The 115,343-nt window shown below is 64.6% G+C and carries 99 protein-coding genes, 1 pseudogene and 1 riboswitch (1 of these 101 running past the window's edge); of the genes and pseudogenes, 46 read left to right on the forward strand and 54 right to left on the reverse strand.

What is annotated here, in order from left to right:
• Positions 1–611 precede the first annotated feature (611 nt).
• The 6 genes from FHT09_RS17190 to FHT09_RS17215 all read right to left on the reverse strand — a co-directional run bounded on the left by FHT09_RS17190 (position 612) and on the right by FHT09_RS17215 (position 7,017).
• Complete coding sequence (locus FHT09_RS17190; RefSeq protein ID WP_104606634.1) at positions 612–1,499, reverse strand: amidohydrolase family protein; 888 nt, start codon at positions 1,497–1,499, stop codon at positions 612–614.
• Positions 1,499–2,521, reverse strand: a complete 1,023-nt coding sequence (locus FHT09_RS17195) for an amidohydrolase family protein (RefSeq protein WP_104606582.1) — start codon at positions 2,519–2,521, stop codon at positions 1,499–1,501. Before FHT09_RS17195 ends, FHT09_RS17190 begins: the two co-directional genes overlap by 1 nt.
• Positions 2,522–2,555: 34 nt before the next feature.
• A complete protein-coding gene (locus tag FHT09_RS17200; protein ID WP_104537359.1) occupies positions 2,556–3,869 on the reverse strand; it encodes a carbohydrate porin in 1,314 nt (437 codons plus the stop codon).
• Positions 3,870–3,944: 75 nt separating this feature from the next.
• Entirely contained in the window at positions 3,945–5,255 is a 1,311-nt protein-coding gene (dctA, locus tag FHT09_RS17205; RefSeq protein WP_104537360.1) for a C4-dicarboxylate transporter DctA, read from the reverse strand.
• A gap of 42 nt (positions 5,256–5,297) precedes the next feature.
• Positions 5,298–6,353, reverse strand: a complete 1,056-nt coding sequence (locus tag FHT09_RS17210) for a 4-oxalomesaconate tautomerase (RefSeq protein ID WP_104606583.1) — start codon at positions 6,351–6,353, stop codon at positions 5,298–5,300.
• A complete protein-coding gene (locus FHT09_RS17215; protein WP_104537891.1) occupies positions 6,346–7,017 on the reverse strand; it encodes a 4-carboxy-4-hydroxy-2-oxoadipate aldolase/oxaloacetate decarboxylase in 672 nt (223 codons plus the stop codon). The genes FHT09_RS17210 and FHT09_RS17215 overlap by 8 nt, the downstream gene beginning before the upstream one ends.
• A 103-nt stretch (positions 7,018–7,120) precedes the next feature.
• Between FHT09_RS17215 and FHT09_RS17220 the strand changes: the two genes are divergently transcribed.
• Positions 7,121–8,374: a LysR family transcriptional regulator gene (locus FHT09_RS17220; RefSeq protein ID WP_104537362.1), complete on the forward strand. Its 1,254-nt coding sequence runs from the start codon at positions 7,121–7,123 to the stop codon at positions 8,372–8,374.
• A gap of 243 nt (positions 8,375–8,617) precedes the next feature.
• On the opposite strand, the gene FHT09_RS17225 is transcribed toward FHT09_RS17220, so the two are convergent.
• The 10 genes from FHT09_RS17225 to FHT09_RS17270 all read right to left on the reverse strand — a co-directional run bounded on the left by FHT09_RS17225 (position 8,618) and on the right by FHT09_RS17270 (position 24,041).
• Entirely contained in the window at positions 8,618–8,899 is a 282-nt protein-coding gene (locus FHT09_RS17225; RefSeq protein WP_146096314.1) for a hypothetical protein, read from the reverse strand.
• 527 nt (positions 8,900–9,426) lie between these two features.
• Positions 9,427–10,155, reverse strand: coding sequence for a hypothetical protein (locus tag FHT09_RS17230; RefSeq protein WP_146096545.1), 729 nt, complete (start codon positions 10,153–10,155; stop codon positions 9,427–9,429).
• Between the two features lie 44 nt (positions 10,156–10,199).
• Positions 10,200–12,341 carry a TonB-dependent siderophore receptor gene (locus FHT09_RS17235; RefSeq protein WP_104606586.1) on the reverse strand — a complete coding sequence of 714 codons (2,142 nt, stop codon included), beginning with the start codon at positions 12,339–12,341 and terminating at the stop codon, positions 10,200–10,202.
• A 336-nt stretch (positions 12,342–12,677) separates the two neighbouring features.
• Entirely contained in the window at positions 12,678–14,426 is a 1,749-nt protein-coding gene (gene ggt, locus FHT09_RS17240) for a gamma-glutamyltransferase (protein ID WP_104606587.1), read from the reverse strand.
• 25 nt (positions 14,427–14,451) lie between these two features.
• Entirely contained in the window at positions 14,452–17,568 is a 3,117-nt protein-coding gene (locus FHT09_RS17245) for a TonB-dependent receptor (protein WP_219842989.1), read from the reverse strand.
• A 382-nt stretch (positions 17,569–17,950) separates the two neighbouring features.
• Positions 17,951–18,754 (reverse strand): SDR family oxidoreductase, encoded by an 804-nt coding sequence (locus FHT09_RS17250; protein WP_047128728.1) that lies wholly within the window; start codon positions 18,752–18,754, stop codon positions 17,951–17,953.
• A gap of 43 nt (positions 18,755–18,797) precedes the next feature.
• Positions 18,798–20,327, reverse strand: a complete 1,530-nt coding sequence (locus FHT09_RS17255) for a GMC family oxidoreductase (RefSeq protein WP_104606588.1) — start codon at positions 20,325–20,327, stop codon at positions 18,798–18,800.
• Positions 20,324–21,682 carry an alpha/beta fold hydrolase gene (locus tag FHT09_RS17260; RefSeq protein WP_104606589.1) on the reverse strand — a complete coding sequence of 453 codons (1,359 nt, stop codon included), beginning with the start codon at positions 21,680–21,682 and terminating at the stop codon, positions 20,324–20,326. The genes FHT09_RS17255 and FHT09_RS17260 overlap by 4 nt, the downstream gene beginning before the upstream one ends.
• A gap of 282 nt (positions 21,683–21,964) precedes the next feature.
• Positions 21,965–22,609, reverse strand: coding sequence for a response regulator transcription factor (locus FHT09_RS17265; RefSeq protein ID WP_053045036.1), 645 nt, complete (start codon positions 22,607–22,609; stop codon positions 21,965–21,967).
• Positions 22,602–24,041: a PAS domain-containing sensor histidine kinase gene (locus FHT09_RS17270; protein ID WP_104537371.1), complete on the reverse strand. Its 1,440-nt coding sequence runs from the start codon at positions 24,039–24,041 to the stop codon at positions 22,602–22,604. The genes FHT09_RS17265 and FHT09_RS17270 overlap by 8 nt, the downstream gene beginning before the upstream one ends.
• Positions 24,042–24,258: 217 nt before the next feature.
• On the opposite strand from FHT09_RS17270, the gene FHT09_RS17275 reads away from it, so the two are divergent.
• Positions 24,259–25,167, forward strand: a complete 909-nt coding sequence (locus FHT09_RS17275) for a bestrophin family ion channel (protein WP_104606590.1) — start codon at positions 24,259–24,261, stop codon at positions 25,165–25,167.
• A gap of 14 nt (positions 25,168–25,181) precedes the next feature.
• Positions 25,182–26,096: a universal stress protein gene (locus FHT09_RS17280; protein ID WP_104606591.1), complete on the forward strand. Its 915-nt coding sequence runs from the start codon at positions 25,182–25,184 to the stop codon at positions 26,094–26,096.
• Between the two features lie 303 nt (positions 26,097–26,399).
• On the opposite strand, the gene FHT09_RS17285 is transcribed toward FHT09_RS17280, so the two are convergent.
• Entirely contained in the window at positions 26,400–27,275 is an 876-nt protein-coding gene (locus FHT09_RS17285; RefSeq protein ID WP_104606636.1) for a LysR family transcriptional regulator, read from the reverse strand.
• 141 nt (positions 27,276–27,416) lie between these two features.
• On the opposite strand from FHT09_RS17285, the gene FHT09_RS17290 reads away from it, so the two are divergent.
• Positions 27,417–28,286, forward strand: a complete 870-nt coding sequence (locus tag FHT09_RS17290; RefSeq protein ID WP_104606592.1) for an NmrA family NAD(P)-binding protein — start codon at positions 27,417–27,419, stop codon at positions 28,284–28,286.
• Positions 28,287–28,373: 87 nt separating this feature from the next.
• The gene (locus FHT09_RS17295) at positions 28,374–28,865 is read left to right on the forward strand and encodes a GNAT family N-acetyltransferase (protein WP_181126278.1); all 492 of its coding nucleotides are present in this window, start codon (positions 28,374–28,376) and stop codon (positions 28,863–28,865) included.
• Positions 28,866–29,004: 139 nt separating this feature from the next.
• Here FHT09_RS17295 and FHT09_RS17300 read toward each other — a convergent pair whose 3' ends face one another.
• From FHT09_RS17300 to FHT09_RS17310, 3 genes are all read right to left on the reverse strand, one after another.
• On the reverse strand, positions 29,005–29,313 hold the full coding sequence (locus tag FHT09_RS17300) for a hypothetical protein (protein WP_104537893.1): 309 nt from the start codon (positions 29,311–29,313) through the stop codon (positions 29,005–29,007).
• Positions 29,314–29,539: 226 nt separating this feature from the next.
• Entirely contained in the window at positions 29,540–30,736 is a 1,197-nt protein-coding gene (locus FHT09_RS17305; protein WP_258077240.1) for an MFS transporter, read from the reverse strand.
• Positions 30,733–31,854 carry a serine hydrolase domain-containing protein gene (locus FHT09_RS17310; RefSeq protein ID WP_308686684.1) on the reverse strand — a complete coding sequence of 374 codons (1,122 nt, stop codon included), beginning with the start codon at positions 31,852–31,854 and terminating at the stop codon, positions 30,733–30,735. Before FHT09_RS17310 ends, FHT09_RS17305 begins: the two co-directional genes overlap by 4 nt.
• A 172-nt stretch (positions 31,855–32,026) precedes the next feature.
• Here FHT09_RS17310 and FHT09_RS17315 point away from each other — a divergent pair, with 172 nt between their 5' ends.
• Positions 32,027–32,959 (forward strand): LysR family transcriptional regulator, encoded by a 933-nt coding sequence (locus tag FHT09_RS17315; RefSeq protein WP_219842990.1) that lies wholly within the window; start codon positions 32,027–32,029, stop codon positions 32,957–32,959.
• 325 nt (positions 32,960–33,284) lie between these two features.
• Positions 33,285–35,543, forward strand: coding sequence for a methyl-accepting chemotaxis protein (locus FHT09_RS17320; RefSeq protein ID WP_104606595.1), 2,259 nt, complete (start codon positions 33,285–33,287; stop codon positions 35,541–35,543).
• Positions 35,544–35,734: 191 nt separating this feature from the next.
• On the opposite strand, the gene FHT09_RS17325 is transcribed toward FHT09_RS17320, so the two are convergent.
• Positions 35,735–36,763: a Gfo/Idh/MocA family oxidoreductase gene (locus FHT09_RS17325; protein WP_104606596.1), complete on the reverse strand. Its 1,029-nt coding sequence runs from the start codon at positions 36,761–36,763 to the stop codon at positions 35,735–35,737.
• Between the two features lie 325 nt (positions 36,764–37,088).
• On the opposite strand from FHT09_RS17325, the gene FHT09_RS17330 reads away from it, so the two are divergent.
• From FHT09_RS17330 to FHT09_RS17350, 5 genes are all read left to right on the forward strand, one after another.
• Positions 37,089–38,084: an acyl-CoA dehydrogenase gene (locus FHT09_RS17330; RefSeq protein WP_181141361.1), complete on the forward strand. Its 996-nt coding sequence runs from the start codon at positions 37,089–37,091 to the stop codon at positions 38,082–38,084.
• Positions 38,072–38,833 carry a PIG-L deacetylase family protein gene (locus tag FHT09_RS17335; RefSeq protein WP_104606597.1) on the forward strand — a complete coding sequence of 254 codons (762 nt, stop codon included), beginning with the start codon at positions 38,072–38,074 and terminating at the stop codon, positions 38,831–38,833. Before FHT09_RS17330 ends, FHT09_RS17335 begins: the two co-directional genes overlap by 13 nt.
• The gene (locus FHT09_RS17340; protein WP_104606598.1) at positions 38,830–39,426 is read left to right on the forward strand and encodes a class I SAM-dependent methyltransferase; all 597 of its coding nucleotides are present in this window, start codon (positions 38,830–38,832) and stop codon (positions 39,424–39,426) included. Before FHT09_RS17335 ends, FHT09_RS17340 begins: the two co-directional genes overlap by 4 nt.
• Complete coding sequence (locus tag FHT09_RS17345; protein ID WP_104606599.1) at positions 39,423–40,109, forward strand: glycosyltransferase family 2 protein; 687 nt, start codon at positions 39,423–39,425, stop codon at positions 40,107–40,109. Before FHT09_RS17340 ends, FHT09_RS17345 begins: the two co-directional genes overlap by 4 nt.
• A 905-nt stretch (positions 40,110–41,014) precedes the next feature.
• Positions 41,015–41,383 carry a response regulator gene (locus FHT09_RS17350; RefSeq protein WP_104606600.1) on the forward strand — a complete coding sequence of 123 codons (369 nt, stop codon included), beginning with the start codon at positions 41,015–41,017 and terminating at the stop codon, positions 41,381–41,383.
• A gap of 161 nt (positions 41,384–41,544) precedes the next feature.
• On the opposite strand, the gene FHT09_RS17355 is transcribed toward FHT09_RS17350, so the two are convergent.
• The 4 genes from FHT09_RS17355 to FHT09_RS17370 all read right to left on the reverse strand — a co-directional run bounded on the left by FHT09_RS17355 (position 41,545) and on the right by FHT09_RS17370 (position 45,544).
• Positions 41,545–42,231, reverse strand: a complete 687-nt coding sequence (locus tag FHT09_RS17355; protein WP_104606601.1) for a thermonuclease family protein — start codon at positions 42,229–42,231, stop codon at positions 41,545–41,547.
• A gap of 419 nt (positions 42,232–42,650) precedes the next feature.
• Positions 42,651–43,976 (reverse strand): sorbosone dehydrogenase family protein, encoded by a 1,326-nt coding sequence (locus tag FHT09_RS17360; RefSeq protein WP_104606602.1) that lies wholly within the window; start codon positions 43,974–43,976, stop codon positions 42,651–42,653.
• Entirely contained in the window at positions 43,973–44,389 is a 417-nt protein-coding gene (locus tag FHT09_RS17365; protein WP_104537898.1) for a hypothetical protein, read from the reverse strand. The genes FHT09_RS17360 and FHT09_RS17365 overlap by 4 nt, the downstream gene beginning before the upstream one ends.
• Positions 44,390–45,268: 879 nt before the next feature.
• Complete coding sequence (locus FHT09_RS17370; RefSeq protein ID WP_104606603.1) at positions 45,269–45,544, reverse strand: hypothetical protein; 276 nt, start codon at positions 45,542–45,544, stop codon at positions 45,269–45,271.
• A 688-nt stretch (positions 45,545–46,232) separates the two neighbouring features.
• Between FHT09_RS17370 and FHT09_RS17375 the strand changes: the two genes are divergently transcribed.
• Positions 46,233–48,044, forward strand: coding sequence for an EAL domain-containing protein (locus tag FHT09_RS17375; RefSeq protein WP_104606604.1), 1,812 nt, complete (start codon positions 46,233–46,235; stop codon positions 48,042–48,044).
• Between the two features lie 124 nt (positions 48,045–48,168).
• Here FHT09_RS17375 and FHT09_RS17380 read toward each other — a convergent pair whose 3' ends face one another.
• The 4 genes from FHT09_RS17380 to FHT09_RS17395 form a co-directional block, all read right to left on the reverse strand.
• Positions 48,169–48,867 (reverse strand): DUF1349 domain-containing protein, encoded by a 699-nt coding sequence (locus tag FHT09_RS17380; RefSeq protein ID WP_104606605.1) that lies wholly within the window; start codon positions 48,865–48,867, stop codon positions 48,169–48,171.
• A 135-nt stretch (positions 48,868–49,002) separates the two neighbouring features.
• Positions 49,003–49,923 carry a M14 family metallocarboxypeptidase gene (locus FHT09_RS17385; RefSeq protein ID WP_104606606.1) on the reverse strand — a complete coding sequence of 307 codons (921 nt, stop codon included), beginning with the start codon at positions 49,921–49,923 and terminating at the stop codon, positions 49,003–49,005.
• Positions 49,924–50,600: 677 nt separating this feature from the next.
• Positions 50,601–50,858: a KGG domain-containing protein gene (locus FHT09_RS17390; RefSeq protein ID WP_024940389.1), complete on the reverse strand. Its 258-nt coding sequence runs from the start codon at positions 50,856–50,858 to the stop codon at positions 50,601–50,603.
• Positions 50,859–51,184: 326 nt separating this feature from the next.
• Positions 51,185–52,315 (reverse strand): NAD(P)/FAD-dependent oxidoreductase, encoded by a 1,131-nt coding sequence (locus FHT09_RS17395; protein WP_104606607.1) that lies wholly within the window; start codon positions 52,313–52,315, stop codon positions 51,185–51,187.
• A gap of 253 nt (positions 52,316–52,568) precedes the next feature.
• Between FHT09_RS17395 and FHT09_RS17400 the strand changes: the two genes are divergently transcribed.
• The 7 genes from FHT09_RS17400 (at position 52,569) to FHT09_RS17430 (ending at position 59,900) form a co-directional block, all read left to right on the forward strand.
• Positions 52,569–53,753 (forward strand): glycosyltransferase, encoded by a 1,185-nt coding sequence (locus FHT09_RS17400; RefSeq protein WP_104606608.1) that lies wholly within the window; start codon positions 52,569–52,571, stop codon positions 53,751–53,753.
• Positions 53,754–53,805: 52 nt separating this feature from the next.
• Positions 53,806–54,579: a glucose-1-phosphate cytidylyltransferase gene (gene rfbF / locus FHT09_RS17405; protein ID WP_104537391.1), complete on the forward strand. Its 774-nt coding sequence runs from the start codon at positions 53,806–53,808 to the stop codon at positions 54,577–54,579.
• 4 nt (positions 54,580–54,583) lie between these two features.
• On the forward strand, positions 54,584–55,633 hold the full coding sequence (locus tag FHT09_RS17410; protein WP_104606609.1) for an SDR family oxidoreductase: 1,050 nt from the start codon (positions 54,584–54,586) through the stop codon (positions 55,631–55,633).
• Complete coding sequence (gene rfbC, locus FHT09_RS17415) at positions 55,630–56,211, forward strand: dTDP-4-dehydrorhamnose 3,5-epimerase (protein ID WP_104606610.1); 582 nt, start codon at positions 55,630–55,632, stop codon at positions 56,209–56,211. The genes FHT09_RS17410 and rfbC overlap by 4 nt, the downstream gene beginning before the upstream one ends.
• Entirely contained in the window at positions 56,208–57,509 is a 1,302-nt protein-coding gene (locus FHT09_RS17420; protein ID WP_104606611.1) for an NAD(P)-dependent oxidoreductase, read from the forward strand. Before rfbC ends, FHT09_RS17420 begins: the two co-directional genes overlap by 4 nt.
• Before the next feature lie 42 nt (positions 57,510–57,551).
• Positions 57,552–58,595 carry an acyltransferase gene (locus tag FHT09_RS17425; protein WP_104606612.1) on the forward strand — a complete coding sequence of 348 codons (1,044 nt, stop codon included), beginning with the start codon at positions 57,552–57,554 and terminating at the stop codon, positions 58,593–58,595.
• Positions 58,596–58,901: 306 nt separating this feature from the next.
• Positions 58,902–59,900 carry an NAD(P)-dependent oxidoreductase gene (locus FHT09_RS17430; protein WP_104606613.1) on the forward strand — a complete coding sequence of 333 codons (999 nt, stop codon included), beginning with the start codon at positions 58,902–58,904 and terminating at the stop codon, positions 59,898–59,900.
• A 28-nt stretch (positions 59,901–59,928) separates the two neighbouring features.
• On the opposite strand, the gene FHT09_RS17435 is transcribed toward FHT09_RS17430, so the two are convergent.
• Genes FHT09_RS17435 through FHT09_RS17445 form a run of 3 tightly spaced genes read right to left on the reverse strand, consistent with a single transcriptional unit; the run spans position 59,929 to position 62,144 of the window.
• Positions 59,929–60,291, reverse strand: a complete 363-nt coding sequence (locus FHT09_RS17435; RefSeq protein ID WP_104606614.1) for a hypothetical protein — start codon at positions 60,289–60,291, stop codon at positions 59,929–59,931.
• Positions 60,275–60,844 (reverse strand): molybdenum cofactor guanylyltransferase, encoded by a 570-nt coding sequence (locus FHT09_RS17440; RefSeq protein ID WP_104606615.1) that lies wholly within the window; start codon positions 60,842–60,844, stop codon positions 60,275–60,277. Before FHT09_RS17440 ends, FHT09_RS17435 begins: the two co-directional genes overlap by 17 nt.
• A 46-nt stretch (positions 60,845–60,890) precedes the next feature.
• Positions 60,891–62,144, reverse strand: coding sequence for a molybdopterin molybdotransferase MoeA (locus FHT09_RS17445; protein WP_104606616.1), 1,254 nt, complete (start codon positions 62,142–62,144; stop codon positions 60,891–60,893).
• Between the two features lie 210 nt (positions 62,145–62,354).
• Here FHT09_RS17445 and FHT09_RS17450 point away from each other — a divergent pair, with 210 nt between their 5' ends.
• Positions 62,355–62,642, forward strand: a complete 288-nt coding sequence (locus FHT09_RS17450) for a PQ-loop domain-containing transporter (RefSeq protein ID WP_104606617.1) — start codon at positions 62,355–62,357, stop codon at positions 62,640–62,642.
• Between the two features lie 10 nt (positions 62,643–62,652).
• On the opposite strand, the gene xth is transcribed toward FHT09_RS17450, so the two are convergent.
• The gene (gene xth / locus FHT09_RS17455; protein WP_104606618.1) at positions 62,653–63,645 is read right to left on the reverse strand and encodes an exodeoxyribonuclease III; all 993 of its coding nucleotides are present in this window, start codon (positions 63,643–63,645) and stop codon (positions 62,653–62,655) included.
• A gap of 197 nt (positions 63,646–63,842) precedes the next feature.
• Here xth and FHT09_RS17460 point away from each other — a divergent pair.
• Positions 63,843–63,926: pseudogene (locus FHT09_RS17460) on the forward strand (DUF1264 domain-containing protein); the annotation flags it as partial.
• A 112-nt stretch (positions 63,927–64,038) separates the two neighbouring features.
• On the opposite strand, the gene FHT09_RS17465 reads toward FHT09_RS17460, so the two are convergent.
• Positions 64,039–64,254, reverse strand: coding sequence for a hypothetical protein (locus FHT09_RS17465; protein ID WP_104533412.1), 216 nt, complete (start codon positions 64,252–64,254; stop codon positions 64,039–64,041).
• A gap of 104 nt (positions 64,255–64,358) precedes the next feature.
• On the opposite strand from FHT09_RS17465, the gene moeB reads away from it, so the two are divergent.
• On the forward strand, positions 64,359–65,501 hold the full coding sequence (gene moeB, locus FHT09_RS17470) for a molybdopterin-synthase adenylyltransferase MoeB (protein WP_104606640.1): 1,143 nt from the start codon (positions 64,359–64,361) through the stop codon (positions 65,499–65,501).
• 90 nt (positions 65,502–65,591) lie between these two features.
• Here the strand turns inward: moeB and glp are convergent, their stop codons facing one another.
• The 8 genes from glp to ndk form a co-directional block, all read right to left on the reverse strand.
• On the reverse strand, positions 65,592–66,812 hold the full coding sequence (gene glp / locus FHT09_RS17475) for a gephyrin-like molybdotransferase Glp (protein WP_104606619.1): 1,221 nt from the start codon (positions 66,810–66,812) through the stop codon (positions 65,592–65,594).
• A 176-nt stretch (positions 66,813–66,988) separates the two neighbouring features.
• On the reverse strand, positions 66,989–68,386 hold the full coding sequence (der, locus tag FHT09_RS17480; protein ID WP_016904421.1) for a ribosome biogenesis GTPase Der: 1,398 nt from the start codon (positions 68,384–68,386) through the stop codon (positions 66,989–66,991).
• 10 nt (positions 68,387–68,396) lie between these two features.
• The gene (bamB, locus tag FHT09_RS17485) at positions 68,397–69,614 is read right to left on the reverse strand and encodes an outer membrane protein assembly factor BamB (protein ID WP_166776353.1); all 1,218 of its coding nucleotides are present in this window, start codon (positions 69,612–69,614) and stop codon (positions 68,397–68,399) included.
• Positions 69,614–70,252 carry a tetratricopeptide repeat protein gene (locus FHT09_RS17490; protein WP_104606620.1) on the reverse strand — a complete coding sequence of 213 codons (639 nt, stop codon included), beginning with the start codon at positions 70,250–70,252 and terminating at the stop codon, positions 69,614–69,616. Before FHT09_RS17490 ends, bamB begins: the two co-directional genes overlap by 1 nt.
• A gap of 70 nt (positions 70,253–70,322) precedes the next feature.
• The gene (locus FHT09_RS17495) at positions 70,323–71,183 is read right to left on the reverse strand and encodes a helix-turn-helix domain-containing protein (protein ID WP_016904424.1); all 861 of its coding nucleotides are present in this window, start codon (positions 71,181–71,183) and stop codon (positions 70,323–70,325) included.
• Positions 71,180–71,968, reverse strand: coding sequence for a type IV pilus biogenesis/stability protein PilW (pilW, locus tag FHT09_RS17500; RefSeq protein WP_104606621.1), 789 nt, complete (start codon positions 71,966–71,968; stop codon positions 71,180–71,182). Before pilW ends, FHT09_RS17495 begins: the two co-directional genes overlap by 4 nt.
• 10 nt (positions 71,969–71,978) lie before the next feature.
• Complete coding sequence (rlmN, locus tag FHT09_RS17505; RefSeq protein ID WP_104537407.1) at positions 71,979–73,184, reverse strand: 23S rRNA (adenine(2503)-C(2))-methyltransferase RlmN; 1,206 nt, start codon at positions 73,182–73,184, stop codon at positions 71,979–71,981.
• Positions 73,185–73,202: 18 nt separating this feature from the next.
• Positions 73,203–73,628, reverse strand: coding sequence for a nucleoside-diphosphate kinase (gene ndk, locus FHT09_RS17510; protein WP_016904427.1), 426 nt, complete (start codon positions 73,626–73,628; stop codon positions 73,203–73,205).
• Positions 73,629–73,845: 217 nt separating this feature from the next.
• Between ndk and FHT09_RS17515 the strand changes: the two genes are divergently transcribed.
• The 3 genes from FHT09_RS17515 to FHT09_RS17525 all read left to right on the forward strand — a co-directional run bounded on the left by FHT09_RS17515 (position 73,846) and on the right by FHT09_RS17525 (position 78,239).
• Positions 73,846–74,478: a TetR/AcrR family transcriptional regulator gene (locus FHT09_RS17515; protein WP_016904428.1), complete on the forward strand. Its 633-nt coding sequence runs from the start codon at positions 73,846–73,848 to the stop codon at positions 74,476–74,478.
• A 25-nt stretch (positions 74,479–74,503) separates the two neighbouring features.
• Complete coding sequence (locus FHT09_RS17520) at positions 74,504–76,876, forward strand: 3-hydroxyacyl-CoA dehydrogenase/enoyl-CoA hydratase family protein (RefSeq protein WP_104606622.1); 2,373 nt, start codon at positions 74,504–74,506, stop codon at positions 76,874–76,876.
• A gap of 157 nt (positions 76,877–77,033) precedes the next feature.
• The gene (locus tag FHT09_RS17525; RefSeq protein ID WP_016901771.1) at positions 77,034–78,239 is read left to right on the forward strand and encodes an acetyl-CoA C-acyltransferase; all 1,206 of its coding nucleotides are present in this window, start codon (positions 77,034–77,036) and stop codon (positions 78,237–78,239) included.
• A 343-nt stretch (positions 78,240–78,582) separates the two neighbouring features.
• Here FHT09_RS17525 and crcB read toward each other — a convergent pair whose 3' ends face one another.
• The 5 genes from crcB to FHT09_RS17550 form a co-directional block, all read right to left on the reverse strand.
• A complete protein-coding gene (gene crcB, locus FHT09_RS17530) occupies positions 78,583–78,984 on the reverse strand; it encodes a fluoride efflux transporter CrcB (protein ID WP_016901770.1) in 402 nt (133 codons plus the stop codon).
• 114 nt (positions 78,985–79,098) lie between these two features.
• A riboswitch (Fluoride riboswitch) is annotated at positions 79,099–79,167 on the reverse strand.
• Between the two features lie 2 nt (positions 79,168–79,169).
• Positions 79,170–80,459, reverse strand: coding sequence for a replication-associated recombination protein A (locus FHT09_RS17535; protein WP_243849096.1), 1,290 nt, complete (start codon positions 80,457–80,459; stop codon positions 79,170–79,172).
• A 159-nt stretch (positions 80,460–80,618) separates the two neighbouring features.
• A complete protein-coding gene (gene lolA / locus FHT09_RS17540; RefSeq protein WP_104606623.1) occupies positions 80,619–81,248 on the reverse strand; it encodes an outer membrane lipoprotein chaperone LolA in 630 nt (209 codons plus the stop codon).
• A gap of 107 nt (positions 81,249–81,355) precedes the next feature.
• Positions 81,356–83,287 (reverse strand): DUF3857 and transglutaminase domain-containing protein, encoded by a 1,932-nt coding sequence (locus tag FHT09_RS17545; RefSeq protein ID WP_104606624.1) that lies wholly within the window; start codon positions 83,285–83,287, stop codon positions 81,356–81,358.
• Between the two features lie 183 nt (positions 83,288–83,470).
• Positions 83,471–85,828, reverse strand: coding sequence for a DNA translocase FtsK (locus tag FHT09_RS17550; RefSeq protein WP_104606625.1), 2,358 nt, complete (start codon positions 85,826–85,828; stop codon positions 83,471–83,473).
• A 283-nt stretch (positions 85,829–86,111) separates the two neighbouring features.
• On the opposite strand from FHT09_RS17550, the gene trxB reads away from it, so the two are divergent.
• From trxB to infA, 4 genes are all read left to right on the forward strand, one after another.
• On the forward strand, positions 86,112–87,080 hold the full coding sequence (gene trxB / locus FHT09_RS17555; RefSeq protein WP_104606626.1) for a thioredoxin-disulfide reductase: 969 nt from the start codon (positions 86,112–86,114) through the stop codon (positions 87,078–87,080).
• 60 nt (positions 87,081–87,140) lie between these two features.
• The gene (locus tag FHT09_RS17560; protein WP_104606627.1) at positions 87,141–88,259 is read left to right on the forward strand and encodes a GNAT family N-acetyltransferase; all 1,119 of its coding nucleotides are present in this window, start codon (positions 87,141–87,143) and stop codon (positions 88,257–88,259) included.
• 247 nt (positions 88,260–88,506) lie between these two features.
• Positions 88,507–89,256 carry a leucyl/phenylalanyl-tRNA--protein transferase gene (aat, locus tag FHT09_RS17565; RefSeq protein WP_104606641.1) on the forward strand — a complete coding sequence of 250 codons (750 nt, stop codon included), beginning with the start codon at positions 88,507–88,509 and terminating at the stop codon, positions 89,254–89,256.
• A gap of 80 nt (positions 89,257–89,336) precedes the next feature.
• A complete protein-coding gene (infA, locus tag FHT09_RS17570; RefSeq protein ID WP_002813418.1) occupies positions 89,337–89,555 on the forward strand; it encodes a translation initiation factor IF-1 in 219 nt (72 codons plus the stop codon).
• 291 nt (positions 89,556–89,846) lie between these two features.
• Here the strand turns inward: infA and clpA are convergent, their stop codons facing one another.
• Together clpA and clpS are read right to left on the reverse strand one after the other, a co-directional pair.
• Positions 89,847–92,129, reverse strand: a complete 2,283-nt coding sequence (gene clpA, locus FHT09_RS17575) for an ATP-dependent Clp protease ATP-binding subunit ClpA (protein ID WP_104606628.1) — start codon at positions 92,127–92,129, stop codon at positions 89,847–89,849.
• Between the two features lie 142 nt (positions 92,130–92,271).
• Complete coding sequence (gene clpS, locus FHT09_RS17580; RefSeq protein WP_104537416.1) at positions 92,272–92,592, reverse strand: ATP-dependent Clp protease adapter ClpS; 321 nt, start codon at positions 92,590–92,592, stop codon at positions 92,272–92,274.
• Positions 92,593–92,844: 252 nt separating this feature from the next.
• On the opposite strand from clpS, the gene FHT09_RS17585 reads away from it, so the two are divergent.
• The 5 genes from FHT09_RS17585 (at position 92,845) to FHT09_RS17605 (ending at position 96,772) form a co-directional block, all read left to right on the forward strand.
• Complete coding sequence (locus FHT09_RS17585; RefSeq protein ID WP_104537417.1) at positions 92,845–93,303, forward strand: NUDIX hydrolase; 459 nt, start codon at positions 92,845–92,847, stop codon at positions 93,301–93,303.
• A complete protein-coding gene (mnmA, locus tag FHT09_RS17590) occupies positions 93,300–94,436 on the forward strand; it encodes a tRNA 2-thiouridine(34) synthase MnmA (protein WP_104537418.1) in 1,137 nt (378 codons plus the stop codon). Before FHT09_RS17585 ends, mnmA begins: the two co-directional genes overlap by 4 nt.
• Positions 94,436–95,050, forward strand: coding sequence for a high frequency lysogenization protein HflD (gene hflD / locus FHT09_RS17595; RefSeq protein ID WP_104537419.1), 615 nt, complete (start codon positions 94,436–94,438; stop codon positions 95,048–95,050). The genes mnmA and hflD overlap by 1 nt, the downstream gene beginning before the upstream one ends.
• Positions 95,051–95,110: 60 nt before the next feature.
• On the forward strand, positions 95,111–96,388 hold the full coding sequence (locus FHT09_RS17600; RefSeq protein ID WP_181126282.1) for a methyl-accepting chemotaxis protein: 1,278 nt from the start codon (positions 95,111–95,113) through the stop codon (positions 96,386–96,388).
• A 99-nt stretch (positions 96,389–96,487) separates the two neighbouring features.
• The gene (locus tag FHT09_RS17605) at positions 96,488–96,772 is read left to right on the forward strand and encodes a hypothetical protein (RefSeq protein ID WP_104537420.1); all 285 of its coding nucleotides are present in this window, start codon (positions 96,488–96,490) and stop codon (positions 96,770–96,772) included.
• A 700-nt stretch (positions 96,773–97,472) separates the two neighbouring features.
• Here the strand turns inward: FHT09_RS17605 and FHT09_RS17610 are convergent.
• Positions 97,473–100,259 (reverse strand): EAL domain-containing protein, encoded by a 2,787-nt coding sequence (locus tag FHT09_RS17610; protein WP_181141362.1) that lies wholly within the window; start codon positions 100,257–100,259, stop codon positions 97,473–97,475.
• Between the two features lie 120 nt (positions 100,260–100,379).
• Between FHT09_RS17610 and FHT09_RS17615 the strand changes: the two genes are divergently transcribed.
• Together FHT09_RS17615 and FHT09_RS17620 are read left to right on the forward strand one after the other, a co-directional pair.
• On the forward strand, positions 100,380–102,512 hold the full coding sequence (locus FHT09_RS17615) for a PAS domain S-box protein (RefSeq protein WP_181141363.1): 2,133 nt from the start codon (positions 100,380–100,382) through the stop codon (positions 102,510–102,512).
• Positions 102,513–102,515: 3 nt separating this feature from the next.
• Positions 102,516–104,237 (forward strand): EAL domain-containing protein, encoded by a 1,722-nt coding sequence (locus FHT09_RS17620; protein WP_104537422.1) that lies wholly within the window; start codon positions 102,516–102,518, stop codon positions 104,235–104,237.
• A gap of 152 nt (positions 104,238–104,389) precedes the next feature.
• Here the strand turns inward: FHT09_RS17620 and FHT09_RS17625 are convergent, their stop codons facing one another.
• From FHT09_RS17625 to flgA, 4 genes are all read right to left on the reverse strand, one after another.
• Positions 104,390–105,616, reverse strand: coding sequence for an ATP-binding protein (locus FHT09_RS17625; protein WP_104537423.1), 1,227 nt, complete (start codon positions 105,614–105,616; stop codon positions 104,390–104,392).
• A gap of 154 nt (positions 105,617–105,770) precedes the next feature.
• Positions 105,771–106,103 carry a flagellar protein FlgN gene (locus FHT09_RS17630; protein WP_104537424.1) on the reverse strand — a complete coding sequence of 111 codons (333 nt, stop codon included), beginning with the start codon at positions 106,101–106,103 and terminating at the stop codon, positions 105,771–105,773.
• A gap of 15 nt (positions 106,104–106,118) precedes the next feature.
• On the reverse strand, positions 106,119–106,430 hold the full coding sequence (flgM, locus tag FHT09_RS17635; RefSeq protein ID WP_016901729.1) for a flagellar biosynthesis anti-sigma factor FlgM: 312 nt from the start codon (positions 106,428–106,430) through the stop codon (positions 106,119–106,121).
• Positions 106,431–106,496: 66 nt separating this feature from the next.
• Complete coding sequence (gene flgA / locus FHT09_RS17640; protein ID WP_104537425.1) at positions 106,497–107,141, reverse strand: flagellar basal body P-ring formation chaperone FlgA; 645 nt, start codon at positions 107,139–107,141, stop codon at positions 106,497–106,499.
• A gap of 297 nt (positions 107,142–107,438) precedes the next feature.
• Here flgA and FHT09_RS17645 point away from each other — a divergent pair, with 297 nt between their 5' ends.
• The 9 genes from FHT09_RS17645 to FHT09_RS17685 form a co-directional block, all read left to right on the forward strand.
• Positions 107,439–108,383 (forward strand): chemotaxis protein CheV, encoded by a 945-nt coding sequence (locus FHT09_RS17645; protein WP_016901727.1) that lies wholly within the window; start codon positions 107,439–107,441, stop codon positions 108,381–108,383.
• A 350-nt stretch (positions 108,384–108,733) separates the two neighbouring features.
• The gene (gene flgB, locus FHT09_RS17650; protein ID WP_104606630.1) at positions 108,734–109,135 is read left to right on the forward strand and encodes a flagellar basal body rod protein FlgB; all 402 of its coding nucleotides are present in this window, start codon (positions 108,734–108,736) and stop codon (positions 109,133–109,135) included.
• A gap of 3 nt (positions 109,136–109,138) precedes the next feature.
• Positions 109,139–109,546 (forward strand): flagellar basal body rod protein FlgC, encoded by a 408-nt coding sequence (gene flgC / locus FHT09_RS17655; protein WP_005914451.1) that lies wholly within the window; start codon positions 109,139–109,141, stop codon positions 109,544–109,546.
• Positions 109,547–109,583: 37 nt separating this feature from the next.
• Positions 109,584–110,255 carry a flagellar hook capping FlgD N-terminal domain-containing protein gene (locus FHT09_RS17660; RefSeq protein WP_104606631.1) on the forward strand — a complete coding sequence of 224 codons (672 nt, stop codon included), beginning with the start codon at positions 109,584–109,586 and terminating at the stop codon, positions 110,253–110,255.
• Between the two features lie 31 nt (positions 110,256–110,286).
• Positions 110,287–111,510 carry a flagellar hook protein FlgE gene (gene flgE, locus FHT09_RS17665; protein WP_104606632.1) on the forward strand — a complete coding sequence of 408 codons (1,224 nt, stop codon included), beginning with the start codon at positions 110,287–110,289 and terminating at the stop codon, positions 111,508–111,510.
• A 144-nt stretch (positions 111,511–111,654) separates the two neighbouring features.
• Entirely contained in the window at positions 111,655–112,410 is a 756-nt protein-coding gene (gene flgF, locus FHT09_RS17670; protein ID WP_104606633.1) for a flagellar basal-body rod protein FlgF, read from the forward strand.
• An 883-nt stretch (positions 112,411–113,293) separates the two neighbouring features.
• Positions 113,294–114,079: a flagellar basal-body rod protein FlgG gene (flgG, locus tag FHT09_RS17675; protein WP_016901723.1), complete on the forward strand. Its 786-nt coding sequence runs from the start codon at positions 113,294–113,296 to the stop codon at positions 114,077–114,079.
• Positions 114,080–114,117: 38 nt separating this feature from the next.
• Positions 114,118–114,810 (forward strand): flagellar basal body L-ring protein FlgH, encoded by a 693-nt coding sequence (gene flgH / locus FHT09_RS17680; protein WP_104537431.1) that lies wholly within the window; start codon positions 114,118–114,120, stop codon positions 114,808–114,810.
• 10 nt (positions 114,811–114,820) lie between these two features.
• On the forward strand, positions 114,821–115,343 hold the start of the coding sequence (locus FHT09_RS17685) for a flagellar basal body P-ring protein FlgI (protein ID WP_047124956.1). It continues 596 nt past the right edge of the window; only the first 523 of its 1,119 coding nucleotides appear in the window; it begins with the start codon at positions 114,821–114,823; its stop codon lies beyond the right edge, outside the window.

The raw sequence follows: 115,343 nt of genomic DNA on the forward strand, positions 1-115,343 counted from the left end.
ATGACCCCGGCTGCTTATGCCCAACATCTGGCCAACACCGATATCATTACCCCCGGACTCTAAACCAAGCCGCTACTCAGGGCGGGGGGATGTCGATTGCTGGCTCTTCGTTGAGCGCGGGGCACTTTGTTGGCTGGGATTGCCGCCCTAAACTCGCGGCGTTGGAAGGAATATTTCTTCACAATCAAGCATCTACAAATGGGGCGATTTGAGGTCGTCAGACACCGGCCTCATGCCGATGCAGTTTGCATCCATTCCGGCGCTGGAAGGCACATTCGTCGGCGATTCGGATCAGTTTGGAGTGCAGTTCGGCCAGTGCCGGTGTCCAGGTACCTGATCGAACTCCCACAGCTGATCCGCCACGCGGCGTCGATATTCGGCGTCCCCCGAGTCGGTCCAACTAGTGAGGAATGGTCTGGTTTCAAGAGTGTTTCTCCAGGCTAGCTAGTCCGACTCAGGTGTCGGACCTTCTGCGAATCTCAAGGTCCGCAAAAGGTCGGAAGCGGCCCTTCCCTACCCTCGATAAATCCTCCTGATCCCTACCCTGCAACTGTCCGCTTCCGGTCAGAAGCGACATTTTCCTACACCGGCCGAAGCATGCGCAGTCGTGATCAGTCGGCCCAATAGAGCCGCATCGGATTGTCGACCAGCAGCTTGCGCTGCAGTTCGGCGGTCAGAGCGATCTTGGGGATGAAATCCACCAACTTGCCGTCGTCTGGCGCGTGCGTGGTCATGTTGGGATGCGGCCAATCGGTGCCCCACAGCACGCGGTGGGGAAAGCGCTCGACCAGATGCTTGGCGTAAGGCACTACGTCGTCATAGCCATCAGGCCCGATCTTCGAGAGCCGCTCGGGGCAGCTGACCTTGCTCCAGACGTTATCATGCTCCATGAGGCGCACGAATCGCTGGAAATCCTCGCCTTCGACCGGCTTAGTGACATCCGGTCGGCCCATGTGATCGACTATCAAGGTGGTCGGCAGCGATGTGAAAAAGTCCCAGCGTTCGGCCAGGTCCGCGGCCTCGAAATAGATCACCACGTGCCAGCCCAGTGGCGCGATGCGCTCGATGATCGCCTGGTAGTAGGCATCCGGTTTGGGATCCACCAGGCGGCGAACGAAGTTGAAACGCACGCCACGCACGCCGGCATCGTGCAGTTCGCGCAGTTCGGCATCGCTCACCGTATCGCGCACCGTGGCGATGCCACGCGCGCAGCCCGCACTTGCCCGCAGCGCGTCGACCAGCGCACGATTGTCAGCGCCATGGCAGGTCGCCTGCACGATCACGTTGCGCTCGAAGCCGAGGAAATCGCGCAGCGCGAACAGCTTTTCCTTGCCGGCATCGCAGGGCGTGTACTTGCGCTCTGGCGCGTACGGAAACACATCGCCCGGACCGAATACGTGGCAATGCGCATCCACCGCGCCAGACGGCGGCACGAATAGTGGCTTGCTCGGATTCGGATGGAAGTCGATCCAGTCCGCATCTTTCTGGAAAATGCTCATCATAGGCCCCTTGCCTTCAGCTGAGCATCCAGGCGCGGATAGACGCGGCGCGCATTGCCGGAGAACACCTTCTGCTTGTCTGCATCGGAAATGGACAGCGCGTCGATGTAGCGCTTGGTGTCGTCAAAATACTGCCCGGTCTGCGGGTCGATCCCGCGCACCGCGCCGACCATCTCCGATCCGAACAAGATGTTGTCCACGTCGATCACCTCGAACAGCAGGTCGATGCCCGGCTGATGGTAGACGCATGTGTCGAAGAACACGTTCTTCATCACGTGCTCGGCCAGCGGCGGCTTGCCCAGCATGTCGGCCAACCCGCGGAATCTGCCCCAGTGATACGGCACCGCGCCGCCCCCGTGCGGGATGATGAATCGCAACTGCGGGAAATTCTTGAACAGATCGCCCTGCAGGAACTGCATGAACGCGGTGGTGTCGGCATTGAGGTAGTGCGCGCCGGTAGCGTGGAAGTTGTGATTGCAGCTGCCCGAGACATGCACCATCGCCGGCACGTCCAGTTCGACCATCTTCTCGAAGAACGGATACCAAGCCTTATCGGTCAGCGGCACGCCGGTCCAGTGGCCGCCGGATGGATCGGGGTTGAGGTTGCAGCCGACGAAGCCGAGTTCGTTGACGCTGCGCTCCAGCTCGGCGATCGAATGGTCGATCGGCACGCCCGGCGACTGCGGCAGCTGGCACACACCGATGAAGGTCTCCGGATACAGACCGACCACCCGCGCGACCAGGTCGTTGCAGTGGCGCGTCCATGCCTGGCTCACCGCTTCGTCGCCGACGTGATGCGCCATCGTGCTGGCGCGCGGCGAGAAGATCGTCATGTCCGCGCCGCGTTCGCGCAGCAGCCGCAACTGGTTCTGCTCGACGCTCTCACGCAGCTCGTCGTCGGAGATGTCCGGGTACTGCGCCGCAGGCAGCGAAGGATTCTTGAAGTGCGCCACCTGCGCCTTGCGGAAAGCGTCGTGGCCGGCGGGCGCGGTGGTGTAGTGGCCGTGGCAGTCAATGATCATGGGGGAACCTCGAGACAGAAACGAAAGAACGGTGCTACCAGCCCATCAGATGGGCGACCTGCACGTCCACGCGCAGCCCAACGATCAATGCGTCGGGAATGTCGGTGATGCGGGTGGGTGCATAGATGGGGTCGGGGTTGATCACATACTGGATGTTCGGCAGGACGCGAAGACCCGGGCGAACCTGCCAGCCATAGTTGATCTCGCCGACGATTTCGTCGGCCGACGGCGCCCCGGTGCCGCCGGCCTTGGCCCGGCGGTCGCGCAAATAGGCGATCTGCTCGTCGTCGAAATGCGTGTTGGAGATGAAAGCGGAAAACGTATCGCGATCGCGGCCTTCGAACGTGCCGGTCTTCACGAACCCCGTCGCTGCATGCCATTTGATCGATGCAACATTGCCAGTGTTGACGAAGTAGCGCCCGAACACCGTCAGGTTGCGCGTGCCCTGCCCGCGCTGCACTGTCTGGTCGCCCATCACGTACCAACCCATGCGCGCGCCGTCCAGCGCGACAGTAGGCTTGCCGGTCAGCGCCGCGGAGTTGCCATCGGCATCGAAGTAGGGGCTGCGGCCACCGTCGTCATTGCGGTAGAAGCCCAGCTTGTAGCGGCGCGCATAGCGGTCCTTGGCCAGGCTGGTTTCATAGCCCACCTCGCCCGACACCACGGTACCGGTTCCCTCGTTCCACGAGAAATCCAGGCCATGCTTGTCAGCCAAATTGAGTGTGTTGTTGTAATCGAAAGCGCCGGCCTGCATGTACCAGCGGTCATCCACGTCCCATCGCACCAGGCCGGCCCATGAGGAATTCGGGAACGCGGTGATGCCGATATCCGCGATGGGCCCGTAGGTGGTCAGGCACATTACGTTGCTCATGAACACGCAGTTGAGCGGCGAATTGTTGAAGTAGCTGTTCACCGGCGCGCGGCCGGCCGTCAGGGTCAGGCCGTTGTCGAATTTCTTGCTCAAGGTCAGCCGGGTCAGGCGCGCCCCACCCACCGGGCGCCAGGTCTGCTGTGGGCTGATCGAGTTGCCGATCTTTTCCCGCGCGAGGTTGTCGCCGTTGAAGTATGCGGCCTGGGTATCCAGCTCGGTACCCTTCCAGCCCCAGAGCTTGTCCAGATCGAAGCGTCCCTGCGTCATGACCCAGTAGGACGCTTCGGCGCCATGCGCGATGCCACCCACCGGGTTGCCTGCCACGTTGCCGACGAAGTCCAGTGACAGTTGCACGCCATCGGGCAGTGTGCGTTGTGTGGATGGCGTGGTACTGCCGGTCGGCGACTGCGCCAGTGCGGGTGCTGCGAGGGCCGCGCCGAGCGCGATGACGCAAAGATGGTGATGGAAAGTGGACATGATCCCTCCGAGCCGGCCGCGTCGCGGCCAGGTGATCGTGTGATGGACGTGTGGCGTGGCGCCGCGTGAGTTAGGTCAGGCGTCGTTCGCGGCCAGATGACGCTGGCGCGTGGCCCGATTGCCGATGGTCTGGGCAAGCATGGTCCGATCGAGCTTGCCTTCCCACTTGGCGATGACCACGGTGGCCAGTGCATTGCCGACCAGGTTCACGAAGGTCAGGCCTTCTGCAAGGATGCGGTGGATCCCGAGGATCAACGCGATGCTGGCCACGGGAATCGTGCCGGTCGTGGACAAGGTAGCCGCCAGCACCACGAAAGCGGCGCCTGCCACGCCCGCAGCGCCCTTGGAAGTCAACAGCAGCACGCCGATCAGGCCCAGCTCATGCCAGAAGGTCAGCGGCGTATTGGTAGCCTGGGCCAGAAACACCGCCACAGTGGTCAGGTACAAGCAGGTGCCATCGAGGTTGAACGAGTAGCCGGCGGGAATGACGAAGCCAACGACGCTTTCCTCGCAGCCAGCACCCTTCATCTTCTGGATCAAGCGCGGCAGCACAGTCTCAGTAGAGGTAGTGGCGGCGACCACAATGATCTCGTCGCGGATGTAATACAGCAGGCGCCACAAGCTCACCCCACACCACCAAGCCACGCTGCCCAGCACCACCACGGTGAACACCGCGCAGACCACGAAAAACTCCAGGATCAACTCACCCAGCGAAGCCAGTGAGCCAGCGCCGAACTTTCCGACCGTGAAGGCGATGGCGCCGAAGGCCCCAATCGGTGCGAAGTACATGATGTAGCCGACGATCTTGAAAAGCGCCAGCGAGGTGCCTTCGATCACCGTCATCACCGGCTTGCCACGCTCACCGATGGCCGCCAGCGCCACACCGAACAACACCGCCACAAACAACACCTGTAGCACGTGTGGCTCGGTCAGCGCGCTGACCAGCGTGGTCGGAATGATGTTCATCAGGTACGCCGTGACCGTTTGGTCGTGTGCGGTATGCACGTAGCCCTGGATCGAACCGGTGTCGATACTGGCCGGGTCGATGTTCATGCCCACGCCGGGCTGCCACAGGTCCACGCCGATCAGCCCGATCACCAGCGCCAGGATGGTGATCACCTCGAAGTAGATGATCGACTTCAATGCGACGCGGCCGACGCTCTTCATGTCGTTCATGCCGGCGATGCCGTGCACGACGGTGACGAAGATGATCGGCCCGATCATCATGCGGATCAGCTGGATGAAGGCATCGCCCAGCGGCTTCATCGCCGCGCCAGCCTCCGGCGCCAGCCAGCCCAGCACGATGCCGATCAGCGTGCCGGCCAGCACCTGGAACCAGAGTTGCCCCAGCACGCCGAAGCGGCCGGTGTTGCCTGTTGCGGTCATTGCAGACTTCCTCCCAGAAGTGATTATCCGGACGTGCACGGATCAGCCGTACAGCACGCCATCGAAAAGCTTGCGCGCCGTGCGCAGCAGGCCGGCACTGATTACGGTCCCGTCCTGGTCCAGTTCGATCACGCAGTCCATTGCCCCGCTGGGGTGTTCGACGGCAAGCGTCTTGTGCACACCAGCGGGCACCTGCGCCAGCGTTGCCGCGGCAGACCCCTCCAGCAGGCAGGCGGTGGCCACGCTCACTGCGGCGAGTACGCCGATGGAGGCGTGGCAGCGATGCGGAATGAAGGAGCGCGTGTTGATCGCACCGCCCTGCAGCGGCGCGGAGACCAGCGTCATCTTGGGTACCGACTTGTCGGTGACATCGCCAAGCCGCATCAATGGGCCGGCCTGCAGCCGGATGTGCTCAAGACGGGCCTTGAGGGCGGTGTCGGCATCCAGGGTGCCGCGGCCCTCATCGCCACGCAGGTTAAGGTCCTGTGCCCGCAGGATCACGCAGGGCATGCCGTTGTCGATCAGCGTCACCTGCAGGCCATCGATCTCATCGACCACGTTGCCCGTGGGCAATAGCGCACCGCAGCTTGACCCTGCGATATCGGCGAAGGCCAGGGGCACGGCCGCCGCCGTCCCCGGCACGCCATCGATGCGCGCCTGACCTGCATAGGTGACCTGGCCACCCGCCGTGGCGACCGTCGCGGTGGCCAGCTTGCCAGTGTTGACCATGAAGATCCGCACGACAGTTTCATCGCCGGTGGCCGGCAGCAGGCCACGCTCAATCGCGAAGGGGCCCACGCCGGCCAGCAGGTTGCCGCAGTTCTGCGCATCGCTGACCAGTGCCCTATCGACGATGACCTGCAGGAACAGGTAGTCCACGTCGGCATCGGCGCGCTGGGAGCGCGAGACGATGGCCACCTTGGAGGTCAGCGGATCGGCCCCGCCCATCCCGTCGATCTGGCGCGCGTCCGGCGAGCCATAGGCGCGCAGCAGGAAAGCATCGCGCGCGTCGCGGTCGGCGGGCAGATCATCTGCGAGAAAGTAACCGCCCTTGGACGTCCCTCCGCGCATCCACATCGCACGCACGCCCTCAGACATAGTCCAACCCCTTGGCCGCCAGGCGCTCGCGCATCCTGTAAATGTCCAGGCCCAATTCGCCAGCGGCCAGGCGCGCGCGCTTGTCGGCCTCGCGCGCTTCGCGTGCCTGCGACTCTGCCAGCACCCGTTCGGCCTCGACCCGCTGCACCACGCAGACCCCATCGTCGTCGGCGATCACGACATCGCCCGGGTGGACCAGCGTGCCCCCGCATACCACCGGCACGTTAACCGAGCCCAAGGTTTCTTTGATGGTGCCCTGCGCATGGATGGCGCGGCTCCACACGGGGAACTGCATCTGCGTCAAGTCGCGCACGTCGCGCACGCCGCCATCGATCACCAGCCCGCGGCAACCATGCGCCTGGGCCGATGTGGCCAACAAGTCGCCGAAATAGCCATCGGTGCATTCGCTGGTCGGCGCCACCACCAGAACGTCGCCCGGCTGCAGTTGCTCGATGGCCACGTGCATCATCCAGTTGTCGCCCGGCGGCACCGATACGGTCACCGCGGTGCCGGCGATGCGCGCCCCGCTGTAGATCGGCCGCAGCCGCGGATGCATCAGCCCGCTGCGCCCCTGGGCCTCGTGCGCGGTGGCCACGCCGGCCTGTGACAGGCCCTCCACGGCGGGCCCTGCGGCACGTTCGATCCGGGTCACGACTCTCGTCATTGCATCCATCCTCCGTTAGCGATGGGCGAGTTTGTTCCGGCAAGCCGTCCTATCCAATTTCGTTTTGCGACTTATCCATTCAATTTGGTTATAGTTTGTCTCGATGGAGGCCATTCCCGAGTTCAACCTGCGGCATCTAGCGGCCGTGCCGACGATTCATCGTCGCGGGAGCATTGCGGCCGCGCTGGACGAGGTGAACCTGTCGCAGCCGGCGCTGACCCAGGCTTTGGCGCGGCTGGAACGGTTGGTCGATCAGCCGTTGTTCGACCGCCACCCCGGCGGCATGGTCGCCACCCCGGCGGGCCAGCTGCTGGTGGCGCGCATCGAGCGCGCCCTGGCATACCTGGCGCAAGGCGTGCAACGCGCGCGACGCCTGGCGCGCCTGCCGGGCCTGCCCGCGGTCGAGCGCCGCGTCACGCTGCCGCAGCTGCGTGCGCTGATCGCAGTGGAAGCGGCAGGCAGTTATTCCCTGGCCGCCGTGCGCAGCGGCGTGTCGCAGCCTGCGGTCTATCGCGCCGTGCAGGAACTATCCACGCTGATCGGCGTCACCCTGTTCAACCGCCAGGGCAAGACCGTGCAGCCCACGCTGGCCGCCACACGCTTACTGCGCTTCGTGCGCCTGGCGCTGGCCGAACTGTCGGCGGCGATGGATGAGCTGCATGCGCTACGCGCGCAGGGCGCCGGCCGCATCGCCGTGGGCACCTTGCCGCTGGCGCGTGCGGTGCTGCTGCCCCAGGTATTGGCCCGGTTCGCGCGGGCGTTTCCGGCGGCTTCGGTCAATGTCGCGGAAGGATCCTACGCCGAACTGCTGGCTCACCTGCGCGAGGGCAGCCTGGATGTGCTGATCGGCGCGACCCGTCACCCGCCGCCGGTGACCGACATCGTGCAAGAGATGCTGTTCGACGACGAACCGGTGCTGGTGGCGCGATGCGGGCATCCACTGGTGCAGGCCGAATGTTCCATCGATGCGCTACTGACCTATCCATGGGTTATGCCCGCACGCGGCGCGCCGATGCGAGAGCGTTGGGAGCGCATGTTCAACCAGCATGGATACTCCCCGCCGCCGCTGCGCGTCGAGTCGGGCTCGGTCCTGGTCATGCGCGGGCTGCTGCTCGAGGACGACTGGCTGACGATGATGTCGCGCGACCAGTTCCTGTTCGAGCAACGCGCCGGCCTGCTGCGCGAGCTTCCCTTTCACGTCGCCGGTGGGCGTCGTCAGATCGGCCTGACGATGCGCTCGGACTGGCACCCGACCACGGTGCAGCGCGCCTTCGTGGAGAACTTCCGCCAGGCCTGCGCGCAGCGACGAGATGGAGTCCCGGCCTGGCCGTTCCGCCACTTAGGTATAGCTAACTGACAGACGCCGCGTCAGGACTCAAAGCAGCTTCATCCTTTCGCTATTGACCAAAAGCGAGCGTCTGCTTTGGATCGGAAGCTGCCATGCTCCTTACCCCCGATAGGCCTTCGTGATCTTCTGCGTTATTGACGAGTCAACCCCCTTTCTCGGTTACCTCCATGGAGTGCGCCCTTAGGTAAATTCCCCGATCGGATGTGGGTATCAGATCTGCTCGGTTAGCTGCACGCGCTACATGACAATCCACTACGCCAAGGCAAAAGGCAGGCCACCACTTTGACTCACTGCCTTGAGTGCCAGTTGCTTGCCCATGCTCAACTCATCATTGCTCATGGTCGCCATGAGATACAGCCCAAGGTGTTGAAACGCCTCTGCCACAAATGGCCGATCTTGGCCTTGCCGCGCCACCCCGCTCATTGCCTTGTCCAGCGACAGACGAGAAGTACTGGCGGTAGCCCGGAAGTAATCCTTCAAAGAATTTCTAGTTGCCACAGAGCCTTCTACAGCAAGAACGAGTCCGGGATTCATCTTGCTGGAGTTGTTCGCCGCCCTAATCGGTGGCTGGGTACGGCAAGAGCAGCGCGGCAGCGACGCGCCCCCCCACCCACGAAGAAAGATAGCGCCATCTACCGCAAGGAAGTTAGTTGGCACTTCCTGAACTTGTGGAGTGATTGCTGATTCTTCGTTGAGCGTGGGGCGAATTTTTGGCTGAGATTGCCGCCCTCAACTTGCCGCCTTGGGATAAATATTTCTTCACCATCAAGCACCTACAAACGGGCGATTTCAGGTCGTCGGGCATGTGTCAGTTTTCTCGATTCGTGTCCCATTGCTTTCGCTTGGGCTGCCGTAAGATCGTTCAACTTGACCAGTTGTGGCTCAAGTGCATCCGCGCTTGCCTGCTGAAATCGTGATCTTGGCAAAGCGCGGAAACATCGCCCTGTCTGCAGGCATTATTCGACGCCTCTTGCGCATCTCCGAAATCGAGGCGTTCGAGATCAGGCCACGTTTTGACCGGGTAAAGCTCGACGTTCGGCACGTACCATCGTCCGGCGAACTCAGGGCCTGCGCATCGACCAGTCGACGGCCGCATCGAACAGCGCGAGTCCGTCCGGACTCAGATTCGAAAAGGTGTCGTTGTCCAGAAACAGCGCCGCACGGCGCGCGGGCGCGACGAAGTCGTAATCCATCGTGGCGCCCTTCTCGTAGCCGAAGACCACCGCCTTGTCGGGTTCCCCCGGTAGCGTGGCGATCACGCTGGCGGCCCTGGCAGGCACGCCCCAACCCATCATCACGTCGCGCGGATAGACATAGGTCTTGCCATTCCGCAGGCCACCTGCAAGCGGATGCGGTGCATTGATGATGCGGATGTAGTGCTCCTTCTCCACCTCACCGTAGTCCACGCCCTTCCGTCGTCCGGTCAGGCGCAGCGAATCCATCAGATCGTTCTCCCAGGTCAGCAGCGGCACCGCGACGTTTCTGAAGCCGGTGTCGGCCATCTCGCGGGACTGCACCACCGAGGACAGCACCACCAGATCGAAGCCCTGCGCCTTGGAAGGGTCGACGGTCTGGTCGAAGAAACTTACCTCGCAGCCAAGCCGCTGCAGATGGGCGGCAACGATTCTGTCGGCGCTCAGACCGTGTTGCTGAACGTCGCGCTGGCGCTCGGTGGCGCCTGGTACCTCGTCCAGACGCGTCACATAGAACACGCGTTTGCCAGCCAGGTTCGGACTTGCCGCCTGGACCACTACTGACTGGCTGCAAAGACCCACCAGCACCATCGACACCGCGATGGATTTCATGCGCACGCGCATCGAGACAGCCTCTTGTATCAGAAGTCGAAGGTGGCGTTGAAATTGATCGTACGTGGCAAGCCCATCGCCAACTGCCCGCTGCCCGCCGCGCTCCAGTAACGTTTGTCGGTCAGGTTTTCCACATTGAACTTGAACGTGGTCGGCACGCCATGCAGCCGGGTCGCGTAGGCAGCACCGGCGACGTAGGTCGTATAGCCGGGGATGCTGGCGCGGTTCTGATCGTCGATCGGCCGCGATGCCAGTGCGAATCCGCCTGCGCTCACCGACAAGCCTTCCAGCATGGGCACGCGATAGTTGAAGAACAGGCTGGCGGTGCGCTCGGGCGTGTTGTTGGGCGTATTGCCTTCCAGGCTGGCAGTGGTCGCCTGCACGATCTGGGCATCCAGCAGCATGCCCGACACCGCCGCCGACAGGTTCTCGGTCAGGTTGCCTTGAACCGAAAATTCCAGCCCCCGATAACGCGAGCGTCCGTTGAGCGCATAGACGCCGTTGTCGTCGGTATCGGCCGAGGCCTGGTCCAGGCAGAACAGCGAAGCGGACAACAGCGTTCCATTGTCCATGCGATAGCGCGCGCCCACTTCCTTCTGGCGGCTCACCGCCGCCGGCAACGCCTGGCCTGCGTTGACGGCGGCCGACGGCGCCGTACCACCCGACTCCAACCCTTCCACATAGCTCGCATACACAGATGCCTTGGGCGATAGCCTGTAGGTCACGCTAACCGACGGTGTGGTGGCACTGACGTCGTAATCGGCAGTCTCCAACTGTCGCGTGCCGTAGCGCGCATAGCGCAACGCGCCGATCAGCTGCCAGCGGTCGCCGATGCCGATCCGATCCATTGCATACACGCCACTGTTGCGGATGGTCTGCTCCAGGAAGCCGCGATCGCGCAGCGTCGTCTTGGATCCGGTGGGCGCGCGGATCAGGTCGACACTCTCCATAGGGTCGTACAGGTTCTGCGCTGCCCGATACATGAAGGTGTTGAAACTGGGTTGATACAGCTTGTTGGCATCGACACCGATCTGCAGGTCGTGGGTCACGCTGCCCGTGCGGAAGCTGCCTTCCACGTTTGCCCGCGCATTGCTGTTGGTGTACTCCTGCCCTTTCTGGTCGGCTCCATAGACGCTGCCCTGGCCGGTTCGTAGCGAGTAGTTGTCGAAGATCCACAGCCAGCGGTCGCGCCGGGTGACCGATTCGCCCACGCTGAAACGCGCCGTCCAGGCACTGTTGAGCGCGTACTCGCCGCTGAGCAGATGCGTGGTGGCGTCCGACAAGGTGTCCTTGCCCTTCATCGACAGCAGGATGCTGGGATCGGGCATGCCGGGGAGCGTGATCACGCCGCCGACGGCGGCAGGCGGAACCACCGCGGCCTGCTCGGTGATGCGAGCGCGGATGCGCTCGACGTCGTAGTGCAGGCTGAAGTCGCTGCTGACATCCCAGTCCAGCGCGGCGCTGAGCATGCGGCGGTAACCGGTGTCGTCCTCGATCGGCAGGTGGATGTTCTGGCTCAACGCGTTGACGCGGACACCGAACTGTTGATGGCTGCCGAAGCGACGGCCGAGGTCCACGTGCAGCTGCGCCGAGCCTTGGTTATCGCCGGACAGCGACAGCGAGGTCACCGGCGCGACCGTGGCGCGTTTGGTGACCAGGTTGACCACCCCGCCCGGGGTGACGAAGCCGTAGTACAGCGCAGCCGCGCCCTTGAGCACTTCCACCCGTTCCTTGTTTTCCATCGGGATCGGCACATTGTTGTCGAACGGCAGCACACCGTTGAACAGATAGCTGGAACGGTTGTCAAGGTTGATGCCGCGGATCGAAATCTGGTCGTAAGCCACCCCACTCTGCTGCTGGCGCACCACGCCGGCAACGTTGCGAAGCGCGTCGTAAAGACCGGTGGCGCCCTGTGCATCCAGTAGATCGCGCGAGACCACATTGATATTGGCGGGCACATCCAACATGTCCAGGCCGCGATACGGCCCGGTCTGGCTGTCGGGAACGGTGAATCCGTTCTGGCGCAGGCCAACCACCCTGACGGTGTCCAGATCGGCCTGGACTGACTGGGTCGAGCGCTCGGGCTCAAGTCCGGAAATTGGCGATTCGGAAGCAGACGCAGGCGTTGCTGCCAGCAGCGCTAGCGCAAGTAATGAAAGACGCGGAAACATGGCTGCCTTGGCGGGGAGGACAGGAAAGCGAATCCATCCCATAAATGCGAATGGTTCGCATTATTGTACCCTCAGGTGGGTCGCCTATCAATCCAGAGACGGATCTGTTCGTGTCGCTTCGTCAGTCAGGTTGACCGCCTCCCGCCTTAGACGCTCGCAGAACTGGAAAAAAATGATCATCGAACGCTTGATGCCCTTGATTCATGCGCGTTCGAGTTCGGCGATGAAACCGGTCGCCCCGTGGTGCTCAGCCTAAGCCTGTCATGGCGTGGCAGCTCCCACGAGAGTTTGGAATGGCCAACCGGAAATTTCTCCCCCGCTACTAGGTTCGCACCGCTATTCCACACCTATTGCAGCCGAATCCGGCCGGCGCGGATCGGCGGAGCCGAATGCGGATCCATCCGGCGCGATCTCGATGGATTGAATGCTGGTCTGGGTGATGAATGGCTCGACCCGATGGCCCAATGCCTCCAGCCTGTCCAACGTGTCCGGCGACAGCGCCAGCTCGTAGGAAATGGTGCCATCGCGCGCGGCGTTGATGCGCGGGCGCGCAGTGGCCTCGGCGATGTTGAGTCTGAAGTCGACCACATTCACGATGAACTGCGCCAACGCCGAGATGATAGAGCCACCACCTGGGGTGCCCGCCACGATCCATGGCTTGCCATCCTTGAAGGCAATGAACGGAGTGATGGTGGTCGCCAGGCGTTTACCCGGTGCCGGCGCGTTGGGCGAGTTCTTGGGACCACCCCAGGCGAAGTTGCCCAACGAATTGTTGAGCAGGATGCCGGTACCGGGAGCGATCACCGCCGCGCCGAAATTGTTGCTCAGCGTATAGGTATTGCTTACCGCGTTGCCTTCAGCGTCCACCACCGAGTAATGCGTGGTATCAGGGCTTTGCTGAAGCAGCTCCCCCGCCTTGATTGCCTCGGCTGGCAGTGTGCGCTCAGGCGAAATCAGCGCGGCGCGCTGGTATGCATACTTCTTGTCGAGCAGCCTTTCATTAGGCGTGTTGTGCTGCGGGGGGCCACCGGAGAAGGCACTGCGATCAGCACCGGCCAGGCGTGTTGCCTCGGCAATGAGGTGGTATGCCTTCGCGCTGCCGGCGTCGGCCGGTTGCAACGGAAATGGCTCGATCAGGTTGAGCAGTTGCGCCAGCGTGGTACCTGACGAGGGCGACGGCGCCAACGCCAGCTCCACGCCGCGATAAGTGGAACGCACCGGTTCCAGCTCGCGCACGCGATAGTTGGTCAAGTCCTTGGCGCTCAAGATTCCGCCGTACTTGCGGCTAGCAGCGACGATGCGCTTGGCGATTTCCCCCCGATAGAACGCGTCGGCACCATCGCGTGCAATCTCACGTAGCGACCAAGCCAGGTCCGGCTGGCGCAGGAGCTCGCCGGCGACGTAGCTGCTTCCATCAGGCTTGAAGAACTGCGCACGGGTTTCCGGCGTGCGCCAAAGCGTGGGCTTGGCCCAATCCAGGATCATCGCCTCGTCGTCGGACAGGCGCACGCCCTGTTCGGCGAGCTCGATGGCTGGTTGTACCAGACTCGCCCACGGCAACCTGCCGTACTTCTGGTGTGCCGCATAGAATGCCGCGACCGTGCCTGGAACGGCCACGCCTTTCCAGGAGATCGACGCGCCTCGTTCGGGCTTGCCGTCGCGACCCAGCAGAAGCTTGGCGGTGGTCGCTGCCGGCGCCGAGCCATAGTAATCAAACGCAGTAGTGCGACGGTCCTTCGCCACGTAGATGACCAGCGCTCCGCCGCCACCCAGGTTGCCGGCGCGTGGCAAGGTCACCGCCTCGGCAAGGCCAACGGCGATGGCTGCATCGATTGCGTTACCACCCTCGCGCAAGATCCGGGCACCCACCTCGGACGCCGGTCGGCTCTGGCTGACCACCACGCCCCCTCGGGCGTGCAGCGGATGGTGGATCGGCTGGTAGCCGCGTGCGTCGTCGACGTTGCCCTTGCGTGGGACGGTGTTGGGTACATCGGCGAATGCTGAGGGAAGTACAAGCAGAAGCAGCGCAATCCACGGTGCACGGCGGCAAGCAGACGGGAAAGGCGTGGAGGCGTTGCGGGGCATCGGTGATCCTTGGTTTGCGAGACGATCAGAAGGCATGACGGACACTGGCGTACCAGTAGCGGCCGTAAGGCTCGTACAAACTGCCTAGATAGCCGGATGCCGTAGCCGCCAGCGGTGGCGTTTCGTCGGTGAGATTGCGCACTCCGAGACGCACGCGGGTGCCGGCGGCCTGGTCGCGGCCAAACGCGTACTGCACGTACAAGCTTCCCGTCGTCGTCGCATCCACCCGCCACAGGCGGCCGCTGCTGTCGATCAGGCCGGTATCGTCCACCGCTCCAACGTATTGCACGAACGCGCCGGTGGTGAACTTGCCGTACTGCCAGGTCAGCGATCCCGACCCCTTCCACTCGGGAGTACCGTTCTGGCCGATCAGGTCACCGCCGCCGGAGATGCTTGTTCCAGCATTCAGTTGACCGGCATCGCGAGCGGCGATCAGCGCCGCGATTTCAGGTGACGGGTCGCGGTAAAACTCCAACAGGCGCGTGGCCGACAAACCGACCTTGAACGTGCCTGCGCGATCGGTGCCCTTCTGCCAGCTGGCATTGAAGTCAAGCCCGCGGACGGTCTGCGGGCGCAGGTTGACATACTGGTCCTTGACGTAGATCACGGTGCCAACCGGTGCCAGTCCCGTGCCGGCGACAGCTGCGGCGTCGTCGGCGGTGGGTGCGGCGCGAATGACGTTGGGGTTGCTGCTGCCTTGGGTGCGCAGCAGGTAGTCGAGGATGAGCGCGTTGCCCTCTCCAAACAGGCCGATGATCCCGGTCTGCTCAACGCTCCAGTAATCGGCGCTGAAGCTGAAGCGGCCCAGACGCGCATTGCCGGGTGTCCACAGCAGCCCGGCGGTCCACGATGTGGACTCTTCCGGGTCCAAGTCTGGATTGCCGCTGCGCTGAGCGGTGGCCGCACCGCTGCGCGAGCAGTTGGCGAAAGAGCTGATGCGCCCGGCGCGCAGGTCGGCCTCGCATAGCACCCAATCGGTGCGGGTGTTCCCACGGGTGACCAAACTGGCATTGACCTGCTCGAGATTGGGCGCACGAAACCCCTCGGACCACGAACCGCGCACGCGAAAATCGTCGAACACTTCCCAGGCGGCCGCAATCTTCGGCTTAGCCACATTGCCGAAATCACTGTAGCGCTCGAAGCGGCCGGCCAGTTGCACGTCAAGCGAGCGAACCAATGGCACCTCCATTTCCGGGGATACCAGCGGCGCGGCCAATTCCACATAGGCCGACCATACGTTGCGCGAACCGCGGGTATCGGGCGTGGGGCTGACGCCGAACAAGTCGGCGGTCTGTACCTCGCCGGTCACCGCATCGACGAAACCGAGACTGCCGTCCACGCGTGCGTCGCGGTCATCCAACTGGCTCTCGCGTCGAAACTCGATGCCCGCTGCAGCACCGACGTCGCCGCCTGGCAGCTGCAGCAGATCGGTGCGAGAGAGCTTGAAGTCACCCAGGGCAAGGGTGGTGCGGCTGCGTCGGGTAGACGCTACGCGAATCGCCTCCTGCGCGGCTTGACTACTCGGCGTGGCATCCCCGCCAGTGGCAGGAAACAGCAAGTCGCCGCCGTTGAACGGGTTATAGGCGTCCGGGGTGGACAATGCCAATTGACGCTGTAGCGCCGTAGAGCTGATGCCGTCCTGGCGATCCACGACTTGCGCTTGGGAATAAAGCAACGCGCTGTCCCAGTCCCAGCCGTTCCAGTGTCCACGCAGGCCGCCGAGTATGCGCGCCTGGGTGTTCTCCACCTTGACCAGGGTCGGGCCAAGGTCCATGAAACGGTAGTTATTGAGCGTGACAGGCAACCCCGATGCAGGGATGTTCAAGTCGGAAATCCGGTTCGGATTCGGACTGCCGTCGGGCAACGTAGTCGCTCCGAACGGGTTCCAGTAGTTACCGGCGGGAATGGTGACCTTGGTGGACCCGATGGTGAACACTGGGCTTTGCAGGGCGCGGGTATCTGCTTGGTACCAGCCCAATTCACCGTAGGCTTCCACGTCGTCGTTGAGTGCGTAGTGACCGGTCACAAAGACGTTACGGCGCACAAGCGAAGGCAGTAGCGAAAGCGGATACGTAGCGCTGTCGTATCGCAGGTTGCGATCGGCTCCGGCGGTGGCACGTGCGCCATCATCTACGCATAGTCCCTGGGCCAGTGGTGCAGCGCAGCCGCCATTCGTGCTCGGCTGGATATGGAATGCGCCGGCCGCACTGGTCAACGCGTTGCCGTTGCGGGTGACGCGACCGAACGACGATGGCACGGCCAGGTCTGCCCACGCACTCAACGTGTTGCGCATGTCGAGGCTGCTGACTCCTTCAAACCGCGTGCCCTCGAACAGTGGCCGCTTGTCACTGGACGCGGCGTAGTCCAAATCACCGGCGGGCAAGTCGCTGCGGCGGGTCTGGTTGAGGAATACCGATACATTGCCCCTTCCGTCGCGGAAGTCCCAGCCGTAGGCACCGCTGATGTCGCTCTGGCGCAGGCTGGTGCCCTCAGCGCCGCCGTACCGCAGTTCCAGCCAGCCGCCCAGCAGGTTGTTCTGCAGCACATTGTTCACGACGCCGCCTACCGCATCGGAGCCATAAATGGCCGAGGCACCGTCGCGTAGCACTTCGACGCGGGACACGCCGGCCACCGGAATAGCATTGGCGTTGTAGGTCAGGACCGGAACCAGGTTGTCATCGGCCTGGCTGCCTGGGTGCACCACGATGCGGCGGCCGTTCAACAACATCAGCGTGTTACCCACACCAAGACCTCGCAAGTCGACCGAACCCACGTCGCCGCGCGAAAAGTTGCTGCTGGTCGCACCATTTGTGGGGTTGAACGACACATCGCCCATTTGCGGAATAGTGCGGTACAGCTCATCACCGCCTGTGGCACCGGTGGCATCCACCTGCTGACGATCGAGCGAAGTGACCTGGAGTGCGGCTGCGGCCGAACCACCTTGGATCTGGCTGCCAACAACGCTGACGCTGTCCAGGGTCTTGGCGCTAGGAGTTTGTATTCCGGAAAGATCGGTTGCCGGCCCCTGGGCATGTGCGGCTAACGAAAGAGCAGCTGAAACGGCAGCGGCGAGCGACAAGCGCGTGTGCAACATCAAAAAGGTCCCCACATCCAGATGCGTCGATCTGCTGCGACGCGTCATTGGATCTTAGTAGCCCATGCGTGCTTTCTTCAGTTTCCGATCATTGCCGATAGTGATGTCGATATGAGTTAGTGGCCTGCCACCGGATGCCCATCAGAGCGTTTTCGAACGGACTTTCCTCCGACATCTTCTTTGGTCGGGCACCTGGATTCTCTCCATATCCATGGTCGCCACACTCGCTAGTGCGTCGCGCAGCAGACTATTGAACTTCTCTTGGCTGAAACACCGCTTCTCGTCTTATCGATAGTTTCTAGCTCTAGCGCCACTCGATCCGCTAAAGATCAGCCTCCACGTTGCTCGATCGCAGAATGCGATCTGCGATCGAGCAGGCGCTCTCGTTGATTCATTGACGAGTGCTGTATGGATGCAATCAGCAAACGTGTCAGCCAGCGATCGTAAAAACCGATCCCGAATCCACTCTGATACCGGCGCCGTTGATGAAGCTGGCGCGCTCGGAGCACAGGAAGGCAACCGCCGAAGCCACTTCCTCCGGGCGGCCACGTCGCTTGAGCACCATGCCGGGACGTTCTTCGTCCAGGAACGATTCGATTGCCTGCTCGAACGTGGTTCCGTTTTCGCTGGCGCGCTTTTGCATCATCTTGTCGGTCATCGGGGTTGCGATGAAGGCGGGCGACACCGTATTGACCAGTACGTTGTCCGCTCCGTAGGCCTTGGACAGGCCCTTGGCCAGGCTCAGGATTGCTGCCTTCGATGCGCAATAGGCCAGCTCGTCCACGTAGGGCTGCACGGCGTCTTCCGACGCGAACAGCACGATCCGGCCCCATTGCTTGCGGCGCATCGCGGGAATGGCCTGGCGACACATGCGCACCGCGCCCATCAGGTTGATGTCCAGCGTCTCGAGCCAGCCGGCGTCGCTGACCTCCAGAAAGTCGCCGGTTGCGCCGGTGACGCCTGCTGCGTTGATGTAGATGTCGGGGTCGCCCAGTTGTTCGCGCACCTGCGCCCAGATGGCGGTGACGTCCTGCTCGCGGGTGACGTCGCCTTCGATGGCGATGATCTGCCCCAGGCCCGACAGTTCCGCCACTGCCTGGTCGAGCGTGCCGTCCGCAAGATCGGTGATCGCCACGCGCACGCCGGCTTCGAGCAGCTGCCGCGCGGTTTCCTTGCCCATTCCCGAGTCGCCGCCACTGATGAGGGCGATCCGATTGTTGATTCCGAGATCCATGCTGAACTCCTGGTGGTAGAGAGAGGTGGGGATAAGCGTGCAATTAGCGGGCGAGAAAGCGCTCCGCGGAGCGCAGGCCAAGTGCCATCTGCGTCAGCGCGGGATTGGCTGCCAGTGCACTTGGAAAAATCGAGTTGTCGCAGATGTAGAGGTTGGCGATATCGAATGCGCGGCCGTCCGGGTCCACCACGGCCTGCTCCGGGTCCGTGCCCATGCGGCAGGTGCCCAGCGTGTGTGCGGAGCGAGCGGCGGCGAAGATGCGTTGGGCACCGGCTGCCTCCCAGATTGCGTGCAGCGATGCGCGCGCGTGGGCATCAATCGCACGTTCGTTGGGCCCGTAGCTGAAGTCGATACGCGCCTTGCGCTGGCCGAAGGCATCGCGCTCGTCGGACAGGGTCAGCCGGTTGCCGTCCTGCGGCAGGCAGTCGCCATTGATGCCGATGCCGGCCAGGCGGTTGTAGCGCGCCATGGTCGTTACGAGCTCCCTCCCCCACATGCCTGCGCCACGTGCCAGGGTGTTGGCCAGGGTGATCGGCTGCACGCCCAGGCTCTGCACCAGATAGCCCCCGATGAAATCGGCATTGGCCGGGCGCAGCATGTCCTCGGTGATCAGCGACGAGGGGTAGCCACGGTTCATGCGCATGTCTGCATCGAACTCTCCCCACACCTGGGTGGCCACATGCGCCATGAAGTTGCGCCCCACCTGGCCGCTTGAGTTGGCCAGCCCCAGGTTGAGCAGCAAGCGCGGTGTTTCCACGCCGCCTGCGCACAGGAACAAGCTCGTGCAACGCTGGCGCAGTTCGCGTCCGTCCTGTTGATAGACCACCGCGCTGACCATGCCCCGGGCGCCGCGCTCGATGTCGATGACCCGGCAATCGGGTCGCAATTGGGCGCCGTGCGCGCGCGCCAGCGGCAGCCAGGTGGTATCGACGCTCACCTTGGCGCCGTTGCTGCACCCCTGATGGCAGGCGCCGCAGTTGTTGCAGGCCGCGCGCCTGCCGTGGTGCGGCTGCGCGTGCGCCCTGGTCACCAACGCGGCAGGCGCATCGGTGGCGGTGATGCCAAGCGTGCGGCAACCGCGCTCCATCGCGTTGGCCGACGCATTGCGTTGCGGCGGCGGATAGGCGTAGCTGCGCTCGGGATCCCACGGATAGTGCGCCGGCCCGGAGACGCCGATGAACTCCTCGACGCGGTGGATATAGGACAGCAGCTCTTCATGCGCGATCGGCCAGTCCATGCCGTGCTGCCCGGTGTGCGTCGACAGGCTCAGATCGCGCTTGTCTGGACGCGGGCAAAAGGCGCCCCAATGCAGGGTCGAACCGCCCATGCCCGAACCGGAATTATTGGCGCCAAACGCGGTTGGCGTCTGCCCGCCGCTCAGGCGCTCCTCCATCCAGTAGATGCCGGCCGCCAGCTCATCGGGCAGATGGGACGTGGGACTGAAGGCCGCACCCGCCTCCAGCACCACCACCGAGAGACCTCGTTGCGCGAGCCGTGCGGCCAGCGGGCCGCCGCCTGCCCCGCTGCCTACCACCACCACATCGACTGCGGCGTCGTGCACGCCCGGGCTCATCGCAAGCCTTCGGCAGGAAGCTGCCAGGCTTCCTGCCGGTCGGCTGCGGTGTGCTGATAGCCCGGGCTGTCGAGACCGGCACCGCCAACCGCGAAGCCGTCGTATCCCAGTGCAGCCATCGTGGCGGGAAGGCTGACCCAGGTCCGCACGGCTTCGGCGCGCACGTCCTCGAACCAGTGCGCCAGCTGCGCTGCATCCAGCCCGTGCGCCGAAGGATCGCCGGCCATCGATCGCGACACCTGACGCAGCCATTGATCCTGCATCTCTACGGGTAGACCAGCAAAGCCGGTCGTCAGCGCGTCGAGCGCGTCCAGGCCCAACGGCACCGCAAGCCGATCGGGTGGCAACGCTGCATGGCGCCAACCATCTCCCGCACCTTCGGCAAGCTGGATATCGATTCGTCGTGCAATCTCGCCCGCATCGCTAGCCCCATCCAGGACACGTGCGACGACTGCGCCGAGTGTTCCCAGTTGATGCTGGCTCAGCACGCCTTGCGCACCGGCGGGTGGGCCGGCATGCCGACTGAGCAGCAGCTTGCGCATGCGCGGGGCAACCCGCTCCATATTGAGCAGCGTGACGAAGTCATCGGGCAGGCATTTGCCCACGCTGCGATCCACATGCGCTGCGATCAGCTGGGCCAGGTGTTGCGGTTGCTCGTACGGGATCAGATGCGCCGCATCAGCCACGACGGCGATACGCGCATGGTGATAGTGCGGCGCGTTCAGCGCTGTTTGCGCGGCTTCGCCCAGGTCGCCATCTTCATTGCCGGCGATGATCATCGCGGGCACCTCCACGCAGCCTGCCTGCGCGCTTAAGTTCTCGCGACTGGCATGCGCGAGCCAGGCGATCCATGCTCTCGCACTGGTTCGCAGCACATCGTCGACAGCTGCGTCCCTGACCGGTGCTGGCAGCGCCATCGCACAGTTATCGTCGATGAACTGCTCCGCCTCTTGCCGCGTGGGATGGCCGTTTTCGAACCAGGCAAGCATCGTACGTCGGCGAGACTCATCCATCGGCTCGGGCGCCGGTGGCGACGCAGCGACCAGGATCACGCCGGCCAGGCCGGCAAGCCCGGCCAGGCCATCGCGCGCCTGCGCTGCTGCCAGGGTGGCGATCTTTCCGCCCATGCTGTGCCCGATCGCGAACCAGCACGTCGGTTGCCGCCGAATCACCTCTTCGACAAACCAGGCAACCAGTGCGGCGGTGTCGACATGCTCGATCGGCGGCGCCTCTCCAAAGCCGGGAATATCGAGCGCCACACAATCAAAACGCGCTTCCAATCGCTGGATCACACCAGACCACTCGTTGCTGCTGGACCCAAGGGCGTGCAGGAAGAACAGCGTCGGTTTCGCCATGTAACACCTCTATCCGCCAGCGCACATGATGACCGGCGTTTCGTCCACGGCTCGTGCAGATGAGTCCGACGCCTTGTGGTGGCCCAATACCTCACGCCTGTCCCCCAAAACCGCCCGCTGCACCCTGATTGGCGTGCTTGCAAAGCGGCAGATCGGCGTCACACGTGCGGCCCGGTTGCACGGCCCGGTACGTTCCCGTACCACCGCGACCGCATCGGGTCCAACCGATGAGCATCGGCACCTGCATGGCTCGTCCGGCACCTCTTGAAGCGACAGTCCCCCTCACACCAGATCGCGATAATCCTGCAGGATCACCATCACCAACTGGCTGCGAGAACGCACGTCGAGCTTGTTGAACAGCTGCTGGAAGGTCGCCTTGATGGCACTCTCCGAACTGCCCAGCTGGCGTGCGATCAACTTGTTGGACTGCCCACGCAGCAAGCCACGCAGCACTTCGCGCTCACGGTCGGTGAAACTGGGCCGGCTTTCCTGGGTACCCTGTGCGACCAGCGATTGCAGATAACGCTGGTCGATCAGCACCCGGCCCATCGCCACCGCATGGATGCTGTCGATCAGTTCATCGGTGGAAACATCCTTGCGGCAGATGCCGGACACCCCGAGCCGGATCAAGGCCAGCGCGTCGCGCTCGGGCAGACCGGCGGTGACGATCAGCGTGGCGGGGCGGCGCGCCTGTTCGGCCTGACGCCGCATGTAGTCCAGTGCGTTGTACTCGCCCATGTCGTAGTCGAGGATGACCACGTCCGGCGTCAGCGACGCGATCTGTACGATGGCCTGCGCCAATGCGCCGGACTGCCCGACCACCTGGAAGCGGGCGTCGGCACCGAGCAGGCGCAACAGGCCTTCGCGGAACAGCGTGTGGTCGTCCAGCAGGTAGAGGCGAACCGGTTCACGCCGTGACTCATCCATCCCGCGCCTCCACAGACGGTGCATGCGCCAACGGCAGATGCAACTCGAAGCAGGCGCCCTCGCCACCGGGCGCATAGCGCAGCAGGCCGCCCTGGTTGGCCATCAGCGCACGCGAGATGTACAGCCCCAGGCCGGAGCCGTCGCTGTCGCTACGGAACGGCTGGAACAGGCGGCCCGGATCGGCGATGCCCGGTCCGGTGTCGCGCACACTCAACACTGCGCGCTGCTGTTCCAGGCGCGCACTGACGATCAACTGGCGGCGTTGCGGTGGCAGCGCCTGCGCCGCGCGCAACGAATTGCGCGCCAGATTGAGCAGCACCTGCAGCAGCGCGTGGCGGTCGCCGTGCACCGACGGGAACTCGGCCGGGACCTGGATCACCAGCTGGCCATCGACGTCCTCCCAGTCCGAGCGGATGATCACATCCAACTCGCTGCACAGCGTCTGCAGCCGCGTTTCATGCGCTTCGTCGGGCAGCTGCCGACGCAGGTTGAAGGACGCCAGCTCCATCAATGCCGCCACCAGGCTGCGCAGCGCGGCCAGATCCGGATCTGCGCCAATGCCAGGATGCCGCGCAAGGTTGGAGGTGACCACGCCCGCCGCCGAACACAGGTTGCGGATCTCGTGCGACACCGCGCCGGCCAGCAGGCGATTGTTCTTCAGCACATCGTCGAAGTGCGCCGACTCGCGCGCGCGCACTTCCTCGCTGGTATCGACCAGGATCGCAGCCAGGTGACGCTCGGCGCTGTCTTCGTAGACCGAGAACCAGGTGGTGGCCGGAAAGCGGGTGCCGTCGCTGCGGCAGCCCCAGGTGCTGGCCGAAGTGCGCATGCCGTCCAGATTGGCGCTCATGCTCAGCGCATCGTCCAGCAGCGGCAGGAACTCGCGCACCGCGCGGCCCTCCAGCCCGCCTTCTTCGGCCATGTCCAGGATCTCGTGCGCGGCGCGGTTGGCCGCCACGATACGGCCGTCGCCGGCCACCGTCAGCAACGCCGCCGGGCTGCTTTCGGCGAGCAGCCACAGTTGCCGCTCCAGCCGCCGACGCAGCCGCTGTTCGGCGCGCAGCTGCACGTAATGGGCCAGGATCACCCGGCGAGTGCGGCTGATTTCGGCCACGAGCAGACCACAGCCGGCATAGGCAATCGTCGCCATGAAGAAGCGTAGCGCCTGTTCGACCACTATTTCGTCGGTCACGAACAAGCCGCGCAGCACCGCACAGGCGATCGCGGCGATGACGATGTCGCGCCGCGACAATACCGTGGCCGCCAGCACCACCGGCAGGATATAGAGCAGGCCCAGCGACACGCCCAGGTGCGAGTACCATTCCGCCCACACCAGCGAGGCCAGCATCGCCAGCGACGCCCACAGCGTCGGGCCGCGATTGAGCTTGACCACCTGCCCGCGCCACTTGAATGGCAGTCTCAGTCTGTCCATTGCCTACCCATGCATGTGCGTTGCAATGCCGCTCCTCTGTGGCTGTGGTTGAAGCCATAGCATCGTGGCCGGGCGTGTGGATTTCACCCTATCGAAAGATAGCCTGCCCGCATCGTTCGGACGGTGCGTGCACTGTCCAACGCTGGCGCAAGGATGGCAGACACGACCGTGGAGGCTGGGTGTAATGCATCTACCCCACGTCCATGTTGTCTCTCCCATGATCACCCGCGATACGTTTCCGCTGCGACGCATCTGGCCCAAGACCTATAAACGCCTGCTGGTATTGCTGGCGTTCGACTGCGCCGTGGCCGTGCTCTATACCTTCTTCGACTGGCAGTGGCTGTCGATCGAAGCATTGCCGCTGGCCCAGCTCGGCTCGGCGCTCACCATCTTCCTGGCGTTTCGCGCCAATGCGGCCTATGGCCGCTGGTGGGAGGCGCGCCAACTCTGGGGCGCGCTGGTGAACACCTCGCGCGCCATCGCGCGCCAGGCCCTGACCGCGCTGGATGTGGATCCGGTCGACCCACGCCGGGCCGGGCTGCGCGACGATATCGTGGTGCACCAGATCGCCTTCGTGCACGCCTTGCGCTGCCATCTGCGCCGGCAGAATCCGTTTCCGGAGCTGGCCGGGCTGCTCGGCCAGGCACGCGCGGACGACCTGCGCGGCTACGCCAACATCCCCAACGCGCTGACCCTGCGGCTGGGCCAGCAACTGCAGCAGGCGCGCGACTGGGACATGCTCGACAGCCTGCGCTGGTCCTCGCTGGACGCCAACCTCACCACACTGGCCAACATCCAGGGCGCCTGCGAACGCATCAAGAACACCCCGCTGCCGCGGCAGTTCTCCTCGCTGCCGCGCACGCTGGTGAACATGTATTGCTGGCTGGTGCCGCTGGGCCTGATCGCCGGCATGGGCCTGGCCATGCCGATCGCCTCGGTGCTGATCAGCTTCACCCTGATCGCCATCGACAGCGCCAGCAGCGCCATCGAAGACCCGTTCGAGAACACCGTGCACGACACCCCGATGACCGCGCTGTCGCGCGGCATCGAACTCACCCTGCGCGAAATGCTGGGCCAGCGCGTACCGCTGCGCGAAGTGCGCGCCATCGACGGTTTCATCTACTGACCACGGAGCCAGCCATGCAGACCACCCCCACTCACCTGATCTTTGCCACCAATTTTTCCGAGACCTGCCATGCCGCCATCCCGACCGTGGCGCAACTGGTGGACCGCCTGAGCGCGCGCCTCACCATCCTGCACGTGCATGCCAAGGGCAAGCGCGCGCAGGCCCAGCAGTCGCTGGATGCCTTCTTTGCCGAGGCCTCCAACTACCCGGGCTGCGAGCGTGCACTTGCCGGTGGCCCGGCCGCCGCCGGCATCGTCTCGTTCTGCCGCAGCCGCGACGACGCGTTATTGATCATGCCGCCGTCCGAGCGCACCGGCCTGCCGCGCCCACTGCATGTCTCGCTGCGCGCGCGCGTGCTGCAGCGCGTGGCCACGCCCATGCTCACCCTGCCCTATGCCGACGCGATCCCGCGCGATGGCGCTGTCGGCGGTCACGTCGCCTGCTGGATCACCGGCCGCGAAACCAGCCTGGAATCGCTGCGCGATGCCGCCGCCCTGGCGCGTCGCCGCGGTGCCGACCTGCACCTGCTGCACGTCGTGCCGGAAATCAGCGAAGGCCTGCTGGTGGACAGCCTGTTCAACGACAAGCCGCTGAGCGAAGACGCGGCCGCCAGCTGGCTCGGCGACCTGGTCCAGCAACTGCCCGACGAGGACCTGCGCGTGCGCATCCACGTGGCCGTCGGCAACCCGCGGCGCGAGATCGCCGGCCTGCTCAAACGCGCCTGCGCCGATGTGCTGGTGGTCGAACACGACGCTGTCGTCCGCCGCGGCGTCTGGCGTTCGTCGCTGCAGTCCGCTTTGGCAAAAACGCCGTGCGTGCTGATCTGCCTACCGCCGCCCCATCTGCGCCGCCCGATCCTGGGCAACGGTGGCGATCACGCAACCACCACGCCCAGCCGCAGTCTCGCAAGACGGCTATTGCGCGTGTGAGCCGAGCCGAGCGCTGGGCGAGCGTCTGGCCAGGTCTCTGAAGTTGTCAGCTACGCGAGGGAATACGTTCCGCGCCCCGACGCACCGCTGATCGCGAGGCGGTACCGCGCAATCATGACCAAGCGGCTCGTTCCCCAGGCCGTATTTGAGGACGCGCACCTGCACTTATCAGCGGTGCGTCGACCAGTCTATCGATCGAGTGCGTTAGCAGCTGCGCCTGGAACTCTGCGGCGGATCTTCGCGGGCGATGGTGCGTCGGCTGGCCGCTACGCAGGCTGGTCCGCACCCGCAGAATCCGGCGCCCTACCCCGTCAACACAAGCGACCCATCCGGATACCTGTCGCCCATGAAGTCCACGAACGCGCGCACCTTCGGTGCAGCCAGACGCCTGGACGTGTGCAGCACCCACAGCGCCGGTTCCACGCCAGCGATCGTGCCCCATTGCACCAGTTCGCCGCGCGCGAGTTGGTTCCATGCGATCGACTGCGGAAGAAGCGCAACGCCACCGCCTGCAATCGCTGCGTCGCGGACCATCAAAAACGAGGAAAACCGCAGTCTTGGAATGGGTTCCAGGATCAGGCGTCCGTCATCGAGGGTCCATGTCGTCGGTTGGAAGCTCGACGTCACCACCGCGGGAATCGGTGCGACCGCGTTGTCGGTTGGCATGGCGATGCCGGGTACGGCCACCACAACCAGCCGATCCCTGGCAAAACAGCGCCCGACCAGGCTGCTGTCCGGGCTGGGGTTGATCCGGATGGCCACATCGAACTGCTCTTCCACCAGATCGACCGTGCGGTCTTCTGCCACCACCTCGAGCGTGATCTCCGGATAGGCCGCGCAGAACTCTGCGCCAATGCGTCCCATCGCCAGTTGCGAGAACAGCACCGGCGATGCCACACGCAAGCGTCCGCGTGGACTCGAGAGCCCCTCGCGTGCAGCTGCCATGGCCTCGGCCACCTCGCTCAACGGCACTTCGGTGCGGTCCATCAGCAGCTGCCCGGCGTCGGTAAGCCTGAGGCCACGTGCGCTGCGCTCGACCAGTCGCACTCCCAGCTGCTCCTCCAGCTCGGCGATGCGGCGCGACAAGGTCGCCTTCGATCTGCCACTGGCACGGCTTGCCTTTCCCAGGCCCTGGTTCGCTGCGACCAGGGCGAAGTCGATCAATGCATTGAGATCCATGGTGTTCCACATTTGAAACCAGGTGTCTACATCTTGGCGGCTTCGTATTAGCGATGCAACGGCCTATCGTCTCGTCACCGCAACGTCAGTTGTGGCGCAGGTGTCGCGCTGACGCCCTTCCATCCACAGCAGGAGATTCACATGAGCATTCTCGTTACCGGTGCCACCGGCACCATCGGTTCCCTGATCACCCAGGGCCTGGCCGACGCAGGCACCAAGGTCGGGGCACTGGTGCGCCAACCCGGCAAGCGCGCCTTCCCGGCCGGCGTCACCGAAGTGGTTGCCGACCTCACCGACGTCGCGTCGATGCGTGCCGCGCTGACGCCGGTGCGCACCCTGTTCCTGTTGAATGCGGTCACTCCCGACGAAGTGACACAGGCGCTGATCGCGCTGAACCTTGCCAAAGAAGCAGGGATCGAACGCGTCGTGTACCTGTCGGTGATCCATGCCGACAAGTTCACCAACGTGCCGCACTTTACCGGCAAGCACACGGTCGAGCGCATGATCGAAAGCTGCGACATTGCTGCAACGATTCTGCGCCCGGCGTATTTCATGCAGAACGAGGCGATGATCCAGCAGACGATTCAACAGTACGCTGTTTACCCGATGCCGATCGGTTCGACAGGTGTGGGGATGATCGATGCGCGTGATATCGCAGACATCGCGGTTGCCGAGTTGCTGCGACGCGACCGCGCGCCCGCCGCACTTGAGCGTGTCACGCTCGAACTGGTTGGCCCGCATGCGGTGACGGGTAGCTCCGCCGCGAAGGTCTGGAGTACGGCGCTTGGACGCGAGATCGCCTACGCGGGCGATGACCTGGCCGCTTTCGAAGCGCAGATGGCTGCCCATGGCCCATCCTGGCTGGCCTACGACATGCGCCTGATGCTGGCCGGCATCCAGACATACGGCATGCGGGCGACCGATGGCACGGTGGAAAAACTGCAGGCCATGCTGGGACGTCCGCTGCGCACCTACGAAGACTTCGTGCGCGAGGCGACAGCCCGGGCCTGAGCGCAGCTGGCGCGACAGACGCGGCGATTACGGCGCAGGTTGTCATGCCGCTGCATGGCACCTGCGCGCCTGAGGCAGACTATGCAGATGGACAAGATTCGGCGGTATCAATCTCAGGACTTCGACGGGTGCATGGCGCTGTTCGATGCAAATGTGCCGGCGTTCTTCAGTGCCGGGGAGCGTGCCGACTTCGCCGGCTTCCTGACCCATCACGCCGCGGCGTGGCACTACCAGCTGCTCGAGCGCGGCCACGCCATCGCTGGTTGCGCTGGCTACGCGATCGGCGCCGATGGCACCACGGCGAGCTTGTGCTGGGGCATGGTCCACCCGCGCCTGCACCGTTGCGGCCTGGGGACGCAGTTGCTCCTGGCCCGGCTCGACGCATTGCGTCAGATGCCGGATGTCCGGCGCGTCATGCTGGATACGAGTCAACACACCCGGCAGTTCTATGCCCGCTTCGGCTTTGTCGTGCAACACGTGACGGTGGATGGCTATGCGCCCGGGCTGGAGCGGTGGGACATGGCGCTCGATCTGTCGTCCTGTGTGCCGCGTGCAGGCCGCGCCCGGCAGGCACGGTAGCGACGTTGTCCACCGCGGACCGATGCCCGAGCAGTCTTGCAGACACCGAGCCTTTCCATAACGCCGCTTTTTCGAGCTGGTCACCGAGCGCGCCATCGGACACGACTCTCTGGGCACATCCTCGGGCGATGCAGCATCCCTAGCGCGCTGCGTCCTTTTTGACCTGGGCACGCGCAAGCACGCTCGCCGATACCAGAAGGTCCGGCAACTCCTGGCGGAAGGCCTCGGCTTGCCCCGCCTGCAGCAGCCCGTGAAGGCTTGTGTTGTCGAACACCGGCCTGCCCTGTAGGAAGAAACCGTCGCGGCCTTGCACGACGAAATGGAAACACGCCTGCCAGCGCGGATCCGGGCTGGCCGACAACTGCACAACGACCTCGCTGCCGGCAGATGCTGTGCCTGCCGGAGTGACCGTGATCGTTCGCGCGGTGATCTGGTGACTGCTGTTCATGGCGAACATGATCACGCCTGAGGCGTGGTGGCGGAGTGAGTTGGCGATGGCCTGCGACATCGCCTCGGAGCGGCGGCGCGGTGCCGGCGCTTCGGCTCGGGCATGGGAGGAGTGGCCCGCCAACGGCTCGGTGTCCGCACCGTCATCGCACTGACGCCCGGTGTGGCCGCGGTGGGGGGAACCTGAGGCCGTTTCGGCCGCACCAGCGCCATCCATGCGGCGATGCTCAGGCTTGCCTGCCGACTGCGGCGGTGCCGCGCGATGCGGCAAAGCCATGCCGTTTGGCGGCCCATGCCACCGCCAGCGTGGCACCAAGCAGCACCAGCAGGACGGGCGCAAACGCACGCACGCCGAACTGGTCGAGCAGGATGCCGCCCACAAGACCGCCACCGGCAATGGCGGTATTCCAGGCGGTGACCAGCATCGATTGGGCGACATCGGCATCGGCACCGGCCGAAGTGACCAGCGCCGTCTGGAACAGAGTCGCGCTGCCGCCGAAGGCCAGCCCCCACGCCCCGACCGCTGCGTAGACGATGGCCGGCATGTCGCCGGCCAGGCCCAGCGCCAATGCCGCAGCGCCGAACAGCGCCGTGCTGCTCAGCGTCAGCACGCGCAGATGGCGGTCGATCAGAACGCCCACCAACCAGATGCCGAGCACGGACGCGCCGCCGAATACCAGCAATACCAGGTCGATACGGCCTGCCATGCCGGCCTGCGCCAGAAACGCGGCGATGTAGGTGTAGAGCATGTTGTGCGCCAGCACGAAGGCCAGCACGACCACCAGCACCGACCGGATGCCGGGCAGCATCAACACGCTCCCGAGACGTTGCTGCCCGCCTTTGGGCTGGCCTGCAAAATTTGTCAGCTGTAGGCGCACCCAGACCATCAGCAGCAGGGCCAGCACACTCATGATGCCGAAGCAGACATGCCAGTCCACCAACGTGCCGAGAAACGCGCCAGCAGGCACGCCCAGCGACAGTGCCAATGGTGTGCCGACCATTGCCACCGCAATGGCACGTCCCTTCTGATGTGCCGGTACCAGCCGCGCGGCATAACCCGCCAGCAGCGCCCACAGCAGCCCGGCCGAGACGCCGGCCAGAAAGCGTGCCAGCATCGTCAGTGCATAGCTGGTGGACACGGTGGTGACCGTATTGGCGATGGCGAAGCCGGCGATGGCGGCCAGCAACAGCGGACGGCGAGCAACGCCCTGTGTGGCGACGGTCAGGGGGATCGCGGCCATCAACGAGCCGATCGCATAGATCGTCACCGTCTGCCCCACCCAGGCTTCGGAGACCCGCAAGCCGTTTGCCATCTGCGGCAGCAAGCCTGCGGGCAGCGCTTCGGTGAGGATGGTGATGAACGCCGCCATGGCCAGTGCCAGCAGTGATGCCAGCGGCAGACGATCGTTACGAGGCGACCTCACTGCCCTGCCCTCACTGCGGCATACACCGCATCACGCAGATCGGTGACGAAGCGGCCCGACATGCCTTCGTAGAGCGTATTGGTGAAGGCGACCACACTCAATCCTGCCGCTCGGTCCACGCACCAGGAATGACCGTAGGCTCCACCCCAACGCCAAGTCCCTGCGGACTCGGGCGATGCGGCAAGCGCGGGGTCACGCAAGACCGAGAAACCCAGCCCGAAGCCAAGCCCGGGAAGATCCGGCAGGGCGGCGCCATCCGTGTGGTCGCGCGCCGCCTCCTGGATCAGCCTGTCAGGCAGCAATCGGCCGCCACCGGTACGCAAGGCTTCCAGCAGCCGCAGGAAGTCACCGGCGGTCCCCACCATGCCCGCCCCACCGGAAGCAAACGCACCCGGATCGAAACCACGCGCCGGGCTGTAGGCGATGCCGATTGCACCCTCGAAGGCGGAGACGGTTTCTCCTTCCTCCAGGCGATGCGGCCGCGGCCGATCACTGACGTATGCGGTGGTCATGCGCACCAAATCGGAGGTGGAAAAGTCGGTGTCCGACATTGCGAGTGGCCCGGTGACCAGGGTGCGCACCGCCTCGTTCAACGGGGCATCGAGCACCCGCTCGATCAATGCACCCAGCACGTCGCTGGCCAGCGAGTAGCCCCAGGCCGTGCCGGGAACATAGAGCAAGGGCACGCTGGCGATACGACGCAGGTTTTCCTCCAGGCTGACGCCGGAGGCATCCATACCGTCGGACACGCCGGCCAAGGCATAAGGCCCGTTTGCGTCGGGCTCGAGGAAACGGTAGCCCAGCCCGGCGGTATGGCTCAGCAACTGCCGCGCGGTCATGCGCGCGCGGCGGCCATCGGCCAGCCGTGGCTGGAAGTCGGGCAACCAACGCGCGATGTCCGCGTCGAGGTCCAGGCGACCTTGCGCGACCAGTACCAACGCAGCCGTCGACACGATGGGCTTGCTGACCGAGGCAAGACGAAACAGCGCATCCACGCGCATCGCACGGCGGCTTTCCCGGTCCGCCCAGCCGGCCGCCTGGCGATGCACCAGCTCGCCGTTGCGTGCAACCAGCACCACCGCCCCGACCAGACGCTGATCGTCCAGTGCATGCTGCACGACAGCCTCGATTCGATTGGATGACACGGAAGTGCCCAGGTCCGGATGCCGCGATGATGGAGGCGTGCTCATGGGAGTGCATTACCGGTGACTGATCCGTGCAGGTTAGACAGCCTTTGACTGCAGAAAAACCGGGGTACAGTTCCTGATTGTGCGGACGCTGATGTCCGCAATGAGGGATGCAGTGGACAGTCTCAGCGGGTTCGTGGTGTTCGTGCAGGTCGCCGAAACGCGCAGCTTCGTGGCAGCGGGCCGGCAGCTGGGCGTCTCCGCATCGGCGGTCGGCAAACGCGTGGCGCGGCTGGAAGAAAAGCTAGGCGTGCGTCTCTTCCATCGCAGTACGCGCAGCGTCACGCTGACTGCCGAAGGCGTGCTGCTTCTGGAGCGCAGCCGCCGCATCCTTGCCGAGATCGAGGCTGCGGAATTGGAGCTGTCGCAAGCGACCGCGACACCGCGTGGACGCCTGCGCGTCAGCCTGCCGCTGGTTAGCTCGCTGATGCTGCCGGTGCTCGCCGACTTCATGCGGCAGCACCCCGAGATCGAACTGGACCTCGATTTCAGCGAACGCATGGTCGATGTGATCGAGGACGGCTTTGACGCGGTGGTGCGCACCGGCAAGCCCAGCGATTCGCGCCTGTCGGCAAGGCGCCTTGGCCGCTTCCAGATGATGCTGGTCGCCTCGCCTCACTATCTGGCGCAACGTGGGGTGCCGCGCGTGCCCGGCGATCTGCTGCAGCATGTCTGCCTGCACTACCGCTCTCCAAACTCGGGAAAGCTGGAAACCTGGCCGCTGCGCATGCGACGTCATGACACCGAACTGGTGCTGCCCACTGCGATGATCTGCAACAACATCGAGACCCGGGTGCATTTCGCGACACAGGGGCTGGGCATCGCCTGCCTGCCGGACTTTGCCATTGGTGATCTGCTTGCAGACGGACGCCTGCTGCCGGTGCTGGCGGATCACGTCGAGCGGACAGGCGTATTCAATGTACTGTGGCCCGCAAGCAAGCATCCGTCACCGAAGGTGCGCGCGTTTGTCGACTTTCTCTGCTGCCGCGTGTTCCCCGACAACGCAGACACGCCGCGCAAGCGAGCCAGGCAATGAGACGCGCACCGACACTGCAGTGAATGGTGCCCTGCGCGCTGTGCGGAGCGCGGTGAACCAGGGGACCGGATCTCGGATGGGTTGCGTGACCATGAGCCAAGGGCCATGCCGACGCACACAACATCAGCACTATCACGTTAATCGCCACTGCGCGGCCAGTCGGTTTTTTCCTGACCTGCGTGAACGAAACAGCGAGCTAAACGTAGCCCGAAGCGGGCTGTTTAAGTTTCCGACCCCGGCGTCGTTATCACGTTGCCGAGGCATTCACGCGAACATCGTGCGGCCTGCCAGCCGGTGCTACCCACTGGACATGAGGACGACCCGCATGAGTTCCTACTTGCAACGCTATAACGTCGGGCGCCGTCTCGGCCTCGCCTTCAGCATCCTGATTCTGCTGTCGAGCCTGCTGGTGGCGACCGGCCTGGTCACGCTGGCCAACGCAAGACAGCAATTGGATTTCATCGTGCTCGATCGCATGGCCAAGATCCAGATCGGCAACGGCATGCTGGATGCCAACTCATCTCTCCTCATCGCACTGGGCACCTATGCCATGGCCACCAGCGATGAACTCAACAACGAAGCGCTCACTACCATCAAGGCGCAGCGTCAGCGCTATAACGAGCTGCGTGCCAAGCTCGATACGTTATCCAGCTCCGAAGAAGGCCGCCAGATTCGCGCCGAGATGGACGAGCGACGCGCAATCTCAAGCAAGATCAACGAGCAGGTCATGGCACTCGCCGCTCAAAACGCGAATGCGCCGGCGCAGACCTTGCTCAGTGAAAAGGCGCGCCCGGCGACGATGGCATGGCAGGACAAGATCCGCGAACTGGTGGCGCGTCAGGAAGGTCAGAGCCAGCAAGCCTATGCCGATGCAGTGGCGTCGATGAATCGGGGCAAGCTGCTGATCATCTCCGGCGGCATTGCCGTGGTGGTGATCAGCAGCTTGCTTGCCTGGCTCATCACCCGCAGCCTGACCCAACCGCTCGCACGCGCGACCCGGGTGGCCGAGGCGATTGCCAACGGCCGGCTGGACAACGACGTGGAAAGTGATGCCAAGGATGAAACCGGCCGTCTGCTGCGCGCCATGCGCGGCATGCAGAGGCAGCTGCAATCCTTGCTCGACGCGCAGAGCGACATGGCCAGGCGCCATGATGATGGCCAGACCAGTTTCCGCATCGATGCTACGGCGTTTCCTGGCGACTATGCCCGCATGGCCGAGGACATCAATACGCTGGTGGCATCGCATCTGGCGGTGCAGACCAACCTGGCACGTATCATGGGGCGCTACGCCATCGGCGACCTCAGCGAGAGCATGGACCGCCTGCCCGGCGAGAAGGCCGTGCTCACGCAAACCATGGACGAGGTCAAGGCCAACCTGTCTGCAATGAACCGCGAGATCAAGCAACTGGCGCAATCCGCAGCCAATGGTGACTTCAGCGCACGCGGCGATGCCGAGCGTTTCCAGTACGATTTTCTTGTGATGGTCGATAGCCTCAACCAGCTCATGGCCACTGCCGACGGCAACCTGCAATCGTTGTCGTCGCTGCTGCAATCCATCGCCGCAGGCGATCTCACCGCGCGGATGACTGGCGAGTTCAAAGGCGTGTTCGCGCAGATGCGTGACGACGCCAACGCCACTGCCGCGCAGCTGGCAGAGATCGTCGGCCGCATCCAGCACTCGGCGGTATCGATCAATTCTGCAGCCAGCGAAATCGCTGCAGGCAATCAGGACCTGTCGCAGCGTACCGAGCAGCAGGCCGCCAATCTGGAAGAAACCGCCGCGTCGATGGAAGAGCTGACCTCCACCGTGCGCCAGAATGCCGAACACGCCCGTCAAGCCAATCAGTTGGCGATCGGTGCGGCGGGTGTGGCATCGCAAGGCGGCGAGATCGTGAGCAAGGTCGTGGGCACCATGGCCGGTATCGAAGCCTCGTCCAAGAAGATCGCCGACATCATCTCCGTCATCGACGGGATCTCGTTCCAGACCAACATTCTGGCCTTGAACGCGGCAGTGGAGGCGGCACGTGCCGGCGAACAAGGCCGCGGCTTTGCGGTGGTCGCGTCGGAAGTCCGCACTCTCGCCCAACGCTCCACCGCTGCGGCGAAGGAGATCAAGAGCCTGATCGACGATTCGGTCGAGCGGGTCGGCGAAGGCTCGACGCTGGTGCATACGGCGGGTTCCACGATGGCCGAGATCGTGGCCAGCGTGCAGCGCGTGACCGACATCATGGGCGAGATTTCTGCGGCATCGCAGGAACAGTCGGCCGGCATCGAACAGGTCAATACCACCGTGACGCAGATGGACGAAACCACGCAGCAAAACGCAGCGCTGGTGGAAGAAGCCACTGCCGCTGCACGCTCGATGGAAGAACAGGCCGTGCAGCTGACGCAGGCAGTGTCGGTGTTCAAGATCAGCGAGGGCAGCACGCACCCGACGCGTTCGGCAACGCCGGTTGCGGCAAGGCTCAGCCAGATTGCGGGCCGACCTGTCGCGTTCAAACGCCCGCTACGCCAGGCACCTGCAACGAACCGGGCGGTGGCCGCAGGCGCTTCGCACGATGCAGCCGACTGGCAGGAGTTCTGATCTCCCGCATCGCAAATGGCCCGGCTAGTCCGGGCCGTTTGCTTTCGAGAAGCGATGGACTCTGCAGTTGACCCGCGCGCCAAAGCGATCTGTCACTGGATGTGCGAGCGAACGTGCTGCGTGCCCCTGACTGACCATCGGGCGCTGCATTGTCCGTCAACGGCCTTGGCAGATTGCAGGCACCCTGCCCGCTAGCCCAGCTGTGCCCGCGCCGTATCCAGGGTCGTCATGATCTGGATCACTTCATCAAGTGGATGGAGCGGAGATTCCTTGCGCCCTTCCCCGATATAACGCGCGGCGGCTGTCGCTTGCCACGACAGGCCCGCGTAGCCGCTGATGCCGGTTGGATCCGTCCACACTGCGGGCGTGCCGGCATTGTCGTTGCCGACCAGGCTCAGCGCGGTCGGATTGTGGAATTCGCCAGCCAGATCGATGCGGCCCCGGCCGCCGGTGACATAGGCCAGGGAGCTGCTGCGGGCCACGATAGAACTGATCAGGGTGGATTGCGCGGTGCCGCCATGCGACAGCACCATGGTCGAAAACGCATCCACGCCGGTGTCGGTCAGCGCGCCGGTCGTCGCGATCGCGGTTGGCGCGCCCAGGATCATCGAGGAAAACTGCACCGTATACACGCCCAGATCGAGCAGCGCGCCACCGCCGAGCGCGGGATTGCGCTGGCGGTGCGCCGCATCGTCAGGGCCACGTTGACTCAGATCGGCAAATACATGGCGAAGCTCGCCCAGCACGCCATCGGCCAGCAGTCGCCGCAGCACCGAGGTATGCGGCAGGTAGCGGCTCCACATGGCCTCCATCAGGAACAGACCGCGCTGCCGCGCTTCCTGTACCAGCACGCGCGCGTCGTCGGCGCGCGTGGTCATGGGCTTTTCGATCAGCACATGTTTGCCCGCGCGCAGTGCCAGCAGGCCCTGCTGCAGATGTGCGCTGTGCGGTGTGGCGATATAGACGATATCGACATCGCGGTCCTCGACCAGCGCCTCGTAGCTGCCATAGGCGCGCTGCATCGCCCAAGTGCCCGCAAAGGCTTCGGCATGCGCACGCGTACGCGAAGCCACTGCGAACGGCTGTTGCCTGGTATGGCTGCGCAATGCGCTCACGAACGCGGAGGCGATCGATCCAGGCCCAAGTACACCCCATCGCAACGACGGCTCGCCGCGCCCCGGCAGAAACAGCTCGGGCTCGGGAAACACGGTTGGCGCCATGCGCTTGCCTCCTGGGTAGCATGTGCGCGCATCCTAGCAAAGCGGGAATGGCGTTCCTGATGATGCCAGCTTGCGCAGCCTATAGAACGGTTCGGGTGGATCGCGGCAGGCTCGGCGTGCAGCCCTTTCTACGGCGCAGCCGAAGACGCGCTTAGAGTACGCACGCAGAAGCTCCGGCGCATCGGCATGGCTGCGGAGGGCGACATGGGCCATCCGGCCGCGCCACGATCGGCACCCTGGTGTCCGCAATGCGCGTGCACTTCTGTCCGCTTTGCCCGCCTGACGCGTCACACGCCATGCACCGTGCGCTGCTTAGTTTGTTCCGATGAGCGCACGTATTTCATCGAACACCGTTGCCTTGGCATCGAACACGGCTTCAGTCCTGGGCGACGGACTCAAGCATTCGATTGCGGAAAGATGGCTCAGGACACACCCGACCCTGCCGCTCCCCGGGCGCGGTCACACAATAGAACGCTGGCAGACGCTTGCCGATATCGGCGCAGAAGATCTATGCGTGGCGAAGTTTCTGGAAGCACACTACGACGCGCAAGCCATCTGCGCCGATCTTGGCGTGGACATCATGACGCCGCCCCAGCGTTGGGCCGTGTGGGCGGCTGAGCCTCCCGGCTCCGACATGCGTTTTTCCGGGCAGGCGCTCGACGGCACCAAGGCATGGTGTTCCGGTGCCACGCAAGTGACGCATGCCCTGGTAACAACGCGTCATGCAGGCGCCAGTTGCCTGTTTGCCGTGGCCCTGGATCAACCCGGCATCAAGATCGACAGCAGTGCGTGGCAGGCGGTGGGCATGCAAGGCATCGAGACAGCCAATGTCCGCTTCTGCGGTACGCCAGCGCGGCAGATTGGTGCGGGCGATGCGTATCTGGCCCGGCCTGGCTTCTGGCACGGAGGCGCCGGCATCGCCGCGTGCTGGTTCGGTGCAAGCGTTGCGGTCGCCGATGTGCTGCGCGCCTCTGCACGCCTGAGCAAAGATCCGCATGCGGCGGCGCATCTGGGTGCCATCGATGCAGGTCTGGCATCTGCGGCTGCGTTGTTGCGTCAGCTGGCCTTGCGCATCGATGCACAGCCGGAGCAGGCGCATGTGCGTGGCGTACTGCAGGTGCGCAGCGTGGTCGAAGCGGTCGCACGCGATACGCTGGATCGGGTCGCCCGCGCCCTGGGACCGGGGCCTCTATGCGGCAACCGCGCACACGCGCAGCGATGTGCCGATTTGTCGGTGTTCATTCGGCAGCATCATGCAGAACGCGACCTGCAAGCGTTGGGCGAGTTATGCCAGCAGGAGGCGCTGTCTTGGAGGATCTAGCCGGACAGCCCATCCAGGGCATAGGGACGACGGAAGCCACTTGGCGCGCTGCACCGTGTCTCATGGAGTTGCCACGCGCCACGCTGTCGCAACTGCTGCAAGGCAGCCAGCGCCTGGTGGTAGTGGCCCCGCACCCGGACGATGAGGTGCTTGGATGTGGCGGTTTGATTGCCGCCACGCGTGTCGCAGGTGTACCGGTGCTGATCATTGCGCTGACCGACGGGGAGCAGGCTTATCCGGACGAACCCGGCTGGTATCCACAGGTGCTGGGTCCGGCGCGGCGCTTGGAACTGGAAGCCGCCGCGCAGCAGTTGGGTGTATTGCCTGGTGCATTGACCCATCTCGCACTGAGCGATGGCGCGCTGGCGGCATGCGAAGCGCACATGGCAGAAGCCATCGGCGATCTGATCACTGCGCAGGACACGGTGCTGGTGACCTGGGAGCGCGATGGTCATCCGGATCACGAGGCGGCGGCGCGTGCGACCTCTGCCGCATGCAAGGCGCAGTCTGCGCGGTGCCTGCAATATCCGGTGTGGGCGTGGCATTGGTCGCATCCGGACGATGGGGTGTTTGCCGATGGTACTGCCCTGCGCCTTGATCTATCGCCTGCGGTGCAGAGCGCCAAGCAACGCGCCATCACGTGCTTTTCGACGCAGTTGGGCGATTGCACGCCGGCTGTCGCAGAACCGATTCTGCCGCCGTCGGTGCTGGAGCGCTTCGCTCGGCCGTTTGAGGTATTCATCCGATGACCGCGCTGAGCGTTGAGCACTTTGAGCAGATATATGCCGATGAAGATCCGTTCGGCTATCGCTCGCGCTGGTACGAGCAGCGCAAGCGCGACATCCTGCTCGGCGCCCTGCCCTACCCCAGATTTGCGCGCGGCTGGGAATTTGGATGTTCCAACGGCGAATTGACCGCGCAATTGGCGCTGCGCTGCGACATGCTGCTGGCGACGGATCTATCGCAGCAGGCGGTGGATTTGGCGAGCGCGCGCGTCCAGGCACTGCCTTCGGTCTCGCTGCAGCAGGCCGCACATCCGTTGGACTGGCCGCAAGGTCTGTTCGACCTGATCGTTTTCAGTGAGGTGGGCTATTACCTGGACGATCCGGATTTTGAAAAAACCGTAGCGCTGTTCGCCCGCTCGCTCACTGCCAGGGGCTGTCTTGTGGCCTGTCACTGGCGGCATGATTTCAGCGGCGCATTGCGCAGTGCCGAGCAGGTCCATGGCGCGCTGGACCAGGAACTGGTAATGGACACGCTGTGCTCCTATCAGGACGCGGACTTCGTGTTGCAGGCTTGGATGTCAGGGCCGTCGATTGCGCAACAGGAGCAGCTGCGATGATCGCGGTCACCATCCCGGCACATAACGAAGCGGATCTGATCGGCAAATGCCTGCAATCCATTCTGGTGGCAGCCGCGCATCCACACCTGTTTGGAGAGCGCGTGGAAATCCATGTCGCACTCGATCGCTGCACCGACGGTACTGGCCCCATCGCACGCGCGCACGGCGCAAGAACCATCAACACCTCTGGGGGTGTTGGCATTGCACGTGCAGCGGCGGCATCGGCCGCCATCGCGCGTGGGGCGCGCTGGCTTGCCTTCACCGATGCGGACACCTGCGTGCCTCCCGATTGGCTGTCGGCACAGCTCGATTGTGCTGCGGATGTGTTCTGTGGCGTGGTGGAGGTGACCGATTGGCACGATTTCCGTCCCGAAACACGACAAGCCTTTCTTGCCAAGGAAATCCGTCGAGATTGGCACCCGCATGTGCATGGTGCCAATCTCGGCATGAGCGTGGCCGCGTATATGGCAGCCGGTGGCTTCTCTTCGCTGAAATGCAGCGAAGATGTGGCGCTGGTTTCGGCATTGGAGCGCGCCGGCATGCAGATTGCCCGCCTGGTGAAGCCGGTCGTCAATACCAGTGCCCGCCGCATTGCGCGTGCGACCGGCGGATTCAGCGATCACCTGGCCCGCCTGGAAATGGCCGTGCTGGCAGGCGAGGCGGTACTGGGCAATCAGATGTAGTTTAGCGCCCGGTGCGTCAGCGGGTGTTGTTCGGCAGCAAGCGGGAGCATCGATTGCCGGCATTTGGATGGGCTCGCCGTTGGAACCATCGCAGGTAACCCGATTCATTGCGTTGATCGACGATTCGATCACGGTGGGCTGTCTCGACACTGGACAGCTTGATTATCCATATGGTCGAGCTGCACATAATCCGCTGCAGCCGCACTCCTCCGATTCCATCGCTACCTGCAGATCCTCATCCGAATCGCTTCCACGTTGGAAAAACGATCAGTTCGCAACTTCCCCCACGTGCCGCAACCGGTTCGAGCCGGCCACTGCCGCTACCGAGGTTATGATGGACTCCACGATGTTTCGACACATTGGCCGGTATCGATTGACTGCACATACGGCTCCGGTGGACGGTGTCTTCGCCCCGGAGATTCTGGTGTCGCTCAATGATGGAATCACCTTGTATGGAAATAGGCGAGACATGCGATTCGACACGCAACTTGCGGCGCACCATTACGCCAGGCAATGGATGAGCAGATGCACCATCACCTCGACGGGCATCCTTGAGAGCGTATGAGCATCGCCCGCATGTCCAATTTCAGGCCCCGGACATCTCCGCTCCCGGAAAGCGCAAGGTGAAGCAGGCGCGCTGACCAGTCACCGACTGCACCTCCATATATCCGCCGCCCTGGCTGACCGCCGCCATCTGCTTGCACCACGCCCAGCCCCGCGCTTTCCCGCCGATTTTGTCGTGAATCAGGCATCGGACAATTGATCGCAGATTGCCGATGCAATGCCGCTACCATTGTCGTCAATGGAGAGGGTGACGTGGTGTTAGTTCGCAGTGCTTACATCGATCACGTATTTTTCGCGCAGGAAACGTAGTGTGATCAATGCATCCTCAGAAAATCTGCTTTATGCGCTCTACAAACGAAAAACTGATTCTTGTCGTCGAGGACGATGCTGACACTCTCGAGCTCGCCACGCTGTTGCTGACCGCAAGTGGATATGCAGTGGTGACCGCAATCGATGCACAAGGGGCGCTGGAACATATCGATAATTTTCCGGCGATCGCGCTCGTTTTCACGGACCTGCAGATGCCGGGCTTGCTGGATGGCTACGGCCTGATTTCGTACCTGCGTGCGGACGGCAATGATCTGCCGGCGATCCTCACATCGGGTTTGGGGCATTCCCCTAATGGATTGCCGACCCGGACGACGTTTTTAAGCAAGCCCTACACCCGCCGCAGCCTTGTGCAGAATATCGAGGCATTTGTCGGGCATTAGCGACACCGTGAGAGCGCAGCCGCGCACCGGACGGTGCCAGTGCACGTTTCGGTCGAAGTGACCGTAGCGCCCTGGATCGATTGATCAGACCACTCCAGGAAGAATCGCTAGGGGCGCCGGATGCGGGGCGCCATAAGACTGCTGCGCATCGCTACCGGGCATCAGCGTGCCGCACGCCGCCAGCCGGCATTGATCGCTTCCTGGCTGGTGCAGAAGAACCGCTCGCCTTTGGCAGGTGAGATGCTGGTCCGCGTGTAATCACGTTGCCCGGGCATGTGAAAGATCTTGCTGCCCTCGCTCGAAATATTGCCCTTGATGGCGCAATGCGCAGGCGCCTGCGTCTGCGTTGCCGCCCGAGCACGCTGTGCCGATTGCTTGCGTTTGCTGCGCCGGTAATCGGCGGGCATCTGAAAGGTGCCGGCCCAGAGGTTGTGCCGTTGCTGCTGCGCGTTGCGTTCGTCGGCGACGAATGCGGTGGCGTACTCGCGGTAGGCCACTGCCCAACCGGATTGCACCATCCAGCGGTTGACCGACTGCCCCTGCACGTAGCACTCGGCAACGATCCGTCCGTAGCGGTCGGTGTCCTTGGGTTGGCAGCGAACCGTCTTGTCGCGCAGGTAGCCATCCAGTGCTGCGGCGGAACGTCGGCCGCACGGCCACGCGCTACCCGCGTTGCTGGTGCATTGCTGCGCACTTTCGGGTGCATCGACGCCCCACAGGCGGATGCGTTTGTGCGCGACAGTGATGGTGTCGCCATCGGTCACGGCTGCGCGGCCGACCAGCTCTGCTGCGACAAGGGGTGAGGCGAACAGCGCGACGACAACAACCACCGAACATCTGAACAACATCAACAACAAGCCTCGGATGATCGGCAGAGCGTGGTCCGTCTGTTCTTGCCTTGGTGACAGCGTCTAGCCGATTGGCTCACCAGAGATCCATCGCACCGATGCCTGCGTCAGTCAGGGCAGACGCGGGGTCGGCACTGTATGCCAATGGGACGGCGCTGCCTATCCCTTGCGCTGGTCCGCGAAGATGGTGTTGCGCTCGGTGTTCATCGACGTACAGTCATCACGGCTGCATTGGAGGCCGATCAATCGCGGTATTGATAGACGGCCAACTAAAGGCCCGTGCCTTGAAGACTGGCGCCTCTGAAAGGTTGGATTGTTCCTGATGGGACCTACACGTGGCCCCTGCCCCATTGCACCCCGGCGCAAGTAACACACCACATACTGCCCGGTTCTTTGCAGAACCGGGCATGCAGGCAGGCTTACTGCGCAGCCGCTTGCGCCGCGACAGGCGCCGCATCCGGCGTCACTCGCCAGATCGTATTGGCCAGATCGTCCGCCACGATCAACGCGCCACTCGGGTCGAGCGTGACGCCGACCGGACGACCACGGGTCAGGCCATCGTCGCCGTGGAAGCCGGAGACGAAGTCGATGGGGTCGCCCGCCGGGCGGCCATCGCGAAACGGCACGAACACCACCTTGTAGCCCACCGGTGGATCACGATTCCAGCTGCCGTGCTCACCAACGAACACGCCGTCGGCGAACCGCGTCCCCATTGCGGTGGACGAAAACGCGACACCGAGTGCGGCGACATGCGATCCCAGCGCGTAATCCGGAGCGATGGCCGAGGCGACCTTCTGCGGATCCTGCGGCATGACCCGCGTGTCCACATTCTTGCCCCAGTAGCTGTACGGCCAGCCGTAGAAGCCACCTTCGCGCACAGAGGTGAGGTAATCGGGCACCAGGTTCGGGCCGATCTCGTCGCGCTCGTTCACCACCGCCCACAGGGCGCCATTGCCGGGCTGGATCGCCAATGCAGTGGGATTGCGCAGGCCGGTGGCGTAGCTCTTGTGGGCGCCGGTGGCCGGATCCACCTGCCAGACCTGCGCGCGGTCGACCTCGGCAATCATGCCGCGCTCGGTGATGTTGCTATTGGAGCCGATCGCAACATACAGATAACGCCCGTCGGCACTGGCCGTAAGAGCCTTGGTCCAGTGATGGTTGATCGCTGACGGCAAGTCGGTGACCTTGCTGGGCGCAGTACTGGCCTTGGTCTGCCCTTGCTGATAGTCAAATCGCACCAGTGCGTCCTGATTTGCCACGTACAAGGCGTTGCCGATCAGCGCCAGGCCATACGGTGCGTTGAGCTTGTCGGCAAAGACGGTCTTCAGCTCATACATGCCGTCGCCATCGGCATCGCGCAGCAGCGTCAGACGGTTGCCACTCTTGACCGAGGTGTTGCCCTTGGCCTTGATCGCGCCGGCAATCACGTCCTTGGGTTTGAGGTTGGGTGCACCGCCGCCGCGGCCTTCGGCAACCAGGATGTCGCCGTTGGGCAAAACCAGCGTCTGGCGTGGAATGCCCAGACCGGTGGCGATCGCGGTGATCCGGTAACCCGCAGGCACAGTGGGCTTGCGCTCGCCCCACGCTGCCGGCTTGGCGATGGTCATGTCGGGCAACAGGCCCCGATCGGGCGCTGGCAGCTCGGGGCCGGCCCCGTGTTGTTTGAGCTCCGGTGCCTTGCCGCAGGAAGCGAGCGCGGCAGCGAGCACCGAAACCGACACGACAGTAAGGGCATGACGTTTCATCGGGCACCTCCCACACGCAGACTGGATAATCCCGACCATGTCGCAACCAGCGCGAATGCAGTCGCAATGGCTGAAAACACCAACGCTGCCGGCATGATCGCCCAGGCATCGCGGGCATGATGCAAGGCGTCGAAGAAGCCGACGATCCATGCCGCACCCAGTGCGATCACATAGATGACATTGCGGCTTCCGCGAGCGAAGCCGACGATCGCGCAAAGCAATGCAATGGTCGCCAACACCATCGCGCCGATCAACAACCACGCGGCAAAGTTGGCCCACTGGATCTGATGACTGCTCCAGTACGCGTAGTCGCTCAGCAAGGCACCGAGGAACAGCGGCCACACACCGCCGAGCACGGCTGCGTGGAACGGATGGATGGCCCAGGATCGGGCGGGCATGGCAGTCGGATTCATGGCGGACTCATTGGGCGCGTTGGTGAAACGTGCCCCGATGCTGCCAGCTGCCACGTGATGAGCGCGGTGATGCTGGGTCGTTTCCGCGCGATGGACTGGCCGGCAAGAGTCGGAACCCCACTCATCCTGCCGAGCGACCGCTGGACCGCCGCCATGGCCACAGCGAATGCCGCTCCAAGCAGGGAACAGAATAGGACCGCACCGGTGCGATTGCACGAACTGCGTGGCCAGGATCAGCGTCGGCTCCCCGACCCACGGGTGTCGTCAGCAGCACGCATCCTTGAGGGCTTGAGTTCCAATGCGCATCTGCAGTGACGAGCACCGGTCATAGGATCATGCAACCTGGATGGATGGAGCGGCGCTGCATCCGTCTCATGCTCGTTGCCTGTCTTCATGACAAGGAGACAGCGATGGGAAGCGCAGCCTCAATGCGTTCGACTCCGCATGGTATACGCGCAGCCGGGGCGTCATCAGCGCTGCAAAGCTTGGCGTCGGATGCGGTTGGGCGCAGCTGTCCTGCTCTCTGTTGCCCCTCCCCCGCAGCACATCCTTCGGAGATCATGTCCATGACGACCTGGACTGGGTGAGCCGTGAACTGGCCACGATCAGCGTGCTCGCCGCACTGGAAAGCGTGGAGGCGCAGCTGCAATCGCATTTGAAAGATCGGCTTGGACGTCGGTGTGACCGAGGCGCCGCTTCACGAACTGGCCCAGGTGCTGGACAAGCGCGTCGGTGCGGCCGCGGGCACACGCGCCAAGGGCGGCACTGGCCAAAGCCAGGGCCCAATGAGCCTGGACAAGGTTTGATGACCGCGGCGCATGCTGCCGGTGCGAATGCGGCTGCCGATGGTGGCACCAGGTCGAAACCGATTGGACCCCGCTAAAGCGGCGTCGGGCCAGCCGCCAGCGCAGACCGCACGCCGGCCTGCTTGACGATCAACTGGCCGATGTATTGCTCGGCCAGCCTGGTGCCGATCTCCAGCGCGGTCTGCAGCGAGCCAAAGGTAGGCGCAGCCGGCAGCGGAACAGGATGACCACAGACCTGCAAGGTCTCAAGCACGATGCGCCGGTGCCCGAGCTGTCGAGCGACCACGCGGTATGGCAGGCCCCGGTCAGTGCCTTCCGTGGACATTCTGTCGGTGCAAGAGGTGCTCATCGGATTCGAGCATAGCTGTGATGCCTAAATTCGTGGCAACGGAACTTGAACAATTTAGACAGGCGCTAGCGCTGCGACTGCAGCGCACCCCCGATGTCACGGATGCGACCTGACCAAGCCGTGCCGTGCCGAGATGGCACCGATGTTCCGCCCTGCGTGGCGCACGTCGCGCTACCGACGAGGCAGGCATCAGCGATCGGCTGTAGGAGCACGCCGCATTTTGAATGCCGCCTGTGCTCAATACCCACAGCAAGCCAAGCACGGACGGATCGATCGTATCGCTTCAGTTGAACACGGAAGTCGCGCCACCCGGACAAACGCAATTGCACGACTCATTTTATTCTCCCTGTATGGCCCTGTAGAAACTCACGTATACAGGCACGCGTTTTGAGAAAGCAGCAGGGCCATTGCTGTCGCGTTGGTTCAAAACGGCTCGGACCGCGGCAAACGACATCGGATACGGATGAGCACGTTTAATACCTTTACCATTGAAACCAGTGCCAGCTGTCGACGCGCGTCACTGATTACGGTATTCGTCTGCAGCCGCGCCGCCAGTCCAGTTTATTGTCGTGCTCGATGGTGGCGCGGGGTTTTCATTGGAATGGGCCGGTTTATTCGAAGAGGCGGTACCGCAAAATGATCGTCACCTGTCGACGACCTCAGTTTGTTTCTAGTAGCCGTGCAGTGTGTGATCTTCAACACGGAATATGACGACATGACGCTTGCTTTGGATAACAAACGGCAGGAACAGCACTCCGACTGGTCGGGGGTGCCGATCGACCTGGGTGGCATGGAGCCGCTCGATCAGATCGCGCGTCTGCTGTGCCATGCACTGGTTGCGCCTGCGGCCGCATTGACCATCATCGAGGGCGGACGCGTGCGCGTGCTGGCAGCGCGTGGCATCAGTGCCGCCCATGTCCAGCAGGCCATCGAATTGTGCCTGCATGTTTCTGCTGCGCCCAATGGCGTGACAGAGCTGATTGAACCTGCCGCCCTTGCCCCAATCCAGCTGGGCGACGCCGCCTTCCCGGGCTTGCCGGCGCGTTTCATTGCCTGCGTCCCTGTAGGCGCACCGCAGACCGGTGTATCCGGCACCCTGTGCGTGATCGATACGCGTGAGCGGCGCCTGGCCAGCCAGGAACACCAACAGCTGCTGATGTTCGCCAATGTGGCTGCGGCGCAGCTGGAACTGCAATTCGGCGCCGGGCGGCGCGAACCGCATAGCGGCTTGCTCAATGCACGCCAGCTGCAATCGGACCTGGATGCCCTCGCCTTCGGCAGCCATTGCGTACCGACCATTGCTGCCTTCATCGAGGTCTACGACACCCAGGCGGCCAATGAGGCGCGTCAGGCGCTGGGCATGCAGCCGCTGGAAGAACTGGTGCGCCACGCCAGCTATGTGCTGACCCGCGCGCTGCGCGGCAAGGCCACCGTCTATCACGTGGCGCCAATGCGCTTTGCGTTTTTCCTATTGAATTCCGCGCCCGACGAGATGGAGGACTTGCTGCTCGACCTGCGCGACATGTTGCATGCGCCGATGGATGCGGCCGGCATCCCCATGGCGTTGACCTTTCATGCCGGAGTCGTCCGCTTTGCACCGCAGCAGCCGGACACCAACGATGTCATGCGCAAGGGACTGGTGGCGCTGGGCGATGCGATCAGCAATCACGCCATCGTGTGCTGGTACAGCGCATCTCATGACGACGCGATCCAACGTTCGTACCGATTGGCGCTGGATGCCGAAAAGGCCCTGGACGCGGGCGATTTCCGTCTGGTTTTCCAGCCCCGGATCAATCTCGAAGACTTGTCGGTGACCGGATTCGAGGCGCTGTTGCGCTGGCGTCATGCCAGCCTCGGCCCGATCGGTCCGGATGAATTCATCCCGCTGTTCGAAAAGACCGCCTTGATGTGCACCGTCACCAACTGGGTGATCGAAAACGCGTTGGTGCAATTGGCCGGGTGGCGTGCGCAGGGGCTGGACTTCTCCATGTCGATCAATCTGTCTTCGCGCGATTTCGGCAACCGCAATCTCGCCGCAGACGTCATCCATCGCTGCAAGGAACTGGCCATTCCCACTTGCCGGATCGAGCTGGAAATCACCGAGGGCCGCTGGCTGCGCAGCAATGTGGAGGCAGTGCCACGGCTGCGCACCCTGCGCGAGGCCGGAATCAGTGTGGCCATCGACGACTTCGGGACTGGCTACAGCAACTTCGGTTACCTCACCGAGTTGCCGGTCAACGTCCTCAAGCTCGATCGCTCGCTGGTGACCGGCATCGCCACCAAGGCCGGCATGCAAATGCGCGCCGAGGCCGTGGTACGCCTGGCCAGTGCGCTGGGCTATCGCACCGTGGCAGAGGGCATCGAGCACGCCGACGAAATCGCGCTGCTGCGCAGTTGGGGATGCGATGAAGCGCAGGGCTATCTGCTGGCACGGCCGATGGAGGCGGAACTGGTCGCGGCATATGTGGCACACGCCGCAGCCGAGCGACGCTTGCCATGATGCGATCTGTCTGAAGCGCGATACGCGTGTGCATTGCTCTTGACCGATTCGCGCGGCACCGCCCTCGCCTGCTGCAGTGATACACATGGCAACGCAGCGCCCACGCTGTGTTGCCATGCGGCGGCTAGCTCAGATCGTGCAAGTCCTTGCCCAGTGGCGGACCTAACGTCCAGTCGGAGAAACGCACCTTGAGCCCGGCACGCTCCGGCGTGCAACACATCGGCCCCACCTGATATGCGTCGGCGACAGGAAACGGGCAAAGCCTCACCAGTGGCCAGGTATGGCCATCGGCCGACACCTGCAGACGCAGAACGCCGTCGGCAACGGTAGCGCGTATCCAAAAGTCCTTGGGGTCGGCCTCATAGGGGCCTGTCGCCCAATCCGAGACCGGATTGGTCAATACGCTGCTGAGCATGGCACGGCCATCGCTAAGCTCGATGCCCGCCTTGACCCAATGCTGCTCGTCCACGCGCACCATAATGCCGGCCTGATCGTAGAGCGACTCGTATTGCGCACGCACCCGCAACTGCGCGGTGAACCGCGCTGCGGCGGCAATACCGAGAAAATGCCCGCTATCGCGCGTAAATCCGTAATGCGTCTTGCGCCAGAAATCGGTGGCCTTGTCAGTGACCACGTCCAGCATGCCACCGTTGATTGCGACGGTCCGCGGCCGATTGAGCCAGCTGCCATCCTGCCACTGGGTGTCCTGTGCCATCGTATTCTCCGTGTTGGATTGCCTGGCAAGTACACCGCCGCTGATGGCCATTCCCATTGCGCCGCCCAGCAGGCGCCTGCGTGCACCGTCTATCGCATCGTGGGTCATTCAGTGTCGTCCATGCATTTTGAAGAACTGCATAGTCTAGCCGCGCACTGGGTCAATACGCGCGGGTTTGGGAGGTGCTGCAGGTGGATGGCGGCGCTGGGGCGCCAGCTTCGATGCTCGCGCCAGCCCATGCTGTCAGCGGTGTGCGAGCGCGTAGTCCAGCGCCGCGCAGATGGCCGCCATCTGCGCGGCATTGCACTGGGCCGGCGTGGCGCGCGGGCTGTCCGGATACACCTCGGTGGTGGTGCGATAGCGCGCGTCGGTGACGCCCGCGCACAGACCCAGACGCCGCACCGGGTAATTGATGACGCCATGAGCGACCACCGCTGCGCCGATGATCTGGCCGTTCGCGTCGGCAGGTGCGATATGGGTGACCTCGGCGACGGCGGCGATGATTGCCTGCTGAAATTGCGGTTGCGGATCTTCGCTATCGCCCACCAGGTAGAAACCGTCCGGAATGCTGCCCGGCACGAAATCGACGCCGTCGCGTGCGGCCAGGGCCGGACGAAATTCGGTCTCGTCGCTGTCGGTGGTTTCATGCAGATCGATATGCACCAGCATCTGCCCAGCCGCTGCGGCCACCAGCTGCATCAACGCTGACGACTCGGCGGCCGGGCTGTCCTGGCCAAACGCACGGTTGGGGTCGATGGCATCGGCATTCCAGCGTTGGACCCGTTCGTAGCCCCAGGGATTGACGCAAGGCGCCACCAGCAGATTGAGCTTGCCTGCGTAGGCCGCGGCGCATTGCTGCAGGAACTGCAGCGCACCCTGCACGCCGCTGGTTTCATAGCCATGCACGCCACCGGTCACCATCGCGCAGGGCAATGCGGCGTCCCACTCGGCACTGCGCAGTGCGATCAACGGATACTGCTCGGACGTCGCCTGGATTGTTCCGTAATGCACGCGCTCGTAGCTGGCATCCAGCGCATCGATCAGCTGCACCACATCGATGGCATGACTGCGCTGAACCACCTGGCGCGCTCGCCATGCGGCGCGCTCTGCCTCGCCCCAGGGCTGTCGTGGGGTGCCGATCGGATACGCCATGCGTTCTGTCATTACGGGTGCCGTCCGTTGAAAGACGGCCAGGGTAAGCGCTAGGCGCTGGGCGGTCCATTCGGCGGCAGACGCGATGACAGCAACCGCCTGCAAGGTCGAGTTCGGTGACGGCTTGCCATCAGACTTCAGTGTCCAAAAGCCTCTGTCGACCACGAGTCCGCTACCGCCCTGCAGGCAACTTGCCACGACTGCGGCCTCTGTCGGGGCTGCGATGTTCGCCGCTGCGGTTTTAGCGCTGCGCGGTCGAAGGGGTCGAAGCGGGCGAGCTGCCATGCAGCGGTCCCCAGAAACAGCTCACTGAACATTCATGGATGCCAACCCGGCTGACGGCTCTGGACGTCCTGCGATGGATGCAAATACTGCACTCGCTTTGCGCAGGCGCACCAAGCAATCGCGAAATATCTCACTGCAATCGATGGCGGGTACGCGACAACAAGTGAAAAAACTTCCTGCGCCTTCGTGATGCAATGCATATCAAATGTCTTCGTCAGGTCTCAAACAATCTAAGCAAAGCGTGATTGCATCGAAAACAGTGGGGAGCTGCAATCGATTGTTCCAGCAGTACTGTCAGCGCTGCGGACAGTTCCGCAGAAACGAAGCAGGCCCTGCACATAGCGTGCAGGGCCTGCAGCCCGCTGTGCAGCAAGAACGGCGCGCAGGATGCGCGCCGTTCTTGCTCAGACGGCTTCTTCCTGAGGCTTGGCCTGCTTGGAACGCCCACCCTTGCTGCCGATCCGCGACATGTGATCGCGATCGCGACTCACGGCCTGGCCACCTTTGCGGCCGGCTTCACGTGCTTCGTCGCTGGTAAATTCGTGCGCGTTGCCGCTGGCATGCGCTGCCTTGCCGCCGCTGCTCGCCAACACACGTCGCTTTTCGGGATCCAATGCGGCAAAACCGCGCCGGCTACGAGTACTGCTTTGTCCGTCTTCCACTGTGCCTCCTCTCGATGCGTCGATCACGCCACTGGTACTGGGGGCAACGCAACTATCGTGCCAACCCGAGAGCCATGCAAGCCGGTGCCAAGCCGCACAATGCAGGAAAAAACAGCTGCGCTTGCTGTGCAAATCTTGCACTCCGGCCATGCGCTGGCTGATGTTGCGCTAGCGACCCATGGATAGCGCTACCAACGCGTCCGCACGAATGGCCTGCTTGGTGCGGACGCGCCGGCAACAACCAGGTGCAGCATCGGCGGATCGATCGATGTCCCAGCTCGCCCGGTGCGTCGGCGAACTGGAACCAAGAGCAAGGCTGGGAGACGTCAGACCGGCACCGCCGTAGCGCCGCGCCCCGCAGCAAGCAATGCGGCCACATGCCGCCCGATGCTCAGGCAGCAGGTCAAGCCTGGCGACTCGATCCCGAACAGATTCACCAGACCGGCGATGCCGTGCATGGACGGACCGTCGATACGGAAATCGGCCGCCACCTCGCCCGGCCCGCTGATCTTCGGGCGCACACCGCAGTATCCGGGCCGCAACGCGCCGTCCGGCAAGCCAGGCCAGTAACGCCGGATCGCCGCGGCAAAACGCGCGGCATGCGCTGGCTCGCAGCGATAGTCGGGCTGCGCGACCCACTCCACGTCTGGGCCGAAGCGCGCACGCCCACCCAGATCCAGCGTGAGATGCACACCCAGGCCGCCAGGTTCGGGCATGGGGTAGATCAACTGCTGGAATGGCGAGCGTCCCGCCAGGGTGAAGTAGCTGCCCTTGGCGAAATAGCCGCGAACCTGTGCATGCGCTGGCAGGCCACCGGTCCGCGCGGCCAGTGGCGGCGCGCCGTGACCGGCGGCGTTCACCAGCCAGGCGCAGGTCAGCCTCTCAGGGGGCTGACCCGCGACGGTCACGCGCAGACCATGCACAAGCGGCTCGATCTGCGCGACTGTGGCACGCAGCGCCACGGTGGCGCCATGCGCCTCGGCATCGCCTTGCAACGCCAGCGTCAACGCGTGGCTGTCGATGATGCCGGTGGTGGTGGACTCCAGCGCCGCGACGCAGCGCAAGGCCGGTTCGCGTGCGTGCACATGTGCCGCGTCGAGCGGCAGCAAGCCGTGCGCGCCGCTGGCGATGGCACTGCGGTACAACTGCTCAAGCTGGCCGCGCTGCGCCTGGTCGCAGGCGATGATCAATTTGCCACAGCGCCGATGCGGCACGTGGCGTTGTTCGCAATAGGCATACAGCAGCGGATTGCCGCTGAGGCACAGCTGCGCTTTCAACGAACCGGCCGGATAGTAGAGCCCGGCGTGAATCACCTCGCTATTGCGTGCGCTGGTGCCGGTGCCAACGGCGTCTTCGGATTCCAGCACCAATACCTCATGCCCTTGCATCGCCAGCTCGCGCGCAACTGCCAGCCCCACTACTCCGGCACCTATCACGATGCATTCGACGTCTTGCATGCCCGCTCTCACACGATGGTCGATCAGTCTATCTGCACACTAGAACCGTCTGCACACTAAAACGCGCAGGATTGTCGGGACCGTTATCACTGTTTTCTCACTATCCGGCTCTATATTCGGCCCACCACATGACGTGAATCACGTTACTCGACGCCGACAGACGTTTTTCCGAATGTTGCGGTGCGCATTCTTCCCCCGCCCGAGCGCGACCTGTTGCGTCCGGTTCGAAGCTGCAATCACCGAAGGAGTTTGAATGGACGCAACGCGTTCGGTCCTGCTCGCCTCTAATTACGAGGCATGGCCAGAGGCCTTCAACGGGCAGGCATATGCATTGCTCAACGTGGTCCGCAGTCTGGAACACGCGCAGCTGCTGTGCCCTCCCGCGGCCGATTACACCCGCGGACGCGGCGTCAATCCTGGCGTGTCGTATCTGCTCAACGAGCTCAAACATCGCGGCATCTCTGCGCTGCAGCGGCTGAACAGGCGGCCTGCGCTCTCCAACGCACAGCCCCGGGTTGTCGAACGAGACTACGACCTGTTCTTCTACGTGTGCCAGTTTCCCAGGGAATTGAGCACGCTTGGACGCATCAAGGGATGGCGCGAGCGCTGCCGCAGCCGCGTGGTGTATCTGCTGGAAACCTGGCCGGAATTGCTGGAATCGCAGAAGGCGGAGTTGAAACTGCTGGATCAGTTCGACCATGTGTTCGTGCTCAATGCCAGTTGCGTCGATGCGCTGCGCCGCTACACCAGCACACCGGTGTCGTTTCTGGCCAGCGCCTGCGACACCCTGCTGGCAACGCCATGGCCGCGGCCACCGCAGCGCTGCATCGACGTGGTCAGCATCGGCCGGCGTATGCCGCAGGTACACGCGCAATGGCTTGCGCATGCACAGGCCAACCCCGATTTTTTCTATCTGCATGATGTGCTGCGCGGCGGCGCGGTGCAGGACTGGGCTGCGCATCGGCTGCAATCGGCAGCCATGATCAAGCGCGCCAAGTTCTTCATGGCGCACGACTTCGTGGTCGACACACAGGGATTCTTCAAGGGCGTGAAAAAACAGGCGCTGGCAACGCGCTACTTCGAAGGGGCCGCCGGGGGCGCGGTGATACTCGGCTCCGCACAGGCATGCCCGGAATTTGCCCAGCACTTCGATTGGGAAGACGCGGTGATCGAGCTGCCGGCCGATGGCAAGGAGATTGGCCTGTTCCTGCGCGATCTGGAGCAGCAGCCCGACCGACTGGAGCGTGCCAGACTGCACAACACCGTGCAGTGCCTGCGACGGCACGACTGGGCACACCGGTGGGCGCAAATTCTGCAGACGCTGCAGCTGCCGCGCCCGCCACTGATGGCCGAGCGCTTTGCCATGCTCGACAACCTGGCCACGATGGCCGAACAGACTGCCTGCCCACCGGCGATCGCGCTGAGTATGACCGCCTAGCGCTGCATCGCACTGCACCGAGATCACCGGCGCATCAGTTCAAGGATCAGCAATGAAAGCAGTCATCCTGGCCGGCGGCCTGGGAACGCGCATTTCCGAAGAAACCACCATCCGCCCCAAGCCCATGGTGGAGATCGGCGGCAAGCCGATCCTCTGGCACATCATGAAGATCTACGCACACCACGGCATCCAGGATTTCATCGTCTGTCTTGGCTACCGCGGTGAGGTGATCAAGGATTTCTTCATGAATTACCACATGCGCGAATCCGACGTCACCTGCGATCTCGCCAGCAACACCATCACCTTGCACAACACCCGCGCCGAGCCCTGGCGCGTGACGCTGGTCGATACCGGCGCTCAGACCATGACCGGGGGCCGGTTGCGCCGCGTGCGCGAGCATCTGCGAGACGAGGCGGCGTTCTGCATGACCTATGGCGATGGCGTGGCCGACGTGGACATCACGGCCGCCATCGCACTGCACCAACGCGAAGGCCGCATGGCCACGGTCACCGCAGTACAACCGCCGGGCCGCTTTGGTGCCTTGCGCGTGGAAGGCGAGCAGGTCACCGGATTTCGTGAGAAGCCGCTGGATGGCGATGGCCTGATCAACGGCGGTTTCTTCGTGCTCGACCCGCGCGTGATCGATGTGATCGACGGCGATGCCACCGTGTGGGAGAACAGCCCACTGGAAACGCTGGTCGACCGCGACGAACTGAGCGTGTATCGCCACGACGGCTTCTGGCAGCCGATGGACACGCTGCGCGACCGCAATCATCTCGAAACCCTCTGGTCATCCAATCGCGCGCCCTGGCGCGTGTGGGAGTAACAACATGCGCATTCTGATCACCGGCAACATGGGCTACATCGGCCCGGTCGTGGCCGCGCATCTGCGACAACGCTATCCGCAGGCCTGGTTGGTGGGGCTGGATCGCGGCTGGTTCGCGCATTGCCTGTCCGACCCGCGTCGCCTGCCGGAAGTGGTGCTGGACCAGCAATGGTTCGGCGACGTGCGCGATCTCACCGCGCAACAATTGCAGGGCTTCGACGCAGTGGTGCACCTGGCGGCGATTTCCAACGATGCGATGGGTAAGCGGTTCGAACTGGTCACAGATGCGATCAACTGCCGCGCCAGCGTGGCGGTGGCGCAGGCGGCCGCGCAGGCCGGCGTGGGCCACTTCGTGTTCGCCTCCAGCTGCAGTGTGTACGGCGCCGCCGCCGATGGCACGCCACGTTCGGAAACCAGCGCCATCGCACCGCTGACAGCGTATGCGCATTCCAAGATCGATACCGAACGTGCGCTGGCGCAGCTGGACACCGACATGGTGATCACCTGCCTGCGGTTCGCCACCGCCTGCGGTGCCTCGCCGCGCCTGCGGCTGGATCTGGTGCTCAACGATTTCGTTGCCGGCGCGGTGGCCAACGGCACCGTGGAAGTCCTGTCGGATGGCTCGCCATGGCGGCCGTTGATCCATGTGCGCGACATGGCCCGCGCCATCGACTGGGCACTGAGCCGCGCGCCAGTGGCAGGCGGGCAGTTCCTGTTCGTCAATGCCGGCTCGGAGCGCTGGAACGTGCAGATCCGCGATCTCGCCCATGCAGTCGGTGTGGCGATTCCCACTGCACATGTCGCGATTTCCACCAGCGCACCCAGCGACAACCGTTCCTACCGCGTGGACTTCTCCTTGTTCGAACGCCTGGCGCCGGAACATCAACCGCAGGAAACCCTGCGCTCCACCATCACCGAGCTGCGCGACGATCTGCAGCGCGCCGGATTCCGCGATGGCGACTTCCGTCAGGGTTCGGACTTCATTCGTCTGCGCATCCTGCAGCACTTGGTCGATACAGGAACCCTGGCACCGGATCTGAGGGTGGCTGCATGATCTTTCACCCCACCCCGCTGGCCGGTGCGTTCGTGATCGAGCCCGAACAACGCGGCGATGCGCGCGGCTGGTTCGCACGCGTGTTCTGCACCCAGGAGATGGCGCAGGCGGGCCTGGTCGATCAGTTCGTGCAGGTCAACAACTCGTTCAATGCGCACGCCGGCACCTTGCGCGGCATGCATTATCAGTTGCCGCCTGCCGCAGAGGTCAAGATCGTGCGCTGCATTCACGGTGCGCTCTGGGATGCGATCGTGGATCTGCGCCCGGATTCGCCCACCTATCTGCAGTGGTACGGCACCGAATTGAACGCGGACAATCGGCTGGCGCTGTACGTGCCGCGCGGCTTTGCGCATGGCTTCATCACCTTGCAGCCGCAAACCGAGGCGTTCTATTTCGCCAGTGCGATGTACACGCCGCAGGCCGAGCGTGGCTTGCGCTGGAACGATCCGCGCCTGGGCGTGCAGTGGCCGCTCGAACCCCAGCTGGTGTCCGACAAGGATGCGGCTTGGCCGGATTTCGACGAACAACAGCACGGCATTCCCACCCATGCCGGACTCACTCAGCGGGAGCGCCCATGAATATCGATCGTCTGTTGCAGGCGCGTGCCGCCGAAGGCCGCCCATTGCGTGTTGGCCTGTACGGCGCCGGCTTCATGGCGCGCGGCATCGTCAACCAGATCGCGCACTCGGTGCCGGGCATGCTGGTATCGGTGATCTGCAATCGCAGCGTGGACAAGGCGCTGGAAGCCTACCGCCAGGCCGGCCAGCACGCACGCGTGGTGGATGGGGCCAGCGAGTTGAAGCGCCAGATCGCCGCCGGCATTCCGGCTGTGACCGACGATCCCGCACTGCTGTACGAATGCGATGCGCTGGATTGCCTGATCGATGCCACCGGCGCCATCGACTATGGCGCACGCATCAGCCTGGGCGCCATCGCCCATGGCCGCCATATGGTCACGATGAATGCCGAACTCGACGGTACCGTCGGCCCGCTGCTCAAGCGCAGGGCCGATGCCGCCGGGGTGATCTTTAGCGCCTGCGATGGCGACCAGCCCGGTGTGCAGATGAACCTGTACCGGTTCGTGCGCTCGATCGGGTTGACGCCGCTGCTGTGCGGCAACATCAAGGGCTTGCAGGACCCCTATCGCACACCGGCGACACAGGCCGGTTTCGCGGCGCGTTGGGGCCAGGACCCGCACATGGTCACCAGCTTTGCCGACGGAACCAAGATCAGCTTCGAGCAGGCGATCGTGGCCAATGGCACCGGCATGTCGATCCTGCAACGCGGCATGACCGGCTACGAGCATCGCGCACATGTCGACGAGCTGACCCGGCGCTACGACATCGAGGCCTTGCGTGCGGTGGGCGGCGCGGTGGATTACGTGGTCGGCGCCCTGCCCTCGCCCGGCGTGTTCGTACTGGCCAGCCACGACGATGCCAGGCAGCAGCACTACCTCAATCTCTACAAGCTCGGCGAAGGCCCGCTGTACAGCTTCTACACGCCGTACCACCTCTGCCACTTCGAAGTACCGCTGTCGGTGGCGCGGGTGGTGCTGCTGGGCGATGCGGTGCTGCAACCGCTGGGCGCGCCGCTGGTGGAAGTGATCGCCACCGCCAAGCGCGACCTGACCACCGGCGAAACCATCGACGGACTCGGTGGCTACATGAGCTACGGCCAGTGCGAGCGCGCCGATGTCACCGCAAACACAGGGCTGTTGCCGATGGGCGTGGCGGAAGGCTGCGTGCTCCGCCATGCGGTGCCCAAGGACCAAGTGCTGACCTACGACGATGTGCAATTGCCGGCCAACCGGCTGATCGATCGTCTGCGTACCGAGCAGGCCAGTGTCTTCGCCGACGCTGCGGAACTGGCCGCCTGAGCGCAGACATCGGCCTGCGTCCGCGTGCCGATGTCACAGCCGATGGCCGCCCTGCCTGCCCGCCCAACCATCCGCGTCCTGCAGGCCGGGCGTGCGCTGGCCGCCACGATGGTGGTGCTCAGCCACAGCGTGCTGCCTACCAACCACCTGGTGCAGCGGTTACCGGCATGGCTGGCTGCGGCGCTGGCGCACGGTTATCTGGGCGTGGATTTCTTCTTCGTGCTGTCGGGCTTCATCATCTACTACGTCAACCATGCCAGTGCGGGCACGCCGGGCTGGAGCCGCGACTACGCCAGCAGCCGTATCAGCCGCATCTATCTGCCGTACTGGCCGGTTGGTGGTGCGTTGGCGCTGGCCTATACGCTGCGGCCCGCCCTGGACGATGGCGACATGGGCTGGTCATGGTTTGCCACGCTGAGCCTGCTGCCGGTCGAAGGGCAATCCGCATTGGGCGTGGCCTGGACGCTGAGTTACGAGTTGATGTTCTACGCGCTGGCGTGGCTGTTCTTTCGTAGCGGGCATCCGCTGCGCTGCGCACTGCTGTGGGCAAGCGTGACGCTGCTGCACGCGGCACTTGGCGCGCCGTTCGCGCAGCCGGTGGAAGTTTCCTGGCGCGCGTTGCTGCTGCATCCCATCACGCTGGAATTCGTCTTCGGCATGCTGGCGGCACGCGCGGTGTTGAGCGCTGCGCCATGGTCGGCGTGGGTCGGTGGTGTGGTCGCGCTCATCGCGTCCGCGAGCTTCGTGCTCGACGGGATGCAGCGCGTGCATTCACCGTTGTTCGGGCTGGCGATCGCCGGCGCGTTGACCTGCTTGGTGCGCGCGGAATGGCGCGGCTGGTTGCGTATCGGCCCGACGCTGCTGTTGCTCGGCGATGCATCGTATGCGATCTACCTGGTGCATATGCCGCTGATGTCGCTGGTGGCGCGCACCACGCGCCGGATGGGGCCGCTGGCCACCTGGCCGGTGAACCTGTTGCTCAGCGTGGGCGCTGCGCTATCGCTAGGCGTGGTCTATCACCTGTGCTACGAGCGCATCGCGTTGCGGCAGGCGCGCCGGGCGCTGGCACGCCGCACTACCCGGTGATGTTCTGACAGCGAAGCCGTTCATGGATCGACGCATGCGGCGGGCTAAGCTGGCCAGCGCCTGCGGCAAGGCCTGACCTCGGCCACCAGCCTGCGCGAGCGCCCGCGAGGGCGAGCAGTGTACCGACCGATGCCACATCGCCTGGCACCGTATGACCTGTGCGCAGCGATGCCTGACACAGTGCGCCGCTCGGCGTTTCGGCAGCGTTGACCAGCACCACACGGATGGGCGACAAAGGTATGGACGTGGTTAGCGGGTGCCATGCAACATGCTGTCGGTGCGAGCCATCTTTTCGGAGGACATTTGATGCCGTTGTTTCCGCTGTTCGCAAACCTGCAAGGGCGCGCCGTGCTGGTCATCGGCGGTGGCGAGGTCGCCACGCGCAAGGTGCTGGCGCTGCTCAAGGCCGGTGCGCATATCCGGCTGTACGCGCACGCGCTCTCGCCCGAACTGGCGGAACTGATGCAGGCCGGCCGTTTCGAACAACTGGGCGGCGAGTTCGATCCTGCCTGGATCGACGACGTGTGGCTGGTGGTCGCGGCCACCGACGATGGCGAGTTGAATCAACGCGTCGCCGCTGCCGCCGGTGCGCGCCAGCGCCTGGTCAACGTGGTGGACGATGCGGAGTTGTCGACCTATCAGGTGCCGGCGATCGTGGATCGCGACCCGCTGGTCATCGCCATTTCCTCTGCGGGCGCCGCACCGATGCTGGCACGCCGGCTGCGCGAACGGCTGGAACGCGAACTGGATGTCTCGGTCGGCCGCTTCGCCGGCATGTTCGCGCGTCACCGCGAGCGTATCCGTAGCCAGTTTCCCGACATGAACCGGCGCCGACGCTGGTTCGATCGCGTCATCGACGGCGACGTGCCGCTGCTGCTGCTGGCCGGCAACGACGACGCAGCCGAAAGCGCATTCGTCGCTGCACTGGACGATACCGGGGCGGTGCCGGCGCGCGGCAGCGTGCAACTGGTCGGCACCGGGCCGGGCGATCCCGGCCTGCTCACCATCAAGGCGCTGCGTGCGATGAATCTGGCCGATGTCCTGCTGATCGGCGACGACATCCCCGGTGCAGTACTGGAACTGGCACGGCGCGATGCATCCCGCCGCGCCTTGCCGCAGCAGGCCGACGCACAACAGCATCTGTTGCTGGAACTGGCCGCAGCAGGCCTGCACGTGGTCGCGTTGCACAGCGGCGCCGGCCACAACGATGCCGATGCTGCGGCAATCGAAGCGGCGCTGCAGGCGCGTGGCCTGGCCTGCGATCGCGTGCCCGGCATTGCTGCGCGTCTTGAAATCGACGCATGAGTGGTGCGCGTGTGCACCCGCAGCGAACTCAGCTTTTCGGAAAACGCTTGCGCGCGCTATCGCGCACATCGACATCGAAGGTCACCTGCAACGTCGTCTGTTCGGCATGGCCAGCACCGGTACCGAAGCTGAAACGCAATCCCTCGCGGCTGGGCAATTGCCGTGCATGTTCTTCCAGCGCATTGCGCGGCACCGACAACTGCCAATGCTCGGCAGTGCAATTGCAGGCCGCATCACCGTCGCTCAGGCTGACACTGTGGCGCAGCAGTCGCGCGCCTTCCCCGCTCGGCAAGCGGCTCAGATTCTCGACCGTGCGCCCGGCAAGCAACTCGGCCAATTCGGCTTCGTCGATGCGCAAACGCAGCTGCTGAGCTTCAATCTGGATTTTCATGAATGAGCTGACTCCACTGCTCGGGCGTATTGCAATTGACGAACGCGGTGCGTTCGCTGGCGGTGACAGCCACGCGATGGCATTGCAGCGCAGCCTGCAGGGCGCGCAGCGAGCGTGACGAACCGGGGCCGGCCATCAGCGCAGTGAGCGCCTCGCGCACAACGCCATCCACGTACAGACGCATCGGCAGCATCTGGTCTTCAAAGGTAATGCAGCGCCGATGCGGTGGCGCCAGCAGCCGATCCAGCAATGGCCCGGACAGCAACGGCATGTCGACCGGCACCACCACCAGTGTCGTTGCATCGGCCACCCGATCGATCACGCTGGCCAGCCCTCCGAGCGGCCCCAGATCTGGCTGCGCGTCGGCAATCCCGGCGTAGTCCGGGCGATCGCCGCTGATCACCACCTTGTGCGCGCCGGCATCGCGCAGCAACGCCTGCATGTGCTCCAGCAATGGACGTCCGCGCCACGGCAGCAGCGCCTTGTCCTGTCCCATCCGCGAGGAACGGCCACCGGCAAGCACCACGCCCGTCCAAGCAGGCCTCGCGCTCATGCCGCCTGCTCGCCGGCACGGCATCGCACTACGTGCAAGTGCAGGCTCAAGGCGCGATCGCCGGTGCGGCCGGCTGCAGATGGCCCAGCCCGAACACCTGCGCAGTCGTATCGGGCGCGGCGCCATCGTCCTGCGGTTCCAGTACCGCCCATACATTGGCCTGCAACAATGGCGCCACGCGGAACGACTCCTGCTGCGGCAGGATCTGCACGCAAAGCACTCCAGCAGCGCTACAGGTCAACCGCGCGCGCAGGTGCTGCCGCCACAGCGGTCGCGCAGGTATCGGCGTTTGCAACGCAACCTGCAAGCCGCGCTCGGCCGGCATGCCAAGTAACCGGCGTAGCGCCGGCTCCACGAAAAAACGCAGCCCGGCGGCGCTGGCCATCGGATTGCCCGGTAAACCGATGTACAGTGCGCCGTCTGCAAAGCGCGCCAGCAACACCGGCTTGCCCGGCCGCACCGCGACCTTGTGGAACAACACCGCCGTGCCGTGCCGTGCCAAGGCATCCGGTATGAAATCGTAACGACCAAGCGACACCGCACCGGTGCTCAGAATCACCTCGGCGTCCGCGCCTCGCGCCTGCGCAAGCGCCCGGTCGAAGTCGGCATCGGCATCGCCCACCTGCCCCTGCCAGACCACTTCGGCCCCGGCTGCACGCAACTGGCTGAGCAGATAGCCGCTGGTGCCATCGCGAATCTGTCCAGGCCGCAACGGCTGCGCCGGATCGCCGATCAATTCGCGGCCGGTCGCAATCAGGGCCACACGCGGACGCCGCACCACCTGCACACGCGCACAGCCCAGCCCTGCCAACAGCATCAGGTGCGCGGCGCGCAGCACAGTACCGGCCTCGATCACGCGATCGTGCAAGGCCACATCTTCTCCGCGTCGACGGATATGCTGACCGCAGCGACTACTGGCACGCAGACGGATGCGGCTGGGTCGTGGGCCATCATGCGCCAGCACGTCCACCTGCTCGATAGGCACCACTGCATCGGCACCCGTAGGCAAACCGGCACCGGTCATGACTTCCCAAGCGTTACCTGCCGGGATGCCGCCCGCATCTTCGCCTGCGGCAACGCTGCCAGCGACCACATGTTCGCTACCGGCAATCGCACCACAGCCGGCAGTGGCCAACGCAAAACCATCCATCGCGCTGTTGTCGAAAGCCGGCAACTCCGCCGGACTCGACAACGCCTGCGAAAGCACACGTCCTTCGGCATCGGCACTGTCCACCCACTCGCCGGCAAGCGCGGCGACCTGCTGACGGACAATCGCAAGTGCGTCGGCGTAGCTGATCATGAACAGGGCACGGTCGACCGATGGATGACCTGGCTAGGATACCGGCGCCCGGCGCGGCTGGTACAGGCGTGGCGATTGCGACATCAGGGCGTCCAATCCCGTGCATGGCTTCGTCTCACCCACCGGCGCACATCGCTTGAAGCCGCTAGAACGCCTTGCCCACACGGCATCTCGCACAGCGGACGCAGTTCTCCACGGTCTCTATGCCGCATGCAACTCGTCGACCTTGTAGGCTGGCTCGCCAGTGCCGTGTTGATTGCCACCTTGATCCGCCAGATCTACAAACAATGGCGCTCGGATGCGGCACAGGGCGTTTCGCGCTGGCTGTTCATCGGCCAGATCAGCGCTTCGGTGTTGTTTATCCTCTACAGCTATTTGGTCGGCAATGCGGTGTTTATCGTCAGCAATGTATTGATCCTGCTGACCGCCCTCACCGGGCATGTGCTGCACCGGATCAAGCAGCGTCGGATGGCGCGTCACGCGGGCAGTATCGGCTAGCCCTGCCGCGTCATCCGGCGCTTTTCTTCGCCAGGTTGCGCGGCTTGGTGGTTCCGATTGACTTCCTGGCGGCAGGCCGCGTTGCGGCCTTCTTCGCCGCGGTCTTGGTCGTTTTCTTGGTCGTGGACTTGCGCACCGGGGCTGCCTTTGCCACGGGCTGCTTTCGCGGCCTGGGCACGGCCTTGGCCTGCGTTGCTGGTTCCGCTACCGCCTCCGGCACACGCACGCGGATCCAGGTCGGCGCATGATCGCTGGCCTTTTCCAGTGCGCGTACCCACTTGTCCACGCCGGCATCCTGCAGCCCGGGCGCCAGGGTGCGATTGAGCAGCAGGTGGTCGATGCGCAAGCCGCGATCGCGCGCAAAGTGCTGGCGAAAATAATCCCAAAAGGTATAGATCGGCGGGTCGCCATGCACTGCAAGCAGGCTGTCGGTCCATCCCTGCTCGAGCAGGGCCTGGTACGCCTGGCGACTCTCCGGTTGCAGCAACGCATCCCTGCGCCAGCCCTTGGGGTCGTAGATGTCGGCATCGGTGGGCACCACGTTGAAATCGCCGATCAATGCTACCGGGTGCGGCAGGTCCACCAGCGTCCTGGCGTGCCGGATCAGGCGTTGAAACCAGGCCAGCTTGTAGTCGAACTTCGGCCCCGGCTGCGGATTGCCGTTGGGTAGATACAGGCAGGCCACCACCACCCCGTGAATTGCAGCTTCCAGGTAGCGGCTCTGCGTATCGCCGCGGTCCCACGGCAGCCCACGACGGATTTCCACCGGATCGGCGCCGCGCGCCAGCAATGCCACGCCATTCCACGACTTCTCGCCTTGCCAGATCACGCCGTACCCGGCATCGCGGATCGCCTGTTCCGGAAAGGCGTCCTGCGTGGCCTTCAGTTCCTGCAAGCCGACGATGTCCGGTCGCTCGCGCTGCAACCAGTCCAGCAGATGCGGCAGCCGACTATTGATGCCATTGACGTTGAATGTCGCGATCTTGCGGGTGGTGGTGGACATGGGCGAGCGACCTGGCGAGGCATAAGGCGATAGCATCGCCGCCATGGCATTAAGCAGATGCTCAAGCAGGGTGAAGCTCCGCTGCCTACTGGCGTACGAACTCACGGCTTGCACACCCCCCATCGCCGGCGATCGCACGCGATAGCCCGCGTTCTGGACTGCCCAGCTATGCACCCGCTGCTTGCGCGGTTACCTCACTGGAAACGCGTCACTACTGCGATCCGGTCGACGAAGACCTGGCGCAATGCGCGCTCTACAGCGGCAATGCCGATCGCGCCAACCGACCGACAGCAGCATTGCCGCGCCGGCTTGCTGCCAGTTGCTACGGACCATGCCCAACCGAGCGCCGGCCGGTGTTACCTGCCGTAGCGCCCGCGCATCGAGGTTGCCGGATCAGGCGCCGGGATCCGCAGGTCCCAATTGATTGGCCGACAGGATTTCGTCGATCCGTTTGACGATTTGCGCAGCCTGTTCCTGCGAGTCGGCGGCGGCAGTGATCTTCTCTGCACGTGCATGGAATACATCCCAGAAATCGTCTGGATGCTGACGACGAATATCAGGCAATGCATCGGCGAGTTGTTTCAGTTGCGCATCGATATCAGGTGTCATTGAGGGTCTCCTAGTATGCCCACGCTACCGCCGTGCTGGTGAGCCTGACGCCAACATGGCAAACCCGTGCATCGCACGGCCTGCCTTTGCGCGACAATGGTGCCATGAGCAGCCACGACATCCCTCCTGCAAATGCCCGCCTGCGCGCCCTGCAAGGCGCCTTGCTGATCGATATCCGGCAGCTGCACGAACGTGCCGGCGGCCAGGCCGAAGGCGCGTTGGCGATTGCGCAACACGATCTGGAAACGGCACCCGCACGGCATCTGTCGGCGCAGGCGCGCGAAATCGTGTTGATCTGCCAGAGCGGCAAGCGCTCGGCACACACGGCGGAGATCTTGCGCGCGCAAGGCTATACGCAGGTGTCTTCGGTGCTCGGTGGCACCGCCGCGTGGACCAGCGCCGGGCTTCCATTGGTGCGCCCTACCTTGCCGCCCGACGAGCAGGATTTTCTCGAGCGCTATTCGCGCCAGCTCCGTCTACCGCAGGTCGGTCTGGAAGGCCAGCAGCGTCTGGAGCGTTCGCGCGTGTTGCTCGTCGGTGCAGGCGGGCTCGGCTCGCCGGTGGCGTTCTATCTGGCTGCCGCTGGCGTCGGCCACCTGCGGATCGCCGATGACGATGTGGTGGACCGCAGCAATCTGCAGCGTCAGATCCTGCATGTGGAGGACAGCGTCGGCGTTGCCAAGGTCACCTCCGCCGCGCAGCGCATTGCCGCGCTCAATCCACGCGTGCAGGTCCAAGCGCTGCAGGCACGTGTGACTGCCAGCAATGTCGAAGCCTTGCTGGAGGACGTGGATGTCGTGGTCGACGGCGCCGACAATTTTCCTGCGCGCTATCTGCTCAACGATGCCTGCGTCAAACTCGGCAAACCGCTGGTCTACGGCGCGGTACAGCAGTTCGAAGGGCAGTTGAGCGTGTTCGATGCCGGCCGCAGGCGCGGCCAAGCACCGTGCTATCGCTGCCTGTTTCCCGAACCACCGCCGCCCGAATTCGCACCCAGCTGCGCCGAAGCCGGCGTACTGGGGGTGCTGCCAGGCGTGATCGGATTGCTGCAGGCAACCGAGGCGATCAAGTTGCTGCTGGGCATCGGCGACACCCTCACCGGGCGCCTGCTCAGCTTCGATGCACTGGCGATGCGCTTTCGCGAGATTCGCCTGCCCCCCGATCCGCATTGCCCGGTGTGTGCACCCGGTGCTGCATTCGCCGGGTATGCCGACTACGCCGCGTTCTGCGGCAGCGCAGTCGGCTGAGAGCGGCGATCACGCCATGTAACCGGCGCTCGTGCGGGCCGATCGCCCGACAGTCGTGCACCTGGTAGCCGCGCTCGGTTCACCAGACGCTCAAAGCGCGTAAGGAATCACCTGTACGACTTCGCCTGCCTCAAAACGCCGCGCCTGTTCCGGCAACACGATCAAGGCATTGCTGTCGGCCGCACCGCGCAACAGATGCGATGCATCGCCGCGATGCGGCAACGCCGTCAGACGCCCGTCTTCGCCGCACTCCAGGCGCCCGCGCAGAAACTCCAGCCGCTCGTGGCGTTTTTCCCAGGGACTCGCCAGGGCCGCATGCCACAACGGGCGCGGCTCGCTACGTCCCTGCAGGCCATCCAGCAACGGCACGCCGTAGGCGATCAACGTCGCCAGCACCGAGACCGGATTGCCCGGCAGACCCAGCACCAGGCAGCGGCCGATCTGGCCCAGCACCGCCGGCATGCCCGGGCGCATGCGCACGCGCCAGAAGTGGATGCGGCCCAGTTCGCCGATCAGCTGCGGCAGATAATCCTTTTCCCCCGCCGAGACGCCGCCGCAGGTGATCACCACATCGAAGGCCGCAGCCGCGTCTTCTAGCATGCTACGGATACGTTGCGGATCGTCCGGCAGGGTCGGCCATGCGGTCGGCGCGTAGCCCAGTGCCCGCAGCTGCGCCATCAGCATGTCGCGGTTGCTGTTGTAGATCTGTCCCGGCCCCAACGGCATGCCCGGCTCCACCAGCTCATCGCCGGTGGCCAGCACCGCAATGGTCGGCCGCGGCGCCACCGCAAGCCGCGACAGACCGAGCGCAGCCGCCAGTCCGATCCGGGCAGGCGTCAACACCTGCCCGCTCTGTACCACCAGATCGCCCGCGCGCACGTCGCTGCCGGCCAGGCGCACCGCTGCACCCGGCGCAGGCATGGTACGGAAATGCACCACGCCATCGCGTTCCTGCGCATCCTCTTTCGGGATCACGGTATCGGCGCCATCGGGCAGCGGCGCACCGGTGGTGATGCGCAGACATTGGCCCGCGCTCAGCGTGCCGGTCCAGCGCTCGCCAGCAAATTGCTCGCCGACCAGTTGCAATGACGCATCGCCGCCAGCGACATCGGCATGCCGCAACGCAAAGCCGTCCATTGCGCTATTGGCGAACGGCGGCAACGCGATCGGTGCGATCAGATCGGCAGCGCTGATGCGCCCATCGGCACGCGAGGTGGCGATGTTCTCGTCGGTTGGACGGCTGTTGGCGGCGACGGCCTGCAGGATCTGCAGCGCCTGTGCATAGGGAATGCGGGAGGGATAGTCAGTCATGGCACGCAGGATACCAGTGCGCCACTACGGCCCAGAACGTCTGGCAATGCCAGTGCAGATGCCAGAAGGAATCACCGCACTTTCCTGGCGTAGCTCGCGGCACTCGACCACGGCAACTTCAGGCGCTGCGGCCACTCCACCTGACGATCATTCGCCAGGCACGGATCGTTCCCTGCTTACTTGCCCTTGACGTGCTTCATCAACCGCCTTTTGCGCGCCACCTGCCGTTCGGTGAGCGTGTTCTTCTTGCCCTCGTACGGATTGGCGCCTTCGCGGAAGATGAAACGCACCGGCGTGCCGACCAGCTTGAAGCGCTTGCGGAAGAAGTTTTCCAGATAGCGCTTGTACGACTCCGGCAGCACCTTCAGGCGCGTGCCGTGCACGATAAAGGTGGGCGGATTTGCGCCACCCGGGTGCACGTAACGCAGCTTGGAGACGTGACCACGGATGCTCGGCGGCGGATTGGTCTCGTAGGCGATTTCCAGCGCCTGGTTGACTTCGCTGGTGCTGAATTCGTGCGTGGCCGACGCGTGGGCGCGATGAATCGCCTGGAACAGCTCGCGCATGCCCGAGCCGTGCAGCGCGGAAATCCGCACCGCCTCCGCCCAGCTGACGAAGCCCAGCTTGCGCGACAGCAGGTCTTCGGCCTGCGCTCGCTGGTAGTCGCTCTGCCCGTCCCATTTGTTGATCGCCACCACCAGGGCACGGCCAGCGTCCAGGATGGCGCCCAGGATGGTCGCATCCTGGTCGGTGACGCCTTCGCCGGCATCGAGCATCAGCACCGCGACCTGGCATTGTTCGATCGCCTGCAGCGTCTTGAACGCGCTGAACTTCTCTACCGCTTCCTCGACCTTGCCGCGGCGACGCAGGCCGGCCGTATCGATCAAGCGGTACTGGCGCCCGTCGCGGTCCATGTCCACGGCGATCGAATCGCGCGTGGTGCCCGGCACTTCCGAGGCGATCATGCGTTCTTCGCCGAGCAGGCGATTGACCAGCGTCGACTTGCCCACGTTCGGGCGGCCGACGAAGGCGATGCGCACACGCGCCGGGTCGGTATCCAGCAACTCGCCGGCACCTTCCTCGGGCAGGCGTGCGCCGACTTCCTCGAGCAGTTCGTCGATGCCTTGCCGATGCGCTGCAGACAACGCCACCACATCGGAGAACCCATAGCGCGCGAATTCCGAGCGTACGGTCTCCTCGTCGGTGCCGTCGATCTTGTTGATGACCAGCACGGTCGGCCGCGCCAGCTTGCGCAGCCATGCCAGGATCTCGTCGTCGAGCGAGGAGGCGCCTTCGCGCCCATCGACCACGAACAGCACCAGATCGGCCTCACCGGCAGCGGCGCGGGCCTGCCGCGCGGTGGCGCCGGCCAGGCCTTCCTCGTCGCCGGCGATACCGCCGGTATCGACGACGATGAACGGGCGTTCCTCGTCGAGACGACAGACCCCGTAGTTACGGTCGCGGGTGACGCCGGGCTGGTCGTGGACCAGCGCGTCACGGGTGCGCGTCAGCGCATTGAAGATGGTGGACTTGCCGACATTGGGCCGTCCGACCAGGGCGACCAGGGGCAGCATCGCAAAGTCCTTATTGTGCCAACCGGAAGGCGGTGAGATCGCCATCGGTGTTTTGTACCAACAGAATGCCGTCTACGACGATCGGCTGCGCCAGCAGCGTGTCGCGTCCAGCGCGAGCGCGCGCGGCCAGTGCACCGTCGCTGAGTTTCAGCCAGTGCAGATAGCCCTTGTAGTCGCCGACCACGGCGTAATCGCCCTGGATGGCCACACCGGTCAGGGAGCGACGCGCCAGCGCGGCCTGCGACCACATCGCCGCACCGCTGCTCTTGTCCAGGCCCCACACCGAGCCGGCGTTGTCGGAGACCACCACCACCGCCGACGACACGCCGACGCCACCGGCGCCGCCGTGATCGCGCGTCCACAGCGGACGGCCGCTCGGGCCTTCCAGTGCGAGGGTTTCGTTCTTGAAGCTGGTCGCATACAGCGTGGTGCCGTCAAGCACCGGGGCACCGTCCACATCGGACATGCGCTCCAGCTCGGTGCGGCCTTCCGGCACGCCGATGGCCTGTTCCCACAACGGGCGGCCGTCCTGCAGCGCCAGGGCGCTCAAGGTGCCGCTGTCGTTGCCGACGAACAGCACGCCCGGGCCGGTCACGATCGGCGCATTGCCGCGCACCGACAGGGTCGGGCCTTCTTCGGCATGGAACCAGCGGCGCTCGCCGGTAGCCGCGTCGAAGGCGCTGACGCGACCGTCGTTGCTGCGCACCAGCACCAGGTTCTGTGCAATGGCCGGTGCGGCGATGACTTCGTTCGGCACCTTGGCACGCCACTTCTCGGTGCCGTCGGCCTGATTCAGCGCAATCACATCGCCAGACAGCGTGCCGATCACCACCAGGCCTTCGCCGACGCCGGGGCCACCGGACAGGCGCTGCTTGAACTTGCGGTCGTTACGCTCTTCCTTCTTGGGCTTGTATTCCCACACGCGCTTGCCGGTCTGCAGATCCAGCGCCTGCACGCCGCCAGTGATCGCCGCGGCGTACACCTTGCCATCGGCCACCGCCGGACGCTGGCGCACGCCAATATGGCCTTCGCCCTTGCCCACGCCGGTGGACCAGATCTTGTCGACCTTGACCGACGGCTCGAACTTGACCAGCTCGGCAGGTTCCTGCGCCTTCTTGGCAGCGGCGTCCTTCCCGGCAAACCAGCCCTTGACGGTGCTGCAACCTGCCAGCGACACGCCCATCAGGGCGATCAATGCAATGCGCTTGTACATATCAACCTGCTTCATCAAATCTGCTCCGCCGGATCGGGCACCTTGCCGCCCACATCCATCAGCTTGGTTTCCAGCAAACGGCGCTGCGGCGAGGCCACATCCACCGTGGTCAGGGCCTTGGCGTAGAGCGCACGCGCTTCATCCGGCTTGCCCTGCACGACCAGCGCATCGGCGCGGATCTCCAGGCTGGTGTGGTCCTGCGCATCGGCCAGCAGCTTGATCGCTTGGTCCGGCTTGCCGCTTTCGGTCAGTACACGCGCCAGGCGCTGCTGCACGATCTGCTTGAGCTCGCCTTCTGCCGGCACGTCGCGCAGGGTCTTGATCGCTTCGGCATGCTTGCCGGCATCCACCTGGGCCTTGGCCAGACGCAATGCAGCCAGTTCGGCGTAGACACCGCCCTTGCCGTCATCGAGCGCCACGATGTCCTTGGCCGCCTTGTCCAGGTCCTTGCCCTGGATGGACTTGACCACCGCCTCGTAACGGGTGTTGGCTTCCACCGATTGAGTGGCGGTGTGCTTCTGCCACCACTGCCAGCCCAGGATCAGGGCCAGGCCCACCACGACGCCGCCCACCAGCCCTGCGCCATTCTTTCTCAACCAGGAACGAACGCGTTCGCCTTGTTCGTGTTCGTCCAGCAGATCGTCGATCGCCATGCGTACTCTCGCTCCGTCATCCCGGAGGCGCGGAACATCAATAGGGAAAAATGAAAAACCGCAGTCCGCTTCACTCGGAAGCAGGTACCACGGAGCCGTCGGAGGATACCGCAAAACGGGCCACGTTAGCGCGCTGGAACGGTTTCACGTCGACGATACTGCCGCCTTGCTGAACCTCTACCGCCGACGCATTGCCCAGCACGATGCGGCCCACCTGCCCTGGCGAATAACTGCGACGCTCGCCGGCACGCACCAGCGCCTTTTCGACCGCGCTGCCATCCGGTGCCAGAATCTGCACCCAGCTGTCGCCGCTGAAACTCAACGACAAACTGCCGCCACCGGCGGCAGACGCTGCAGGCGTCTCGAGCTCGGGCGTGGCCCGCGGCACCGGCGTCATCGACGCGATGTACGGCGCCGGCTGCTCGCGCGGCGCACTGGCCGGCTGCGTTGCAGCGTTGACCGGGGAGCCGGTCCTGGGCGCTTCCGGCATGCTGTCCAGCGATACCGTGCTGGGCGCCTTGCCATCCAGATGCGAACGGGTCGCGTACCACACCGGCACCGCGAACACGCCGGTGATCACCACATACATCGCCTTGCGCGCCGTGCTTTCCAGGATGCGCCGCGCCCGCGGCGTATGCGTGTGGCTGACCAGCTTGACCGGCTCGACCGGCGCAATCGCCGCCTGCTGCAGCAGCGGCTCCAGGTCCACGTGCAGCAAGCGCGCATAGCTGCGCAACTGACCGCGCACGAAGACCGGCGCACCCAAGCGTTGCCACTGCTCCTGTTCCAGCGAGCGCACCACATGCGCCGGCATACGCAGCTTGCCGGCGACCTCGTCCACGCTCAGACCTGCTGCTTCGCGCGCGTCGCGCAAATGCTGTCCGCAGCCCTTTTCCTGCTCGAAAGGGTTCGGATTGGAATCACTGATCACAATGCATTGGCCCCGGGGTTAGCGGTCGCTGCGTCAGGGAATTCCTTGACCAACCGCTGTTGATAACGGCTGGCAGCTACCTTGTCGCCTAGCCCTTGCTCAATCTGAATGACGAGTTGTAACACGGAAGCGGTTGCAGGTGCAGCCGCAAGCCGCCGTTCGATAAACGCGCGCGCTTCGAAATAATTGCGATGCGTCGCTTCGGAGCGCGCCATCGATTCAAGTGCGTATGGATTCTGCGGATCCAGTTCCAGCGCCTTGCGCAAGTCACCGGCAGCACGCTCCGGCTGCCCCGCCTTGAGTGCGCAGCCACCTGCATTGCCCAGCGCAGAGGCTGGCGATGCGTAGGTTCTGTCGGTCAGGGCGCGATCGAACCAGGTCAGCGATTCGGCCGGCGAGCCGTTCGCGCACAACCATGCGCCGTAATTGTTCAAGACATCACCGCGCAGCGGTGCAAGTTCTGCGGCCCGGCGGTATGACACACCGGAGCCGGCAATATCGCCCTTGGCGCCTTGAATCAGCGCCAGCAGACCAATGGCATCCACCGACTGGGGGTCTTTCTTCAAGGCGGCGCGGACTTGCTCTTCGGCAGCGGCGTAGTCGCCGGTCTGCAGGCGGTTGTTGGCCAAACCGAGCTTCTCCTGCACCGCCAGACGATTCTTTGTCGCAGTGCTGTCGCGGAACGCATGCACCTGCGCCACCTCCTCGACCGTCTGGACCGAGCCCGCCTTGGCATTGCGGCCACCGCAGCCGACCGCGCTCAGCGCGATCGCCACGGCCGCCATGACTAGAAGATCACGCTGCCGCATCTCGACCGGCCTGCCCTTCCAGGGTGCGCAGGAAATCCGCCTGACGACGGGTGCGGTCCATGACCTGTCCCTTGAGCTGTCCGCAGGCGGCGTCGATGTCGTCGCCGCGGGTACGGCGGACCATCGTCAGCACTTGCGCGTCGAGCAGGATTTTCTGGAAGGCACGGATCTCGGTCTCTCCGGAGCGCTCGTAACGCGTGCCCGGGAACGGATTGAACGGAATCAGGTTGACCTTGCCGGCGTCCTTGGACTGCACTGCGTTATCGAACTGACGCATCAATCTGGCCAGCTGACGCGCATGCTCGGGCTGGTCGTTGATGCCCTTCATCAAGGTGTATTCGAAGGTAACCGAATCGCGCTTCTTGCTGCCGCGCAGATAGCGCGCGCAGGACTCCATCAGCTCGGCGATCGGGTACTTCTTGTTCAACGGCACCAGGCTTTCGCGCAGCGCGTCGTTGGCGGCATGCAGCGATACCGCCAGCGAGACATCGCTTTCGGTCGAAAGCCGGTCGATCATCGGCACCAAGCCCGAGGTCGACAGCGTCACCCGCTTGCTGGCCAGGCCGTAGCCAAGGTCGTCGCGCATCACGCTCATCGCGCGCACGACGTTGTCGAAATTCATCAACGGCTCGCCCATGCCCATCATCACCACATTGGTGAGGCGGCGCTGCTGGTGCGGCACGTTGCCCAGATGGCGCGCCGCCACCCATACCTGCCCGACGATCTCGGCAGTGGTGAGGTTGCGGTTGAAGCCTTGGGTGGCAGTCGAACAGAACGTGCAGTTCAGGCCGCAGCCGACCTGGGACGACACGCACAGCGTGCCGCGGCCCTTGTCGGGGATATAGACGGTTTCGATCGCGTTCTTGCCGTCGGTACCCATGGCCAGCAGCCATTTATGGGTCCCGTCGGTGGACGGCTTGTCGAACACGACATTGGGGACGAGGACCTCGGCGTGCTGGTGCAATTTCGCACGCAGCGCCTTGCCGAGGTCCGTCATCTGGTCGAAATCGGTGACGTAGCGATGGTGGATCCACTTCATCACCTGATGGGCACGGTAGCGTGCCTCGCCGAGCGTGTCGGCGAAGAAACGCTCCAGTCCCTCGCGGTCGAGGTCGAGCAGGTTCTGCTTGCGCAGTTCCGGGGCGCGGACGGGGACGTCCTGCAGCACGGAGGGGATCACGACCTCATTCACGATTCGACTCTCTCGGCCTCAGCGCGAGACCACTTCGGTGGCGGCAAAGAAATACGCGACTTCGTTGGCGGCGTTCTCGACCGAGTCCGAACCGTGGGCGGCGTTGGCATCGATCGAGTCGGCGAAGTCGGCGCGGATGGTGCCCGGCGCAGCGTCCTTGGGATTGGTCGCGCCCAGCAGGTCACGGTGTGCGGCAACGGCGTTCTCGCCTTCCAGCGCCTGGATCACCACCGGGCCGGAGATCATGAACTCGACCAGCGCATTGAAGAACGGACGCTCGCGGTGCACGGCATAGAAGCCTTCGGCTTCGCGACGCGACAGCTGCTTGTACTTGGATGCCACGATCTTCAGCCCGGCCTTTTCGAAGCGGCTGTAGATTTCGCCGATGACGTTCTTGGCAACGGCGTCGGGCTTGATGATGGACAGGGTGCGCTCCAGCGCCATGGGAAGATCTCCGTTGGGCGGGCCACTGAAGGCCCGAGATTATCATGAAAAAAACCCGCGTCAAAACGCGGGCTTAGGCTTCTTTGCGATGGTCAATTCTATCTCTTCGTCGTTGCAATTGCACACCGCCTCCTGAATCGTGCTGCATTGCCGCATGACCGGTGTGCCGTCCAGCCCGTAGACTCAAACAATCGTTTGATTGAGTTCCACCCCGCGCATGCCCAAGCCCGCCCACTTCTCCACCAAGGACCGCATCCTCGGCGCGGCCGAGGAGCTGTTCGCCCAGCATGGCTTCGCCGGGACCTCGCTGCGCCAGCTGACTACCCAGGCCGACGTCAATATCGCGGCCGTCAACTACCACTTCGGCTCCAAGGAAAACCTGGTCAACGAGGTATTCCGTCGCCGCATGGACGAGATGACCGCCGCGCGCCTGCAGCAACTGGAAGCCGCCAGGCGGTCGCAGCCCGGCGAACTCACCGCGGTGCTGGCGGCCTTCGTCGAGCCGGCGCTGGCAATGGCGCAGGACCGCCAGAGCGGCGGCGCGTTCGTGCGGGTGATTGCACGCGCTTACGCCGAAAAGAACGACAACCTGCGCAAGTTCCTGTCCGACCACTACGGGCATGTGCTGCGCGAGTTCGGCAAGGCCATCGCCGCCTGCGTGCCGGGCCTGAGCAAGGAGGAGCTGTACTGGCGCCTGGATTTCCTCGCCGGCGCGCTCACCTATGCGATGGCCGATTTCGGATTGATCAAGCGCCCGGCCGGGGTCAGCGAGGCCGACCACCGCGCGCGCGCCGCGCGCGAACTGATTCGTTTTGCGGAACCCGGTTTCCGTACCCATCCCACACCGTAGTCGCTCACACCAAAGGCTCATCGCTATGTCCAATCCGTTGCTAGTCCGTCGTGCTGCCGTGCTCGGTGCCGGCGTCATGGGCGCGCAGATCGCCGCGCACCTCACCAACGCCGGCGTCGACACCGTGCTGTTCGACCTCCCCGCCAAGGACGGGCCGGCCGACGGCATCGTGCTGAAGGCCATCGCCAACCTCGGCAAGCTCAGCCCTGCCCCGCTCGCCAGCAAGGCCCTGGCCGAGGCGATCACGCCGGCCAACTATGAAAGCGGTCTGGAGCAGCTGCGCGATTGCGACCTGATCATCGAAGCGATCGCCGAGCGCATGGACTGGAAGCAGGACCTGTACAAGAAGATCGCCCCGTTCGTGGCCGATCACGCCGTGCTGGCCTCTAATACCTCGGGCCTGGGCATCAACAAGCTCTCCGACGTACTGCCCGAGCAGTTGCGTCACCGCTTCTGCGGCGTGCATTTCTTCAATCCGCCGCGCTACATGCACCTGGCCGAACTGATTCCCGCCAAGGGCACCGACAAGGCCGTGCTGGAAGGGCTGGAGAGCTTCCTGGTCACCACGCTGGGCAAGGGCGTGGTGTATGCGAAGGACACCCCGAACTTCATCGGCAACCGCATCGGCGTGTTCTCGATCCTGTCCACCATCCACCACACCGCCGAGTTCGGGCTGGGCTTCGACGAAGTCGATGCGCTGACCGGCCCGCTGGTCGGGCGCCCGAAGTCGGCGACCTACCGCACCTCGGACGTGGTCGGCCTGGACACCATGGCGCACGTGATCAAGACAATGGGCGACACCCTGCCCGACGATCCGTGGCACCAGTATTTCAAATCGCCCAAGTGGCTGGATGCGCTGATCGGCAAGGGCGCGCTCGGCCAGAAGGTGGGTGCCGGCATCTTCCGCAAGGTCGGCAAGGACATCGTGGTGCTGGACCTGGAGAAACAGGATTACCGTCAGGCCGATCGCAGCGCTGCGCCAGAGGTGGTCGAGATCCTCAAGATCAAGAATCCGGCCGAAAAGTTCGCCCGGCTGCGCGAAAGCCAGCATCCGCAGGCGCAGTTCCTGTGGGCCACGTTCCGCGACCTGTTCCACTACAGCGCCTACCACCTGGCCGATATCGCCGAGACCGCGCGCGACGTGGATCTGGCGATCCGCTGGGGCTACGGCTGGTCGCTGGGCCCGTTCGAGACCTGGCAGGCCGCCGGCTGGAAGCAGGTGGCGCAGTGGATTGCCGAAGATATCTCCAACGGCAAGAGCATGAGCAGCGCGCCGTTGCCGAACTGGGTGTTCGACGGCCGCGATGGCGTACATGCGGCCGAGGGCTCGTACAGCCCGGCGCGCGATGCCAAGCTGCCGCGCTCGGCATTGCCGGTGTACAAGCGCCAGCGCTTCCCCGATCCGCTGCTGGGCGAGCAGTTCTCGCCGGGCGAGACAGTGTTCGAAAACGACGGCGTGCGCATGTGGCACGACGGCGACGACATCGCGGTGGTCAGTTTCAAGACCAAGATGAACACCGTCTCCGATCACGTGCTCAACGGTCTGCAGGAAGTCGTCGGTCGCGCCGAGAAGGACTTCGCCGGGCTGGTGATCTGGCAGCAGAAGGAGCCCTTCTCCGCTGGTGCGGATCTGGCCGGCGCGTTGGGTCTGCTGCAGGCCGGCAAGGTCGATGCGTTCGAAGCGCTGGTCGCCAACTTCCAGGCCACCAGCCAGCGCATCAAGTACGCGCAGGTGCCAGTGATTTCGGCCGTGCGCGGGCTCGCGCTGGGCGGCGGTTGCGAGTTCCAGATGCACAGCGCCAAGACCGTGGCCTCGCTGGAAAGTTACATCGGCCTGGTCGAAGCCGGCGTCGGCCTGCTGCCGGCCGGTGGCGGTCTGAAGGAAATCGCCGTGCGCGCTTCGCAGGCCGCGGGTCCGGGCGGCGATGTGTTCGCCGAGCTGAAGAAGACCTTCGAAACCATCGCGATGGCCAAGGTCTCCAACTCTGCGGTCAATGCCCAGGAGCTGGGCCTGCTGCGTGCCACCGACAAGGTCGTGTTCAACAGCTTCGAGGCGCTGCACATCGCCAAGGCCGAAGCGCGCGCACTGGCCGAAGGCGGCTACCGCGCCCCGCTGCCGGCACGCCGCATCCAGGTCGCCGGCGACGTCGGCATCGCCACCTTCAAGATGCTGCTGGTCAACATGCTGGAAGGCCGCTTCGTCAGCGAATACGACTATGAGATCGCCACCCGCATCGCCACGGTCATGTGCGGCGGCGAAGTCGATCGCGGCGCGCTGGTCGACGAAGAATGGCTGCTCAAGCTGGAGCGCAAGCACTTCGTCGAACTGGCCCAGCAAGAAAAGACCCAGGCGCGGATTGGGCACATGCTCAAGACGGGTAAGCCGTTGAGGAACTGAGAATCGGGAGTGGGGAATCGGGAATGGGTAAAAGCCCAACCGACTCCCCGCTTCTCCCCATTATTTTGCCGGGTGATGAAGATGGTGGACTCAGGCGAATCCGCACTTGCGATTCCCGATTCCCCATTCTCGATCCCCGGCCATCGGAGATAGCCAAATGAGCAAGCAGATTCAAGAAGCCTACATCGTCGCCGCCACCCGTACGCCGGTCGGCAAGGCGCCCAAGGGCGTGTTCCGCAATACCCGTCCCGACGACATGCTGGCGCACGTGCTGCGTGCGGTGGTGGCGCAGGCGCCGGGCATCGATCTGTCGCGGATCGACGATGCCATCATCGGCTGCGCGATGCCCGAGGGCGAGCAAGGCATGAACGTGGCGCGCATCGGCGTGCTGCTCGCCGGCCTGCCCAACACCGTGGCCGGCCAGACCATCAATCGTTTCTGTTCGTCCGGCATCCAGGCCGTGGCGATGGCCGCCGACCAGATCCGCCTGGGCAATGCCGACCTGATGCTTGCCGGCGGTACCGAGTCGATGTCGATGGTGCCGATGATGGGCAACAAGGTCGCCATGTCGCCGAATGTCTTTGCCGACGACCATGTGGCGATCGCCTACGGCATGGGCATCACCGCCGAGAAAGTGGCCGAGGAATGGAAGGTCTCGCGCGAGGATCAGGATGCGTTCGCGCTGGCCTCGCATCAGAAGGCGATTGCCGCCATTGCCGCCGGCGAGTTCCGCGACGAGATCACGCCGTACGAGATCCTGTCGCACCAGCCCGACCTGGCCGGCAATGTCATCGCGCTGCGCAAGCGGCTGGTCGACACCGACGAAGGCCCGCGTCCGGACAGCTCGCTCGAGGGTCTTGCCAAACTGCGCCCGGTGTTCCGTAACGGCCAGTTCGGCGGCAGCGTCACCGCCGGCAACTCCTCGCAGATGAGCGACGGCGCCGGTGCGGTGCTGCTGGCCTCCGAGCAGGCGATCAAGGATTACGGCCTCACCCCGCTCGCGCGCTTTGTCAGCTTCTCGGTGGCCGGCGTGCGCCCGGAAGTGATGGGTATCGGCCCGATCGCGGCGATTCCCAAGGCGCTCAAGCAGGCTGGTCTGACCAAGGACCAGCTCGACTGGATCGAGCTCAACGAAGCCTTCGCCGCGCAGGCATTGGCGGTGATCCGCGACAGCGAACTGGATCCGTCCAAGGTCAACCCGCTTGGCGGCGCCATCGCCCTGGGCCACCCGCTGGGCGCCACCGGTGCGATCCGTGCCGCCACCCTGGTGCACGGCCTGCGCCGCCGTCAGCAGAAGTACGGCATGGTCACCATGTGCATCGGCACCGGCATGGGCGCGGCAGGCATCATCGAAGCGTTGTAAGTCACCGATTGCGAGATCGGCCGCCAGGCCGATCTCGCAACGCTGATCAGGCTGCCAGTCAACGACGGCGTGCGCGGGCACGCCTTCTTCGTTATCCGCCAGTGTCGGCGGTCAGCGACTGCGAGCGATGCCGTGTCTCCATCTACGCGCCCGGTAGGCGCGCCGGCCCAACGTCGCGTTTGAGCATGACTCCTGACGTGCAGATTGACCGCCGCATGGCGGTGCCCCCGGCAATCACACCCCGAACATGCCAGCAGGTCGAGAGCTGGTATGGCGCTACGCACGCTACGCCGCCGCATCCCGGCCTTGGCTTCACTCCCGCGGTTACACGGCAGAGCTGCGCCTAACGCGTCACCAGCCACTGACCGGTACGCGCACCGGCGAACACCAGCGCCAGCCCGGCTACCAGCGTGATGGCCAGATACACGCCGATCATCGCTGAGCGCTCGCTGCGCGCGAACACCAGGCATTCCATCATCAGCGACGAGAACGTGGTCAGCCCGCCGATCACGCCGATGATCAGCAAGGCCCGCAGCGCCCAGCTCGCCGGCCCGCGCGCATCCAGCCAGACCAGCAGCACGCCGGCGACGAACGAGCCGAGCAGATTCACCGTCAGCGTGCCCCACGGAAAGCCGTTACCGAAGCGCTGCAGCAACGAGGCACCGATGGCAAAGCGCAGGCCGGAACCCAGCGCACCGCCGGTCATCGCCAGCAGCAACTGCTGCCACCACACCGGCGCGCTCATGCGCGCACTCGGCAGGCGGCCGAAGGGGTTTTCAACGAAGTGTCGTGCATGGTCGGCATCATCCGGTTCCTGAGCGAGAATAGATGCCGGGGCACAGGCCTGCCGCCCCGGCGGGGGTGGGCAGGCATCATCAGCGCGCAGAGTGCGTGCGGTTCAAGGAGCAATGCCATCTCCTGTGCGGCCGATCATGCCGTGGGCTTGCCGCCCTTGTCAGCCCGCGCCTGTTCGCGCGCGGCGCGCAGGCGGTCGAGCTTTTCCTTGAGCTTGATCTCCAGCCCGCGCGGCACCGGGTTGTAGTAGACCCGCTCGCCCATCGCATCCGGAAAGCCGGTCTGGTCCAGCGCGATCCCGCCTTCGGCATCGTGGTCGTATTGATAGTCCTGCCCGTAGCCCAGCGTCTTCATCAGCTTGGTCGGCGCGTTGCGCAGATGCAGCGGCACCTCCTGCGTGCCGGTGGCGCGCACCTCGGCCTTGGCCTGATTGAAGGCGGCATAGCCGGCATTGGACTTGGCGGTGCTGGCCAGATACAGCACCAGTTGCGCGAACGCCAGCTCGCCTTCCGGACTGCCCAGGCGCTCGTAGATGTCCCAGGCTTCCAGCGCCATGCTCTGCGCGCGCGGATCGGCCAGACCGATGTCCTCGATCGCCATGCGGGTCAGCCGCCGCGCCAGATAGGCCGGGTCGCAACCACCGTCGAGCATGCGCGTGAGCCAGTACAGCGCGGCATCGGGGTTGGAGCTGCGCACCGATTTGTGCAACGCCGAAATCTGGTCGTAGAACTGCTCGCCGTTCTTGTCGAACCGACGCGTGCGGTCGGCCAGCACCTGCAGCAGCGTCTGCGGGGTGATCTGGCCACCCTCGCCGCCTGCCAGTTCCGCGGCGATCTCCAGCAGCGTCAATGCGCGGCGCACGTCGCCGTCGGCCGCGCCGGCAATTTCCAGCAGCGAGGCATCGCTGACCTGGATGCTCTCCTGCCCCAGCCCGCGCTCTGGATCATGCAGCGCACGTTGCAAGGCCTCGACGATATCCTGCGGCGAAACGCCCTCCAGCACGTGCACGCGGCAGCGCGACAACAATGCCGAATTCAGTTCGAACGAAGGATTTTCCGTCGTCGCACCGACGAACAGGATCGTGCCGCGCTCGATATGCGGCAGGAACGCGTCCTGCTGCGCCTTGTTGAAGCGATGCACCTCATCGACGAACAACACCGTGCGGCGCCCGCCGGCGAAGCGCTGCGCAGCCTCGGCCAGTACCTGGCGCACCTCGGGCAAACCCGACAGCACCGCCGAGATTGCCTTGAATTCGGCATCGGCGTAATGCGCCAGCAGCAGCGCCAGGGTGGTCTTGCCGCAGCCGGGCGGACCCCACAGGATCATCGAATGCACCCGGCCGGATTCCACCGCGCGTCGCAATGCGCTGTCGGGTGCGAGCAGTCGCTTCTGCCCGACCATCTCGTCCAGGGTGCGCGGACGCATACGCTCGGCCAGCGGGCGCAGGTGCTCGCCGTCTACGCTGAGCAGATCGGCTTCGGGAGCGATGGGGAGCTTGGTTCGTGCCACGCGGCATTGTATCGCGTCCGCCAACGACCTTCTGCGAACAAGGCGGTTGGTTGCGCGGATGCTGCCGGCAACTGCTTACTGCGCGTCGCCGACCACATCCACGCCTTTGCCCGGCACGTAGCGGAAGGTGTCGGCAGCGAAGGCCGGATTGCGCTTCCAGCCGCTAAAGCTGATCGCGGTGCGTTGGCCGACCGCATCCACCACTTCCATCTTGGCCAGGCCATCCTTGCCGAACCCCAGCGAGGCCATCTGGAAACTGGCTTCGGTGTCGACCTTGGGCGTCAGCGACAGCCACTGCAGGCCGTCACGCGGCGCCGCTTCTTCGCTGACGTCGTATTGCTTGTCCAGGCGCGCCGGGTCGATCAATGCAACCAGTGGACTGTTCTGTTCTTCGCTGCCCTGCGCACGCACGGTCACCTGCTCCAGGTCCGGATCGAACACCCACACCTTCTTGCCGTCGGCCACGATCAGCTGCTTGTAGGGCTTGGCGTACTCCCAACGAAACTGGCGCGGCGCCGACAATGCCACCCGCCCGCTCGCGCGCTCCTTGACCCGGCCGTTGGCATCGGAGACCTGCTGGCTGAACTGCCCGTCCAGGCCTTTCAGGCCACGCGTGAACGTGTCCAGCTCCTGACGCGCACCGGCAAACGCGGTGCCGGCGAACAGGGCGGTGGCGAGGACGGCATAACGGAGCTGGCGATGCATCGCGGTGTTCCAGAAAGGGAATGCGGGAATTCTGATACTTCATAGATGAATGGGCGAGCGCTATTGAACGACGCATTCAGATCGCAGCCGCCGCCAGTCGGTCCATGTCACTGCGCCGTCTGCACCTCGGACAGATTGCCGTAGACGATCTGTCCGCGAAAGCCGCGCCGCACCTGCTGGTAGAGCTCGCGGAACGCGCGGTAATCCTGCGGCTGACACAGCGCCTGCGGCCCACGCACCGCCGCACGTTGCAAGCGATGCACCGCCGTCACCGTCTGCCCCTGGCGCGTCCACTCGACCGCGTACTCGCCAGCGGCATTGCGGAAGCGGCGGCTGCGCGGGATCGCGATGATCGGCACCGTCGCCGGGAAACTCACCACATAGGTCTCTTCGCGCACGCTGTCGTTGCAGTAGAACGGGGTCAGATTGTCTTCGGCCGAGGTGGTCGTATAGATGCCACGGGTGGATTCGGCACCGGGCATATCGGGCAGGGTCATGCCGCCGACCACCGAAAAGTCCACCGCATCGTCGGCCTGGAAGGTGTAGCGATAGTTGAATGGGGCGTCCAGATCCAGCGGGTCGCCCTGGATCGATAGATCGCCGGTGCCATCGAAGCCGGATTGCGCAATGATCGACTCCTCGATGCGATTGCGGTTCTGCGCATTGAGCTGCACGAACATCGCACGCAAGCCCACTTCGCCGGTCTGCCCGCTATCGAGCGTGGTCAGACCTTGCAGCCCACCCTTGGGGGTAAAGCGATACTCGGTACGCGCCACGTAGCGATTGACCTTGCGGTCGTTGGGCGGGGTATGCGTGACCTTGCCGTCCAGCGTATGCACCACCGGCGCCCCGAGGTCGCCGGCCGGCAACTGGCCGAAGCGCGCGTACGGGTTGGTCGAATCCACATACAGATCGAACGCCGGGATGTAGGTGATGGCGTGATTGAAGCGGCCGAGCACCGGGATCGGCGGCAGCGTCGGCCCGCCCTCGGCACCGATCAGCACCGGTGTGCTGGCGATGCCTTTGGCCGCCAGCAAGGCCTCCAGGATCACGGTGTGGTCCTTGCAGTCGCCATAGTGGTTGGCCAGGATGCTGTCGGCGCTGTTGGGCTCCAGCCCGCCATTGCCCAGGTACACCGCCACGTAGCGGATATTGCGTGCCACCCACGCGTACAACGCAGCGGCCTGTGCCCGCGGCGCGTCGATGCCGCGGGTCACCTCGTCGGCCAGCGACTGGATCGCCGGCGTCACCGCCGCAGCGCGGCCGCCCTTGACGTGATAGGCCAGACCCATCTGCGACCAGCTGTCGAAGGTGCTTGCCATTAAGGTGGGGCTGAACTCCCAGGTTGCCGCGCTCCAGTTCTGGTTCTTCATCGGCGTGATGCGCTGATAGCGCCATTCCCAACGCGCCTGATCGCCGCGTACCACAGGCTTGGTCCCGCCCTGCAGCCCGCGCACCGACAGATGCATCGGCAATGTCTTCGGCGCCACCAGCGTGACCACCGCATCGTCGTATTGCGCAAACACGCTGAAGGTCTCCCACAGGCTGAAGTAACCCGGGAAGTACGGGGTATTCTGCGCACGCCGCACGCGATAGACGATGCGCGCGCCCGGCGCCAGATTCGGGAACACCACCACCTTGACCTTGCGGTCGGCATACATCGCCGCTGCCGCGCTGGAATAGCTTTCCTGGGTGTAGATCTTGTCGGACGCCACGTCCTGGCGCAGTCCTTCAGCGGTGACGGTGTAGGCCTGCAGCACCTCCAGGGTTTCCATCTTCTCGCTGTAGCTCAGCCGCACCTGGCTGAACTGCTCCACTGCCGACTTGGTCTTGAGCAGGATCTCGTACTCGTCGGTTTCCACGCTGCTGGCGTCGGCACGCACTTCGTAGTCGGCGCGATAGCGCACGAAGCTGTAGTTGGTGTCGGCCTGCGTACGGGCCGCGGCGGCAGCAGGTGCGGCCTGTTGCTGGGCCTGGGCCAGCAATGGAAATGGCAATGAGATCAGCAGCAGGAACGACAGCACGGAACGACGCAGCATGGGTCTTGATCGCGGCGGGCCGGAGCGACCCTTGTGCGACAGGGTAGCCGGTGTGCGCCGCAGCGTCAGGCACCGGCCCCAATTGCCGCATCTGTGCGCATGCAAAGACGCGCACACGCACCGGACAAACCCGGAACGCGGCGCCACGACCAAGCCGACACGCGACGCGTTGCCGGCCGCCGATTACTTGGGCGGCGGCGGCGCCAGCACGGTGCGGTCGCCATTGTGCTCGGGCGGGCTGACCACGCCGGCCGCCTCCATCGCTTCGATCAGGCGTGCGGCGCGGTTGTAGCCGATCTTCAGGCGCCGCTGCACGCCGGAGATCGAGGCACGCCGGGTTTCGGTGACGATGCGCAAGGCTTCGTCATACAACGGGTCGGACTCGTCGCCGCCACCGCCGCTACTCTCGGGCAAGCCGGTCGCACCGACCACGGTGCCATCGCCCATGGTCTGCACTTCGTCCAGCACGCCTTCGACGTAGGACACCGGCCCACTGGCCTTGAGATGCTCGACCACCCGATGCACTTCCTCGTCGCTGACGAAGGCACCATGCACGCGATCCGGCAGCGCCGTGCCCGGTGGCAGATACAGCATGTCGCCATTGCCCAGCAGCGCCTCGGCGCCGGACTGATCCAGGATGGTGCGCGAGTCAATCTTGGAGCTGACCTGGAACGCCACGCGGGTCGGGATGTTGGCCTTGATCAGGCCGGTGATCACATCCACCGATGGCCGTTGCGTGGCCAGGATCAGATGGATACCGGCCGCGCGCGCCTTCTGTGCCAGGCGCGCGATCAACTCTTCGACCTTCTTGCCGACGATCATCATCATGTCGGCGAATTCGTCGATGAAGATCACGATGAACGGCAGCGTTTCCAGCGGCCGCGGCGCCTCGCCCAGTTCGGGATTGGGCTTGAACAGCGGGTCCATCATCGGCTGGCCGACGTCGATGGCGTCCTTGATCTTCTTGTTGAAGCCGGCCAGGTTGCGCACGCCCACCGCGCTCATCAGCTTGTAGCGGCGCTCCATCTCGGCCACGCACCAACGCAGGCCGTTGGCGGCCTCCTTCATGTCGGTGACCACCGGCGCCAGCAGATGCGGGATGCCCTGGTAGACGCTCAGCTCCAGCATCTTCGGGTCGATCATCAGCATCCGCAGCTCCTTGTGCGAGGCCTTGAACAGCAGGCTCAGCACCATCGCATTGACCGCCACCGACTTGCCCGAGCCGGTGGTACCGGCCACCAGCAAATGCGGCATGCGCGCCAGATCGGCCACGGTCGGGCGGCCGGCGATGTCCTTGCCCAGGGCCAACGTCAACGGGCTGGCCGACTTGTCGTATTCCTTGGAGCGCAGCAGCTCGGACAGGAAAATCATTTCGCGGCTGACGTTGGGGATCTCCAGGCCAATCACCGACTTGCCCGGAATCACGTCGACCACGCGCACCGATTTGACCGACAGCCCGCGCGCGATGTCCTTGTCCAGCGAGCTGATCTGGCTGACCTTGATGCCCGGCGCCGGCTCGATTTCGAAGCGGGTGATCACCGGACCCGGATAGGCCCCGACCACCTGCGCCTCGATGCGGAAGTCCTTGAGCTTGAACTCGATCTGCCGTGACAAGGTCTCCAGCGTTTCTTCCGAATACCCCTTGGCCTGCGGTTTGGGGTCGTCCAACAGCGCCAGCGGCGGCAGGTCGGAGCCGTCGGTGCTGACGCCCTGGAACATCGGGATCTGGGTATCGCGCTTGGCGCGCTCACTCTTCTCCACCACCGGTGCCGGCGGCGGCTCGATCTTGACCGGCTCGCGCTTGGCCTGCTTGACCGCATCGACCTTGCGCACTTCCTCACGCTCTTCGCGCATCACGCGGGTCTGCTGCCACTCGGTGGCTTGATGGGTCTTGCGCTGCATCAGCGGCCCCAGCGCCAGCACCCAGGTGCCGATGCGTTCCATCACCGCAAACCACGACAGGCCGGTCGCCAGGGTGATCGACACCAGCAGCAGCACCAGCACGAACAGGTTGGCGCCCAAGGCGCCGAAGCCGGCGCTCAGCGAATTGCTGACCAACCGCCCCAGGATCCCACCAGCGCCGGCCACGTCGCCGGTGAACAGCCGCAGATGCAGGAAGCCGGTCGAGGCGATCAGAAAGCCCACCATGCCGACCAGCCGCAATGCCGGGCCCAGATCGGCTTCGGCCTGCCCTTCCTTGTCCATGCCGAACAAGGCGATCCAGGCCACCGCTCCCAGCACCACCGGCAGCAGGAAGGCCACATAACCGAACAATTGCAGCAGCACATCGGCCATCCAGGCACCGACGCGGCCGCCCATGTTGTGCACCGGCGCGACCACGCTGCCGGTCTGCGACCAGCCCGGATCGGCGCTGGAATAGGTAAACAGGCTGGCCAGCAGATACAGCAGCAGCGGCGCCACCGCGATCAATGCCAGATCGCGCCAGAGCTTTTGCCGACGCGGATTGTCCGCCACCGCTGTCTTGCGCGAGGACGTCTTGCCCTCAGCGGGCTTGCTGCGTTCGGGAACCTGCTTTGCCACCTGTAGCCAGACCTTAGAAAAATGCTGTTAGTGGTTGATAATAAACGACTGAAGCCACGGTTTCAGCTGTTGCATGAGCATCGCTTGCGTGGGCACGCGATGGCCAACAAAAAACGCCGCACGGGGCGGCGTCGATTACGCGGACTGGGTGGACCAACCCATCTGCGGTTCAAGCAGTTCCATCGCGCCGCCTTGATTCACCGGGTGGGGACCGCCACTCTATGCCGCCACAGGGGTGCGAATTCACTCGCCTGCCCTGCCAATTCCTAGATCGCGAGTATACATGAGCGCCTCTTCTGCCAGTCCCGCCAAGCATTCCCGCCTGTTGATCCTGGGCTCCGGCCCGGCCGGCTGGACCGCCGCGGTCTATGCCGCCCGCGCCAACCTCAAGCCGGTGGTGATCACCGGTCTGCAGCAAGGCGGCCAGCTGATGACCACTACCGAAGTCGACAACTGGCCGGGCGACCCCCACGGCCTGATGGGCCCGGACCTGATGAGCCGCATGCAGGCGCATGCCGAGCGCTTCGAGACCGAGGTGATCTTCGACCACATCCACACCGCCGACCTGTCGCAGCGCCCGTTCCGGCTGACCGGCGACGGCGCCCAGTACACCTGCGACGCACTGATCATCTCCACCGGCGCCACCGCCAAGTACCTGGGCATTCCCAGCGAGGAAGCCTTCAAGGGCCGCGGCGTGTCCGCCTGCGCCACCTGCGACGGGTTCTTCTACAAGGACCAGGACGTGGTGGTGGTCGGCGGCGGCAATACCGCAGTCGAAGAAGCGCTGTACCTGTCCAACATCGCCCGCAAGGTCTACCTGGTACATCGCCGCGACACGCTGCGCGCCGAAAAGATCATGCAGGACAAGCTGTTCGACAAGGTCGCCGCCGGCAAGATCGAAACCGTCTGGCACCACGCCATCGATGAAGTGCTGGGCAACGATGCCGGCGTCACCGGCGTGCGGGTCAAGTCCACCCTCGACGGCAGCACCCGCGAGATCGTCGCGCACGGTTTCTTCGTTGCCATCGGACATCACCCCAACACCCAACTGTTCGACGGCCAGCTGGCAATGAACAATGGCTACCTGGAAATCCGCTCCGGCCTCAACGGGGCGGCGACCGAGACCTCGGTGGCCGGCGTGTTCGCCGCCGGCGACGTCGCCGACCAGCACTACCGCCAGGCGATCACCTCGGCCGGCTTCGGCTGCATGGCCGCGCTGGATGCCGAGCGCTACCTCGACAAGAGCGCCTGAGGTGGCTGCTGACCGCCGGCCGCGCCGCGCGGGCAGCGACGATACCAGCGGGCCGTGTGCATGAGCGTCACTGCCCGCTGGTGCCACCGGCTGGACGAGCTTCCGGCCGGTGCCTGGGACGCGCTGCACGACGGCGCGCACCCGTTCATTTCTTATGCGTTCCTGCAAGGCCTGGAGCGGGAGGGCTGCCTGCGCCCGGACTGGGGCTGGAACCCGCTGCACCTGACGCTGTGGCACGGCGACACGCTGGTCGCCGCCGCACCGGGATACCTGAAGAACAACTCGCATGGCGAGTTCGTGTTCGATCACGCCTGGGCGCATGCCTACGCGCGCTACGGGCAGGAATACTTCCCCAAGTGGCTGTGCGGGGTGCCTTACTCGCCGGTGACCGGCCCGCGCCTGCTAGGGGCACCGCGCTGGCGCCCGCAATTGCTCGCGGCGATGCGCGCGCTGGTGGAGCGCAGTGGGCTGTCGTCGGCGCACGTCAACTTCCACCCGGCCGACCAAGACACCGCCTTCGATGCCGACTGGCTGGAGCGCAACGATCTGCAGTACCACTGGCATAACGCCAGTGGCTGGAGCGATTTTGAAGGCTACTTGGCGGCGATGGACCACAAACGGCGCAAGAACATCCGCCAGGAGCGCGCCAAGGTGCAGCGGGCCGGCGTGCAGTTGCGCGTGGTGCATGGCGATGAAGCCAGCGGCGCCGACCTGGACGCGATGTATGGCTTCTATCTCAAGACCTTCAACGAATACGGCAACTCGCCTGCGCTGACGCCGGAATTCCTGCATCACCTGGCCCGACACCTGCCGCGTCAGCTGGTAATGTTTCTGGCCAAGCTGGACGGGCAGCCGATTGCCGGCGCGCTCTGCCTGCGCGGGCGCGACACGCTGTACGGGCGTTACTGGGGCGGCCAAGCCCTTCCGGGCCTGCATTTCGAAACCTGCTACTACCAGGGCATTGAATACTGCCTGCGTGAGGGCCTGGCCCGCTTCGAGCCCGGCGCACAGGGCGAGCACAAGATCGCGCGTGGCTTTCTGCCGACGCTGGTCCGCAGCCGTCACTGGATCGCCGACCCCGGCTTCCGCGAGCCACTGGCGCAATGGTGCGCCGACGAGCGCCAGGCGGTGGCCCGGCACGCACGCGAACTGGCTGAGCACAGCCCGTTTCGCGACTGAGCCTGCGCGGCGGCGCCGTAGGGCGCAGTCGCAGCTGATCGCCGGCCGGACGTATTGGGGACGTCGGAGCAAGGCGGCCGAATCCACCCAAAGAGCAATCGTCTGGCGAGTACGAACTGCGCGCCCAGCACCGGGATGCTTGTGGACGCATGCCGCAAAGCGCGCCGACCACACCCGCAGACCGTCGCGTGCCGGCAATGGTCGTCGCCCTGGGTGCGCCATGTACGACACGCTCTACACTGCGCGCATGTCCCGCGCCCTTCCCTACCTGCTGGCGGCCGACCCAGCCGCGCCGTTTCCGCCTGCCGAGTACGCGTTGCGCGAGCCGGACGGCCTGCTCGCCATCGGCGGCGACCTGTCGCCGCAACGCCTGCTCACCGCCTATGCCGGTGGCGTGTTCCCGTGGTTCTCGGAAGGTCAGCCGATTCTGTGGTGGAGCCCAGACCCGCGCACGGTGTTTCGCACCGACGGCGTGCGCCTGTCCTCGCGTTTCCGGCGCCAGCTGCGCAGCAGCCACTGGATCGTGCGCGCCGATACCGCCTTTGCGCAGGTGATCGATGCCTGTGCCTCGATTCCGCGTGCAGGTCAGGACGACACCTGGATCACCACGCCGATGCAGCGGGCCTATATCGAACTACATCGGTTGGGCCACGCACATTCGCTGGAAGTGTTCGATGGCACGCGCCTGGTCGGCGGTATCTACGGTGTGGCGATCGGCCAGATGTTTTTCGGCGAGAGCATGTTCAGTGCCGCCAGCGGCGGCTCCAAGGTGGCGCTGGCGGCGCTTGCCGCCCATCTGCATTCCTCCGGTTGGCCGTTGCTCGACGCGCAGGTGGAGAATCCGCACCTGATGCGCCTGGGCGCGCAACGCTTGCCACGCGCAGAGTTCCTGCAGCAGGTGCGGCTGCAGGTCGGCCTGGCAGCGCTGCCTGGCAGCTGGTCCGAGCGCTATGGCGAGCGGCCTGCCATCGCGCTCGCTGAAGTCCGCTTAACATAAAATTTGCACCGCGGGGAGATGGAGCGTAAAATGCTGTCCCTTACGGCCCTCCCGGGCCAGCCGTGATTGCACAGGATTACATGTCGAAAGACGACTCCATTGAATTCGAAGGCAGCGTCAGCGAGACGCTCCCCAACACCACGTTCCGGGTCAAGCTGGAAAACGGGCATGAGATCATCGCCCACATCTCCGGCCGCATGCGCAAGAACTACATCCGCATCCTGACCGGCGACCGGGTCAAAGTCGAGATGACTCCCTACGACCTGACCAAGGGTCGTATTACCTACCGCATGAAGTAAGTGGTTCTGGTGTAAGACGCGAGGCGGCCGGTGGCCGCTTTTTGTCGTGGCCGAGATTTGCGCATCTGGACGGCAGCGATGATCGGGCGGTGCCGGCTTGCTTCTGCCCTGGCTTGTGCCCTTGCCTTTAGCTTGCGCCTCGGTCTCTATATCGCTCAGGTTCGGCAGCGCCCTGTTGTGGCTCCTCGCGAGCTACAACCGCCGCTCAGCCTCCACGATCGCCCGGACCACGTGTTCCGAGAAAAAACCGTTCTTTCAAGCGGTTTTTTTTGTTCCAGGACCGCAAGACGATCAGTCGACTGTGGCCGGCAGTAGACGCTCCGGTTCCGGGTGCGCTTCCACCACCAGCTCGCCATCCTTGACGTCGATGTTGACCCGGCCGCCTTCCACCAGCTTGCCGAACAACAGCTCGTCGGCCAGCGGACGCTTGATCTTCTCCTGGATCACCCGCGACATCGGGCGCGCGCCCATCAGCGGATCGAAGCCGTGCTGGGCCAGCCAGTCGCGCGCAGTCGGGGTGGCCGACAGCGAGACGTGCTTTTCCTGCAACAGCATCTCCAGCTCGATGATGAACTTGTCCACCACCCGCAGGATGTGGTCGAAGCCCAGCGGCTGGAACTGCACGATTGCATCCAGGCGGTTGCGGAACTCCGGCGTGAACCCGCGACGGATCGATTCCATCGCATCGGTGGAGTGATCCTGCTTGGTGAAACCGATCGAGCGCCGCGACGCCTGGGTGGCACCGGCATTGGTCGTCATCACCAGAATCACGTTCTTGAAGTTCGCCTCGCGCCCGTTGGTGTCGGTGAGGATGCCGCGGTCCATGACCTGCAACAGGATGTTGAAGATGTCCGGATGCGCCTTCTCCACCTCGTCCAGCAGCAGCACGCAGTGCGGCGTCTTGACGACCTTCTCGGTCAGCAGGCCGCCCTGGTCGAACCCGACATAGCCCGGAGGTGCACCGATCAGACGGCTGATCGAATGCGCTTCCATATACTCGGACATGTCGAAGCGCACCAGTTCGATCCCCAGTTGCAGCGCAAGCTGCTTGGTGACCTCGGTCTTGCCGACACCGGTGGGGCCGGCGAACAGGAAGTTGCCGATCGGCTTTTCCGGATTGGCCAAGCCCGAGCGCGCCAGCTTGATCGAGCCGGCCAGGGTCTCGATGGCCGGGTTCTGGCCGAAGATCACCATCTTCAGATTGCGCTCCAGATGCTGCAGCACGTCCTTATCGGTGGCGCTGACCTGCTTGGCCGGAATCCGCGCCATCTTGGCGACGATGGTTTCGATTTCCTCGATATCGATCAGCTCCTTGCGCTTGCCTTCCGGCAGCAGACGCTGACGCGCGCCGGCCTCGTCGATCACATCGATCGCCTTGTCCGGCAGCAGGCGGTCGCCGATGTGCTTGACCGACAGGTCCACCGCTGCCTGCAACGCGTCGTCGGCATAGGTCACGCCATGGTGCGCCTCGTACTTGGGTTTGAGGCCCTGCAGAATTTCGAAGGTCTCGCCCACGGTCGGCTCGACGATGTCGATCTTCTGGAAGCGACGTGCCAGTGCACGGTCCTTTTCGAAGATGCCGCGGTATTCCTGGAACGTGGTCGAGCCGATGCAGCGCAGCTCGCCCGACGACAGCGCCGGCTTGATCAGATTGGACGCATCCATGGTGCCCCCCGACGCAGAGCCCGCACCGATGATGGTGTGGATCTCGTCGATGAACAGCACCGCGTTGGGCACCTTCTTCAGCGCCGCCAGCACGCCCTTGAGACGCTTTTCGAAGTCGCCACGGTATTTGGTGCCGGCCACCAGCGCTCCCAGATCCAGCGAAAAGATCACCGCATCGGCCAGCACTTCGGGCACGTCGTTGTCGACGATGCGCTTGGCCAGACCCTCGGCGATCGCGGTCTTGCCCACGCCGGCCTCGCCGACGTACAGCGGGTTGTTCTTGCGGCGGCGGCACAGCACCTGGATGGTGCGCTCTATTTCGTCGCCGCGGCCGACCAATGGGTCGATCTTGCCGTTGCGGGCCTGCTCGTTGAGATTGGTGGCGAACTCGGCCAGCGCGTCGCCCTTGGCCTCGCCCTCCCCGCCCTCGCTCTTGGGTTCGCCATCGGACGCGGATGGCTGCTCGCCGTCCTCACCCAGCTTGGCGATGCCGTGTGAAAGGTAATTGACGATATCCAGGCGGGTGATGTCCTGCTGGTTCAGGAAGTACACCGCGTGCGAATCCTTCTCGCCGAAGATCGCGACCAGCACATTGGCGCCGGTGACTTCCTTCTTGCCCGAGGACTGCACGTGATAGACCGCACGCTGCAGCACACGCTGAAAGCCCAGGGTGGGCTGGGTGTCGCGGCCATCGTCTTCGGCCAGGCGCGAGACCGAGGCCTCGATCGCCTGCTCCAGATCGTTTTGCAAACGCACCTGGTCTGCGCCGCAGGCCTTGAGGACTGCCTGGGCGGACGGGTTGTCCAGCAGCGAGAGCAGCAGATGCTCGACGGTCATGAACTCATGACGAGCCTCGCGTGCTCGCTTGTAGCACTGGCCGATGGTTTGCTCTAGGTCTTTGCTGAACATTGGTCACTCCGAACGGCTGTTGCCAACAATATGCGGCTTTTGTTGGGATTTACCACAACCCTATCGGATAGGCATGTTCAGACGGCGTTAGCATGTGATTGCAGCCACAGTGTTGCGTTGCTGGAATGATCAGATTGGCCGGTCAGGTCTGTTCCATCGTGCACAACAGCGGATGTTGATGCATACGCGAGAATTCGTTGACCTGAGCCACCTTGGACTCGGCGACTTCGCGGCTGTAGACCCCGCATACGCCGCGTCCACGGGTATGGACATGCAGCATGACCTGCGTGGCGCGCTCCAGATCGAGGTTGAAAAACTGCTGCAACACCGTCACCACGAAGTCCATCGGGGTGTAGTCGTCGTTCAGCAGAAGCACCTGATACCGTGGCGGTGGCGCCACTTCAGGCTTGCTGGCTTCGACCGCGAGGCCGTGATCGTGTTCGTGTGAGGTCTTACGAGGCATCCGGTCATTATACGGTTCATCGCCGCGTGCATTGGACGATTTACGCCGCGCCCCGCACAATTTGTCTTCGACTCCACGGCTGCCCCCCTTGATGACCGATTCCCTCACCGCGCCGTTACTGACGCCGTCGTTCACCGCCGACCCACCCGGGTGCGAGCACCTTGCAGGGCTGCAGCGCCGCCTGACCCGGCGTCAAGCCGAGCGGTTCGCCGGTGGTGCCAGCGCAGCCCCGATGAGCCAGGACCTGCAGCGATGAGCGCTTCCGAACCACGCTGGCACCCGGATGTCACCGTGGCGACGGTGGTGGTGCACGACGGGCGCTTTCTGCAGGTGGAAGAGACCATCGGCGGCCGGCTGCTGTTGAATCAGCCTGCCGGGCATCTGGAACCGGACGAAAGCCTGCTCGACGCGGCGGTACGCGAGACCTTGGAAGAGACCGGCTGGGACGTGCGCCTGACCCACTTCATCGGCACCTACCAGTGGGTCGCCCAGAGCGGCCAGTGCTTCCTGCGGTTTGCGTTTGTCGCCGAGGCGGTGACCCACCATCCCGAGCGCAGCCTGGACACCGGCGTGGTGCGCGCGTTGTGGATGACGCCGGAAGAAGTGCGCGGCTCGCCCGAGCGGCTGCGTAGCCCACTGGTGTGGGAAGTGATTGCCGACTACCTGGCCGGCCAGCGCCATCCGTTGTCGTTGGTGCGGCACGTCGCATGAGTACGCCGCATATCGTTGTCGGCGTCTCCGGCGGTGTGGATTCGTCGGTGGCGGCCTGGCGGCTGGCCAAGCAGGGCGAATCGATCGCCGGCCTGTTCATGCAGAACTGGGCCGACGACGGCAGCGGCGACTGCCGCGCCGACGACGACCGCCGCGATGCGGTGGCAGTGTGCGGGGTGCTGGGCATCCCGTTCCACTTCCGCGATTTTTCCGGCGAATACTGGAGCGGCGTGTTCGAGCATTTCCTGGCCGAATACGCGTCCGGGCGCACGCCAAACCCGGATGTGCTGTGCAACCGCGAGGTCAAGTTCAAGCATTTTCTTGAAGCGGCCCAGGCGCTGGGCGCCGAGCGCATCGCCACCGGCCACTATGCACGGGTGGCGCACAGCGGCGGGCGCTGGCGCCTGTTGCGGGGCGCCGACCGCGGCAAGGACCAGAGCTACTTCCTGCATCAGCTGGGGCAGACCCAGCTGGCCGCAACGCTGTTTCCGATCGGGGACCTGGAAAAAAGCACGCTGCGTCGGATCGCCGAGGATGCCGGTCTGCCGACCCACGCCAAGAAGGATTCCACCGGCATCTGCTTCATCGGCGAGCGCGATTTCCGCGAGTTTCTGGGCCGTTACCTCCCCGCACGCACCGGCGATATCCGCGACCCGCAGGGGCAGCGCATCGCAGAGCATCCGGGGGTGTTCTATTTCACCCTGGGTCAGCGCGAAGGCCTGAACATCGGTGGCGTGCGTGGACGTGCCGCCGCGCCGTGGTACGTGGTCGGCAAGGATGTGGCGAGCAACGTGCTGTATGTGGACCAGGACCGCGACAGCCCGCTGCTGCAATCGCGCTGGCTGCAGTCCGAGCAGGCGCATTGGGTCACCGGGGCACCGCCGGCGCGCAGCTTTGGCTGCACCGCACAGACGCGTTACCGGCAGCCCGACGAGCCGTGCACGGTGCAGGTGCAGGACGACGGCAGCGTGCAGGTGCGTTTCGAACGGCCGCAGCGGGCGGTGACGCCTGGGCAGTCGCTGGTGTTGTATGACGGCGAGGAGTGCCTGGGCGGCGCGGTCATAGCCGCCACCGATGCGCCGCTGGAACGCCGATTGGCGGGATCTTCTTCTTCACCCGAGGTAGTGGCTTGATGAGTTCTTCCATGGATCACCGCGTGCTGGCGCTTGCCGGCGTTGCCCAGGCCCTGCAACAGGTGCGGCGGATCGCCGAAACCGGGCACTCGGAGGCTGCGACGGTGCGTACCGCCATGGACAGCGTGTTCCGGGTGGACGCGTCCTCGCCGGAGGCGGTATACGGCTCGCCAGCGGACCTGGCGCCGGGTCTGCGGTTGCTGCACAACTATTTCCACAATCAAGCCCAGGACGAGGTCCTGCCGCGGCTGGCACTGGCGGTGCTACAGCTGGAGCGCCGCTTCGTGCGCGACACTGGCACCGTCGCCACGGTCTCCAACGGCATCGAAGCGGCGGCGCATCAGGCACGCAGCCTCGGCGACAGCGGCCACCCGGACGTATTGAGTTCGCTGGGCGGGCTGTATGCGCAGTCCATCAGCCACCTGCGTCCCAAGGTCATGGTGCAGGGCAATCCGCATTATCTGGGCCAGGCTGGCGTGGTCGCGGAAATCCGCGCGTTGCTGCTGGCTGCCGTCCGCTCGGCCGTGTTGTGGCGGCAGATGGGTGGCAGCCTGTGGGATTTCCTGTTCGCCAAGCGCGCAATGATCGAGGCCGTGGACCGCGCGCTGCGCTAAACCACTGACGAACCCGGTTTGCCATACGCGCTCGCGGTTGCTGGCGCGTGTCAACGTCGGTTGAATGGGCAAGGGGATGTGGCGATCGTCGCTAAAGACAAAGGGGGTACGGCCGATACAGCAACCGTGACTCTGCCGAGAACGCCCATGTATTCACGTCCACTTATCCGTCTGGCCGCCCCTTTGGCTCTGACCTTGCTGTTTCCCTTCGCTGTCGGATTCGACTGGCCCGCTTCGGTGCGCTGGGCGATCCTGGCGACCATGACGCTCAGCTGGCTCGGTTTCGCCGCCTGGGTGACCTACTCCCAGTTCCGGCGTAATCCGGACCAGACCCGCATCCTGCGCGAGCAGGACCAGCTGCTCAACGAACTGCGTACGTTCGTCAGCAACGAAGTCGACGGTTCGCGCTCGGAAGTCGAGCGTGCCCGTGAACTGATCCGCCAGGCCGTGTCCGGTCTTGGTGGCAGCTTCGAAGCGATGAACCGCAAGTCGCGCCAGCAAAGCCAGGCATTGGCCCGCATCGTCGACCGTGCCGGTGACGACGGCAGCGCCGGCGTCGACGTCGCCCGCTTCGCCCAGCACGCCAGCTCCCGCATGGAGCAGTTGGTGGAAGCGCTGGAACAGGTGAGCGGCCAGAGTACCAACACGGTGCACCACATCGATGAGATGGCCCAGCACCTGGATGGCATCTTCGCGCTGCTGGAAGACGTCAAGTCGATTGCCGACCAGACCAACCTGCTGGCCTTGAACGCCGCCATCGAAGCAGCCCGTGCCGGTGAGGCCGGTCGCGGCTTCGCAGTGGTCGCCGACGAGGTGCGCAATCTGTCCGAGCGTTCCACCACCTTCAACGAACAGATCCGCAAGCTGGCGCACAGCTCCAAGGAATCGATCGCCAAGGTCCGTGAAACGGTCTCGCAGCTGGCCTCGCGTCACATGGATCGCTCCCGCGAAGCCCGCCACGAATCGGCGGCGATGCTGGAGAACGTCGCGCAGATCAACGCCTCGCTGGGCGACGGTATGCGGGAGATCTCCGAGTGCGCGCGTTCCATCGACGGTAGCGTGGCCGAAGCGGTGCGTGCCCTGCAGTTCGAGGACATCGCCACGCAGACGCTGAGCGGTATCCACACGCACCTGGATCGCCTTACCGCGATCAACCGTGAAGCCGTAGCGCTGCAGGAACTGTTGCATCGCAATGGCGGCGTGTACGACAGCGATCTGGTCGCCGCACTGCAGAAGGTGTCCACCCGCCTGCGCGACATGCGTGTGGAATGGGAGCGCCCGCCGCACAAGCCGGTGGCGCAGCAAGGCATGGGTGCGGGTACGGTCGAACTGTTTTAAGACCAATGTCACGCACCGTCTGATTTCCGACATTCCCCGGCCTTCCGGGGATTTGTCGTTCCGCAATAACCGTTGCGCACTAACACTGGTGTTCCGCTGATGACGCTCCTTGCCCCGCCCACCGATGCCTCCACCGCCGTGCTGGAATCAGCCGCGCTGGCGGCTGCACACGCCCGGCGCATCGCGCAGAGCGACGCGGCCCGGCCCGCGCTGCGCAGCGTGCGCATGCCGGCCGCGCTGGAACGGCTGGAGCGTGCCGCCCGTGCGGAAGTGCAGGCAATGCAGAACCCCCGCCGCAGCTGCAGCGAAGAAGAACTGCTGTTTGCGACCGTGGCCTGGGATATGGGGCTGGATGGCGCCGCCGTCGACGTGTCTGGACGCTGACGCTTTTGTGCGGCGACGGGGCGCGCCTCGGCAGGCGCCCCGCCGGTTGTGTCCACTGCACGACCGCTGACGTTTGTGCATCAGGCCGTGCCGCCAGGCATGGCCCTGAACACGCAGTACCGTGCGACTGCAGCACCAGGGTGAGGTCTGCCCTGCCCGCCTGCTCGACGACGTCTATGACACCACGCAATGCATCGATCGGCTGATCTGCGGCCTGGCTGCAGGGCCTTGTCCGCCCACCATCGCGGGCTACGCCGCAAGTACGTCCGTGTAGGCTCACGCGGCATACATGCCGCGTAAGGTCCCGTGACGGTAGGCGGACAAGGACCAGTCGAGATAGTCGGTGTGTGTGGTCGCAAGCAAAGCATGAGGTGCATCGTTCGGATCACCTTGCGTCCGAGCATCTTGCCCACGCACGCCGAGTAACAGGCAGGCTTTCAATAAGCAGGCGATGGACTTCTCAAAGTCTCAAGGCCTTGCAACACGTATGTTTTTATCTGGCCACCGACCAACTCTCTGGTGCGGTGCCATTGCCGGTTGCCGGACCCTTGGCGGCATGGATGCCGCCAAGGAACCTGAAGGGACGGATCCGCGGCGTGTCCCGCAAGTGGCGAGGGCATCGCGCCCTGGACTCACCGAACTTTTGAGCTGCGCATTTCAACAGCCGGCCGCACGACGCCAGGCGCTGCTACAGAGTGCGTCAGCTGGCGATGACCAGGCGCGCACCGAGGCGCATGCCGGCTTCGGCTTCGCGCAGCCACTGCGCCATGTCGCGCGGCGACAGCGGCCGCGAGTAGAAATAACCCTGGATTTCGTCACAGCCCTGCTGGCGCAGCAATGCGTCTTCCTGCACCGTCTCTACCCCTTCGGCAACCACCTGCATGCCGAGCGCGTGGCCCAGATGCACGATGGCCTGGGTCACTTCGGCGGTGTTGGCGTCGTCGAGCATGCCCTGTACGAAGCTGCGGTCGATCTTCAGACGCTGCACCGGGAAGCGGTTGAGGTAATGCAGATTGGAGAAGCCGGTGCCGAAGTCGTCCACCGCCAGCAGCACACCGTTCTGCTCGAACAGCTCGAAGCAACGGCGTAGCGAATCGGAATCGCGGATCAGTGCCGATTCGGTCAATTCCAGTTCCAGACGCGATGGCGACCAGCCGTTGTCGCGGCAGATTTCCAGTACGCGCTCGGCAAAGCCGCGCTCGCGCAGCTGCACTGCAGACACATTGACCGCAATGCGGCTGAAATTGAGCCCGGCGCGGTCCCAGACCACGGCCTGGCGGCAGGCCTCGCCAATCACCCATTCGCCCAGGCGCACAATTTCGCCGCACTCTTCGGCAATCGGAATGAATTCGACCGGACTGCACTGGCCATGGCCGGGGCGATTCCAGCGCATCAGCGCTTCGATCGCAGGCGACGATTCGCCTACCGTATTGACCAGCGGCTGATAGACCAGGGTGAACTCTTCGCGTTCCAGCGCACCTTGCAGCGCGTGCTCCAGTTCCAGGCGGCGCTGCGCACGCATCAGCACGTCCTGGCTGTAGTAATGGAAGGTGTTGCGGCCCGCCTCCTTGGCGGCATACATCGCCGCATCGGCGGCGCGCAACAGGCTGTCGAAATCCGACAGGCCTTCGCCCTGCAGCGCGATACCAATGCTGGCGCCGAGCTTGAGGGTGACGTGGTCCTTGCGCAGCGGCTCGCCAAGCGCGCTGATCAGCTTGCGGGCAACATGGCCGGCGTCTTCGGGCTCGGACAGGTCGCGCAGCAGGACGACGAATTCGTCGTCGCTGAAACGGCCGAACAGGTCGCTGTTGCGCAGCTGCTGATGCAGGCGTGCCGAGGCAAGTTTGAGCAGGTTGTCGCCGGTGGCGTGACCGAACGAATCGTTGATGCTCTTGAAGCCATCCAGATCGATCAGCAGCATCGCCAGCACCTGGCCCCGCTCGTGCGCTTCGCGAATCGCGTTCTCTGCCTGCTCGCGCAGCAGAAAGCGGTTCGGCAAACCGGTCAGGCGATCGTAGTGGGCCAGCAGTTCGATGCGCTCGTTGGCCTCGCGTTCGCGGGTGACGTCGCGGAACAAGGCGACGAAACGCGGCGGCAGGCCTTCGCGGCGGTCCAGCTCGATCAGCACCTGGACCCAGATCCGCTGGCCCGAGTTGCGGTAGAAACACAGCTCCAGCTGTTCGGGCAGGCCGCCATCGGAGATACGCAGCAGCGCCGCCTCGAAGGCATCGCGCGAATCCTGCGTGTACAGCGACAGCGCCTGCTCCAGGGTGATGTTTTCCTTGCGCAGGCCGTGGATGCGGTAACACTCCTCGGTCCACTGCATGCGCCGGGTGTCGACCTCGATCTCGCAGCCGCCGATCTTGCCCAGCGCAGACACGCGGTTGAGCAGCTCGGTGCGCCAGCGGATCAACGCATCGGTCTGGCGCTGCTCGGTGACGTTCTGCAACTGGCCGAGCAGACGCACCATGCTGCCATTGCCGTCGAAAACCGGCTGCGCCCAGATCCGCAAGTGATGCGGATTGATGCCGGCGTGCACGTTGATTTCCAGCTCGAAATGCACCGGCAGGCCGTCGTGCTTGATCTTGCGCCAGGCACTGCGCAGATGCGCAACCGATGGCCGGCCCAGCAGGCGCAGGATGTCGCGAATCCCCTGCAGGCGCAGCTGGGTCATGCCGAGCTGTTGCAGGAAATCCGGTGACACCCACAACGCGTCCTTGAGCGTGTCCCAGCTCCAGCTGCCCATGCTGGCGATGCGCTGGGCCTCTTCGAGCTGGGCCTGCTGCTCGCGCAGCTGCTGCTCGAGCAGTTTGTGGTGATGCACATCGGTATGCGTACCGACCATGCGCAATGGGCGGCCGTCGGCGGTCCGCGACACCACGCGGCCGCGATCCAGGATCCAGCGCCACTGGCCGTCGTGCTGACGCAGACGGAATTCGGCCGTATAGGTATCGGTGCGCCCCTCAAGGTGCGCCTGCACGGCGGCACTGACCAGCGCGTGGTCGTCGGGATGGATCAGTCCGGACAGCGCGGTGAGATTATTCGGCAGCGGCTGCTCGGAGTAACCGAGCATGCGGGTCCAGCGCTCGGAACGATAGACCACATCGGCCGGAATATCCCAGTCCCACAACCCGTGATCGGCGCTATCCAGACCCATTTCCCAGCGGCTGGTGCCGTCGGCGCCCATTGGCTCGGGAATGCTCAGGGTGAAGGCCATGACCTGGCCGTGTTCGTCGCAGACGGCGCGGAGCCAGCCTTCCAGACGCCCGCCACCGATGCCCGGCAGCACGCAAGCGGTCATGCCGCCGCTATTGGCCACCTGGGCGCGACTGCTTTCCAGGACTTCGGCATAGGCACCGAGGGTGGCCGGCAATCCCAGCGATTGCGCAACACGGTTGGCCGCCAGCGGCTGACCATGGGCATCCAACAACACCACCGCCGAGGTCAGCGGGTGTTGCAGCATGCTTGCGATGACGCCTGAGTCCACTCTGGAACACTCCGAAGAATCGACCCCGGCCTTCGGAGTCGCAATGGATAACGGCCGTTTCCGCGATTAGTTGAGGCGCGTGTTTCGGGCTCGACCGAACCGGGCCGAGTTGCGGCTAAGATGGTTGCATCGCCAGCACCAAAGGTCGTCCGCGGACCCATGCCTCATCCTGTCGCCGCGCCCGCATTTTCGTCCGCTCCCGTGTCCCGTCTCCGCCTGGCCGAGCGCCTGCAACAGGGTCTGTGGACCCTGACCGGGCTGTACCTGTTGGTCGGCGTGATCTGGCTGCTGCTGGGCAACCGGCTGCTGCACCTGGCAGGCGCCCCCATGCCGGGGCGCTGGTCGGACGCGAGCTTTCTGCTGGTGTCGAGCGTCGTGATCCATCTGGTGCTGCGCCGTTTCGTGGCGCTGATCGTCGAAGAGCACGCGCAACTGGCACAATCGGAGGCGGTACTGCAGGCCAAGTTCCTGGCCCTGCCCAGCGCTGCCCTGATCTACGATCTGGCCACGCTGCGCATCCTGGATGCCAACCCGGCAGCGCTGGAATTCTTCGGCTGGGAGCGCGACGCATTTCTGCAGCAGACGCTGCAGGCGATCTGGCCCAGCGCCGACGGCGCGCGCCTGGAGGAAATCATCACCCAGATTCGCGCCAAGGGCGCCGACACCTGCACCCGGCACGAGGATCTGCTGACCCGCAGCGGCCTGCGCCATGTCGAGATCCGCAGCAACCAGCTGCATCTGGCCAGCGGCCCCGCCCGCCTGGTGGTCATCGTGGACCGCAGCGAGGAACGCCAGGCACAGCATCTGCGCGACGAGGCTCTGCAGCGGCTGGAAGAAGCGCAAGGGATCGCGCGACTGGGTTCCTGGCAGCTGGATCGCGCGACCGGATTGGGGCGCTACTCGCCGGCGGTGTACCGCCTGCTCGGCCGGAGTGTGCCGGTACATCGGCGCGAACATCGGCTGGAAGAACTGCTGACCGCCTCGGACACCGCCACCCAGACGCGGATCGAACGCATCATCGAGGACATGTGCACCGGTGGCGAGGTGCAGATCGACGTGCTGCTGCCGCTGACCGGCGGCGATTCGCAGCCGCGTACCGTCCATCTGCGCGCCGAAAGCGTGACCAGCCAGAACGGCGCCCGGCATATCCATGGCACGCTGCAGGACGTGAGCGAGCGCGAACAATCGCGCAGGTTGCTGCGCGAGCGCGAGGAGCAGTTTCGCGAGCTGGTCAGGGTGCTGCCGGATGGCGTGCTGATCCTGGCCGACGAGCACGTGATGTATGCCAATGCAGCCGGGTCGGTGCAGTTCGGCTTCCAGGGCGAAACCATCCTGGGCGAACCGCTGCAGACCCTGGTGAGCGAAAGCGATCTGCCGGTGGTGCGCGAGTATCTGCGCGCAGGCAGCGATCGCAACGAGCCGGTGTCCAGCGCACGGGCGATGCGTCGTCGCGACGGCAGCGCCTTTTATGCCGGTCTGTCGGCCGGCGATATCCGCTATGGCGGACGCAGCTGCAAGCTGCTGGTGGTGCGCGACCTGAGCGAACCCGAGCGCATGCGCGATGCGCTGGCCGAAAGCAATGCCGAGTTGCAGGCGATGGCCAAGCGCCTGTTCTCGCTGCAGGAAGACGAACGCCGCGCGATCTCGCGCGATCTGCACGACGACATCGGCCAGGCCATCACGGCGATGAAGCTGTCTGCGCATGCCGCACTGGACGAGCCGGATCCGGACGCGCGCCGCGATGACCTGCTGGAAGTGGTGTCGCTGGCCGACAGCACCGTGACCAAGCTGCGCAACCTATCGATGCTGCTGCGTCCTCCGCAGCTGGATGCCCTGGGTCTGGAAGCGGCCTTGCGCTGGCAGGCCGCGATGCTGTTTCGCGCATCGCCGGTGAGGCTGGAGCTGGATATCCAGGCACTGGACGTGCGTCCGGGCAACGAGATCGAGCAAGCGTGTTTTCGAATTGCACAGGAGAGCCTGACCAATGCCCTGCGCCACGCCTGCGCGGGCGAAGTGCGCATGAGTCTGCACTCGATCGACAGCGAGAGCTTTCGCCTGCAGGTCAGCGATGACGGCGATGGTTTCGAACCGGAGGGCCCGCGCGGACTCGGACTGATCGTGATGCGTGAGCGTGCGCAAACCGTGGGCGGTGCGCTCGCGATAGAATCAGCACCCGGAGCAGGCACGCGCGTGACGTTGCGCCTGCCCTATCACCCGGTCGGCGAGTCCGTCCACGACGATGGTGGACGTTAAGTCATGTGGAGTCCCGTAATCCCGCCCGGACTGGAAATCGTCAAACCCACCCGCCTGGGCGCGGGCAATCCCGAACTGCTGCATCTGGTGGACGCTGCCGCATCCGGCGGCCCGCCGTTGATGGTGTTCCACATCGATATCGATCACTTCGCCTCGATCAACGAGAACATGAGCGGCGAAGTCGGCGATCAGGCGCTGACGCTTGTGGCGCGCCGGCTGCAGGACTTTCTCGGCGCGCGCGGCAAGTTGTGGCGCCACGGCAGCGATGAAATGGTGGTGGTGGCGGTGCGTCGCGAGGACACCCCGCTGCCGGAGGATTTTGCCGAAGAGATCCGTCAGCAGCTGGAACTGCCGCTGTCGGTGCTGCCGTACACCTTGTTCATGACCGGCAAGGTCGGCATCAGCCTATGTCCGGAACACTCGAGCTCGCTGTCGATCCTGCTCGACTACGCCGAAGAAGCCAGCTACCAGGCCGCACGCGAAGGCGGCAATACGGTGCGCCTGTACACGCGCAACTCGACCACCAATGCGCATAGCGAAAGCATCATTGCGCGACAGATCGTCGATGCGATCCCGCATGGCGAACTGCGGCTGCGCTACCAACCGCTGGTGAGCGCGCGCGACGGCCGTATCGTCGGTATGGAAGCGCTGCTGCGCTGGCAATCGCCCACATTGGGCATGCTGGTGCCGGAGCGCTTCATGCGCACCGCCGAGCGCCTGGGCGTGATCGTGCAGATCGGCGAATGGGTGCTGCAGAATGCGGTGCGTCAGGCGCGGCTATGGCGCGACCAGGGCTTTGACGATTTCAGCATTGCGGTCAACGTCTCCACGCTGCAGCTGTTGCGCCCGGGCTTCTTCAACGAAGTGATGGCGATGCTGCAGACCGCCGGCGTGCCGGCGCAGTTCGTCACGCTGGAGATCAACGAAAGCGCGTTGACCAACAACGTCAACTTCGTCCACGAGACGATGGCCAACCTGCGCAACGAAGGCATCAGCCTGAGCCTGGACAACTTCGGCACCGGCGATTCCAGCCTGAGCGCACTGGTGCGCTATCCGGTCGACCGGCTGAAGATCGACCGCAGCTTCATCAAGAGCGCGCCGGCCGGCAGCCGCGAGGCGGCGATTGCGCGCGCGATCATCGCCATGGGCCACCAGCTCGGCATGACGGTGATCGCCAACGGCGTGGAATCGCAGGCGCAACTGGGCTTTTTGCGGCGCAACGACTGCGACATCTTCCAGGGCTATCTGTTCGGCGAACCGATGTCGGCCGAGTCGGCCGGCATGGCGTTACGCCGCCGCTACCTGCGCCCGGAATCGTTCGCCGAAAGCCGCCCCGACCGCACGCTGCTGCTGCTGGACGACGAGGAAAACGTGCTGCGCTCGCTGGTGCGCCTGTTCCGCCGCGACGGCTACCGCATCCTGGCTGCCGGCAACGTGCGCGACGCCTTCGACCTGCTCGCCACCAACGACGTGCAGGTGATCCTGTCGGACCAGCGCATGAGCGACATGAGCGGCACCGAGTTCCTGGGCCGGGTCAAGATGCTCTACCCCGACACCGTGCGCCTGGTGCTGTCCGGCTACACCGACCTTGCCACGGTCACCGAAGCGATCAACCGCGGCGCGATCTACCGCTTCCTGACCAAGCCCTGGAACGACGACGAACTGCGCGAGCACATTCGTCAGGCATTTCGCACGCATGATGAGCTGCGTAACGGCAGGGAGTAGGGATTCGGGATTGGGGATTGGTAAGAGCCAACAGCAGTGTTTCTAAGCCGCAATCGGAGATCTGTTGAGCAGGGCAGGCGGCAAGGCGCGGCAAAACCGCTCTTGCCAATCCCTAATCCCTAATCCCGACTCCCCAATCCCAGCACGAAGCGCTACCGCGGCTGCCGCACCGGCAGCACGATCCGGAAACTGGCGCCCTGCCCCGGGATACTTTCGACATCGATGCGGCCGTGGTGCTTGTTGATGATGCCGTAGGAGATCGACAGGCCCAGGCCGGTGCCGCTGCCGACCGGCTTGGTGGTGAAGAACGGGTCGAAGATGCGTTGCAGCAGGTCCGGGGCGATGCCGGCGCCGCTGTCCTGGAACTGGATCCAGACGTTGTCGGCCTCGTCGCGGCCGGTGGTGACGGTGATCGTGCCGCGCTCGACAATCGCCTGGCCGGCGTTGAGCAGCATGTTCATGTAGACCTGGTTGAGCTCGGACGGCAGGCATTCCACCAGCGGCAGCTCGGCGTAATTGCGCTCCAGCGTGACCTTGTACTTCAGCTCGTTCCAGATGATGTTGATCGTGGATTCCAGACCGGCATGTAGGTCGACCATCTTCCACGACTCGGAACGGTCCGAATACGAGAAATCCTTGAGGTCGCGCACGATGCGGGTGACCCGCTCGATGCCTTCGCGCGACTCGGCCATCAACTGCGGCAGGTCGCGGCTGATGAAGTCGATGTCGGCGCGGTTGCGGATCTCGTCGATCTCCGGAATCAGCGCCTTCGGATCCGGCGCCTGCAGCGCGCGCTCGTAGGCTTCGATCAGCGTGAACAGGCTGCGCAGGTATTCCTGCAGGCTGCCGAGATTGGAGTGCACGTAACCGATCGGATTGTTGATTTCGTGCGCCACGCCGGCGGCCAGCTGGCCGATGGAGGCCATCTTCTCCGATTGCAGCAGTTTGTCCTGCGCACCGTTCAAACGCAGATAGGCCTGGCGCAGTTCGGCATGGCGCTGTTGCAGCTCGCGCTCGTAATCCTGCTGGCCTTCGATGTTGTGGAACAGCACCAGGAAATGCCCGACGCCCTGCTCCTCGTTGTAGTACAGATGCGCGATGACCACCCGATCGGCCACCGGCAGGCTGCCGGTCCAGCTGCCTTTGCTGCGCGCCTGGTTCAGCGCATCCGACGGCAGCACCTGCGAGATGCGCTCGCCAAGATTGCGGTCGTCGGCAGGATCTTCCTTGCACAGGCTCTGGCGTGCGACGGCGTTGGCCAGGATCAGCTGCCCGTCTGCGCGGAACAGCAGCACACCCTCGAGCATCTGGTCGCCGAACGCGCGCAGCATGGTCGAGGACGGTAGTAAGGTTTGATTGAGAAAAAACTTGGCAGTCACGGGACAAGGGCGGCGTAGAGGACGCTTCAATATACGCCGAACCGCCCAGGCCTCGTATTGCGCGGGGCCACGTTCCTGTACGCCTGGTAGCTCGACGCTGCACTGCTTAGCACTTGGTCCAGCCTGCGCGTGCGCTCGGGCACGCTGCGGTGCTTCAGGCCACTGCCAGCGAACGACCGCCGCGCAGCACGCTGGATTGACCCTTGGCGTCGTAGGACGGCGCACTCTCGGTGCGGCCCAGATGACGCAGTGCCCAGTTCACTTCGCGACGCCGGCGTGCCAGCAGCGCGCCGTTGGCGCGATTGGCTTCGGCCAGTTCGCGCAGCCGCTCTTCTTCGCCCTGGGGCATTGCCGCTTCCAGCGCGCGCAGTGCCGACAGCTTGTCCTGCGTGTGGCGCATCAGCCCATCGATGTCGTTCTCGAGTAATGCCTGGCGTTCGCCGGCCAGCGCATCGCTGAGACGTTGCAGGGACTCGTTCACGTTCATCCTTTGGGTCGGGGATCAACCCGCCAGTTGCTGATTCAGATCCATCATGCGGCTGGCGATGGCATCCGGGTTGATGGAGTAGCTGCCGTTCTGCAACGCATCCTTCACTGCCTGGACGCGACCGGTGTCGATCGCCGAGGACTGCGACAGCGTGCGCTGCAGGTTCTGCAGGTTGGTCGCCTCACCGGTCAGCTTGACGCTGTCGGTCGGCGGCAATGCGGCGATCGGAGACGCGCGATCTTCACCGGCCGAAGCGATCTTGCTGCTCGTGGCCGCAGTGCGAAGGGTTGCAGCGGTCGGTAGATTGCCTTCGATTTTCTGGCTCATGTCAGGAACTCCTCTACAGGTCGTAGGGGATAACGGCATGCGCCAAAAAAACTTTATAGCGAATTTCTATCTGGATACCACAACGGTCCCGCTCGCTTCGACGACCCCTTGCACCACCCGGCGCGAGGAGGAGTTTTCCACCGAAACCCGCTCGTTCTCGCCGGCATCGGACAGCGCGCGACCGCTCATGCGCACCTCCAGACCGCCATTGCGCGACACCAGCGGCACGGTGTCGCCGCGCCGGACCAGCCGCTGCGTGACCAGATCGTTGGACGACAGCAGCGAGCCGGCCGGCAGGATGCGCCGGGCGGTCTTGCCCACCGCCGCCACCGGGTCGGCCAGCACCGCACCGACGATACGCGCGGCGTCACGCTTCTCGATACTGATATCGGCCAGCGAAATGACTTCTCCAGCGCTGATGCCGCGGCGCAACACCAGCACGTCCTGATTGCGACGTACCTTCAGCGGCACGAACAGGCGCCAGCCGGCCGGCTGGGGGCAGGCCACTTCCACCGTATTGGTGCCGGTCGGCTGCGCCTGCAGCGCGATCGGACAGGCCGGCATGCGCAAGCCGGGATCGAGCGTGGCCTCGGCCTCGGCATCCGGACCCACGGTGGCCAGCGCCGCGGCGCGGATGGAATCGACAGACTGATAGCTCTGGGCCCAGGCCGGAGCGGCAGCCAACAGGATGACAAGCAGGAGCAGGCGCATGGGACCAGATCCGGAGGAAGACGGAACATCCACTGCAAGAGGCGTGCCTGTTTCTGAATCGGGAATCGGGAATAGGGAATCGGTCGGGGGCTGAGCGGCGGTCGGCCTTCGTTGTTGCTGCGCGATTCGCTTAGTGAAAGCAATATGCAGGTCAGAACCCTGCCCTTCGCCTCGGCCGCGCTGCGGAAACCCACCTGCCTTTGCAACTCCCCATTCCCGACTCCCGATTCCCGGCAGCGCCCCACACCAAACTTAAAACCACTCAAGTTTTCCAAGGGCGCTGTCGATATCTGCCCCATGACCCACGATCTGCTCAACCGCATCGACCAGCGCACGCGCCTGGCTGGCCACAATCGACTGGCCCTGCTGCTGTTCCGGCTGGGCGGCCGCCAGCTTTTTGGCGTCAACGTCTTCAAGGTGCAGGAAGTGCTGCGCCGCCCGGAGCTGTTCCAGGTGCCCGGCCTGCCGACCGAGTTCGCCGGCGTGGCCGACGTGCGCGGGCGCTCGGTGCCGGTGCTGGATCTGGGCCTGGCGATCGGCCACCCGGAACGCGATGCGCACTCGGAAAACGGCCCCGGCTATCTGGTGGTGGCCGAATTCAACCGCTCGGTCCAGGGGTTTCTGGTCAGCGGCGTGGAGCGCATCGTCAATATTGCGGTGGAAGATATCCATCCGCCGCCGGAACTGGGCGCCGAAGCCACTTATTTGACGGCGGTGACGCGCTTCCAGGGCGAATTGATCCAGGTCATCGACGTGGAAAGCGTGCTCGCCGACATCGCCAAGGTCAGCAAGGACGTGCAGCTGGATCCCTCGCTGCAGCTGGTTGCCTACGACCGGCAGTTCCAGGTACTGGTGGTGGACGACTCGCGCGTGGCGCGTCAGCAGATCCGCAGCGTACTCGACCAGCTCGGCGTCTCGGCAACCTTGTTGTCCGACGGCCGCCAGGCGCTGGACCACCTCTTGCAGGTGGCTGCATCAGGCGAGAATCCGGCCGACCGCTATGCGATGGTCATCTCCGACATCGAAATGCCGGCCATGGATGGCTACACGCTGACGACGGAAATCCGGCGCACGCCGGGCCTGCAAGGCCTCTACGTGCTGCTGCACACTTCGCTGTCGGGCGTGTTCAACAACGCCATGGTCGAACAGGTCGGCGCCAACGCCTTCGTGGCCAAGTACAGCGCCCACGAGCTGGCCGACTACGTGCTGGCGCGCCTGAAAGTGGTCGCCGAAGCGGCCTGAGCAGGCCAGGCGGCTGCCGGGTCGGAGCCGATGGCAGCGACAAGGCGCCGCGCCGGGCTTCCAAGAGCCAAGTAACATCGAAGTTGGTTCGGTGTGCGTCAACCCGCTTTTAAAGTGACATCCGCTGACGCCGGGCGTCGCCGGACCGCGCCTCGGTTAATGCGGAACCTTCCGGCCTGGCGCGCCTGAGTGAAGCAACGCCGCGACGGATACGAAGCCCATCGCGTTCCCGGGACGGCCAAGCTGCCGTTCGTCGGCCGCGCCGATCATTCGCCGCGTTCCGTAACCCGCACCACCTCGATTGGCACAAACATTGCTTTCTCCCTGGTAACACTTCGCGGGAGAGCACCGTGTCCAATTCCATCTCGTCCTTTCTAGGCATCCACGGCGATGCTCTGCCGCTGCGCGAGCAGCGCATGAAGCTCATCGCCAGCAACCTGAGCAACGTGGACACCCCTGGCTACAAGGCAAAGGATCTGAATTTCGAGGCCGCGCTCAAATCGGCCGAAGGCGTGCGCGACGGCACCCTGCTGCAGACCACCGACGCCAAGCATTACGAGATCGGCAGCAGCGGCGGACTCAACCCGTTTCAGATCACCCGCGAGTCCGACCAGCCCAGCCTGGACGGCAATACCGTCGATCCCGATGCCGAACGTGCTGCCTACGGCCGCGCCGCGCTGGAATACCGCGCCTCGCTGAGCTTCCTCGAATCCAAGGTGCGCTCGATGCTCACCGCGATCACCGGCCAATAAATCATGAGCAATCTCCCCATCTTCGATGTGGCCGGCTCGGCGCTGCACGCGCAGTCGGTCCGACTGAGCACCATCGCCTCCAACCTGGCCAATGCCGACTCCGTCGCTGGCTCGGCCGAGGCGACCTACAAGCCGATCGAGCCGATCTTCCAGGCCCAGCAAAGTCGCCAAGACCCCAGCCTGACCTCGGTGAACGTCAAGGAGATCACCACCACCAACGCGCCGCCGATCCGTCGCTACGAGCCCGGCCATCCACTGGCCGATGCCGATGGCTATGTGTTCTCGCCCGACGTGGATCCGGTCTCGCAGATGGTCAACATGATCTCGGCCTCGCGTAACTACCAGGCCGGCGTGGAAATGCTCAACACCGCCAAGGAACTGGCGCTCGCCACCCTGACCATGGGTCGCTGACCCTCCTAGCTGACCCTTCCCTTACGGACCCCTTCAAATGAGCACCATCGGTAGTGACCTCTACACCAGCCTCGGGCTGACCTCCAGCAGCGCCACATCGACCAAGAAGAAGGAGGAATCGCTCGGCCAGGCCGACTTCCTCAAGCTGATGACCGAGCAGCTGCAGCACCAGGACCCCCTCAAACCGATGGAAAACAGCGAGTTTCTGGGTCAGTTGGCGCAGTTCTCCACCGTGCAGGGCATTGGCGACCTCAACACCAAGTTCACCAGCTTCACCGCAGCACAGAGCAGCGATCAGGTGCTCAAAGGCGCGGCGCTGGTCGGGCGCAACGTGCTGGTGCCCTCCGCGCAGGTCGCCATCGATGCCACCAACTCGGCCAAGGGCGTGGTCGCTGCGACCTCGGCCGGCACCGTCAATTTCGAAATCACCGATGCCAACGGCGCCTTCGTCAAGCAGCTCAGCGTGCCGGCCAGCGCCGCCGGCGAGGTGTCGTTCGCCTGGGACGGTACCGATGCAAACGGCAACCGCATGGCGGCCGGCAAGTACGGCGTGACCGCCACCCAGACCGACACCGCCGGCTCCAAAAGCAAGTTGTCCACCTATGTCGACGCACCGGTGGACAGCGTCACGATCGGCTCGGACGGTCTGTATCTCAACCTGACCGGGCTAGGCACTTCCCCGCTCGCCAACGTGCTCCGCGTCAGCTGAGCCGGCAACCGACACTTAAAGGACCTCTTCCATGGCTTTCAATACCTCGTTGTCCGGCATCAACGCAGCCAATGCCGATCTGAACGTCACGTCCAACAACATCGCCAACGTCAACACGACCGGTTTCAAGGAATCGCGTGCCGAGTTTGCCGACATGTTCCAGAGCACCAGCTACGGCCTGTCGCGCAATGCGGTGGGGTCGGGCGTCCGCGTCAGCAATGTGGCGCAGCAGTTTTCGCAGGGCAATATCGATCCGACCGGGCGCAGCCTGGATCTGGCGGTCTCCGGCGAAGGCTTCTTCACCGTGTCCTCCAACGGCGCCAAGATGTACACCCGCGCCGGCAACTTCCAGACCGACGCCAACGGCTATGTGGTCAACCCGCAGGGCGCGCGCCTGCAGGTATTCGCCCCTAACCCCAGCGGCAACGGCTTCGACGTCGGCCGTCTGTCGGACCTGCAGCTGCTGACCACCGACAGCCCGCCCAAGTCGACCTCGACGGTCAACCTGGCCTTCACGCTGCCCGGCAATGCCACTGCCCCGACGGTGACTCCGTTCAGCCCGGCCGACGACAAGACCTACAGCCACTCCACCGGCGGCATCAACGTCTACGATTCGCTGGGCGTCAGCCATGTGCAGACCTCCTACTTCGTCAAGACCGCCAACCCGAACGAATGGCAGGTGCACAACTACGTGGACGGCGCCGCGGTCGGCGCGCCGACCACGCTGCAGTTCTCCGATACCGGCGCGCTGACCACCCCGGCCAACGGCATCATCACGATGGACCCGTTCACCCCGAGCACCGGCGCCGGCGTGCTGAGCATGCAGCTAAACGTCAGCGGCTCGACCCAGTACGGCGAAACCTTCGCGCTGCGCGACACCCGCCAGGACGGCTATGCCAGCGGCAAGCTCAACGAGATCAGCATCGACACCAGCGGCGTGGTGTTCGCGCGCTACTCCAACGGCGCCGACAAGCCGCTGGGCCAGGTCGCGCTGAGCAGCTTCGTCAACCCGCAGGGCCTGCAGTCGCAGGGCAACAACATGTGGGCCGAAAGCTACACCTCCGGCTCCGCCCGCACCGGCGCACCGGACACCTCGGACCTGGGCCAGATCGAATCCGGCTCGCTGGAATCCTCCACGGTGGACCTGACCGAGCAGCTGGTGAACATGATCGTGGCCCAGCGCAACTTCCAGGCCAACTCGCAGATGATCTCGACCCAGGATCAGGTCACCCAGACGATCATCAATATTCGTTAACGGCTGGGATTAGTGATTGGGGATTGGGGATTGGTAGGAGCCGGTACTCCGTTAAACGGATCCCGGCCCTGCCCTCTCTTCTGCCAGGTCGCAACAGCCCGCGTTTACGAATCCCGAATCCCGACTCCCCAATCCCGGTGCCTCATGGACAAAGCTCTCTACGTTGCGATGACTGGCGCCCGTGCCTCCCTGCAGGCGCAGGGCACCGTGTCGCACAATCTCGCCAACGTCGATACGGTGGGGTTCAAGGCTGCGTTGGCCAATACCGAGGCGTTCAAGATCCAGGGCAAGGGCTATCCGTCGCGGATCGATGCACTGCATGTGGACCAGGGCTTCGACCGCAGCCAGGGCCACCAGAAGGTTACCGGCAATCCGCTGGACGTGTCGCTGCAGCAGGACCGCTGGCTGGCGGTGCAGTCGCCCGATGGCAGCGAGGCCTACACCCGCAACGGCGAGCTGGCACTCACCGCCAATGGCCAGCTGGTCACCGCCAATGGCCATGCGGTGCTGGATGAGGGCGGCAACCCGATGACGATCCCGCCGCACCAGGCGATGGAGATCGGCAGCGACGGCAGCATCTCGATCATTCCGCAGGGCGAAGGCCCGCAGACCATGGCCATCGTCGGCAAGATGAAGGTGGTCGATGCCCCCGCCGACCGTTTGACGCGGCGCGCGGACGGGCTGATGCGCAACACCAGCACCGACCCGGCGCAGGCGTTTGCGGTGGCCACCGGCAAGACCATCAACAGCGGCATGCTGGAAGGCAGCAACGTGGATGCCGCCGGCGCGCTGGTGGAGATGATCCAGCTGCAGCGTCAGTTCGAAATGCAGGTCAAGATCATCAAGAACGGCGACGACAACGCGCAGTCGGCCAACTCGCTGCTGCGGGTCAGCGGCTAAGCGCCATTGACACCCACTGCCCACCGCCGCTTGGCTTGCCGCTCTGCCCAGCACCTGGGTGTCGGCCGCCCGGGGGACGTGGCTCGCGAGCGAAGTGGCATGTCGTTCAACCCTGCGGTCCCGCAGCTGGTTCGTACGCGGTTGATGCCGACTAGCGATGGTTTGACGGCAAGGTGTGTGCGGTTGGCAACGCTGTTGAGCTGGGCCTTCGCTACAGAGTGGCTGGTGCGTGACCTGGCTGCAGGGCCCCTGCCCGCCCACCCTCGCGGGACACGCCGCAAGTACGGCTCCATGCCGCGTAAGGTCCCGCGACGGTGGGCGGGCAAGGACCCGTCGAGATAATCGTTACGCAGGGTTGCGAGCAGAGCATGCGGTGTGTTGCTCGGATAGCATCGCTTCCGATCAGCTTCCCGATTCAACCCGAGCAACAAGCAGCTTTTCACACGACCACCGATTCACTCTCTGGTGCGGTGGCCTCGCCGATTGCGGGACCGTGTGGCGGCATGGATGCCGCCACCGAGCCTACAAGGACGTACTTGCGGCGTGTCCCGCGAGCGGTGAGGGCACCGCGCGCTCGACCAACCAGCCTGTTGACTGCGTCGCAATGCCGAAACCCTTACGCACGCAGCGCCAGGGGTTCACGCGTCGTCGAACACACCGCTGACCGGCGACCGATCTAACGTGCCTATCTGCCGCGCAGGTTTGCTCCGCTTCCGCTTCGCCGCTGCCTACCCGCCGCCAGCCCTGCCCCGCGAAGGCCGCCGCGCCCGCCCCACGTGATCCAGCGCACAGCCGGCAAAAATCCGGCGCGGGTTTGGCACGGCACGTGCATATACCCACCCGTACCCGGAACACATCCCCGGGTCTAACGAGGAATCGGGTCATGAATCAGGCTTTGTGGGTCGCCAAAACCGGACTGGATGCGCAGCAGACGCGCATGTCGGTCATTTCCAACAACCTGGCCAATACCAATACCACCGGCTTCAAGCGCGATCGTGCGGCGTTCGAAGACCTGTTGTACCAACAGGTGCGTGCGCCGGGCGGCTCCACCTCCGCGCAGACGCAGCTGCCGACCGGCCTGCAGCTGGGCACCGGCGTGCGGGTGGTCTCCACCTTCAAGGGCTTCGACCAGGGCAGCCAGCAGCAGACCGGCCGCGCGCTCGATGTGATGGTCAACGGCCGCGGCTTCTTCGAAGTGCAGATGCCTGACGGCACCTCGGCCTATACCCGCGACGGCACCTTCCAGATCAATGCGCAGGGCGAGCTGGTCACCAACAGCGGCTACCCGCTGCAGCCCGGCATCCAGATCCCCGAAGGCGCGCAGTCGCTGACCATCGGCAACGACGGCACCATCAGCGTGACGCTGGCCGGCCAGGCCGCCGCGCAGGAAATCGGTGCGTTGACGCTGACCGACTTCATCAATCCCTCGGGCCTGCAGTCCAAGGGCGAGAACCTGTTCGTCGAAACCACCGCCTCCGGCCCCGCGCAGAACGGCACCCCCGGCCTCAACGGCCTGGGCAACACCGTGCAGGGCGCGCTGGAAGGCAGCAACGTCAACACGGTGGAAGAACTGGTGAGCATGATCGAGACCCAGCGCGCCTACGAAATGAATGCCAAGGCGATCTCCACTACCGACTCGATGCTCGGTTACTTGAACAACAACGTCTGATCGGCCCGCCGGTCGCTGCCCTCTCAGGAATCCACGCCATGTCCCGCCTGCCTTCTCTCTCCTCCCTGTGCCTCGCCATCGCCTGCAGCGCGCTGCTGGGCGGCTGCGTGGCGGCCGGCGATGTGCGGCCGTTCGCCGAACTGGCGCCGATCGTGCCGGTAGTGGCGCCGGTGGCGCAGCCCACCGCCGGGGCGATCTACGCCGCCGGCCCGGGCCTGAATCTGTACGGCGACCGCCGCGCCCGCGATGTCGGCGATCTGCTGACGGTGAACCTGGTCGAAAGCACCACCGCCTCGTCCACCGCCAACACCAGCATCAGCAAGAAGGACGCCACCACCATGGCCGCCCCGACGCTGCTGGGCGCTCCGCTCACCGTCGGCGGCCTGAACGTGCTGGAGAACAGCACCAGCGGCGACCGCAGCTTTGCCGGCAAGGGCAACACCGCGCAGAGCAACCGCATGCAGGGTAGCGTGACCGTCACCGTGATGCAGCGCCTGCCCAACGGCAATCTGGTGATCCAGGGGCAGAAGAACCTGCGCCTGACCCAGGGCGACGAGCTGGTGCAGGTGCAAGGCATCGTGCGCGCCGCCGACATCGCCCCGGACAACACCGTGCCCTCGAGCAAGGTGGCCGACGCCCGCATCGCCTACGGCGGCCGCGGCGCGATCGCGCAGTCCAACGCGATGGGCTGGTTGAGCCGCTTCTTCAATTCCCGTCTGTCGCCCTACTGAGCCTGCGACCATGAATCTGTCTTCCCTGCCTTTCCGTCTGCTGGCCGCCGCTGTGGCGGTCTGCGCGATCGCCGCGCCGGCTTCGGCCGAGCGCATCAAGGATCTTGCCCAGGTCGGCGGCGTGCGCGGCAACGCGCTGGTCGGCTACGGCCTGGTGGTCGGCCTGGACGGCAGCGGCGACCGCACCAGCCAGGCGCCCTTCACCGTGCAGAGCCTGAAGAACCTGCTCGGCGAGCTGGGCGTCAATGTGCCGGCGAACGTCAATCCGCAGCTGAAAAACGTCGCGGCCGTGGCCATCCATGCCGAACTGCCGCCGTTCGCCAAGCCTGGCCAGCCGATCGACATCACCGTGTCCTCGATCGCCAACGCGGTGTCGCTGCGCGGCGGCTCGCTGCTGATGGCACCGCTGAAAGGCGCCGATGGCCAGGTCTATGCGATGGCGCAGGGCAACCTGGTGGTCGGCGGCTTCGGCGCGCAGGGCAAGGACGGCTCGCGGGTGTCGGTCAACATTCCCAGTGTCGGTCGCATTCCCA

The organism is Xanthomonas sp. CFBP 8152 (assembly GCF_014199025.1).
GTDB classification, from domain to species: Bacteria; Pseudomonadota; Gammaproteobacteria; order Xanthomonadales; family Xanthomonadaceae; genus Xanthomonas; species Xanthomonas arboricola_B.

What these genes read in the sequence shown, in the direction of transcription:
- FHT09_RS17190 (WP_104606634.1), bottom strand. Translation starts at nt 1,499, where the DNA reads ATGAGCATTTTCCAGAAAGATGCGGACTGGATCGACTTCCATCCGAAT.
- FHT09_RS17195 (WP_104606582.1), bottom strand. Translation starts at nt 2,521, where the DNA reads ATGATCATTGACTGCCACGGCCACTACACCACCGCGCCCGCCGGCCAC.
- FHT09_RS17200 (WP_104537359.1), bottom strand. Translation starts at nt 3,869, where the DNA reads ATGTCCACTTTCCATCACCATCTTTGCGTCATCGCGCTCGGCGCGGCC.
- dctA (WP_104537360.1), bottom strand. Translation starts at nt 5,255, where the DNA reads ATGACCGCAACAGGCAACACCGGCCGCTTCGGCGTGCTGGGGCAACTC.
- FHT09_RS17210 (WP_104606583.1), bottom strand. Translation starts at nt 6,353, where the DNA reads ATGTCTGAGGGCGTGCGTGCGATGTGGATGCGCGGAGGGACGTCCAAG.
- FHT09_RS17215 (WP_104537891.1), bottom strand. Translation starts at nt 7,017, where the DNA reads ATGACGAGAGTCGTGACCCGGATCGAACGTGCCGCAGGGCCCGCCGTG.
- FHT09_RS17220 (WP_104537362.1), top strand. Translation starts at nt 7,121, where the DNA reads ATGGAGGCCATTCCCGAGTTCAACCTGCGGCATCTAGCGGCCGTGCCG.
- FHT09_RS17225 (WP_146096314.1), bottom strand. Translation starts at nt 8,899, where the DNA reads ATGAATCCCGGACTCGTTCTTGCTGTAGAAGGCTCTGTGGCAACTAGA.
- FHT09_RS17235 (WP_104606586.1), bottom strand. Translation starts at nt 12,341, where the DNA reads ATGTTTCCGCGTCTTTCATTACTTGCGCTAGCGCTGCTGGCAGCAACG.
- ggt (WP_104606587.1), bottom strand. Translation starts at nt 14,426, where the DNA reads ATGCCCCGCAACGCCTCCACGCCTTTCCCGTCTGCTTGCCGCCGTGCA.
- FHT09_RS17245 (WP_219842989.1), bottom strand. Translation starts at nt 17,568, where the DNA reads ATGACGCGTCGCAGCAGATCGACGCATCTGGATGTGGGGACCTTTTTG.
- FHT09_RS17250 (WP_047128728.1), bottom strand. Translation starts at nt 18,754, where the DNA reads ATGGATCTCGGAATCAACAATCGGATCGCCCTCATCAGTGGCGGCGAC.
- FHT09_RS17255 (WP_104606588.1), bottom strand. Translation starts at nt 20,327, where the DNA reads ATGAGCCCGGGCGTGCACGACGCCGCAGTCGATGTGGTGGTGGTAGGC.
- FHT09_RS17260 (WP_104606589.1), bottom strand. Translation starts at nt 21,682, where the DNA reads ATGGCGAAACCGACGCTGTTCTTCCTGCACGCCCTTGGGTCCAGCAGC.
- FHT09_RS17265 (WP_053045036.1), bottom strand. Translation starts at nt 22,609, where the DNA reads ATGGATGAGTCACGGCGTGAACCGGTTCGCCTCTACCTGCTGGACGAC.
- FHT09_RS17270 (WP_104537371.1), bottom strand. Translation starts at nt 24,041, where the DNA reads ATGGACAGACTGAGACTGCCATTCAAGTGGCGCGGGCAGGTGGTCAAG.
- FHT09_RS17275 (WP_104606590.1), top strand. Translation starts at nt 24,259, where the DNA reads ATGATCACCCGCGATACGTTTCCGCTGCGACGCATCTGGCCCAAGACC.
- FHT09_RS17280 (WP_104606591.1), top strand. Translation starts at nt 25,182, where the DNA reads ATGCAGACCACCCCCACTCACCTGATCTTTGCCACCAATTTTTCCGAG.
- FHT09_RS17285 (WP_104606636.1), bottom strand. Translation starts at nt 27,275, where the DNA reads ATGGATCTCAATGCATTGATCGACTTCGCCCTGGTCGCAGCGAACCAG.
- FHT09_RS17290 (WP_104606592.1), top strand. Translation starts at nt 27,417, where the DNA reads ATGAGCATTCTCGTTACCGGTGCCACCGGCACCATCGGTTCCCTGATC.
- FHT09_RS17295 (WP_181126278.1), top strand. Translation starts at nt 28,374, where the DNA reads ATGGACAAGATTCGGCGGTATCAATCTCAGGACTTCGACGGGTGCATG.
- FHT09_RS17300 (WP_104537893.1), bottom strand. Translation starts at nt 29,313, where the DNA reads ATGAACAGCAGTCACCAGATCACCGCGCGAACGATCACGGTCACTCCG.
- FHT09_RS17315 (WP_219842990.1), top strand. Translation starts at nt 32,027, where the DNA reads ATGAGGGATGCAGTGGACAGTCTCAGCGGGTTCGTGGTGTTCGTGCAG.
- FHT09_RS17320 (WP_104606595.1), top strand. Translation starts at nt 33,285, where the DNA reads ATGAGTTCCTACTTGCAACGCTATAACGTCGGGCGCCGTCTCGGCCTC.
- FHT09_RS17325 (WP_104606596.1), bottom strand. Translation starts at nt 36,763, where the DNA reads ATGGCGCCAACCGTGTTTCCCGAGCCCGAGCTGTTTCTGCCGGGGCGC.
- FHT09_RS17330 (WP_181141361.1), top strand. Translation starts at nt 37,089, where the DNA reads ATGAGCGCACGTATTTCATCGAACACCGTTGCCTTGGCATCGAACACG.
- FHT09_RS17340 (WP_104606598.1), top strand. Translation starts at nt 38,830, where the DNA reads ATGACCGCGCTGAGCGTTGAGCACTTTGAGCAGATATATGCCGATGAA.
- FHT09_RS17345 (WP_104606599.1), top strand. Translation starts at nt 39,423, where the DNA reads ATGATCGCGGTCACCATCCCGGCACATAACGAAGCGGATCTGATCGGC.
- FHT09_RS17350 (WP_104606600.1), top strand. Translation starts at nt 41,015, where the DNA reads ATGCGCTCTACAAACGAAAAACTGATTCTTGTCGTCGAGGACGATGCT.
- FHT09_RS17355 (WP_104606601.1), bottom strand. Translation starts at nt 42,231, where the DNA reads ATGTTGTTCAGATGTTCGGTGGTTGTTGTCGTCGCGCTGTTCGCCTCA.
- FHT09_RS17360 (WP_104606602.1), bottom strand. Translation starts at nt 43,976, where the DNA reads ATGAAACGTCATGCCCTTACTGTCGTGTCGGTTTCGGTGCTCGCTGCC.
- FHT09_RS17365 (WP_104537898.1), bottom strand. Translation starts at nt 44,389, where the DNA reads ATGAATCCGACTGCCATGCCCGCCCGATCCTGGGCCATCCATCCGTTC.
- FHT09_RS17370 (WP_104606603.1), bottom strand. Translation starts at nt 45,544, where the DNA reads ATGAGCACCTCTTGCACCGACAGAATGTCCACGGAAGGCACTGACCGG.
- FHT09_RS17380 (WP_104606605.1), bottom strand. Translation starts at nt 48,867, where the DNA reads ATGACCCACGATGCGATAGACGGTGCACGCAGGCGCCTGCTGGGCGGC.
- FHT09_RS17385 (WP_104606606.1), bottom strand. Translation starts at nt 49,923, where the DNA reads ATGACAGAACGCATGGCGTATCCGATCGGCACCCCACGACAGCCCTGG.
- FHT09_RS17395 (WP_104606607.1), bottom strand. Translation starts at nt 52,315, where the DNA reads ATGCAAGACGTCGAATGCATCGTGATAGGTGCCGGAGTAGTGGGGCTG.
- FHT09_RS17400 (WP_104606608.1), top strand. Translation starts at nt 52,569, where the DNA reads ATGGACGCAACGCGTTCGGTCCTGCTCGCCTCTAATTACGAGGCATGG.
- rfbF (WP_104537391.1), top strand. Translation starts at nt 53,806, where the DNA reads ATGAAAGCAGTCATCCTGGCCGGCGGCCTGGGAACGCGCATTTCCGAA.
- FHT09_RS17410 (WP_104606609.1), top strand. Translation starts at nt 54,584, where the DNA reads ATGCGCATTCTGATCACCGGCAACATGGGCTACATCGGCCCGGTCGTG.
- rfbC (WP_104606610.1), top strand. Translation starts at nt 55,630, where the DNA reads ATGATCTTTCACCCCACCCCGCTGGCCGGTGCGTTCGTGATCGAGCCC.
- FHT09_RS17420 (WP_104606611.1), top strand. Translation starts at nt 56,208, where the DNA reads ATGAATATCGATCGTCTGTTGCAGGCGCGTGCCGCCGAAGGCCGCCCA.
- FHT09_RS17425 (WP_104606612.1), top strand. Translation starts at nt 57,552, where the DNA reads ATGGCCGCCCTGCCTGCCCGCCCAACCATCCGCGTCCTGCAGGCCGGG.
- FHT09_RS17430 (WP_104606613.1), top strand. Translation starts at nt 58,902, where the DNA reads ATGCCGTTGTTTCCGCTGTTCGCAAACCTGCAAGGGCGCGCCGTGCTG.
- FHT09_RS17435 (WP_104606614.1), bottom strand. Translation starts at nt 60,291, where the DNA reads ATGAAAATCCAGATTGAAGCTCAGCAGCTGCGTTTGCGCATCGACGAA.
- FHT09_RS17440 (WP_104606615.1), bottom strand. Translation starts at nt 60,844, where the DNA reads ATGAGCGCGAGGCCTGCTTGGACGGGCGTGGTGCTTGCCGGTGGCCGT.
- FHT09_RS17445 (WP_104606616.1), bottom strand. Translation starts at nt 62,144, where the DNA reads ATGATCAGCTACGCCGACGCACTTGCGATTGTCCGTCAGCAGGTCGCC.
- FHT09_RS17450 (WP_104606617.1), top strand. Translation starts at nt 62,355, where the DNA reads ATGCAACTCGTCGACCTTGTAGGCTGGCTCGCCAGTGCCGTGTTGATT.
- xth (WP_104606618.1), bottom strand. Translation starts at nt 63,645, where the DNA reads ATGTCCACCACCACCCGCAAGATCGCGACATTCAACGTCAATGGCATC.
- FHT09_RS17465 (WP_104533412.1), bottom strand. Translation starts at nt 64,254, where the DNA reads ATGACACCTGATATCGATGCGCAACTGAAACAACTCGCCGATGCATTG.
- moeB (WP_104606640.1), top strand. Translation starts at nt 64,359, where the DNA reads ATGAGCAGCCACGACATCCCTCCTGCAAATGCCCGCCTGCGCGCCCTG.
- glp (WP_104606619.1), bottom strand. Translation starts at nt 66,812, where the DNA reads ATGACTGACTATCCCTCCCGCATTCCCTATGCACAGGCGCTGCAGATC.
- der (WP_016904421.1), bottom strand. Translation starts at nt 68,386, where the DNA reads ATGCTGCCCCTGGTCGCCCTGGTCGGACGGCCCAATGTCGGCAAGTCC.
- bamB (WP_166776353.1), bottom strand. Translation starts at nt 69,614, where the DNA reads ATGAAGCAGGTTGATATGTACAAGCGCATTGCATTGATCGCCCTGATG.
- FHT09_RS17490 (WP_104606620.1), bottom strand. Translation starts at nt 70,252, where the DNA reads ATGGCGATCGACGATCTGCTGGACGAACACGAACAAGGCGAACGCGTT.
- pilW (WP_104606621.1), bottom strand. Translation starts at nt 71,968, where the DNA reads ATGGCGGCCGTGGCGATCGCGCTGAGCGCGGTCGGCTGCGGTGGCCGC.
- ndk (WP_016904427.1), bottom strand. Translation starts at nt 73,628, where the DNA reads ATGGCGCTGGAGCGCACCCTGTCCATCATCAAGCCCGACGCCGTTGCC.
- FHT09_RS17515 (WP_016904428.1), top strand. Translation starts at nt 73,846, where the DNA reads ATGCCCAAGCCCGCCCACTTCTCCACCAAGGACCGCATCCTCGGCGCG.
- FHT09_RS17520 (WP_104606622.1), top strand. Translation starts at nt 74,504, where the DNA reads ATGTCCAATCCGTTGCTAGTCCGTCGTGCTGCCGTGCTCGGTGCCGGC.
- FHT09_RS17525 (WP_016901771.1), top strand. Translation starts at nt 77,034, where the DNA reads ATGAGCAAGCAGATTCAAGAAGCCTACATCGTCGCCGCCACCCGTACG.
- crcB (WP_016901770.1), bottom strand. Translation starts at nt 78,984, where the DNA reads ATGAGCGCGCCGGTGTGGTGGCAGCAGTTGCTGCTGGCGATGACCGGC.
- FHT09_RS17535 (WP_243849096.1), bottom strand. Translation starts at nt 80,459, where the DNA reads ATGCGTCCGCGCACCCTGGACGAGATGGTCGGGCAGAAGCGACTGCTC.
- lolA (WP_104606623.1), bottom strand. Translation starts at nt 81,248, where the DNA reads ATGCATCGCCAGCTCCGTTATGCCGTCCTCGCCACCGCCCTGTTCGCC.
- FHT09_RS17545 (WP_104606624.1), bottom strand. Translation starts at nt 83,287, where the DNA reads ATGCTGCGTCGTTCCGTGCTGTCGTTCCTGCTGCTGATCTCATTGCCA.
- trxB (WP_104606626.1), top strand. Translation starts at nt 86,112, where the DNA reads ATGAGCGCCTCTTCTGCCAGTCCCGCCAAGCATTCCCGCCTGTTGATC.
- FHT09_RS17560 (WP_104606627.1), top strand. Translation starts at nt 87,141, where the DNA reads ATGAGCGTCACTGCCCGCTGGTGCCACCGGCTGGACGAGCTTCCGGCC.
- aat (WP_104606641.1), top strand. Translation starts at nt 88,507, where the DNA reads ATGTCCCGCGCCCTTCCCTACCTGCTGGCGGCCGACCCAGCCGCGCCG.
- infA (WP_002813418.1), top strand. Translation starts at nt 89,337, where the DNA reads ATGTCGAAAGACGACTCCATTGAATTCGAAGGCAGCGTCAGCGAGACG.
- clpA (WP_104606628.1), bottom strand. Translation starts at nt 92,129, where the DNA reads ATGTTCAGCAAAGACCTAGAGCAAACCATCGGCCAGTGCTACAAGCGA.
- clpS (WP_104537416.1), bottom strand. Translation starts at nt 92,592, where the DNA reads ATGCCTCGTAAGACCTCACACGAACACGATCACGGCCTCGCGGTCGAA.
- FHT09_RS17585 (WP_104537417.1), top strand. Translation starts at nt 92,845, where the DNA reads ATGAGCGCTTCCGAACCACGCTGGCACCCGGATGTCACCGTGGCGACG.
- mnmA (WP_104537418.1), top strand. Translation starts at nt 93,300, where the DNA reads ATGAGTACGCCGCATATCGTTGTCGGCGTCTCCGGCGGTGTGGATTCG.
- hflD (WP_104537419.1), top strand. Translation starts at nt 94,436, where the DNA reads ATGAGTTCTTCCATGGATCACCGCGTGCTGGCGCTTGCCGGCGTTGCC.
- FHT09_RS17605 (WP_104537420.1), top strand. Translation starts at nt 96,488, where the DNA reads ATGACGCTCCTTGCCCCGCCCACCGATGCCTCCACCGCCGTGCTGGAA.
- FHT09_RS17615 (WP_181141363.1), top strand. Translation starts at nt 100,380, where the DNA reads ATGGTTGCATCGCCAGCACCAAAGGTCGTCCGCGGACCCATGCCTCAT.
- FHT09_RS17620 (WP_104537422.1), top strand. Translation starts at nt 102,516, where the DNA reads ATGTGGAGTCCCGTAATCCCGCCCGGACTGGAAATCGTCAAACCCACC.
- FHT09_RS17630 (WP_104537424.1), bottom strand. Translation starts at nt 106,103, where the DNA reads ATGAACGTGAACGAGTCCCTGCAACGTCTCAGCGATGCGCTGGCCGGC.
- flgM (WP_016901729.1), bottom strand. Translation starts at nt 106,430, where the DNA reads ATGAGCCAGAAAATCGAAGGCAATCTACCGACCGCTGCAACCCTTCGC.
- flgA (WP_104537425.1), bottom strand. Translation starts at nt 107,141, where the DNA reads ATGCGCCTGCTCCTGCTTGTCATCCTGTTGGCTGCCGCTCCGGCCTGG.
- FHT09_RS17645 (WP_016901727.1), top strand. Translation starts at nt 107,439, where the DNA reads ATGACCCACGATCTGCTCAACCGCATCGACCAGCGCACGCGCCTGGCT.
- flgC (WP_005914451.1), top strand. Translation starts at nt 109,139, where the DNA reads ATGAGCAATCTCCCCATCTTCGATGTGGCCGGCTCGGCGCTGCACGCG.
- FHT09_RS17660 (WP_104606631.1), top strand. Translation starts at nt 109,584, where the DNA reads ATGAGCACCATCGGTAGTGACCTCTACACCAGCCTCGGGCTGACCTCC.
- flgE (WP_104606632.1), top strand. Translation starts at nt 110,287, where the DNA reads ATGGCTTTCAATACCTCGTTGTCCGGCATCAACGCAGCCAATGCCGAT.
- flgF (WP_104606633.1), top strand. Translation starts at nt 111,655, where the DNA reads ATGGACAAAGCTCTCTACGTTGCGATGACTGGCGCCCGTGCCTCCCTG.
- flgG (WP_016901723.1), top strand. Translation starts at nt 113,294, where the DNA reads ATGAATCAGGCTTTGTGGGTCGCCAAAACCGGACTGGATGCGCAGCAG.
- flgH (WP_104537431.1), top strand. Translation starts at nt 114,118, where the DNA reads ATGTCCCGCCTGCCTTCTCTCTCCTCCCTGTGCCTCGCCATCGCCTGC.